Origin of the sequence: Microbacterium insulae (assembly GCF_042677065.1) — a bacterium.
Lineage (GTDB): Bacteria > Actinomycetota > Actinomycetes > Actinomycetales > Microbacteriaceae > Microbacterium > Microbacterium insulae.
In genome coordinates this window covers 1,015,105-1,125,617 of sequence record NZ_JBHTII010000001.1, presented here as the reverse complement: position 1 = coordinate 1,125,617, position 110,513 = coordinate 1,015,105, and the positions used below count along the sequence as shown (strand labels likewise).

111 protein-coding genes, 1 pseudogene and 1 riboswitch (2 of these 113 only partly in view) are annotated in these 110,513 nt (G+C 71.8%); of the genes and pseudogenes, 65 read left to right on the top strand and 47 right to left on the bottom strand.

Annotation, left to right across the window (positions count from 1 at the left end):
• From cls to ACFQ0P_RS05310, 3 genes are all read right to left on the bottom strand, one after another.
• Window positions 1–1,338, bottom strand: partial view of a cardiolipin synthase gene (cls, locus tag ACFQ0P_RS05320; protein WP_204981079.1) — the 5' portion only. Its footprint begins 138 nt before the window's first position; only the first 1,338 of its 1,476 coding nucleotides appear in the window; its start codon is at window positions 1,336–1,338; its stop codon lies off the left edge, out of view.
• A 14-nt stretch (window positions 1,339–1,352) separates the two neighbouring features.
• Window positions 1,353–1,565, bottom strand: a complete 213-nt coding sequence (locus tag ACFQ0P_RS05315; protein WP_204981078.1) for a hypothetical protein — start codon at window positions 1,563–1,565, stop codon at window positions 1,353–1,355.
• Between the two features lie 102 nt (window positions 1,566–1,667).
• Window positions 1,668–2,258 carry a hypothetical protein gene (locus ACFQ0P_RS05310; protein ID WP_204981077.1) on the bottom strand — a complete coding sequence of 197 codons (591 nt, stop codon included), beginning with the start codon at window positions 2,256–2,258 and terminating at the stop codon, window positions 1,668–1,670.
• Between the two features lie 106 nt (window positions 2,259–2,364).
• Here ACFQ0P_RS05310 and ACFQ0P_RS05305 point away from each other — a divergent pair, with 106 nt between their 5' ends.
• The 6 genes from ACFQ0P_RS05305 (at window position 2,365) to ACFQ0P_RS05280 (ending at window position 11,061) form a co-directional block, all read left to right on the top strand.
• On the top strand, window positions 2,365–3,606 hold the full coding sequence (locus tag ACFQ0P_RS05305; RefSeq protein ID WP_378771542.1) for a glycosyltransferase: 1,242 nt from the start codon (window positions 2,365–2,367) through the stop codon (window positions 3,604–3,606).
• 4 nt (window positions 3,607–3,610) lie between these two features.
• Window positions 3,611–4,816, top strand: a complete 1,206-nt coding sequence (locus ACFQ0P_RS05300) for a glycosyltransferase (RefSeq protein ID WP_204981075.1) — start codon at window positions 3,611–3,613, stop codon at window positions 4,814–4,816.
• A 284-nt stretch (window positions 4,817–5,100) separates the two neighbouring features.
• Entirely contained in the window at window positions 5,101–6,114 is a 1,014-nt protein-coding gene (locus ACFQ0P_RS05295; RefSeq protein WP_204981074.1) for a GlxA family transcriptional regulator, read from the top strand.
• A gap of 52 nt (window positions 6,115–6,166) precedes the next feature.
• A complete protein-coding gene (locus ACFQ0P_RS05290; RefSeq protein ID WP_204981073.1) occupies window positions 6,167–7,831 on the top strand; it encodes a SulP family inorganic anion transporter in 1,665 nt (554 codons plus the stop codon).
• Between the two features lie 83 nt (window positions 7,832–7,914).
• On the top strand, window positions 7,915–10,128 hold the full coding sequence (locus ACFQ0P_RS05285) for an ATP-dependent Clp protease ATP-binding subunit (protein ID WP_204981072.1): 2,214 nt from the start codon (window positions 7,915–7,917) through the stop codon (window positions 10,126–10,128).
• Between the two features lie 96 nt (window positions 10,129–10,224).
• Window positions 10,225–11,061, top strand: a complete 837-nt coding sequence (locus ACFQ0P_RS05280; protein WP_378771539.1) for a UbiA family prenyltransferase — start codon at window positions 10,225–10,227, stop codon at window positions 11,059–11,061.
• Between the two features lie 21 nt (window positions 11,062–11,082).
• On the opposite strand, the gene ACFQ0P_RS05275 is transcribed toward ACFQ0P_RS05280, so the two are convergent.
• The 4 genes from ACFQ0P_RS05275 to ACFQ0P_RS05260 all read right to left on the bottom strand — a co-directional run bounded on the left by ACFQ0P_RS05275 (window position 11,083) and on the right by ACFQ0P_RS05260 (window position 15,511).
• Window positions 11,083–12,201: an FAD-dependent oxidoreductase gene (locus ACFQ0P_RS05275; protein ID WP_204981071.1), complete on the bottom strand. Its 1,119-nt coding sequence runs from the start codon at window positions 12,199–12,201 to the stop codon at window positions 11,083–11,085.
• Window positions 12,194–12,886, bottom strand: a complete 693-nt coding sequence (locus ACFQ0P_RS05270) for a methyltransferase domain-containing protein (RefSeq protein ID WP_204981070.1) — start codon at window positions 12,884–12,886, stop codon at window positions 12,194–12,196. The genes ACFQ0P_RS05275 and ACFQ0P_RS05270 overlap by 8 nt, the downstream gene beginning before the upstream one ends.
• Window positions 12,883–14,049, bottom strand: a complete 1,167-nt coding sequence (locus tag ACFQ0P_RS05265; protein WP_204981069.1) for a type III polyketide synthase — start codon at window positions 14,047–14,049, stop codon at window positions 12,883–12,885. The genes ACFQ0P_RS05270 and ACFQ0P_RS05265 overlap by 4 nt, the downstream gene beginning before the upstream one ends.
• Before the next feature lie 145 nt (window positions 14,050–14,194).
• A complete protein-coding gene (locus ACFQ0P_RS05260) occupies window positions 14,195–15,511 on the bottom strand; it encodes an MFS transporter (protein WP_204981068.1) in 1,317 nt (438 codons plus the stop codon).
• A gap of 57 nt (window positions 15,512–15,568) precedes the next feature.
• Here ACFQ0P_RS05260 and ACFQ0P_RS05255 point away from each other — a divergent pair, with 57 nt between their 5' ends.
• From ACFQ0P_RS05255 to ACFQ0P_RS05240, 4 genes are all read left to right on the top strand, one after another.
• Window positions 15,569–16,099: a helix-turn-helix domain-containing protein gene (locus ACFQ0P_RS05255; RefSeq protein WP_204981067.1), complete on the top strand. Its 531-nt coding sequence runs from the start codon at window positions 15,569–15,571 to the stop codon at window positions 16,097–16,099.
• A gap of 58 nt (window positions 16,100–16,157) precedes the next feature.
• Window positions 16,158–16,625: a ribonuclease E activity regulator RraA gene (rraA, locus tag ACFQ0P_RS05250; RefSeq protein WP_204981065.1), complete on the top strand. Its 468-nt coding sequence runs from the start codon at window positions 16,158–16,160 to the stop codon at window positions 16,623–16,625.
• Between the two features lie 54 nt (window positions 16,626–16,679).
• Entirely contained in the window at window positions 16,680–17,891 is a 1,212-nt protein-coding gene (locus ACFQ0P_RS05245) for an acetyl-CoA C-acetyltransferase (protein WP_204981063.1), read from the top strand.
• Between the two features lie 101 nt (window positions 17,892–17,992).
• Entirely contained in the window at window positions 17,993–18,376 is a 384-nt protein-coding gene (locus ACFQ0P_RS05240) for a VOC family protein (protein WP_204981061.1), read from the top strand.
• A 56-nt stretch (window positions 18,377–18,432) separates the two neighbouring features.
• On the opposite strand, the gene ACFQ0P_RS05235 is transcribed toward ACFQ0P_RS05240, so the two are convergent.
• Window positions 18,433–19,533 (bottom strand): ABC transporter permease, encoded by a 1,101-nt coding sequence (locus ACFQ0P_RS05235; RefSeq protein WP_204981059.1) that lies wholly within the window; start codon window positions 19,531–19,533, stop codon window positions 18,433–18,435.
• Complete coding sequence (locus ACFQ0P_RS05230; protein ID WP_204981057.1) at window positions 19,530–20,414, bottom strand: ABC transporter ATP-binding protein; 885 nt, start codon at window positions 20,412–20,414, stop codon at window positions 19,530–19,532. The genes ACFQ0P_RS05235 and ACFQ0P_RS05230 overlap by 4 nt, the downstream gene beginning before the upstream one ends.
• A 199-nt stretch (window positions 20,415–20,613) precedes the next feature.
• Here ACFQ0P_RS05230 and ACFQ0P_RS05225 point away from each other — a divergent pair, with 199 nt between their 5' ends.
• Window positions 20,614–21,183 carry an NADPH-dependent FMN reductase gene (locus ACFQ0P_RS05225; RefSeq protein ID WP_204981055.1) on the top strand — a complete coding sequence of 190 codons (570 nt, stop codon included), beginning with the start codon at window positions 20,614–20,616 and terminating at the stop codon, window positions 21,181–21,183.
• A 34-nt stretch (window positions 21,184–21,217) separates the two neighbouring features.
• Here ACFQ0P_RS05225 and ACFQ0P_RS05220 read toward each other — a convergent pair whose 3' ends face one another.
• Both ACFQ0P_RS05220 and ACFQ0P_RS05215 read right to left on the bottom strand, forming a co-directional pair.
• Complete coding sequence (locus ACFQ0P_RS05220) at window positions 21,218–21,964, bottom strand: response regulator (RefSeq protein ID WP_204981053.1); 747 nt, start codon at window positions 21,962–21,964, stop codon at window positions 21,218–21,220.
• Window positions 21,961–23,220, bottom strand: coding sequence for a sensor histidine kinase (locus ACFQ0P_RS05215; RefSeq protein WP_204981052.1), 1,260 nt, complete (start codon window positions 23,218–23,220; stop codon window positions 21,961–21,963). Before ACFQ0P_RS05215 ends, ACFQ0P_RS05220 begins: the two co-directional genes overlap by 4 nt.
• A gap of 137 nt (window positions 23,221–23,357) precedes the next feature.
• On the opposite strand from ACFQ0P_RS05215, the gene ACFQ0P_RS05210 reads away from it, so the two are divergent.
• The 5 genes from ACFQ0P_RS05210 to ACFQ0P_RS05190 all read left to right on the top strand — a co-directional run bounded on the left by ACFQ0P_RS05210 (window position 23,358) and on the right by ACFQ0P_RS05190 (window position 26,404).
• Window positions 23,358–23,930 (top strand): NADPH-dependent FMN reductase, encoded by a 573-nt coding sequence (locus ACFQ0P_RS05210; protein ID WP_204981051.1) that lies wholly within the window; start codon window positions 23,358–23,360, stop codon window positions 23,928–23,930.
• Window positions 23,931–24,019: 89 nt separating this feature from the next.
• A complete protein-coding gene (locus tag ACFQ0P_RS05205; protein ID WP_204981050.1) occupies window positions 24,020–24,457 on the top strand; it encodes a VOC family protein in 438 nt (145 codons plus the stop codon).
• On the top strand, window positions 24,458–25,150 hold the full coding sequence (locus tag ACFQ0P_RS05200; RefSeq protein ID WP_204981049.1) for a winged helix-turn-helix transcriptional regulator: 693 nt from the start codon (window positions 24,458–24,460) through the stop codon (window positions 25,148–25,150).
• 14 nt (window positions 25,151–25,164) lie between these two features.
• Complete coding sequence (locus ACFQ0P_RS05195) at window positions 25,165–25,785, top strand: dihydrofolate reductase family protein (protein WP_204981048.1); 621 nt, start codon at window positions 25,165–25,167, stop codon at window positions 25,783–25,785.
• A gap of 58 nt (window positions 25,786–25,843) precedes the next feature.
• Window positions 25,844–26,404: a hypothetical protein gene (locus tag ACFQ0P_RS05190; protein WP_204981047.1), complete on the top strand. Its 561-nt coding sequence runs from the start codon at window positions 25,844–25,846 to the stop codon at window positions 26,402–26,404.
• Between the two features lie 7 nt (window positions 26,405–26,411).
• Here ACFQ0P_RS05190 and ACFQ0P_RS05185 read toward each other — a convergent pair whose 3' ends face one another.
• Genes ACFQ0P_RS05185 through ACFQ0P_RS05175 form a run of 3 tightly spaced genes read right to left on the bottom strand, consistent with a single transcriptional unit; the run spans window position 26,412 to window position 28,861 of the window.
• Window positions 26,412–27,254: an ADP-dependent NAD(P)H-hydrate dehydratase gene (locus ACFQ0P_RS05185; RefSeq protein WP_204981045.1), complete on the bottom strand. Its 843-nt coding sequence runs from the start codon at window positions 27,252–27,254 to the stop codon at window positions 26,412–26,414.
• Window positions 27,238–27,963: a histidine phosphatase family protein gene (locus tag ACFQ0P_RS05180; RefSeq protein ID WP_204981042.1), complete on the bottom strand. Its 726-nt coding sequence runs from the start codon at window positions 27,961–27,963 to the stop codon at window positions 27,238–27,240. The genes ACFQ0P_RS05185 and ACFQ0P_RS05180 overlap by 17 nt, the downstream gene beginning before the upstream one ends.
• Before the next feature lie 58 nt (window positions 27,964–28,021).
• Window positions 28,022–28,861 carry an exodeoxyribonuclease III gene (locus tag ACFQ0P_RS05175; protein ID WP_204981039.1) on the bottom strand — a complete coding sequence of 280 codons (840 nt, stop codon included), beginning with the start codon at window positions 28,859–28,861 and terminating at the stop codon, window positions 28,022–28,024.
• A gap of 75 nt (window positions 28,862–28,936) precedes the next feature.
• Between ACFQ0P_RS05175 and ACFQ0P_RS05170 the strand changes: the two genes are divergently transcribed.
• Both ACFQ0P_RS05170 and pyrE read left to right on the top strand, forming a co-directional pair.
• Window positions 28,937–29,479: a DUF1697 domain-containing protein gene (locus ACFQ0P_RS05170; RefSeq protein WP_204981037.1), complete on the top strand. Its 543-nt coding sequence runs from the start codon at window positions 28,937–28,939 to the stop codon at window positions 29,477–29,479.
• A gap of 60 nt (window positions 29,480–29,539) precedes the next feature.
• On the top strand, window positions 29,540–30,118 hold the full coding sequence (pyrE, locus tag ACFQ0P_RS05165; RefSeq protein WP_204981035.1) for an orotate phosphoribosyltransferase: 579 nt from the start codon (window positions 29,540–29,542) through the stop codon (window positions 30,116–30,118).
• A 12-nt stretch (window positions 30,119–30,130) separates the two neighbouring features.
• Here the strand turns inward: pyrE and ACFQ0P_RS05160 are convergent, their stop codons facing one another.
• The 3 genes from ACFQ0P_RS05160 to ACFQ0P_RS05150 all read right to left on the bottom strand — a co-directional run bounded on the left by ACFQ0P_RS05160 (window position 30,131) and on the right by ACFQ0P_RS05150 (window position 32,532).
• A complete protein-coding gene (locus ACFQ0P_RS05160; RefSeq protein ID WP_204981033.1) occupies window positions 30,131–30,886 on the bottom strand; it encodes a hypothetical protein in 756 nt (251 codons plus the stop codon).
• 213 nt (window positions 30,887–31,099) lie between these two features.
• The gene (locus ACFQ0P_RS05155) at window positions 31,100–31,675 is read right to left on the bottom strand and encodes a YdeI/OmpD-associated family protein (RefSeq protein WP_204981031.1); all 576 of its coding nucleotides are present in this window, start codon (window positions 31,673–31,675) and stop codon (window positions 31,100–31,102) included.
• Between the two features lie 47 nt (window positions 31,676–31,722).
• Entirely contained in the window at window positions 31,723–32,532 is an 810-nt protein-coding gene (locus tag ACFQ0P_RS05150) for an HAD-IIA family hydrolase (protein WP_204981029.1), read from the bottom strand.
• Between the two features lie 39 nt (window positions 32,533–32,571).
• Here ACFQ0P_RS05150 and ACFQ0P_RS05145 point away from each other — a divergent pair, with 39 nt between their 5' ends.
• Complete coding sequence (locus tag ACFQ0P_RS05145) at window positions 32,572–33,525, top strand: SDR family NAD(P)-dependent oxidoreductase (protein ID WP_204981028.1); 954 nt, start codon at window positions 32,572–32,574, stop codon at window positions 33,523–33,525.
• A gap of 92 nt (window positions 33,526–33,617) precedes the next feature.
• On the opposite strand, the gene ACFQ0P_RS05140 is transcribed toward ACFQ0P_RS05145, so the two are convergent.
• On the bottom strand, window positions 33,618–34,253 hold the full coding sequence (locus ACFQ0P_RS05140; protein ID WP_204981026.1) for a metal-dependent transcriptional regulator: 636 nt from the start codon (window positions 34,251–34,253) through the stop codon (window positions 33,618–33,620).
• Window positions 34,254–34,276: 23 nt separating this feature from the next.
• Window positions 34,277–35,608 carry an Nramp family divalent metal transporter gene (locus ACFQ0P_RS05135; protein ID WP_204981024.1) on the bottom strand — a complete coding sequence of 444 codons (1,332 nt, stop codon included), beginning with the start codon at window positions 35,606–35,608 and terminating at the stop codon, window positions 34,277–34,279.
• Window positions 35,609–35,767: 159 nt separating this feature from the next.
• Between ACFQ0P_RS05135 and ACFQ0P_RS05130 the strand changes: the two genes are divergently transcribed.
• On the top strand, window positions 35,768–36,400 hold the full coding sequence (locus tag ACFQ0P_RS05130) for a TrmH family RNA methyltransferase (RefSeq protein ID WP_204981022.1): 633 nt from the start codon (window positions 35,768–35,770) through the stop codon (window positions 36,398–36,400).
• An 18-nt stretch (window positions 36,401–36,418) separates the two neighbouring features.
• Here the strand turns inward: ACFQ0P_RS05130 and ACFQ0P_RS05125 are convergent, their stop codons facing one another.
• Window positions 36,419–37,744: an MATE family efflux transporter gene (locus ACFQ0P_RS05125; RefSeq protein ID WP_204981020.1), complete on the bottom strand. Its 1,326-nt coding sequence runs from the start codon at window positions 37,742–37,744 to the stop codon at window positions 36,419–36,421.
• A gap of 226 nt (window positions 37,745–37,970) precedes the next feature.
• Between ACFQ0P_RS05125 and ACFQ0P_RS05120 the strand changes: the two genes are divergently transcribed.
• Both ACFQ0P_RS05120 and ACFQ0P_RS05115 read left to right on the top strand, forming a co-directional pair.
• Window positions 37,971–39,935, top strand: coding sequence for a M13 family metallopeptidase (locus tag ACFQ0P_RS05120; protein WP_204981018.1), 1,965 nt, complete (start codon window positions 37,971–37,973; stop codon window positions 39,933–39,935).
• Between the two features lie 62 nt (window positions 39,936–39,997).
• Complete coding sequence (locus tag ACFQ0P_RS05115; protein WP_378771533.1) at window positions 39,998–40,915, top strand: serine hydrolase; 918 nt, start codon at window positions 39,998–40,000, stop codon at window positions 40,913–40,915.
• Window positions 40,916–40,929: 14 nt separating this feature from the next.
• Here ACFQ0P_RS05115 and ACFQ0P_RS05110 read toward each other — a convergent pair whose 3' ends face one another.
• From ACFQ0P_RS05110 to ACFQ0P_RS05100, 3 genes are read right to left on the bottom strand one after another with little or no spacing between them, the layout of a single operon-like run.
• A complete protein-coding gene (locus tag ACFQ0P_RS05110; RefSeq protein WP_204981016.1) occupies window positions 40,930–41,424 on the bottom strand; it encodes a metallophosphoesterase family protein in 495 nt (164 codons plus the stop codon).
• Window positions 41,421–41,837 (bottom strand): hypothetical protein, encoded by a 417-nt coding sequence (locus ACFQ0P_RS05105; protein ID WP_204981014.1) that lies wholly within the window; start codon window positions 41,835–41,837, stop codon window positions 41,421–41,423. The genes ACFQ0P_RS05110 and ACFQ0P_RS05105 overlap by 4 nt, the downstream gene beginning before the upstream one ends.
• Entirely contained in the window at window positions 41,834–42,577 is a 744-nt protein-coding gene (locus tag ACFQ0P_RS05100; RefSeq protein ID WP_204981011.1) for a CDP-alcohol phosphatidyltransferase family protein, read from the bottom strand. Before ACFQ0P_RS05100 ends, ACFQ0P_RS05105 begins: the two co-directional genes overlap by 4 nt.
• Before the next feature lie 86 nt (window positions 42,578–42,663).
• Between ACFQ0P_RS05100 and ACFQ0P_RS05095 the strand changes: the two genes are divergently transcribed.
• Genes ACFQ0P_RS05095 through ACFQ0P_RS05065 form a run of 7 tightly spaced genes read left to right on the top strand, consistent with a single transcriptional unit; the run spans window position 42,664 to window position 49,214 of the window.
• The gene (locus ACFQ0P_RS05095) at window positions 42,664–43,638 is read left to right on the top strand and encodes a zinc-dependent alcohol dehydrogenase (protein WP_204981009.1); all 975 of its coding nucleotides are present in this window, start codon (window positions 42,664–42,666) and stop codon (window positions 43,636–43,638) included.
• Window positions 43,635–44,030, top strand: coding sequence for a 6-pyruvoyl trahydropterin synthase family protein (locus tag ACFQ0P_RS05090; RefSeq protein WP_204981007.1), 396 nt, complete (start codon window positions 43,635–43,637; stop codon window positions 44,028–44,030). The genes ACFQ0P_RS05095 and ACFQ0P_RS05090 overlap by 4 nt, the downstream gene beginning before the upstream one ends.
• Before the next feature lie 8 nt (window positions 44,031–44,038).
• Complete coding sequence (locus ACFQ0P_RS05085) at window positions 44,039–45,061, top strand: glycosyltransferase family 4 protein (protein WP_378771531.1); 1,023 nt, start codon at window positions 44,039–44,041, stop codon at window positions 45,059–45,061.
• A complete protein-coding gene (locus tag ACFQ0P_RS05080) occupies window positions 45,058–45,858 on the top strand; it encodes a class I SAM-dependent methyltransferase (protein WP_204981003.1) in 801 nt (266 codons plus the stop codon). Before ACFQ0P_RS05085 ends, ACFQ0P_RS05080 begins: the two co-directional genes overlap by 4 nt.
• Window positions 45,855–46,847 carry a lysylphosphatidylglycerol synthase domain-containing protein gene (locus tag ACFQ0P_RS05075; protein ID WP_204981001.1) on the top strand — a complete coding sequence of 331 codons (993 nt, stop codon included), beginning with the start codon at window positions 45,855–45,857 and terminating at the stop codon, window positions 46,845–46,847. Before ACFQ0P_RS05080 ends, ACFQ0P_RS05075 begins: the two co-directional genes overlap by 4 nt.
• Window positions 46,844–47,584, top strand: coding sequence for a RibD family protein (locus tag ACFQ0P_RS05070; RefSeq protein WP_378771529.1), 741 nt, complete (start codon window positions 46,844–46,846; stop codon window positions 47,582–47,584). The genes ACFQ0P_RS05075 and ACFQ0P_RS05070 overlap by 4 nt, the downstream gene beginning before the upstream one ends.
• A 58-nt stretch (window positions 47,585–47,642) precedes the next feature.
• On the top strand, window positions 47,643–49,214 hold the full coding sequence (locus tag ACFQ0P_RS05065) for a CDP-alcohol phosphatidyltransferase (protein ID WP_204980994.1): 1,572 nt from the start codon (window positions 47,643–47,645) through the stop codon (window positions 49,212–49,214).
• Between the two features lie 3 nt (window positions 49,215–49,217).
• Here the strand turns inward: ACFQ0P_RS05065 and purU are convergent, their stop codons facing one another.
• The 3 genes from purU to ACFQ0P_RS05050 all read right to left on the bottom strand — a co-directional run bounded on the left by purU (window position 49,218) and on the right by ACFQ0P_RS05050 (window position 53,312).
• Window positions 49,218–50,096 (bottom strand): formyltetrahydrofolate deformylase, encoded by an 879-nt coding sequence (gene purU, locus ACFQ0P_RS05060; RefSeq protein ID WP_204980992.1) that lies wholly within the window; start codon window positions 50,094–50,096, stop codon window positions 49,218–49,220.
• A 134-nt stretch (window positions 50,097–50,230) separates the two neighbouring features.
• Complete coding sequence (locus tag ACFQ0P_RS05055; protein WP_204980990.1) at window positions 50,231–51,817, bottom strand: peptide MFS transporter; 1,587 nt, start codon at window positions 51,815–51,817, stop codon at window positions 50,231–50,233.
• Between the two features lie 94 nt (window positions 51,818–51,911).
• Window positions 51,912–53,312, bottom strand: coding sequence for an MFS transporter (locus ACFQ0P_RS05050; RefSeq protein ID WP_204980988.1), 1,401 nt, complete (start codon window positions 53,310–53,312; stop codon window positions 51,912–51,914).
• A 95-nt stretch (window positions 53,313–53,407) separates the two neighbouring features.
• Between ACFQ0P_RS05050 and ACFQ0P_RS05045 the strand changes: the two genes are divergently transcribed.
• From ACFQ0P_RS05045 to ACFQ0P_RS05010, 8 genes are all read left to right on the top strand, one after another.
• Window positions 53,408–54,124, top strand: a complete 717-nt coding sequence (locus ACFQ0P_RS05045) for a GNAT family N-acetyltransferase (protein ID WP_204980986.1) — start codon at window positions 53,408–53,410, stop codon at window positions 54,122–54,124.
• Between the two features lie 102 nt (window positions 54,125–54,226).
• Entirely contained in the window at window positions 54,227–55,150 is a 924-nt protein-coding gene (locus ACFQ0P_RS05040) for a cyclase family protein (RefSeq protein ID WP_204980984.1), read from the top strand.
• A gap of 307 nt (window positions 55,151–55,457) precedes the next feature.
• On the top strand, window positions 55,458–55,628 hold the full coding sequence (locus ACFQ0P_RS05035) for a hypothetical protein (protein ID WP_204980982.1): 171 nt from the start codon (window positions 55,458–55,460) through the stop codon (window positions 55,626–55,628).
• Window positions 55,629–55,664: 36 nt separating this feature from the next.
• The gene (menC, locus tag ACFQ0P_RS05030; RefSeq protein ID WP_204980981.1) at window positions 55,665–56,798 is read left to right on the top strand and encodes an o-succinylbenzoate synthase; all 1,134 of its coding nucleotides are present in this window, start codon (window positions 55,665–55,667) and stop codon (window positions 56,796–56,798) included.
• Complete coding sequence (locus tag ACFQ0P_RS05025; RefSeq protein WP_378771524.1) at window positions 56,795–57,685, top strand: hypothetical protein; 891 nt, start codon at window positions 56,795–56,797, stop codon at window positions 57,683–57,685. Before menC ends, ACFQ0P_RS05025 begins: the two co-directional genes overlap by 4 nt.
• 158 nt (window positions 57,686–57,843) lie before the next feature.
• Window positions 57,844–58,002: a hypothetical protein gene (locus ACFQ0P_RS05020; protein ID WP_204980980.1), complete on the top strand. Its 159-nt coding sequence runs from the start codon at window positions 57,844–57,846 to the stop codon at window positions 58,000–58,002.
• 56 nt (window positions 58,003–58,058) lie between these two features.
• Window positions 58,059–59,396 carry an alpha-hydroxy-acid oxidizing protein gene (locus ACFQ0P_RS05015; RefSeq protein WP_204980979.1) on the top strand — a complete coding sequence of 446 codons (1,338 nt, stop codon included), beginning with the start codon at window positions 58,059–58,061 and terminating at the stop codon, window positions 59,394–59,396.
• A gap of 114 nt (window positions 59,397–59,510) precedes the next feature.
• A complete protein-coding gene (locus ACFQ0P_RS05010) occupies window positions 59,511–60,893 on the top strand; it encodes a glycine--tRNA ligase (RefSeq protein WP_204980978.1) in 1,383 nt (460 codons plus the stop codon).
• 132 nt (window positions 60,894–61,025) lie between these two features.
• Here ACFQ0P_RS05010 and ACFQ0P_RS05005 read toward each other — a convergent pair whose 3' ends face one another.
• Entirely contained in the window at window positions 61,026–61,448 is a 423-nt protein-coding gene (locus ACFQ0P_RS05005; protein WP_204980977.1) for a DUF1801 domain-containing protein, read from the bottom strand.
• Window positions 61,448–62,029 carry an HhH-GPD-type base excision DNA repair protein gene (locus ACFQ0P_RS05000; protein ID WP_204980976.1) on the bottom strand — a complete coding sequence of 194 codons (582 nt, stop codon included), beginning with the start codon at window positions 62,027–62,029 and terminating at the stop codon, window positions 61,448–61,450. The genes ACFQ0P_RS05005 and ACFQ0P_RS05000 overlap by 1 nt, the downstream gene beginning before the upstream one ends.
• A 75-nt stretch (window positions 62,030–62,104) precedes the next feature.
• On the opposite strand from ACFQ0P_RS05000, the gene ACFQ0P_RS04995 reads away from it, so the two are divergent.
• The 7 genes from ACFQ0P_RS04995 to ACFQ0P_RS04965 all read left to right on the top strand — a co-directional run bounded on the left by ACFQ0P_RS04995 (window position 62,105) and on the right by ACFQ0P_RS04965 (window position 67,460).
• Window positions 62,105–63,556 carry a protoporphyrinogen/coproporphyrinogen oxidase gene (locus ACFQ0P_RS04995; RefSeq protein ID WP_204980975.1) on the top strand — a complete coding sequence of 484 codons (1,452 nt, stop codon included), beginning with the start codon at window positions 62,105–62,107 and terminating at the stop codon, window positions 63,554–63,556.
• A 100-nt stretch (window positions 63,557–63,656) separates the two neighbouring features.
• Complete coding sequence (locus ACFQ0P_RS04990) at window positions 63,657–64,058, top strand: hypothetical protein (RefSeq protein WP_204980974.1); 402 nt, start codon at window positions 63,657–63,659, stop codon at window positions 64,056–64,058.
• Between the two features lies 1 nt (window position 64,059).
• On the top strand, window positions 64,060–64,461 hold the full coding sequence (locus ACFQ0P_RS04985) for a phage holin family protein (protein WP_204980972.1): 402 nt from the start codon (window positions 64,060–64,062) through the stop codon (window positions 64,459–64,461).
• A complete protein-coding gene (locus tag ACFQ0P_RS04980; RefSeq protein WP_204980970.1) occupies window positions 64,451–64,735 on the top strand; it encodes a hypothetical protein in 285 nt (94 codons plus the stop codon). The genes ACFQ0P_RS04985 and ACFQ0P_RS04980 overlap by 11 nt, the downstream gene beginning before the upstream one ends.
• Before the next feature lie 160 nt (window positions 64,736–64,895).
• A complete protein-coding gene (locus tag ACFQ0P_RS04975; RefSeq protein ID WP_204980968.1) occupies window positions 64,896–65,729 on the top strand; it encodes a uroporphyrinogen-III synthase in 834 nt (277 codons plus the stop codon).
• A gap of 3 nt (window positions 65,730–65,732) precedes the next feature.
• Window positions 65,733–66,716, top strand: a complete 984-nt coding sequence (gene cofD / locus ACFQ0P_RS04970) for a 2-phospho-L-lactate transferase (RefSeq protein WP_204980966.1) — start codon at window positions 65,733–65,735, stop codon at window positions 66,714–66,716.
• Window positions 66,717–67,460, top strand: a complete 744-nt coding sequence (locus ACFQ0P_RS04965; RefSeq protein WP_204980964.1) for a sulfite exporter TauE/SafE family protein — start codon at window positions 66,717–66,719, stop codon at window positions 67,458–67,460.
• A 23-nt stretch (window positions 67,461–67,483) separates the two neighbouring features.
• On the opposite strand, the gene cofC is transcribed toward ACFQ0P_RS04965, so the two are convergent.
• From cofC to cofG, 4 genes are all read right to left on the bottom strand, one after another.
• Window positions 67,484–68,080: a 2-phospho-L-lactate guanylyltransferase gene (gene cofC, locus ACFQ0P_RS04960; RefSeq protein WP_378771517.1), complete on the bottom strand. Its 597-nt coding sequence runs from the start codon at window positions 68,078–68,080 to the stop codon at window positions 67,484–67,486.
• A gap of 128 nt (window positions 68,081–68,208) precedes the next feature.
• Entirely contained in the window at window positions 68,209–69,222 is a 1,014-nt protein-coding gene (fgd, locus tag ACFQ0P_RS04955) for a glucose-6-phosphate dehydrogenase (coenzyme-F420) (protein WP_204980960.1), read from the bottom strand.
• Complete coding sequence (locus tag ACFQ0P_RS04950; protein WP_204980958.1) at window positions 69,219–70,736, bottom strand: flavin-containing monooxygenase; 1,518 nt, start codon at window positions 70,734–70,736, stop codon at window positions 69,219–69,221. Before ACFQ0P_RS04950 ends, fgd begins: the two co-directional genes overlap by 4 nt.
• Window positions 70,733–73,147, bottom strand: a complete 2,415-nt coding sequence (cofG, locus tag ACFQ0P_RS04945) for a 7,8-didemethyl-8-hydroxy-5-deazariboflavin synthase CofG (protein ID WP_204980956.1) — start codon at window positions 73,145–73,147, stop codon at window positions 70,733–70,735. The genes ACFQ0P_RS04950 and cofG overlap by 4 nt, the downstream gene beginning before the upstream one ends.
• Before the next feature lie 104 nt (window positions 73,148–73,251).
• On the opposite strand from cofG, the gene ACFQ0P_RS04940 reads away from it, so the two are divergent.
• Complete coding sequence (locus tag ACFQ0P_RS04940) at window positions 73,252–73,716, top strand: hypothetical protein (protein ID WP_204980950.1); 465 nt, start codon at window positions 73,252–73,254, stop codon at window positions 73,714–73,716.
• A gap of 4 nt (window positions 73,717–73,720) precedes the next feature.
• On the opposite strand, the gene ACFQ0P_RS04935 is transcribed toward ACFQ0P_RS04940, so the two are convergent.
• The 3 genes from ACFQ0P_RS04935 to ACFQ0P_RS04925 are packed head-to-tail and all read right to left on the bottom strand — an operon-like array spanning window position 73,721 to window position 77,093.
• On the bottom strand, window positions 73,721–74,728 hold the full coding sequence (locus ACFQ0P_RS04935) for a hypothetical protein (RefSeq protein WP_204980947.1): 1,008 nt from the start codon (window positions 74,726–74,728) through the stop codon (window positions 73,721–73,723).
• The gene (locus tag ACFQ0P_RS04930) at window positions 74,725–75,543 is read right to left on the bottom strand and encodes an ABC transporter permease (RefSeq protein WP_204980945.1); all 819 of its coding nucleotides are present in this window, start codon (window positions 75,541–75,543) and stop codon (window positions 74,725–74,727) included. Before ACFQ0P_RS04930 ends, ACFQ0P_RS04935 begins: the two co-directional genes overlap by 4 nt.
• Window positions 75,540–77,093, bottom strand: coding sequence for an ATP-binding cassette domain-containing protein (locus tag ACFQ0P_RS04925; RefSeq protein WP_204980942.1), 1,554 nt, complete (start codon window positions 77,091–77,093; stop codon window positions 75,540–75,542). The genes ACFQ0P_RS04930 and ACFQ0P_RS04925 overlap by 4 nt, the downstream gene beginning before the upstream one ends.
• 139 nt (window positions 77,094–77,232) lie before the next feature.
• Between ACFQ0P_RS04925 and ACFQ0P_RS04920 the strand changes: the two genes are divergently transcribed.
• Genes ACFQ0P_RS04920 through ACFQ0P_RS04905 form a run of 4 tightly spaced genes read left to right on the top strand, consistent with a single transcriptional unit; the run spans window position 77,233 to window position 80,630 of the window.
• A complete protein-coding gene (locus ACFQ0P_RS04920; RefSeq protein WP_204980935.1) occupies window positions 77,233–78,294 on the top strand; it encodes an enoyl-CoA hydratase/isomerase family protein in 1,062 nt (353 codons plus the stop codon).
• A gap of 1 nt (window position 78,295) precedes the next feature.
• On the top strand, window positions 78,296–79,114 hold the full coding sequence (locus ACFQ0P_RS04915; RefSeq protein ID WP_204980933.1) for an LssY C-terminal domain-containing protein: 819 nt from the start codon (window positions 78,296–78,298) through the stop codon (window positions 79,112–79,114).
• On the top strand, window positions 79,111–79,650 hold the full coding sequence (locus ACFQ0P_RS04910; RefSeq protein WP_204980932.1) for a hypothetical protein: 540 nt from the start codon (window positions 79,111–79,113) through the stop codon (window positions 79,648–79,650). The genes ACFQ0P_RS04915 and ACFQ0P_RS04910 overlap by 4 nt, the downstream gene beginning before the upstream one ends.
• Before the next feature lie 53 nt (window positions 79,651–79,703).
• Window positions 79,704–80,630, top strand: a complete 927-nt coding sequence (locus ACFQ0P_RS04905; RefSeq protein ID WP_204980931.1) for a DnaJ domain-containing protein — start codon at window positions 79,704–79,706, stop codon at window positions 80,628–80,630.
• A gap of 29 nt (window positions 80,631–80,659) precedes the next feature.
• On the opposite strand, the gene ACFQ0P_RS04900 is transcribed toward ACFQ0P_RS04905, so the two are convergent.
• On the bottom strand, window positions 80,660–82,240 hold the full coding sequence (locus ACFQ0P_RS04900; protein WP_204980929.1) for a D-alanyl-D-alanine carboxypeptidase family protein: 1,581 nt from the start codon (window positions 82,238–82,240) through the stop codon (window positions 80,660–80,662).
• Between the two features lie 36 nt (window positions 82,241–82,276).
• Window positions 82,277–82,386, top strand: a riboswitch (TPP riboswitch).
• Between ACFQ0P_RS04900 and ACFQ0P_RS04895 the strand changes: the two genes are divergently transcribed.
• The 3 genes from ACFQ0P_RS04895 (at window position 82,379) to ACFQ0P_RS04885 (ending at window position 85,297) form a co-directional block, all read left to right on the top strand.
• Complete coding sequence (locus ACFQ0P_RS04895) at window positions 82,379–83,026, top strand: ECF transporter S component (protein WP_204980927.1); 648 nt, start codon at window positions 82,379–82,381, stop codon at window positions 83,024–83,026. Its footprint overlaps the riboswitch before it by 8 nt.
• 7 nt (window positions 83,027–83,033) lie before the next feature.
• Window positions 83,034–84,497 carry an ABC transporter ATP-binding protein gene (locus ACFQ0P_RS04890; protein ID WP_378772360.1) on the top strand — a complete coding sequence of 488 codons (1,464 nt, stop codon included), beginning with the start codon at window positions 83,034–83,036 and terminating at the stop codon, window positions 84,495–84,497.
• Complete coding sequence (locus ACFQ0P_RS04885; RefSeq protein ID WP_204980925.1) at window positions 84,494–85,297, top strand: energy-coupling factor transporter transmembrane component T family protein; 804 nt, start codon at window positions 84,494–84,496, stop codon at window positions 85,295–85,297. The genes ACFQ0P_RS04890 and ACFQ0P_RS04885 overlap by 4 nt, the downstream gene beginning before the upstream one ends.
• A gap of 202 nt (window positions 85,298–85,499) precedes the next feature.
• Here ACFQ0P_RS04885 and ACFQ0P_RS04880 read toward each other — a convergent pair whose 3' ends face one another.
• Genes ACFQ0P_RS04880 through ACFQ0P_RS04870 form a run of 3 tightly spaced genes read right to left on the bottom strand, consistent with a single transcriptional unit; the run spans window position 85,500 to window position 88,091 of the window.
• Window positions 85,500–86,012: an SRPBCC domain-containing protein gene (locus ACFQ0P_RS04880; protein ID WP_204980923.1), complete on the bottom strand. Its 513-nt coding sequence runs from the start codon at window positions 86,010–86,012 to the stop codon at window positions 85,500–85,502.
• A gap of 59 nt (window positions 86,013–86,071) precedes the next feature.
• Window positions 86,072–87,355, bottom strand: a complete 1,284-nt coding sequence (locus tag ACFQ0P_RS04875; protein WP_204980921.1) for an MFS transporter — start codon at window positions 87,353–87,355, stop codon at window positions 86,072–86,074.
• A gap of 13 nt (window positions 87,356–87,368) precedes the next feature.
• Window positions 87,369–88,091: a phosphotransferase gene (locus ACFQ0P_RS04870; protein ID WP_204980920.1), complete on the bottom strand. Its 723-nt coding sequence runs from the start codon at window positions 88,089–88,091 to the stop codon at window positions 87,369–87,371.
• Between the two features lie 108 nt (window positions 88,092–88,199).
• Here ACFQ0P_RS04870 and ACFQ0P_RS04865 point away from each other — a divergent pair, with 108 nt between their 5' ends.
• The 4 genes from ACFQ0P_RS04865 (at window position 88,200) to ACFQ0P_RS04850 (ending at window position 91,145) form a co-directional block, all read left to right on the top strand.
• A complete protein-coding gene (locus tag ACFQ0P_RS04865) occupies window positions 88,200–88,961 on the top strand; it encodes an SDR family NAD(P)-dependent oxidoreductase (protein ID WP_204980918.1) in 762 nt (253 codons plus the stop codon).
• 8 nt (window positions 88,962–88,969) lie between these two features.
• Window positions 88,970–89,746, top strand: a complete 777-nt coding sequence (locus ACFQ0P_RS04860; RefSeq protein ID WP_204980915.1) for an enoyl-CoA hydratase/isomerase family protein — start codon at window positions 88,970–88,972, stop codon at window positions 89,744–89,746.
• Between the two features lie 116 nt (window positions 89,747–89,862).
• A complete protein-coding gene (locus ACFQ0P_RS04855; protein ID WP_204980914.1) occupies window positions 89,863–90,699 on the top strand; it encodes an SDR family oxidoreductase in 837 nt (278 codons plus the stop codon).
• A 68-nt stretch (window positions 90,700–90,767) separates the two neighbouring features.
• The gene (locus ACFQ0P_RS04850; protein WP_204980912.1) at window positions 90,768–91,145 is read left to right on the top strand and encodes a VOC family protein; all 378 of its coding nucleotides are present in this window, start codon (window positions 90,768–90,770) and stop codon (window positions 91,143–91,145) included.
• 28 nt (window positions 91,146–91,173) lie between these two features.
• On the opposite strand, the gene ACFQ0P_RS04845 is transcribed toward ACFQ0P_RS04850, so the two are convergent.
• Window positions 91,174–91,812: a LysE family translocator gene (locus tag ACFQ0P_RS04845; RefSeq protein ID WP_204980911.1), complete on the bottom strand. Its 639-nt coding sequence runs from the start codon at window positions 91,810–91,812 to the stop codon at window positions 91,174–91,176.
• 19 nt (window positions 91,813–91,831) lie between these two features.
• Window positions 91,832–92,455: a hypothetical protein gene (locus tag ACFQ0P_RS04840; protein WP_204980910.1), complete on the bottom strand. Its 624-nt coding sequence runs from the start codon at window positions 92,453–92,455 to the stop codon at window positions 91,832–91,834.
• Between the two features lie 58 nt (window positions 92,456–92,513).
• On the opposite strand from ACFQ0P_RS04840, the gene rlmN reads away from it, so the two are divergent.
• The gene (gene rlmN / locus ACFQ0P_RS04835) at window positions 92,514–93,758 is read left to right on the top strand and encodes a 23S rRNA (adenine(2503)-C(2))-methyltransferase RlmN (RefSeq protein WP_204980909.1); all 1,245 of its coding nucleotides are present in this window, start codon (window positions 92,514–92,516) and stop codon (window positions 93,756–93,758) included.
• 3 nt (window positions 93,759–93,761) lie between these two features.
• Entirely contained in the window at window positions 93,762–94,241 is a 480-nt protein-coding gene (locus tag ACFQ0P_RS04830; RefSeq protein ID WP_204980908.1) for an NUDIX domain-containing protein, read from the top strand.
• A 94-nt stretch (window positions 94,242–94,335) separates the two neighbouring features.
• Here ACFQ0P_RS04830 and ACFQ0P_RS04825 read toward each other — a convergent pair whose 3' ends face one another.
• The 4 genes from ACFQ0P_RS04825 to ACFQ0P_RS04810 are packed head-to-tail and all read right to left on the bottom strand — an operon-like array spanning window position 94,336 to window position 97,893.
• Window positions 94,336–94,866, bottom strand: coding sequence for a ribonuclease H family protein (locus tag ACFQ0P_RS04825; RefSeq protein ID WP_204980906.1), 531 nt, complete (start codon window positions 94,864–94,866; stop codon window positions 94,336–94,338).
• A gap of 10 nt (window positions 94,867–94,876) precedes the next feature.
• Window positions 94,877–95,344 (bottom strand): GbsR/MarR family transcriptional regulator, encoded by a 468-nt coding sequence (locus ACFQ0P_RS04820; RefSeq protein WP_204980904.1) that lies wholly within the window; start codon window positions 95,342–95,344, stop codon window positions 94,877–94,879.
• A 9-nt stretch (window positions 95,345–95,353) separates the two neighbouring features.
• Window positions 95,354–96,973 carry an ABC transporter permease gene (locus ACFQ0P_RS04815; protein WP_204980902.1) on the bottom strand — a complete coding sequence of 540 codons (1,620 nt, stop codon included), beginning with the start codon at window positions 96,971–96,973 and terminating at the stop codon, window positions 95,354–95,356.
• Window positions 96,970–97,893 carry an ABC transporter ATP-binding protein gene (locus ACFQ0P_RS04810; RefSeq protein ID WP_204980900.1) on the bottom strand — a complete coding sequence of 308 codons (924 nt, stop codon included), beginning with the start codon at window positions 97,891–97,893 and terminating at the stop codon, window positions 96,970–96,972. The genes ACFQ0P_RS04815 and ACFQ0P_RS04810 overlap by 4 nt, the downstream gene beginning before the upstream one ends.
• Window positions 97,894–98,081: 188 nt before the next feature.
• Here ACFQ0P_RS04810 and ACFQ0P_RS04805 point away from each other — a divergent pair, with 188 nt between their 5' ends.
• From ACFQ0P_RS04805 to pulA, 6 genes and pseudogenes are all read left to right on the top strand, one after another.
• The gene (locus tag ACFQ0P_RS04805) at window positions 98,082–98,708 is read left to right on the top strand and encodes a GntR family transcriptional regulator (protein WP_204980898.1); all 627 of its coding nucleotides are present in this window, start codon (window positions 98,082–98,084) and stop codon (window positions 98,706–98,708) included.
• Between the two features lie 8 nt (window positions 98,709–98,716).
• Entirely contained in the window at window positions 98,717–100,243 is a 1,527-nt protein-coding gene (locus tag ACFQ0P_RS04800) for an MmgE/PrpD family protein (protein ID WP_204980896.1), read from the top strand.
• A gap of 103 nt (window positions 100,244–100,346) precedes the next feature.
• Window positions 100,347–101,246: a methylisocitrate lyase gene (prpB, locus tag ACFQ0P_RS04795; protein ID WP_204980893.1), complete on the top strand. Its 900-nt coding sequence runs from the start codon at window positions 100,347–100,349 to the stop codon at window positions 101,244–101,246.
• An 18-nt stretch (window positions 101,247–101,264) separates the two neighbouring features.
• On the top strand, window positions 101,265–102,455 hold the full coding sequence (locus ACFQ0P_RS04790) for a bifunctional 2-methylcitrate synthase/citrate synthase (RefSeq protein ID WP_204980891.1): 1,191 nt from the start codon (window positions 101,265–101,267) through the stop codon (window positions 102,453–102,455).
• Window positions 102,452–102,907, top strand: coding sequence for a hotdog fold thioesterase (locus ACFQ0P_RS04785; protein ID WP_204980887.1), 456 nt, complete (start codon window positions 102,452–102,454; stop codon window positions 102,905–102,907). The genes ACFQ0P_RS04790 and ACFQ0P_RS04785 overlap by 4 nt, the downstream gene beginning before the upstream one ends.
• A 301-nt stretch (window positions 102,908–103,208) precedes the next feature.
• A pseudogene (gene pulA, locus ACFQ0P_RS04780) lies at window positions 103,209–109,275 on the top strand (pullulanase-type alpha-1,6-glucosidase).
• Between the two features lie 54 nt (window positions 109,276–109,329).
• Here pulA and ACFQ0P_RS04775 read toward each other — a convergent pair.
• A complete protein-coding gene (locus ACFQ0P_RS04775) occupies window positions 109,330–109,668 on the bottom strand; it encodes a DUF7882 family protein (RefSeq protein WP_204980886.1) in 339 nt (112 codons plus the stop codon).
• Between the two features lie 157 nt (window positions 109,669–109,825).
• Between ACFQ0P_RS04775 and ACFQ0P_RS04770 the strand changes: the two genes are divergently transcribed.
• Window positions 109,826–110,263, top strand: a complete 438-nt coding sequence (locus ACFQ0P_RS04770; RefSeq protein ID WP_204980884.1) for a MarR family transcriptional regulator — start codon at window positions 109,826–109,828, stop codon at window positions 110,261–110,263.
• Here the strand turns inward: ACFQ0P_RS04770 and ACFQ0P_RS04765 are convergent.
• Window positions 110,260–110,513 carry the 3' portion of a hypothetical protein gene (locus ACFQ0P_RS04765; protein ID WP_204980882.1) on the bottom strand. The gene runs 97 nt beyond the window's last position, so 254 of the gene's 351 nt are visible here — the last part of the coding sequence; the start codon falls outside the window, past its right edge; it ends in the stop codon at window positions 110,260–110,262. The two genes, ACFQ0P_RS04770 and ACFQ0P_RS04765, sit on opposite strands and share 4 nt — an antisense overlap.

The following is a 110,513-nucleotide window of genomic DNA, read 5'->3' as shown; positions in this document are numbered from 1 at the left end:
GGATGCGCCCCGCACCAGCAGCGAGACCTCCATGTTGAGGCTGAACGAGCGGATGTCCATGTTGCTCGACCCGATCACGGCGATGTCGTCGTCGATCGAGAAGTGCTTGGAGTGGAGGATGTACGGCGCGGGGTAGAGGAAGATCCGCACGCCGGCCTCGAGCAGCGCCGAGTAGTACGAGCGCTGGGCGTGGTAGACGAGTCCCTGGTCGCCGATCTCCGACACGAACAACTGCACCTCGAGGCCCCGCTGGCATGCCGTCGTGATCGCGTAGACCATTGCCTCGTCGGGCACGAAGTACGGGCTCGTCAGGATGACCTTCTCGGTCGCGCCGTAGATGAGCGACAGGAAGAGCCGCAGGTTGTTCTCGGTCGCGTATCCGGGCCCGCTCGGCACGACCTGGCACAGCAGCGAGTCGGGAAAGGCCGACCGCTCGAGCTCCGTCGCCGGGACGTGCTCCACGGCGGTCAGGTCCTCGCCGGTCTCGATGAGCCAGTCCGACAGGAAGACGACGTTCACGGCGGCGACCACGGGCCCCGTCAGCCGGGTCATGAGCTCCTGCCACTTCAGCCCGCGCTTGATGTTCTTCGGAGAGTCGTAGCTGCGGTCGATGAGGTTCTGCGATCCCATGAACCCGATCCGGCCGTCGACGACGACGATCTTGCGGTGGTTGCGCAGGTCGGGGCGCTGGTACTTGCCCTTGAGCGGCATGACGGGCAGCATCCACGCCCACGTCACGCCGATGCGGTCGAGCTCGGCGAACGTCGCTGTGGAGTTCTTCAGTCGCCGCGTCGCGACGTAGTCGGCGAGCAGGCGCACCGTGACACCCCGCGCGACCGCCCGCTCCATCGCGGCGAAGAAGCCGCGCGTGGTGTCGTCCCACGCGACGATGAAGAACTCGACGTGCACGAACCGCTCGGCGGTGTCGATCGCGGCGGCCATCGCGTCGATCGACGCCTGATAGTCCGGATAGAGGGATGCCTCGTTCCCGTCCGAGGCCGGGAGGGCAGTGAGGTTCTCGTTCTGCTGCACGACCCGCTGGAACCAGCGCGGCCAGTCGGTCTGCATGGTCCGCAGGCCTTCGCGGTCGACGCCGCTGCGGATGATCCCGTCGATGCGCGCCTGCTCCGCCCGGCGCTTGGCGGGCAGGCGGAAGCTGCCGATGAGGAGGAAGAGGAGGATGCCGACGAAGGGCAGGGCGAGGATGAGCAGCAGCCACGCCATCGCCGCGGTGGGCTTGCGACCTCTCGGGACCACGATGAGCGCGACGATGTCGATCACGACCACCACGACGAGCACGATCGGCCACACGGGTCCGGCATCCAGCATGCTCAGCATCCGGGTTTCCTCCTTCAGGCGGGGGTGACGCGATTGACGGAGACGACCTCGATGTCGAGGTCGTCCAGGACGGTCAAGAGGCCCCGCAGTTCCGAGCGGTCCTCGACGAGACCGGTGATGCTCGTCGTTCCGTCGCCCCGCGCGGTCAGCTCGTAGGCGCTGAGCGCGCGGCAGAGGGACGGCCCGAGGTGTCCGGTGATGACGACTTCGACGAGGTGCGCGGTCACGGCATCCTTCCTGCGCGACGGAGGGGAACGGATGTTGCCAGCGTGGGGCAGGCGATGCCGCCACGCCGTCACCCGCGGGGGATGATTCCGTTCAGGAGCCGTTCACGGCTCGATGCGCAGCACCCCCGGCGACTCGCCGACCTCGAGGTCCTCGACCACGCGCACGGTGCGGGCGAGGTCGTCGACGGAGCCGATGACCGTGCCGAAGCGTTCGCGGTCGGAGCACACTGCCGTGACGGTCACGAAGTGCGTGCCGGTATCCCACGTGTACGTCGCGAACGGGGGAGTCCGCGCGTCGGGCGGCAGTGACATCTCCAGCTTCTCGCCCATGCCGAGGTGGGGGTTGCGGAAGTCCTGGGTGTCGTCGTACTCCATCGGCATCATCGCCCGCGCCGCGCGCGCCTGCGCGGTCGCCTCCTGCACCTGCGCCATCACGACGACGAGCTCGGCGTCCGCCTTCCACACCCACACGAGCACCCGCCCGGCGGCGCGGCGCATGAGGAAGGGAGCGGCCTGGCTCATCGCCCACGCCGCCACCCCGCTGCCCGGCCGCTCGGACGCCCCGAGCGCCGAGTTCGCCTGGGTCAGCAGCATCCGGATCGCCGCCTTGCGGTGACGACGGCCGCGCAGGCCGAGAGACTCGGTGACCGGGACCCAGAGGGTGGCGTCGGCGTCCGCCTGAAGTCGGGGCATGTCTCCAGCGTACGGGGGTCTCGGAAGGCGCTCGGGTACAGTGGGGGGCGCGCGAACGCACCTCTTCCCGCCGCCCGCCCCGCCGCACAGACAGGCCCCCCACCCCGTGACCGAGTCCGCGACGCCCGACGACAATCCCGCCGCCGAAAGCCGCGAGTCCACCGCGCCGTCCGCCGCGAAGCCGCCGCTGAAGATCCTCATCGGCGCCGACACCTTCCTGCCGCACGTCAACGGCGCCGCGCGGTTCGCAGAGCGCCTCGCGGCCGGGCTCGTCGGGCGCGGCCACGAAGTGCACGTCATGGCCCCGAGCGCGACGCACCGCAAGCACGGGCGCTTCACCGAGGTCATCGAGGGGCAGCCGATGACCATGCACCGCATCGCCTCGTGGCGCTGGTATCCGCACGACTGGCTGACCTTCGTGATGCCGTTCCGCTCCAAGTACTACGCCCGGCGCGTGCTCTCCGAGGTGCAGCCCGACGTCGTGCACATCCAGTCGCACATCGTGATCGGGCGAGGGCTGACGCGCATCGCCCGGCAGCGCGGCATCCCCGTCGTCGCCACCAACCACGTCATGGCCGAGAACGTCCTCGACTTCACGGTGCTGCCCGCCTCGTGGACCCGCCTGGCGATCAAGCTCGCGTGGGAGGACGCCGCCCGCACGTTCGCCATCACCCGCGCCGTCACCACGCCCACCCGCAAGGCGGCGGAGTTCCTCGAGCGCACGATCGACATCCAGGGCGTCATCCCGGTGAGCTGCGGGATCGAGGCATCCCACTACACCGCCGACCTCACGCCCCGCGACGCCCATCGCCTCGTCTTCGTGGGCCGGCTCACGACCGAGAAGCAGATCGACGTGGTGCTGCGCGCGATCGCCCGGCTCGATCCGGCGCTCGACGTGCGCTTCGACATCGTCGGCAAGGGGGACCAGCGCCGAAACCTCGAGGAGCTGACCGCCGAGCTCGGCATCGCCGACCGCGTCCACTTCCACGGCCACGCGACCGACGAGGAGCTGCGCGGGCTGCTCACGCAGGCGAGCCTCTTCGTGATCGCCTCGGTCGCCGAGCTGCAGTCGATCGCGACGATGGAGGCGATGGCCTCCGGGCTGCCGATCGTCGCCGCCGACGCCGTCGCCCTTCCGCACCTGGTCCACGACGGCGAGAACGGCTACCTCTTCGAGCCGGGCAACGTCGACGACCTCGTCGACAAGCTCACCACCGTGCTCACGCAGACCCCCGAGGAGCGTCTGCGCATGCAGCAGGCCTCGCTCGACGGCGTCAAGGTGCACGACATGAAGCGCACGCTCGACACGTTCGAGGCCCTCTACCGCGACGAACCGCTGCCGGACTAGCACCGTGCACGTCGTGATGTTCGGCGACCAGCACGTCGAGACGCTCGGCGGCGCGCAGGTCTCGATGCGGCTGCAGCGGCGGTTCCTGGAGCGGGCCGGGCACACCGTCACCATCGTCGCCCCGCGGGTGCACGGCCCGCGCGGCCGTTCCATCGCCGTGGATGCCTCGTACCTCGACATCCCCTCGATCCCGATCACCCCCGACCGCGAGTACTCGATGTCGTGGCCCGGGCGCCGCACCGACCGGTGGGTGGACGCCGCCCTGGCCTCCCGTCCGGTCGTGGACGTGGTGCACGTGCAGGCGGACTTCTGGGGCGCGTTCATCGGACATCGCTTCGCCGCCCGGCACGGGCTGCCGGTCGTCCACACGATGCACAACCGCGTCGACGTGGGCATCGCCGCGACCACCCCGTTCCCGAAGACCGTCCTGCGGGTGCTGAACGGGTGGCAGTCGTGGGCGCTCGGCCCGCACGGCAAGCGCCGCGACGGGTGGGCGTATCTGCGCGGGCTGGCGGCGAGGTCGGATGCCGTGACGGCGCCGTCCGCGCACTTCGCCCGCCGGCTGGAGCAGCACGGGGTCGCGCCGCGCGACGCCGTGCCACGGGTCGACGTGGTGTGGAACGGCATCGACGACGGACTGCTGGCCGCTGCCCTGGCCGAGGCACCCGCCGAGCGCGCCCCGGGCCCTCCCCGCTTCGTGTGGCTCGGGCGCATGAGTCCGGAGAAGCGCCTGCTGCCGTTCCTCGAGGCGCTCGCCGCGTCGGATGTCGCCGCGGACGTCGAGGTCATCGGCGGCGGGGGGCAGCTGCGCGCCGCCGAGCGTCTGGTCGCCAGGCTCCGACCGCGGGCGTCGGTGGTCTTCGCCGGTCGGATGCCGTACGCCCGGACCCTCGAGCGGATCGCGGCCGCCGACGCGGTCGTGCAGACCTCCATCGGGTTCGAGACGCAGGGCATGACGATCTTCGAGGCCGCGTCCCTCGGTACCCCGGCGGTCGTGAGCGACCCGGACCTCGCCGCCGAGCTCGGCTCGGGCTTCTGGCCCGTCGCGTCCGGGACCACGGCGGCCCTGGCCGACGCGCTGCGGGCCGCGGCATCCGACATCTCCGCCGGAACCCCCGTGGCCGTCGATCCGACGATCCGCGACCGGTTCCGGCAGTCGTCGCGCACGGCCGCGATGGTCGCGATCTACGAGCGGGTCGTCGCGCGCTGAGCCCTTCGCGGGCCGGCCGGGCCGGCCGGGCCGGCCGGGCCGGCCGGCATGACCGCCCCGCGCGAGCCGGGTCAGGGAAGGCGGGTGGGATCGGTCGGGAGACGGTGGTAGCCGTCGTTGCGAAGTGCCGAGATCGTCGAGGCGACCGCGACAGCGGACAGTGCTGCGAGAAGAATCACCATGAACATGGCAGAAACGCTACGCTTGCGGTGAGACTGCCACGAGTGGCAGGATGGACACGAATCGCAGGATTACTGCCAGCCCACATCGACAGGGGATACGCCATGCACACCGTCGCCGTGATCGTGCAGGACGGGTTCGCGCCGTTCGAGTTCGGAGTCGCGTGCGAGGCCTTCGGGCTCGACCGCACCGACGACGGCATCCCGAACTTCGACTTCCGGGTGGTCACGCCCGATCCGGGTGCCGTCTCATCCAAGATGGGCTTCTCGATCAACGTCGAGCACGACCTCTCCTTCGCGTACGAGGCCGACCTCGTGGTGGTCTCGCCCACGCCGAGCCAGTACTGGGCGCGCAGCGCGTCCGACGAGCGGGTGCTCGACGTCATCCGGGCCGCCGTCGCCCGGGATGCGTGGGTGCTCAGCGTGTGCAGTGGGTCGTTCGTGGTCGCGGCATCCGGTGTCCTCGACGGCCGCAAGGCGACCACCCACTGGATGTACGCCGACAGGATGGCCCGGATGTACCCCCTCGTCGACGTCGATCCCGACGTGCTGTACGTGCAGGACGGGCGCATCATCACGAGTGCGGGCACCGCCGCGGGCCTCGACGCGTGCCTGCACCTGCTGCGCCAGGAGCTCGGCGCCGAGATGACGAACCGCATCGCGCGGCGGATGGTCGTGCCGCCCCAGCGCGACGGCAACCAGGCGCAGTTCATCGACAAGCCGCTTCCCGAGGTGGCGTCGCTGTCGCTCGCGCCGGTCACCGACTGGATGCTGCAGAACCTGCGTCTCGACCTCACCGTCGACCAGCTCGCGGCGAAGGCGCACATGTCGCCGCGCACGTTCGCACGGCGGTTCAAGGCGGACTTCGGCGCGACGCCCGCGGCGTGGCTCGCGCGTCAGCGGATCATCCACGCCCAGCGCCTCCTCGAGAAGACCGACCTCGGGCTCGACCGGATCGCGTACGAGAGCGGGTTCGGTTCGGCCGCGGTGCTCCGTCAGAACTTCGCCCGGGTGCTCGACACGACCCCCACCGCCTACCGCGCACGATTCTGCTGCACGCGCGAGGCGATGGATGCCGCGGGCATGGAGCGGTCGAGCATGCTCGAACCGGTCGCGTAACCACCCGCCTCGGGCGAGGCGCGAGCCGCGGCGGCGCGGCTACGGTGTCACCGTGCGGATCGATCCGAGACGGTGGCTCTCGCGCCGGACGCTGCGGAAGGATGCCGCGGCCGGCCTCGTGCTGGGCATCGAGGCCGTGCCCGACGGCCTGGCCGCGGGACTGCTCGCGGGGGTGAACCCCCTCGCCGGCCTCTACGGGTACCTGTTCGGGATGGTGGGCGCGGCCTTCGCGACCAGCAGCGCGTTCCTGGCGGTGCAGGCGACGAGCGCGATGGCGCTGGTGGTGTCGGATGCCGAACTCGGCGGCTTCCCGGACCCCGATCGCGCGCTGTTCACGCTCGCGGTGCTCACCGGGGTGGTCATGGCGATCGCGGGCTTCGCGCGGGGTGGCCGGCTCGTGAGCTTCGTGCCGACGGCGGTCATGACCGGCTTCGTGACGGCCATCGGCGTGAACATCGTGCTCGGGCAGCTGTCCAACTTCACGGGATACCAGGCGTCGGGTCCCAACCGCCTGCTGAAGACCCTCGACGTGCTGCTGCACATCGGCCAGTGGAGTCTCGCGTCGGTGGCGGTCGGGACGATCGCGATCCTCGTGATCGTCGTGCTGCTGCCCACGCGCGTGGGCAGCATGGGGCTCGTCGTCGCGGTGGTGATCGGGTCGGTCTGCGCCGTGGTGCTCAATCTGTGGGTGAGCGATCCGGTCGTGCTGCTGCGCGACCTGGTCGACGTGCCCCGTGGTCTGCCCGCGCCCGTCCTGCCCGACGTCGCCGACGTGCCGGCGCTGATCCTCCCCGCCCTCTCGCTCGCGTTCATCGGCCTCGTGCAGGGCGCCGCGGTGAGCGCCGGCATCCCCACTCCTGACGGGCGGCCCGCGAACGCGAACCGGGACTTCATCGGTCAGGGGCTGGGGAACGTGGTCTCGGGGCTCTTCCAGGGCATGCCTGTGGGCGGGTCGATGTCGGGATCGTCGCTCGTCGTGCAGGCCGGAGCGCGGTCGCGCCTCGCGCTGTTCGTCGCGGGCGTCGTGATGGCGCTGGTCCTCTTCCTCGCCTCCGACGTCGTCGCGTTCGTCGCGATGCCGGCTCTCGCCGGCCTGCTCATCGTGATCGGGTGGCGCGCGGTCAAGCCCAGTCGCGTGTACTCGGTGATCAAGTCCGGACCGCTGCCGACGGCGATCATGGCCGTGACGTTCGGGCTCACGCTGCTGATCCCGCTCCAGTTCGCCGTGCTCGTCGGGGTCGGTCTCGGCGTGATCCTCTACGTCGCGGAGCAGTCCAACCGCGTGCGCGTGCGGCGCCTCGAGCTCGAGCCGGACGGACGCGTGCGCGAGACGGACCCGCCCGTCGTGGTGCCCGGCGGCGAGGTGGTCGTGCTGCAGCCGTACGGCAGCCTCTTCTTCGCCAGCTCTCCGGTGTTCGAGCGCCAGCTCCCCGAGGTCACCGCGGAGTCGGCCGGATCGGTGGTGATCGTGCGGCTGCGCGGCACCGACCAGATCGGGCTGTCGCTCGTGGACGTCCTGCGCCGGTTCGCGCACAGCCTGCAGGAGGTCGGCTCGTCGCTGAAGGTCGTCGCCGCGGAGGCGCGCGTCATCGCGCAGCTGGATGCCGGCGGCCTCACCGCCGATATCGGCGCCGCAAACGTCTACAAGGGCACGGAGTGGATCGGCGAGGCGCTCCGGCGGGCCTATGCCGACGCACAGGACGAGCTCTCCCGCTGAGCGGGGATTGCCGAAGCATCCTCGACGGAGTAAACTTGAGTCGCATCGGCTCAACTTTGCCGACCACAGATTTCAGGAGACACATGAACGCCACGCAGAACCCCGGGCAGGAGGATGCGAAGAGCGCCCTCGAGCAGTTCGGGATCAACCTCACCGACCGCGCCCGTCAGGGCAAGCTCGACCCGGTGATCGGCCGCGACAGCGAGATCCGCCGGGTCAGCCAGGTGCTCACCCGCCGCACCAAGAACAACCCCGTCCTCATCGGCGAGCCCGGCGTCGGCAAGACCGCCGTCGTCGAGGGGCTCGCCCAGCGCATCGTCGCGGGCGACGTCGCCGAGTCGCTCAAAGACAAGGAGCTGGTCGCCCTCGACATCTCCGCGCTCGTCGCCGGCGCGATGTACCGCGGTCAGTTCGAGGAGCGCCTCAAGAGCGTCCTCAAGGAGATCACCGAGTCCGACGGCCGCATCATCACGTTCATCGACGAGCTCCACGTGCTCATGGGCGCGGGCGGCGGGGAGGGGTCGGTCGCGGCATCCAACATGCTCAAGCCGATGCTCGCGCGCGGCGAGCTGCGGCTCATCGGCGCCACGACGCTCAACGAGTACCGCGAGTTCATCGAGAAGGATGCCGCGCTGGAGCGCCGCTTCCAGCAGGTCTACGTCGGTGAGCCGGGCGTCGAGGACACCGTCGCGATCCTGCGCGGACTCAAGAGCCGCTACGAAGCCCACCACGGCGTCACGATCAACGACGGCGCGCTCGTCGCGGCGGCCGCGCTCTCGCACCGCTACATCCCGAGCCGTCAGCTCCCCGACAAGGCGATCGACCTGATCGACGAGGCGATGAGCCGCCTGAAGATGGAGATCGACTCCAGCCCCACCGAGATCGACCAGCTGCGCCGCCAGCTCGACCGCATGCGGCTCGAGGAGCTCGCGCTCAAGAAGGAGAAGGACGACGCCTCGAAGGAGCGGCGGGCGAAGCTGCGCGAGCAGATGGACGCCGCCGAGAAGGAACTGGCCGCCCTCGAGCAGCGCTGGGAGCGGGAGCGGGCCTCCCTCACCCGCGTCGGCGACCTCAAGAAGCAGCTCGACCAGGCCGAGATCGACCGCGACCGCGCGCTCCGCGAGGGGGACTACACGCGGGCGTCCAAGCTCGAGTACGAAACCATCAAGCGGCTGCAGCGCGAGATCGACGAGGCCGAGCGGGCCGAGGCATCCCGCACCGAGGACCGCATGGTCAACGAGCAGGTGACCGACGAGGACATCGCGGCCGTCATCGCGGCGTGGACGGGCATCCCCGTCGGACGCCTGCTGCAGGGCGAGACCGAGAAGCTCCTGCACCTCGAAGCCGAGCTCGGCAAGCGCCTGATCGGGCAGAAGGAGGCTGTGAAGGCGGTCTCCGACGCGGTGCGACGCTCGCGTGCGGGCATCAGCGACCCCGATCGGCCGACGGGCTCGTTCCTGTTCCTCGGCCCGACGGGCGTCGGAAAGACCGAGCTCGCCAAGGCGCTCGCGGAGTTCCTGTTCGACGATGAGCACGCCATGGTGCGCATCGACATGTCGGAGTACGGCGAGAAGCACTCCGTGTCACGGCTTGTCGGAGCGCCTCCCGGGTACATCGGGTACGAGCAGGGCGGTCAGCTGACCGAGGCCGTCCGGCGCCGCCCGTACTCGGTCGTGCTGCTCGACGAGGTCGAGAAGGCGCATCCCGAGGTCTTCGATGTGCTGCTGCAGGTCATGGACGACGGTCGCCTCACCGACGGCCAGGGGCGCACGGTCGACTTCAAGAACGTGATCCTGATCCTGACCTCGAACCTCGGCTCGCCGATCCTCATCGACCCGACGCTGTCGATCTCGCAGAAGCGCGAGCAGGTGCAGGCGCTGGTGCGCCAGGCGTTCAAGCCCGAGTTCGTGAACCGTCTCGACGACATCGTGATCTTCCAGGCGCTCACGCAGGACGACCTCGCCCAGATCGTCGAGCTCGCCGTCGACGCGCTGCAACGACGGCTTCGCGACCGTCGGCTCACGCTCGCCGTCACGCCCGAGGCCCGCACGTGGCTGGCCGAGCGCGGGTACGACCCCGTGTTCGGCGCGCGGCCGCTGCGCCGGCTCATCCAATCCGAGATCCAGGACCGCCTCGCGATGGCGATCCTCGGCGGCGGCGTGCACGACGGCGACGTGGTGCGGGTGGATGTCGAGGCCGACGGGTCGGGCCTGTCGCTCGTGAGCGAGGGTGCGGCGCCCGTGACAGGGGTGTCCGACGAGGACGACGAGGTGATCGAGGCCGTCCTCGACGAGTGATCCGCTCGCCGGGAGGGCGCTGGCGACGGTTCGCCGACCGTTTCGCTGGTCGGGAGCGCCCTTTCGGCAAGGGTACGGTCGGAGGATGAGGATGCGGTGATCCGGGCGCTGTGGGGGTCGACGCATCCCGGACCCACCGTGGTGGTGACGGGGCTCGCGCTGGCGCTGGGCGTCGCGGTCGGGCTCGAGCCCTGGCGTCTGGTGCTGCTCACGCTCGCGGTGTTCGCGGGGCAGGTGTCGATCGGCATCTCGAACGACGCGATCGACGCCCCCCGCGACCGCGCGGTCGGCCGCGCCGACAAGCCGATCGCGCGCGGCGACGTCTCCGAGCGGGCGGCATGGGCCGCCGCGATCGGCGCGCTCGCGGTCGCCCTGGCCCTGTCGGCGCCGCTCGGGTTCGGAATGCTGGCAGCCCACGCGATCTTCCTGGCATCGGCGTGGGCCTACAACGCGGGGCTGAAGTCCACGCCGTTCTCGATCGTGCCGTTCCTGGTGAGCTTCGGCATCTTCCCCTCGCTGGCGACGCTGTCCGCTCCCGACCCGGGCGTCGCCGCCCCGTGGGCGTGGATCGCGGGCGCGGCGCTGGGCGCGGCCGTCCATCTGACCAACGTCCTCCCCGACCTGGAGGACGATCGCGCCACCGGCGTGCGAGGACTGCCGCACCGGATCGGGGCCCGCGCGTCGGCGGTCGTGGCCGCGGCGGGGATCGTGGCCGGCGCGGTCGCGGTGCTGCTCGGCGCGGCGGGGGGCGACCTCGCCGCGGTGCTGCCGCTGGCGTGGGTGTTCTTCGTCGCGGTCGTCGCCGTGGCGGTGGCCACGGCTGTGCTCGCGCTCGTGCGTCCACCGACCCGCGCGCTGTTCCGGCTCGTGATGCTCGCGGCGCTTCTCCTGGCCGCGCAGCTCGTCGCGACCGGCGGAGCCTTCGCCGCCTGACGGCACGGCCGGGCTGCGGGGTCACGCGTCGCGGTCGAACCCCATCGAGTAGGCATGGGCGAGCAGCCGCGCGCCGGGTGGGGTCACCGCGACCCGCAGCGCCCCGCGGCGCAGCGCGTCCGCGGCTGGTGGAAGTGCGCGGCCGGCGGCGGTGTTGACCGAGGCGAGCCGCGCCGCGGCGCGTGCCGACGCGACCCGGCGCCGCTCCCACCGGGCGAGCGCGGCGTCGGGCGCGACCCCGCTGCGGACCCAGGTCGCGAGCAGGGGTGCGAGGGTCGCGGCATCCAGAAGTCCGAGGTTCATGCCCTGCCCGCCGATCGGGCTCACCTCGTGCGCGGTGTCTCCGATCGCGAAGAGTCCCCCGCGCCGAAGCCGGCGCGCGACGGCCCGGCGCACCTCGAACGCGGTCGCCTCGGCGACCTGCGCGGCGGCGGCTCCCTCGCCCCTCGCCCGCAGGGCCTCCCGAAGGCGCTCGGCCAGACCGCGATCCGTCGGTCCGTCGTCCCACGCGACGTACCGCCGCCGCCCGCCGGGAAGAGGAAACGCCTCCAGCACCCCGCGGCCGTCGATGTCGATCACGGCGACGTCGTCGTCGCGGCCGGCGGCGACATCCGCCATGAGGTACCGGTCGGGGTAGCGCTTCACCGGCACCGCACCGCGGCGGTAGACGAGGTCGCGCGCGCGCCAGCCGCCGGCGACCACGACGATCGGCGCGCTGAGGTCGTCGCCCTCTTCGAGCGAGACCCGGATGCCTCGTCCCTCCGGCCGCACGGCGGTCACGGTCGCGCCCCGCCGGGGTGGCGGCGCCTCCGCGGCGAGGGCCGCCTCGGTCGCGGCCTGCGGAAGCGTCGCCACGAACGGGAACCGCCGGTGCAGCCGATCGAACCGGACCACGCCGAGCAGCCGGCCCGCCGAGCGGGCCTCGCCGCGTGACACGCGCACCGCCGAGGCCAGGAGCCGCTCGGTCGTGCCCGATGCCTCGAGCGCGGCGAGGACGGGGGAGTGCACGCCGATCGCCCGGGTCCCCTCTCCGGGAACGGTTCGGCGCTCCAGAACGTCGACGTCGACGCCGCGCCGAGCGAGCTCGGCCGACAGGAGCGTGCCGACGGGGCCCCCGCCGACCACGAGGACGTCAGGCATCGCCGTTCCCGACGGCGAGCACGCGGAACGGGGATGCCGCCTCCACCCGCCATCGCGGACCGAGCGCGTCGCCGAGCTCGCGCGGCAGGTAGCTGCGGCGGATCGACCGCAGGCCGTCGGTGCGCAGAAAAGTTCCCGGTGCGAACGGCGTCACGGCCACGGCGTAGAGCCCGTAGGCGGCGCGGCTGCGGCGGATGTCGGAGTGGATCACCCGTCCGCGGCTGAGGGCGAGGGAGTCCGACGCGAAAGCGGCGAGCTCATCACGGCTCAGGTGGTGCAGCACGTGGTTGGAGATGACGACGTCGAAGGTCTCGCCGGCGCGGCGGAGGGCCGCGGCATCCGTCACCCGGAACTCGATGCCGGGCGCCGCGCGCGCCCGCGCGACGTCGAGCGATCGCGGGTCGGGATCGGCGCCGACCCACGTCACGTCGAGTCCGTCCCGGCGCGAGAGGCGGGCGAGCCGCGTCACGAGATCCCCGCCGCCCGAGCCGAGGTCGAGCACGCGCGCCGGCCGGTCCAGGCCCAGGAGCGCTGGCCGGAGCACCCTGCGGTACGTCGCTCCCCACCCCGAGAAGAGCCGGTTGACCGTGTCGAACCGGCGCAGGGTGGCGTGCAGGCGCCGAGGATCGCACGCGGGGTCGTCCATGAGCTCGACGAGCTCCGCGTCGCGAACGCTCAGGCTCATGCGCCGACGACGGCCTCGACGGGTCGGGCGGGAGCGCCGGTCGCGGGTGACGCGGTCTTGACGAACATCCCGGACTCCACCGTGAGGCCCGGGCCGAAGGCCAGCGCGCCCACTCTCGCGCCGTCGGCGATCGCGTCGTCGTGGAGCATCCGCCGCAGGATGAAGAGGATGGTCGCGCTCGACATGTTGCCGTAGTCGCGCAGGACTTCGCGTGACGCGTCCAGTGCAGACGGTGCGAGTTCGAGGCCCGCCTCGACGCGGTCCAGCACGCTGCGTCCGCCGGGGTGCACCGCCCACGCGTCGGGCATCGCCTCTCCCGAGAGGAAGGAGTCGACCGCACCCCGGATCTCGCGGCCGACGATCCGGGGCACCTCCGCCGTGAGGATCATCTCGAAGCCGTGGTCGCCGATCGTCCAGACCATGTCGGTCTCACCCTCGGACGTCAGCACGGTCGAGAACCGGTCGAGCGCGAGCCCGCCGGGCCGGCCCGTGAGCGCGTCGTCGGTCACCACCGCGGCCGCCGCGCCGTCGGCGAACACCGACGCCGCGACGATCTGCTGCGGGTCCGACGACGGCCGGATGTGGAGCGTGCACAGCTCGAGGCACACCACGAGCACGACCGCACCGGGTTGCGCGGCGCAGATCCGCGCCGCGAGGCGCAGGGCCGGCATCGCCGCGGCGCAGCCGATGAAGCCCAGGTGGTAGCGCTCGACCGACGGCGCGAGCCCGAGGTCCCGCACGAGGCGGTAGTCGGGGCCCGGGGCGAAGAATCCGGTGCACGAGACGGTGACGACGTGCGTGACGGCGGATGCCTCGACCTCCGCGTCGGCCAGCGCCGCCCTCGCGGCCCGGGCGTTGAGCTCGGGCGCGGCCGCGATGTAGAAGTCGTTGCGGGAGCCGGTCGTCGGGCGCAGCATCCTTCCGTCGTCGTCGGCGAAGCGGGCGCGCCCCGCGGGGAGCATCGCGTGGGCGGACGGGTCGTCGCCGAACTCGGTGAGCACGGTGTGACGGTGCTCGATCGCGGAGGCGTCGAACGCGGCATGGATGAGGCGCTGGGTCAGCCGGTCGACGCCCGGCTGCCCGGCGAAGATCTCCCGCGCGCGGTCCTGCGGCACGCGCGTGACCGGCACGGCCGTTCCGATCGACACGATGCGTGCGCTCATGCACTCACTTAAGCACGCTCACGGCTCGCGTGGGTCGCTCTTGCGCCGATGTCGGGCGCATGCTCAGCCGCGCTACCGTCGAGGCATGCACATCGAGGGCACGGGCATCGCGCACGACCGCCGCGCGCGGGCGGCCTGAGACGACTCACTCCCGGGCAGGGGCGGATGCCGCGGTCGTGTGCGCGTCCGGAAGCTCGCGCATCGTCCAGAACGGGCCGAAGACGACGAACGCCGCCGACAGCAGCTGGCCGATCGCGCCGATCCACATCGTCGGGACCACCCCGAGCCACGTCCCCAGCGCACCGGCGAGCAGCGCGGCGATCGGCATGACGCCCCACACGACGAAACGGACCGACGCGTTCATGCGGCCGAGCAGGCGAGGCGGCGTGATGCGCTGGCGGAAGGTGACCTGGGTGATGTTGTAGACGAGGACCGTGAAGCTCATCACGAAGAACTGTCCGACCAGCAGCGGGAACGCGACCGCCGGCACGAGCGCGGCGACCGGCAGCAGCAGCCCGATCACGCTGAAGCCGAGGGCGCTCACGGGGATCGCGCGCGCTTCGCCGATCCACCGCACGATGTGCGACGTCGACATCGCGCCGAGGAGACCGCCGACCGCGCCCAGCGAGAAGATCAGTCCGAGGGACGCCGGCGAGAACCCGAGCTCGCGCAGCAGGAAGATCGGGATCAGCGTGCCCGACAGGGTGCTGAAGAAGTTGGAGACCCCCGTCGTGCCGACGATCCGCCGCAGCAGCCGCTCGGTGAAGACGAAGTGCAGGCCCTCGCGGATCTCGCCGAGGATCGACCCGCGGTCCGCGGTGTCGCGGGGTTCTTCGTGGTCGCGCGTGAACACGAGCGCGACGGCTGAGAGCACGTAGGTCACGGCGGTCGCGAGCACAGCGAGTGGCGCGGTGATCACCCCCACGAGCCAACCCCCGATTCCCGGTCCGGTGATGTTGGCGATCTCGTAGCTGGACTGGAGCTTGCCGTTCGCCTCGGCGATCTGGTCGGGCCGCACGAGCGAGGGCACGATGCTCTGGTACGAGACGTCGAAGAACACCGTGGCCACGCCCACGACCGCCACGATCGCGATGAGGTGCCAGATCTCGAGGGCCCCCAGCATCCACAGCACCGGCACGAGCGCGAGCGCGGCCGCGCGCACGAGGTCGGCGGCGATCATGACGTGCCGCTTGCGCATGCGGTCGATCCACGCGCCGGCGGGGAGTCCGACGAGCAGGAACGCGGCGACGTTGGCCGCGTTCAGCACGCCGACCTGGAACTCCGTCGCGTTCAGCAGCAGCACCGCGAGGACCGGGATCGCCAGCTCGGTGATCTGCGCCCCGAACTGGCTCAGGGTCTGCCCGCCCCACATCGTGAGGAAGTTGCCGTCGCGCCAGAGCGAGCCCGCGCGGGCCGGGCGCGGGGCGCGGTCGGCAGCGTCAGGGGAGACTGATTGGGACATGTCAATCAGTGTGGGATACCGATTGAGGGTTGTCAATCAGTCCCGTAGGCTCGCGGTGTGGACGACCGCATCGAGCTCACGCCCGGCGATCCTGTAGACGAAGCCCGCCTGCGCGCGATCGGCTCCCCGCTGCGGCTGCGCGTGCTGCGGCTGTGCGCCTTCGAATCGCGCACCAACAAAGAGCTGGCGGAGCTGCTCGGGGTCAACCCCGGCACGATGCTGCACCACGTGCGCACGCTCGTCCAGACCGGGTTCCTGGCGGCCGAGCCCGAGCGGGCGGGCGCGCAGGGGGCCCGCGAGGTGCCGTATCGCGCCACCGGGCTCTCGTGGCGGATGCCTCTGCCCGAGCGCAGCCGCGTGCTCGTGGAGGTCTTCCTGCAGCAGATCGAGCGCGTCGATCCCGACGACCTCGACACCGCGTGGCTCGGTCTCCGCCTGAACGACGAGCACCGGGAGGAGTTCCAGGGGCGCCTGCACGACCTGCTCGAGGAGTTCAAGGAGCGCGGACCGGATGCCGACGGCGAGGCCTACTCCGTCTTCACCGCCTTTCACCCCGACTTCAACCCGCCCGGCGCCGAGCGGGGCTGACGGCCCGCGGCCGGGCACCGTGCCGTCGGCCGCGCAGAGCCGCCAGTACATTGGGCGCATGACGATCGCGACGGCCGACCTGTACGACGAGCGCGGTGATGCCCTCGACTCCCTGTCGCTGCCGATGCTCGATCTGGGTGGACGGGTCGCATTCGACGGACCGGTGCGCACCGTGCGGTGCCACCGGGACAACGCGCTCGTGAAGGCCGTGCTCGCCACTCCGGGCGACGGGGCCGTGCTGGTGGTCGACGGAGGCGGATCGCTCGAGTCGGCGCTCGTGGGCGACCTCATCGCGGCCTCCGCGGTCGAGAACGGCTGGGCCGGGGTGGTCGTGCACGGCGCCGTCCGCGATCGCGAGGCGCTCGCGGCGCTGCCGCTCGGCGTGAAGGCGCTCGGCTCGAACCCGCGCAAGAGCGCGAAGGGCGGTGTCGGCGAGGTGGATGTGCCGGTGGTGATCGGGGGAGTGGCGTTCATTCCGGGCCGGCACCTGTGGGCGGACGCCGATGGGGTGCTCGTCGAGCGCTGAGGCAGTCCGGGCCGCGGCCGAGCCCGGCGCCCGCGCCGGTGGCACGATGGAAGCATGACCGAGGCCTTCGTCTACGACGCGGTGCGCACCCCGCGCGGACGCGGAAAGTCCACCGGCTCGCTGCACGGCGTGCCCCCGCACGAGCTCGTCGTGGGCCTGGTCGACGCCCTCCGGGAGCGCCACGCCGGCCTCGACCCCGCGGGGATCGACGACCTCGTGCTCGGGTGCGTCACGCCGATCGGCGATCAGGGCTCCGACGTCGCGAAGGTCGCGGCGCTCGCCGCGGGCCTGCCCGACACGGTGCCGGGTGTGCAGCTCAACCGGTTCTGCGGCTCGGGGCTCGAGGCCGTCAACCAGGCCGCGGCCAGGGTGCGGTCGGGGTGGGAGGATCTCTTCCTCGCGGGCGGCGTCGAGTCCATGAGCCGCGTGCCCATGGGCAGCGACGGCAGCCCCTTCTCGAAGGATGCCGCCGCCGCCGTGACCCCCGACTCGGTGCCGCAGGGGATCAGCGCCGACCTGATCGCGACGCTCGAGGGATACACGCGGGAGGACGTCGACCGGTTCGCCGCCGAGTCCCACGCCCGCGCGGCCCGCGCGTGGGAGGAGGGCCGGTTCGCGCGCTCGGTCGTGCCGGTGACGGATGCCGCGGGCACGGTGCTGCTCGAACGGGACGAGACGATCCGGCCGGGCACCAGCATCCAGAGTCTCGCCGCCCTGCCGCCCGCGTTCGCGGAGATGGGACGCTCCGGGTTCGACGAGCTCGCGCTGCGGGTCTACCCCGAAGCGGGAGCGATCGACCACGTCCACCACGCCGGCAACTCGTCCGGGATCGTCGACGGCGCCGCGCTCGTCGTCGTCGGCAATGAGGCGGCGGGCGTGCGCCACGGACTCACTCCGCGCGCCCGCATCCTGTCCGCCGCCGTCGTCAGCACCGAGCCGACCATCATGCTCACCGGTCCCGGGCCCGCGTCGCGGCTGGCTCTCCAGCGCGCCGGGCTCTCCCTGGACGACATCGATCTCATCGAGATCAACGAGGCGTTCGCCTCGGTCGCGCTGCGCCTCATGCGCGACCTCGACGACTTCCCGCACGAGCGCGTGAACGTCAACGGCGGCGCGATCGCGATGGGGCATCCGCTCGGGGCGACGGGCGCGATGATCCTCGGCACCCTCGTCGACGAGCTCGAGCGCACCGGCGGGCGCCACGGCCTGGCGACGCTGTGCATCGGCGGCGGCATGGGCGTGGCGACGGTGGTGGAGCGCGTCTGAGGTCGGGCCCGGGGCCTGCCGGCCACCGGCACCCCTGGACACGCGGGCCCGGAGGGCGGAGGCTGGCGGGAGCGATCGACCACCACGACCCCGGGAGCGAGATGTTCACCCACAATCGCGCGTTCAGCAGCTTCGCCGTGAAGGACCTCGACGAGGCGAAGGCGTTCTACGGAGAGACCCTCGGCCTGGCCGTCGAGGTCTATGACGACATGGGCATCATGGAGCTCACCCTCGGGTCGGGCGCGAAGGTGATGGTCTATCCCAAGCCCGACCACGAGCCCGCGGTGTTCACGATCCTGAACTTCGACGTCGACGACGTCGAGGCGGCCGTGGACGACCTCAACTCGCGGGGCGTCGTCACGAAGATCTACGACGACGCCGACTTCCCGACCGACGACAAGGGCATCTCCCGGGGGATGGGGCCCGAGATCGCGTGGTTCACGGACCCGTCCGGCAACGTCCTCGCGGTGCTCGCGGCGGCGTGACGGACGGATGCCCCGGCCACCGCGGTGCGGCGGGCCGGGGCATCCGGTGACCCGCGTCAGCGGGCGAGGGCCTCGGAGAGCTTCACGCGCGCGCCCATCCGCAGGAGGGAGTTCTGGTAGATCCGCGCGCCGATCGCGATCGCCGCGACGCACGTCGCGATGAGGATCGCGAGCGAGAGCAGCGGCTCCCACCACTGCGCCTCGCCGAGGAAGAGGCGCATCGGCATCCCGACCGGGGCCGAGAACGGCACGTACGACATGATGCCCAGCACGACCGGGTTGTCGAAGAAGAAGATCACCAGGAAGTACGGCGCCATGACGAGCATCGTGAGCGGCGTCGTGGTCGAGCCGATGTCCTCCATGCGCGACACCATCGACGCCGCCGCCGCGAACAGCGAGGCGAGGAGGATGAAGCCGAACAGGAAGAACACCGCGAACCAGGCGATCGGGCCACCGAGCCCCTGCAGGAGCGCGGTCTGATCCGTGATGGTCAGCCCGACCACGGCGATGGCCGCGAGGATCAGGATCTGTCCCATCGCGAGCACGGTGTTGCCGATGACCTTGCCGGCCAGGAGCGCGCGGACCGGGATGGCCGAGATGAGGAGCTCGACCACGCGCGTCTGCTTCTCCTCCACGACGCTCTGGGCGATCGTGCCGCCGAACATGGACGCCGCGAAGAGGAACACGACGCCGAAGCCGATCGCGACGACATAGCCCAGCGCGAAGCCGGTCGCGTCAGGATCGAGCAGCACGACCGTCGGCGTCACGGCGAGCTGCAGCAGCAGCTGCGACGGAGGGCTGGAGTCGGCGATCACCGCGAGCCCGACGGGCGACTCGGCGTCGACGACGATCGCCGCGTCGACGTCGCCGCTCTCGACGAGAGCCTCGGCCTCGTCGCGGTCGCCGACCTCGGTGATGTCCAGACCCTCCGTGGTCGAGAGGACGGCCGCGGCATCCGTCGTCACCGCGACGGGCGTGCCGGAGTTGTTCGACGCGGCGAAGCCACCCCAGATGACGACGGCCAGGGCGCCGATCAGCAGGATCGCCGTCGAGATGACGAAGGCCTTGCTGCGCAGCTTCGAGCCGATCTCGCGTTCTGCGACGAGCCAGACGGCCTGCGCGGAGCTCAGGGTGCTGCCGGTGGTGGGGGTGCTCACTGGATGACCTCCTTGAAGATCTGGGCGAGGGTGGGATGCTGCGGCGCGAAGCTCGCGACGTCGCCCTGTGCGACGGCCCGGCGGAGCACTCGCTGGGCGGTGTCGTCGGAGTCGACGTCGAACACCGCGTATCCGCCGTCGAAGTCGAGCACGTCGACGCCGGGCTCGCCCCGCAGCCAGCCGGCGTCGCCCGCGGAGACGAGCTCGAAGCGGCGGGTGGAGTGCGCGGCCCGCAGCTCGTCGCGGGCGCCGGCGGCGCGGATCGTGCCGCCGGCGATGATGACGAGGTCGTCGCAGAGCCGCTCGACCACGTCGAGCTGGTGGGACGAGAACAGCACGGCGGCACCGGCGGCGGCGCGCTCCTGGAGGACGCCCGCCACGACGTCGACCGCGAGCGGGTCGAGGCCCGAGAAGGGTTCGTCGAGGATGAGCACGCGAGGGTCGTGCACGAGCGCCGCGGCGATCTGCGCGCGCTGCTGGTTTCCGAGCGACAGCGTCTCGACGTTGTCGTTCAGGCGCTCACCGAGCCCGAGCCGCTCGAGGAGCTCGCCCGCGCGGGACGCGGCATCCGCCTTGGCGAACCCGTGCAGCCGCGCGAGGTAGGTGATGTGCTCGAGGACCTTCATCTTGGGGTAGAGCCCGCGCTCCTCCGGCATGTATCCGAAGCGGCGGCGATCGGATGCCGTCACCTCCGCGCCGTCGAGGGTCACCGACCCCGCATCCTTGGCGAGGACGCCGAGCACGATGCGCATCGTGGTGGTCTTGCCCGCGCCGTTGCCGCCGACGAAGCCGGTCAGCCGCCCGGGACGGACCTCGAACGAGACGTCGTCGAGGGCGAGCCTCCCCCCGTAGCTCTTCGTGATTCCTGTCAGTTGCAGCATCCTCGATCCTCTCCTCTGGCTTCCGGTCTCCACGGTAGGCAGGTGCGCGAGTGGGCGCCTCCCCCCGCAGGCGGATATCCGAGAGGAGCAGCCGAATGTATGCGCGGGAATAGATCGGGATGCGAGGTGCTTGCACGTGAATGGAACGTCCACGGTGGTCCCCGCCGGGGACCCTTTTCATTTGCGGAGGAACTCACCCATGACCGATCGGACCATCGGCTACATCGTCGGAAGCATCTCGTCGACCTCGATCAACCGACGCCTCGCACGGGCGCTGGAGCGTCTCGCCCCGGAGGGTACGACGCTCGTCGAGATCCCGATCAAGGACCTGCCGTTCTACTCGCCCGACTTCGACGCCGACTACCCGCAGGTCGCGCGCGACTTCAAGCAGGCGATCGAGGACGTCGACGGCGTGATCATCGTGACCCCCGAGTACAGCCGGTCGATCCCGGGTGTGCTGAAGAATGCGCTCGACTGGGCGGCTCGCCCGTGGGGCCAGGGTTCGTTCAACGGCAAGCCGACCGCCGTGATCGGCACGTCGGGCGGGCCGATCGCCACGGCCGCCGCGCAGCAGCACCTCAAGGCCGTGCTGAGCCACTACAACGCACCGACGCTCGGCCAGCCCGAGGGGTACGTCCAGTCGACGCCGGGTCTGTTCACCGACTCCGGCGAGGTCACCAACGACCAGACGGCGGAGTTCCTCGTGGGCTACCTCGAGGCCTTCGGCGCGCTCGTGGACCGCTACGCCGCGGTCCCCGTCGCGGCCTGACCCACCGGGCCCGGGCGTGTTCCGGCGCCCGGGCTCACACCAGGCCGTGCCGGTGGGCGTACACGACCGCGGCCACGCGGTCGCGGGCGCCGAGCTTCTGCAGCACGTTGGAGACGTGCGTCTTCACGGTCGCCTCGCCGATGTAGAGGCGCTGGGCGATCTCGGCGTTGCTGAGCGCCTGCGCGACGAGCCGCAGCACCTCGTCCTCGCGCTCGGTCAGCTCGACCGGTGACGCGGCGACAGCGTCGGGTCGAGTGCGCAGCAACTCCTCAGAACTGGAGCCGATGGGCCTCGTTCCGGCGCTCCTGGCGCTCTGCGAGGCCGGTGTTGAGGAGTTGTTGCGCGGCGGCTCGGCGAACCGGGCGATCACGCGGCGCGTCACCTCCGGCGCGAGCAGCGCGTCGCCCGCCGCCGCCACGCGCACCGCGTTCACCAGCTCCTCGGGGCCGGCGTTCTTGAGCAGGAATCCGCTCGCTCCGGCCGCGAGCGACTCGAACAGGTAGTCATCGCGGTCGAACGTCGTCACGATCACCACGGCGGCCGACACGGCCGGGTCCGCGACGATGCGCCGCGTCGCTTCGAGTCCATCCACGTCGGGCATCTGCACGTCCATGCATACCACGTCCGGGTGCAGGGTGGATGCCGCGGCCACTCCTTCCGAGCCGGTCCCCGCCTCTCCGACCACGACGATGTCGTCCGCGGCCTCGAGGATCATGCGGAACCCGGCGCGCATCACCGCGTGATCGTCGACCAGCAGCACCCGGATCGGCGGGGCGCTCACGCGTCGACCCGCTCGGGCACCGGGACCCGCAGCCGCACGAGGAAGCCACCCCGGGTCCGCGGCCCCGCCTCGAGGGTGCCGCCGGAGGCGACCGCACGCTCGCGCATGCCGACGATGCCGAGCCCGGGCCGGACGGCCGGCGGGGTCCGCCCGGTGTTGGCGATCTCGAGTTCGACGGCACCCGGGCCGTAGCGCAGGCGGACGTCGGCCGAGGCATCCGCTCCGCCGTGACGGCGCGCGTTCGTCAGCGCCTCCTGGGTGATGCGGTAGATGTTGACCTGGGCGATGTCGGGGAGCGGAATCTCGTCGCCGATGATCGTGAGGGTGGTGGGGAGCCCGTTCTGCGTCGCGTGCTCGACGAGCGACGGGAGGCCCGCGAGCGAGACGGTCGAGGCGCTCGGCGCGTCGCCGCTCGGGGTGCGCAGCGTCTCGAGGAGGTGGTGCAGCTCGTCCAGCGCGGAGCGGGCGGACCGCTCGACGCTCTCGAGAGCCTGCCGCGCGGCATCCGGATCGCGATCCATGACGGTGCGCGCGGCGCCCGCCTGGACCCCCATCGCCGAGACGTGGTGCGCGACGACGTCGTGCAGCTCCCGGGCGATGCGGATGCGATCGAGCGCGACGGCCTGCGCCGCCGTCACCTCGCGCTCGGCCTCGAGCTCGCGCGTGCGATCCTCCAGCGTGGTGCGCTCGAGCGCGGAGGCGTAGGCGCGGTCGCCCATGTAGTAGGCGCCGCCGAAGAACGCCGCATTGACGAGGAACTGGATGAGCATGAAGGCGACGAACGGGGAGAACAGACCCTCGCGCGACAGCCCCTCCTCGGTGGGTGCGGTGGCCGACTGGAAGGTCGTCACGAGCAGCCAGACGAACATCGAGATGATGATCGCGACGCGCACGTAGAGGGCTCGACGCCGGTCGTCGACCCACGCTCCCACGGTGTACATCGCGATGAACAGGGCGATGTTGCCCACGTAGATCTCGGGAATGCGCGCCGAGACGCCGACGAAGAAGACGACCGCCACCACGACCGCGACGATCTCGGGGAAGCGGCGGCGCAGCGCGAGCGGCACCGTGAGACCCGCGGAGTACAGCAGGCCCCACTGCAGGCCCTGGGCGGAGTCGGTGCCGTACACCCCGGCGACCGATCCGAGGGCCGTGCTGAGCACCGCGCCGACCAGCAGGCCCGCGGCGAGCCACACGTCGCTGCGCAGCTCGGCGGGAGTGGGCGGCCGCCGCCGGGAAGACGAGGAGCCAGTCATCCCTCCACGCTACGGCGGAGCGCGGGCGCGCGGCATCCCCCTCAAGGCGGAGACCCTGCCCGTAAGCGGTGCGCGGCGCAAGGGGCTGGCCCTGCGAGCCGTCGGCCGATCGGATGGAGGTGACGACAGGAGCACACATGACCGACTCGCACGACACCCGCACCGTCGCCCTCATCGTGGGGAGCGTCTCGCAGCCGTCGCTGAACCGAAGGCTCGCCGACGCGCTCGAGGTGCTCGCCCCGCAGGCCGGACTCGAACTGGTCGACGTGCCGATCGACGAGCTGCCCTTCTTCGGTGCCCACATGGAGAAGCCCGAGGACTATCCGGAGGCCGGTCGCGGCTTCAAGCGCGCGGTCGACGACGCGGACGGCCTGCTGATCGTGACCCCCGAGTACAACCGCTCGATCCCCGGGGTGCTCAAGAACGCGATCGACTGGGCCTCTCGCCCCCAGGGGGAGAACTCCTTCGCGGGTCGCCCGACCGCGGTCATCGGCACGAGCCCGGGGGACATCTCCACCGCCGTCGCGCAGAACCATCTCAAGGCCATCCTCACCTCGCAGGGCGCGCACGTGCTCGGAGACCCCGAGGCCTACATCAGCTACGAGAAGGGTCTCATCGACGACGACGGGCAGGTGACGGATGCCTCGACCCGAGAATTCCTGAGCGAGTTCCTCGTTTCCTTCCGGGCGCTCATCGACAGCACCGCCTGAGCTGCTTGCTCTTGACAAGCATGGTTGTTTTTTGCAAGTGTGGCCTCGTCGCCGCATCGGCGCGATGACCACCGACAAGGAGCAACGCGATGACGCACATCTTCGTCAACGTCCCGACGAACGACCTCGAGCGGGCCAAGGCCTTCTACACGGCGCTGGGCGCCGAGATCAATCCGCTGTTCACCGATGACAACGCCGCGTGCATCGTCTGGGCCGACAACATCCAGATGATGGTGCTCACGAAGGAGTACCTCGGCACGTTCACCGACAAGGAGATCATCGACCCGCGCACGCACGCGCAGGTGCAGGTCGCGTTCAGCCGCGACTCGCGCGAGGAGGTGGATCGCATCCTCGAGGCGGGGCTCGCGAACGGCGGCAGCGAGCCGCGCCCCGCACAGGACTACGGCTTCATGTACAGCCGCGATCTCGACGACCCCGACGGCAACGGCCTCGCCTTCCTCTACATGGACCCGAAGGCGGCCGAGCTGGGGCCCGAGGCCTACATGGCGGAGCAGGCGCAGGCGTAGGTGGCCGCCCGCAGCTACGGGCAGTACTGCGGGGTCACGACCGCTGTCGAGCTGATCGGCGAGCGGTGGGCGCTGCTCATCGTGCGCGACCTGCTCGTCGGACCTCGGCGCTACACCGATCTCAAGCAGGGGCTGCCCCGGATCCCCACGAACATCCTCTCGACGCGGCTGAAGGAGCTGCAGGAGGGCGGAGTCGTGCGGCGCGTGCCCCTCGCGAACTGCGGTCTCGTGTACGAGCTCACGCCCTATGGCCGCGAGCTCGAGCCGATCGTCCTGGCGCTCGGGCAATGGGGCTTCGCCCGCATGGGCGACCCGGAGCCGGACGACATCGTGACCGCGGACTCCCTGACGATGGCGCTGCGGACCGCGTTCCGACCGGATGCCGCGGCATCCCTCCCGCCCGCCGACTACGAGCTGCGTCTCGCGGACATCGTGCTGCGGGTCCAGGTGGACGGCACGCGACTGCGGATCGTCCAGCTCGCGCCTCCCCGGCTGATCGGAGGGGCCCCGCCCGCCGGAGAGCCCGGACTCGTGTTCGCGGCCGGACCGGGCATCCGGCGCGTGATCTCGGGCGAGCTCACGCCCGCGGAGGCGATCGACCGCGAGGTGCTCGTCGTCGAGGCGGGCGACGCGACCCTCTTGGAGCGGTTCGCCGAGGTCTTCCGCATCGATTCGGCGGGCATCCCCGCCTGAAGGAAGGAGCGACCATGACCGGCCGCATCACGATCGATCTGTTCACGACCCTCGACGGCGTCGCGCAGGCGCCCGGCGGTCCCGACGAGGACCCGTCCGGCGGCTTCCCGTTCGGCGGGTGGCAGGCGCCGCTGCCCGACGATGTGATCGGATCGGCCGTCGGCGAGGGGATCGCCCGCATGGACGCCCTCGTGCTCGGGCGCCGCACGTACGACATCTTCGCCGACTACTGGCCGAAGCACGCCGACAATCCGATCGGGCGACGCTTCGCCGAGATCCCCAAGTACGTCGCCTCGCGCTCCGCGCTTCGGCTCGAGTGGGACGGCACGACGCAGCTGCGCGGGGATGCCGCGTCCGCCGTCGCCGCGCTCCGCGACCGGCACGACGACATCCACGTGATCGGCAGCGTCGACCTCGTGCAGTCGCTGCTCGCCGCCGACGCCTACGACGAGTTGCGGCTGTGGGTGCACCCGGTCGTCCTCGGACAGGGCAAGAAGGTCTTCCCGGATGGCGCGACCCCCGCCCGGCTGCGGCTCATCGAGCCTCCGGTCACCGGCGGAACGGTCGTGCAGCTGCGCTACGCCCCCGGAGGGCCCGTGCAGACCGGGTCGATGGAGCCGCCCGCCGACGCGTGACGCCGCCGGGCGGCGTGGCGCCGTCGGGCACGCACGATCGTCGCGCTAGCGTGCGGCTGTGGCCGAGGCATCCACCGTCGATCCCGAGAAGGCGCGCCGTGACGCCCCCGCGGGGGTCATCATGGTCGGGATGTCGGCGATCGCGTGGTGGCCGGCATTCACGCTCGCCGTGTGGGACGAGATCTTCTTCGACGACATCCTCGCGCTGTGGGCCGCCTCGACAGCCGCGTTCGTCTACGTGCTCGTCGAGCGGCGGCCCGTCGGCGGGCGGCTGGTGCGGGCATTCCTGCTGCTGCTCCCGACAGTGTGGCTCGTGCTGAACTTCGCCGTCGACGATGAGACCGCCGACCTCGGCGTCGCCATCCTCGACCTCGTCGCGATCCTCGCCGTGCTGATCGGGATCCCCTTCACGCTGTGGGTGCTGGTGCGCATCGTATGGCCGGACTTCCGGTCCGAAACGCGCCGCGGCACCAAGTGGCTCATCGTGTCCGTCGTCTTCGGCGTCGCAGTGGCCTCGTTCATCCTCGGCCTCAATCAGGAGCACTTCCTGACGTGCGGCGACTTCGAGATCAGCGGCAAGGCGCCGCCGGCCGACTGCACTCCCGGCCCACCGGAGTAGCCGGGGCTCAGCCCTCGAGCGTCTCCCTCACGGCAGGCGTCAGCGCGACGGCGAGGTCACGTGCGAGGAAACCCATCCCCACCCGTTCGGTGAGAGATGCTCCGGCCCGCGCGTGCGCCCACGCGCCCCAGACGAGGGCGCGCTCGGCCGGAAGCCCCCGTGCGAGGAACCCGGTGATCGCCCCCGCGAGCACGTCGCCGCTGCCCGACGTGCCCAGACCGGCGCCGCCCTCGTCGATCCGCCACGCGCGGCCGTCGGGGTGGGCCATCGAGCCGTAGCATCCCACCGCCGCGCGCCGGGTCCGGGCCGCCTCCCGCACGTCGTCGTCCTCGTCCGCGGCTTCGCGCCCCAGGAGGAGCTCGAGCTCCTCGCGATTGGGGCTGAGGAGAAGCTCTTCGGGCAGCAGCGAGCGGTCCACCTCGTCCAGGACACCGAGGGCGAAGGCATCCAGCACCACTCGGGCGGGCGCCGAGTCGGCGACGGCCCGCAGGCTCGCGAGCGTGTTCTCGGGGTCGGCGAAACCGGGTCCGACGAGCACGGCGTCGGCGGAAGCGAGGTGATCGCGGACATCGTCCGGGAACGGGGCATCCGTCTGCCCCGGCATACCGTAGACGCCGGCCTCGGGGATCGCGAGCCCCACGGCGATCTCGATCGACTGCGGAACGATCAGCGCCACGCGTCCGGCCCCGACGCGGAGGGCCGCCTCGGCGGCCAGCACGACCGCTCCGGGCGAACGACGGGACCCTCCCACGACGACGACGTCTCCCCGGGACTTCTTGGAGTCTCCCGGGTCCGGCAGGCCCCACGACCGCAGGAGCTCCGGCGAGACCGGTTCAGGCCGGCTCGACATCGGGACTCCCCGGGTGGGCGGTGACGTCGGCGCCTTCGCGCTGCAGATGGGCGACGTCGGAGAAGGTACGGAGATGCCACGCCCCGTCTTCGAACTGCAGGTGGGTCACGGACGCGTTGAGGACGGTCCGGTCGGCGGCGAAGTCGAGGAGCTCGTCCTCCCGCATCCCCAGCAGCAGGTAGAGCAGGAGCATCACGACCGCATCGTGCGCGACCACCACGACCGCCTCCCCAGGGCCGTCGAGGCGATCCCGCAGGAAGGAACGCAGCCGGAGCGCCACGTCCGCCCACGACTCCCCGCCGGGCGGCCGGTGGTAGAACTTGCCGAGGTGGCGTCGCCGCTCCATCTCCTCCGGGTGCCGGGTGGCGACGCCGCGCCGCGTCAGGAGATCGAGGATGCCGAGCTCGCGGTCCCGGATCCGCTCATCGATCGCCGGCGGAGAGTCCGGCGACTCGTCCGCGAGGGCGATGGCCAGAGTCTCCCGCGCGCGGACATAGGGCGACACCCAGTACTCGTCGATCGCATCGCGACGGCCGGTCAGCCAGCGACCGAGCGCCTCGGCCTGCTCGCGACCGGTGTCCGACAGCGGCACGTCGGCATCGCGGAGGTCGAGCGGGATCGCCTCGAGCTGCTCGAGCTCCGCCCGGGTCGCGGCGACGTTGCCGATGCTCTCGCCGTGTCGCACGAGGAAGAACTCTGTGACCGCCATGCACCGAGGCTAGGGATGCCGCCGCCCCCCGCGACAGTGGTTGACAAGGCGGCGGGGGTCAGAAGATCATCGGGCGATCGTCGTCGTCGGGCCCGTCGAGGTCGAGATCGACGACCACCGGCACGTGGTCGCTCGGCGCCTCGCCCTTGCGCTCATTGCGGTGGATCTGCGCACCGGCCACCGCGTCGGCGAGGGCGTGCGAGCCGAGGATGAAGTCGATGCGCATGCCCTCGTTGCGGGGGAAGCGCAGCTGCTTGTAATCCCAGTAGGTGTAACCGGTGGGCACGAGCGGGCGCACGACGTCGTGGAGTCCGGCCGCCTGGAGAGCGGCGAACGCCTCGCGCTCGGGAGGGGAGACGTGGGTCGCGAAGCCCTGGACCACCGAGGGATCGCCGTTGTCGGCATCCGTCGGGGCGATGTTGAAGTCGCCCACCAGCGCGAGGGCGAGGTCGGGGTTCGTGGTGAGAGAATCGCGCGTGTACTGCTCGAGCGCGGCCAGCCAGTCGAGCTTGTAGAAGTAGTGCGGATCGCCGAGCGAGCGACCGTTGGGCACGTAGAGGCTCCAGACCTCGACCCCGCCGACCGTCGCGCCGATCGCACGGGCCTCCTGCGGGGCATCCGGACCGTTGTGGCCCTTCTCGAAGCCCGGCATGCCGGGGAAGGCGGTGCGCACGTCGGAGAGCGGCTCGCGGCTGGCGATCGCGACGCCGTTCCACTGCGAGAACCCGTGCGCCTCGACGTGGAAACCCGCCTCTTCGAAGCGGTCGAAGGGGAACTGCTCGACCTTGCATTTGATCTCCTGCATGGCGAGCACGTCGATGTGCTCACGCACCGCGAAGTCGACGATGCGGTCGACCCGCGCGCGGATGGAGTTGACGTTCCACGTGGCCAGGCGCATGGCCTCCAGCCTAGGCGCGGCCGGGGACGCCGCCGACCCGAGCGTGTGTCGGTGGCCGCGGGTATGGTCTTGCGCATGCCGCGGCAGGGGATGGTGACGACGCACGTCGCGTTCCTCCGCAATGTCAACCAGGGTCAGCGCGGTCAACCTTCCACCGGCGACGTCATCGCCGCGTTCGCAGACGCCGGATGCCCCGGCGCGCGCGCCTTCCAGAGCAACGGCACGGTCGTCTTCACGGGCCCCGAGCCCGAGCGCGTCGCCGCCGACGTCGAGCAGGCCCTGACCGCGAGGATGAGAGCGGAGCGCGAGGTCTTCACGATGCCGCTCGCCCAGGTCGCGGCGATCGTCGATGCGCACGGTGCCGAGGCCGATTCACGACGTCGAGAGCTCACCCTCCACCACGGCGGCGCACTCCGGCTCGATGACCCCGACGTGATACGCGAGACGGCTCGGCGACGCTGTCGGCTCGTCGATGCGGGCATCGGCTGGACCGTCGCGCAGAACGAACGCGACGGTGAATCCAACGCGACGCCGTCCGTCGAACGGATCACGGGTCTCTCCGCGACGTCCCGAGGCCTCCCCACGCTGATCCGCCTGATCGACCGCTTCGCGACATGATCCACCGACGGATGCCCCGGCCCACGGCGCGCCGGGTGAGGCATCCGTAGACTCGCTCCCATGACCGTCGCCTCCACGCCCGCACTCGAAGCCGACCGGCAGTACCTCATCGCGCTGATCCAGGACGAGGCCGTCTTCCACGGCGACTTCACCCTGTCGAGCGGCAAGAAGGCGACGTACTACGTCGACATGCGCAAGCTCACGCTCGACCACCGCGCGGCTCCGGCGATCGGCCGGATCATGCTCGACCTCGTGCGGGATGTCGACGGGATCGTCGCCGTCGGAGGTCTCACCCTCGGCGCCGACCCCATCGCCAACGCCGTCATGCACGAGTCCGCGCGTACGCCGCGCCCGCTGGACGCGTTCGTCGTCCGCAAGGAGCCGAAGGATCACGGCCGCGGGCGCCAGGTGGAGGGGGCGGATGTCGCGGGCAAGCGCGTCGTCGTGCTCGAAGACACCTCGACCACGGGCCAGTCCGCCCTCAAGGCGGTCGAGGCGCTGAGGCGCGAGGGGGCGGAGCCGGTCGCCGTCGCGGTGATCGTCGACCGCAAGACCGGCGCGCAGGCGGCGGTCGAAGCCGAAGGTCTGCAGTGGCTCGCCGCGATCGACCTCGACGATCTCGGCCTCGAGCCGCAGTAGAGCGAGGCCGCGTCAGCCGTCGGTGATCTCCATGGTCATGTAGGCCCCACCGCCCCATTCGAAGGTCACCCGCTGATCTTCGCCGAGTCTGTCGAATGCGAGCGACACTCCCACCGGCCGCTCCGCGGTCGCATCGTGGGGGAGGCACTGCGCTTCGGTCTCAGCGCCGTCGGTCAACAGCAGGCAGTTCTGCAGTCCGAGACGACCCGAGACGCGGGCGACCCACAGTGCCCAGCCGTCATAGACGCCGAGCGGGTGCGCCCACCTCGTCACGCCGCTCGCGGGGAACGCCGGTCCGTCTGCCCGCCAGGAGACGTCGACGAACTCGCCGCGCACCCTGTTGACGAGCAGGGGGATGGTCACGCGACCGTTCACGGGAAGAGCGATCGGAGCGAGCCTCGTCGGGGACGGCGCGGTGGCCGCGCCCGCGCTGCTCGGGTCCGGCATGGTCTGCAGCCCGTAGACCGCGCCGAGGGCGGCCGCGACCAGCGTGACCGAGGCGACCAGGGCCACCATCCGCAGGCGGCGGGGCGACGGGCGGTCGCCGGCTGATCCGTCGGCGGTCGGGCCCCCATCGGATGCCTCGGGGTCCGGGGCTTCCGCCGTCGACGAGGGCGCGGGTGCGGCCGCAGAGCGGTCGGCGAGGGCGAGCCCTTCGAGCTCGGCCAGACGGTCCCACGCGGCTTCGTCGCCGGCGATGTCGGCGTCCCGGTCGTACGCGCGGCGACGCAGTGCCTCCAATTCGGCGCGGGCAGCGGCATCCATCATCAGCCGATCCTGCCCGCGTCGGGTGCGCGCGTCCTCGAGCTCGCCACGCTTTCACGCTACGCCTCGGCGGAGGTGGTGGGGGCGGACTTCCGGTCCTGTCGAGATCTCAGTCGCCGCGCCCGCGGCCGCGCCACCACTGCCAGACGAACACGATGAGCGTGCTGACGAGCGCTACGGCCGTGGCGGCGAAGAGCAGATTCTGCTCGAACTCGTTCATGCGGGACGGCGTCCTTCCGAGGCATCCGTGACGATCTTGGCGATGCGGGCGGCGCGTGTCTCGGGCCTGCGTGCCATGTCGACGAGCGAGATCCCGAGCTTCCTCGCCGACATCGGGAAGTCATCCCACGCCGCGCGGGCGGCCGGGGCGGCATCGAGGGCGGCGGCGAGGTCGTCGGGCTCGATGCCGGCCTCGGCGTTGTCGAGCACCGTCCACGATCCGTTCGCCTTCGCCACCTCCACGGCGCGGATGCCGGCCTCGGTCATGAGACCGGCGGCCTCGAGCTCGATCAGCCGCGCCTTGTTGGTCGCGGCCCACCCGCTCGACGGCCGGCGGGGTGCGAACCAGAGCCCGCCGCGCATCTCGTCGAACGTGCGCACGGGGCCGTCGATCCATCCGAAGCACAGCGCCTGCCGGATCGCCTCCTCGTACTCGACGAACACCAGGCCGGACTTCGGTCGCGCGCGCACCAGCCACGCGCCCGTGGACACGCGGTGGTTCTCCTCCAGCCACGCGCGCCAGGCCATGGCATCCGCGACCTCCACCTTCTCGCCGTCGTCCAGAGCGCCCATGCCGCGACGATACCGCGCGATGCGGACGTGGGATGACCGCGATCGCGTCAGAGGATGTCGGGCTCTTCGGCCTCGATCGGCTCGGCGGACAGGAGGTCGGCCACGGAGTCGAGCACCTCGTCGGGCCGGAACGGATACCGCTGGATCTCGGCGGGGTCGCTGATCCCGGTCAGCACCAGCACGGTGTGCAGGCCGGCCTCGATTCCCGCCACCACGTCGGTGTCCATGCGGTCGCCGATCATGCCGGTGTTCTCGGAGTGGGCCCCGATGCGGTTGAGCGCAGACCGGAACATCATCGGGTTGGGCTTGCCGACGACGTACGGCTCCATGCCGGTCGCTTTCGTGATGAGCGCCGTGATGGCGCCCGTCGCGGGCAGCACTCCGTCCGTCGAAGGGCCCGTGGGGTCGGGATTCGTCGCGATGAACCGTGCGCCCGCGCCGATGAACCGGATCGCCTTGGTGATCGCCTCGAACGAGTAGTTGCGGGTCTCCCCGACGACGACGTAGTCGGGTTCGGTCTCGGTCATGATGAACCCGGCTTCGTGGAGCGCCGTCGTGAGCCCGGCCTCGCCGATGACGAACGCCGTGCCGCCGGGCATCTGGGACTGGAGGAAGTCCGCCGTCGCGAGCGCCGACGTCCAGATCGACTCCTCGGGGACGATGAGGCCGGAGGCGCGCAGCCGCGCCGACAGGTCGCGCGGAGTGAAGATCGAGTTGTTCGTCAGGACGAGGAACGGGGTGCCCGTGTCGCGCCACTGCTCGAGAAGGGCGGACGCCCCCGGGATGGGCGTGTTCTCGTGGACGAGCACGCCGTCCATGTCGGTCAGCCAGCATTCGATCTCGGCGCGGGTCCGCATGTCGCCCAGCCTAGGGCCGCGGGGGTTAAGGTCGAAGTCGTGGCGTCGACCTGGGATCCCCGCAGCCTCCCCGACCTGTCCGGTCGCGCCTACCTCGTCACGGGATCCAACAAGGGCCTCGGCTACTTCGCGTCGGAGCAGCTGCTGCGCGCGGGCGCCCGGGTGTACATGACCGGTCGCAGCGCGAACCGGCTCGCCGCCGCGCGCGCCGCGATCCGCCGGCGGGTTCCGGATGCCGCACACGATGCCGCCGAGATGCTCGTGCTCGATACGAGCAACCTGGGCTCGGTGCGCTCCGCCGCGGCCAGCGTTCGCGGCCGGGGCGGCCTCGACGGGCTCCTCCTCAACGCGGGGATCGTGCATCCGCCGAAGGAGCGCGAGACCACCGTGGACGGTCACGAGGTGGTCTTCGCGACGAATGCCCTCGGCCACTTCGCGCTGGCGGGCGAGCTGCTCACCTCGCTGGCGCGGCGGGAGGGTCGCATGGTGTGGCTCGGCAGCATCTCGACGTCGCTGACCCCCTACGATCCGGTCGATCCGCAGCTCACGACGGGCTACAGCGCGTGGCGGGCGTACGTGCAATCCAAGATCGCCACGAGCGCGCTCGGCTTCGAGGCCGACCGCCGCCTGCGCGGCGCCGATGTGCCGGTGACGAGTGTCGTGGCGCATCCGGGCTATGCGATCAGCGGGCGCACGCCGGGCATCACCGGGGTCAACACCCCGTCGGCCGCGAAGCGGTTCCGCGACAACCTGCAGGCGGCGATCGCCCAGTCCAAGGAGCACGGCGCGTGGCCGCTCGTCCGTGCCCTGGTCGACCCCGGCATCGAGGGCGGCGAGTTCTGGGGTCCGCGCACCGTGGCTCGCGGCGTCCCTCGCCGGCAGGTGGCCTCGAAGATCACGCGAGACGAGGATGTCGCGGCCCGGCTGTGGACGGCGGCCGAGACGGCGACGGGCGTGCGCTGGCCCTTCGCCGAGGCATCCGCCGTCTCCTGACCCCGCCCCACTTGCCGAGAGGGCGCTTACGACGACTTCGAACGGCGATAGCCCGTTACGAGCGCCCTCTCGGCAAGCTTGGCGCGGCGCGGTCAGGCGGTGAGCCAGACGGCGGTCGCGGCGGCCTCGGGGAGGGCGACGTCGGAGCCGCCGATCCGGAGGGTTCCGGCATCCGTCACCGTCGCCTCGGCGCCGACCGCCACCCCCGCGGCCTCCACGGCCCGCAGCAGCTCGGCATCGCGGTCGCTCACGCGCAGCACCCGCCCGACGTGGCCCGGCGCTGCCGCAGCGAGCAGGACGAAGGGCTCGCGATGCACACGGCCGGCGGCATCGGGGATCGCATCGCCGTGCGGATCGAAGCGCGGACGGCCGAGCCGTTCGTCGATGCGCTCCAGCAGCCGGTCGCTGATCGCGTGCTCGAGGACCTCCGCTTCGTCGTGCACCTCGTCCCACGCGTAGCCGAACTCCCGGACCAGCCATGTCTCGATGAGCCGGTGCCGTCGGATGATGGCCGCCGCACGGCGCTCCCCTTCGTCGCTGAGCGCGATGGGCCCGTAAGGCCGGTGCGTGACGAGCCCCTGCGCGGCGAGCTTCTGCACCATCTCGGTGACGCTGGACGGCGCGAGGCCGAGTTCGGCCGCCAGGTTCGACGGCGTGATGCGCTCCGTCTGCCACTCGGTGTGGTGGTAGATGGTCTTCAGGTAGTCGTCGACGGCGGGGGACGGCACCGCCCCAGGCTACCGGCAGGACGTCACGACCCCGTGAGCACCAGCCACAGCAGGATCGCGTTGAGCGCGATGAGGAAGACGGATGCCGCGATCCCGGCGGCCGTCGTCAGCGCCCGGTTGCGGAATCTGCCGAGCACCTCGGTCTTCGCCGTGACGGCCACGAGGGGGATGAGGGCGAAGGGGATCCCGAACGACAGCACCACCTGGCTCAGGACGAGTGCGAGGGTGGGATCGACGCCGGCGGCGAGGATCACCAGCGCGGGGACGAGCGTCACGAGGCGCCGGGCGATGAGCGGCACGCGGATGTGCAGCAGGCCGTGCATGATCTCTGCACCCGCATAGGCGCCGACGGAAGTCGACGCGAGCCCGCTCGCCAGCAGGCCGACGGCGAAGAGCGTCGCGACGGCCGGGCCGAGTCCTGCGTCGAGGGCGGCGTACGCGCCCTCCAGGGTGTCGGTGCCGGGAACGCCGGCGAGGTTCGCGGCAGCGAGCAGCAGGATGCAGAGGTTCACGGTGCCGGCGATGAGCATCGCGATCGTGACATCCCACTTCGTGGCCCGCAGGAGACGTGCGGTGGTGATGCCGCGCAGCTGCTCGAGCGGCGCCGCCACGCGCGGGCCCGGCCCCTCGTCGGCGGACGGGATCGGTGCGGGCGCTCCGGTCGGGGCGAAGCGGTCGCGGGCGAGGGCGCTGTGCGCGTAGATCGCGTGCGGCATGATCGTGGCGCCGAGGATGGATGCCGCGAGCAGCACCGATCCGGAGTCCTCGAACCGCGGGACCAATCCAGCGACGACCCCGGCCGGGTCGGGCGGGGCGACGAACACTCCGTATGTGAACCCGATGGCGATGATCACGACCAGCCCGATGACGACGAACTCGAAGGTCTTCGCTCCTCGGCGGGACTGAATCAGCAGCAGCACGATCGACACCGTCCCGGTGATGAGCCCGCCCCACAGCAGAGGCACGCCGAACAGCAGGTTGAGTGCGACAGCGCCGCCGATGACCTCGGCGATGTCGGTCGCCATCGCGACGAGCTCGGCCTGCAGCCAGTACGCGCGCCGTGCCCAGGGGTTGCGGATGCGGGTGCCCAGCGTCTCGGGCAGGCTCCGGCCCGTGACGATGCCGAGCTTCGCCGACAGGTACTGGATGAGCCAGGCCATGACATTGCCGATCACGACCACCCACACCAGGAGGTAGCCGTACACCGCGCCGGCCGTCATGTTGCTGGCGACGTTGCCCGGGTCGAGGTAGGCGACGCCGGCGACGAGCGCCGGGCCGATCAGCCAGGCGGCGCGGGGGAGGGTGGTCGCAGCATCCCTCTTCTTCGGCCGGGCTGCGGTGGAACTTTTCGGCATACCGAAACCATAGCGAGTTTTCGGCACGCCGAAAGACTCGTCATCGAGAAAAAAGCGAGGAGATTTCGGCCGATTCGTCGTCAGTTCCCCCTCGGCCTCGGCGCTTTTCCTTGTTCTGGGCGACTGAGGCGATCCACGCCCCGGCGGTACCCTGGCCGGGTGACCGACCCGACTCCCGGCGACCCTGTCCTCCCGCATGGGGTGGGCCCGTGGCCCGGCGGCCCGGACGGCTGGCCTGACGACCCGCGGTACGACCCGGAGCTCCTCGCTCACGGCGACTCGCGCAACGTCGTCGACGCGTACCGCTACTGGACGATGGATGCGATCGTCGACGACCTCGACCGCCGACGCCACGGCTTCCACGTCGCCATCGAGAACTGGCAGCACGACATGAACATCGGGTCGATCGTGCGCAGCGCGAACGCGTTCCTCGCCGCTGAGGTCCACATCGTGGGGAGGCGCCGGTGGAACCGCCGCGGGGCGATGGTCACCGACCGCTACCAGCACGTGCGCCACCACGAGTCCGTTGCCGCCTTCCGGGAGTGGGCGGATGCCGCATCCCTCCCGATCCTCGCGATCGACAACGTCGACGGCTCGGTGCCGCTGGATCGCGCCGACCTCCCCGAGCGGTGCGTGCTGCTGTTCGGGCAGGAGGGGCCGGGTCTGTCGCCTGAGGCGCTGGCCGCGGCATCCACCGTCATCGAGATCACGCAGTACGGGTCGACCCGCTCGATCAACGCCAGCGCCGCCGGCGCCGTGGTGATGTACGAGTGGTGCCGTCGCTGGGCGTGAGACCGAGGTCGCGGCGGGTCAGGCGGGGATCGTCGTCCACGCCGAACCGCGGACACGCCACCCCAGCGTGAACAGCCGGGCGAGCATGTAGACCCCGAAGAACGCCACGGCGAGCCACGCCAGGCCCGCCGCCCCGGGCGGGTGCACGAACGACACGAGCGCGAGTGCCGGAAGGTACGGGACGAGGTTGAGGGCCCCGGCGATCGCCAGGTACTTCGCATCGCCCGCGCCGATCAGGACGCCGTCGAGGACGAACACCACTCCGCACACCGGCTGCGCGACTGCGAGCACGATGAGCGCCGGCTGCACGAGCGCGGCGATCGCCGGGTCGCCGGTGAAGACGAGGCCGATGACACCCGAGAACCCGCCGATCAGCACGCCCACGATCACGCCGAACCAGACTCCCCAGGCCACCGTGCGCGCCAGCACCCGCCGCACGAGCGGGCGGTCGTCGGCCCCCAGCCCCTTGCCGATGAGCGCCTGCGCCGCGATCGCGAGCGCGTCGAGGGCGAACGCCGCGGTCGAGAAGATCGTGAAGGCGACCTGCCAGCCCGCGAGCTCATCGGTGCCGAGCGACGTCGCGACGGCGACCGTCGCCAGCAGCGCGACACGCAGCGACACCGTGCGCAGGAAGAGCCAGCCACCCGAGCGCGCGGATCCGCGCACGCCCTCGCGTTGTGGGCGGAGGGATGCCTCGTGCCGCCGCGCGAGCCGACCCACCACGACGACGTACGCGGCGACCATCCCCCACTGGGCGGCGACCGTTCCGACCGCCGATCCGGCGATGCCCCACCCGAACCCGTAGATGAAGAGCCAGTTGAGCAGGGCGTTCGCGCCGAAGCCGAGGCCCGCGATCCACAGCGGAGTGACGGTGTCCTGCATTCCGCGCAGCAGTCCGGTCGCGGCGAACACGATGAGCATCGCCGGCAGGCCCCACATCGACAGGCCGAGGTAGATCTCGGCCTGCTCCGCGACGACCGGAGTCGCGCCGAAGAGACCCACCAGTGCGGGGGTCGCGAACCATCCGGCGAGGGCGAGCACCGTGCCGAGCACCAGCGCGAGCCAGAGCCCGTCGATCCCCACCGACACCGCCCGCGAGGGATCGCCCGCGCCGTAGCGGCGCGCGACGGCAGGCGTCGTGGAGTACGCGAGGAACACCATCAGCCCGACGATCGTCTGGAGCACGGCCGACGCGATGCCGAGGCCCGCGAGCGGCACCACGCCGAGGTGGCCGACCAGCGCGGAGTCCACGATCAGGAAGAGGGGCTCGGCGATGAGCGCGCCGAGCGCGGGGACGGCGAGCCGGAGGATGTCGCGGTTCAGCGTCTGGGGCCTGCTCGTCACCCCTCGAGCCTAGGCGCGGGCGCCGACGTCGGCCGGGCCGCCGGGTGCCGGCGGATGCCGCGCGGCGCTTCGGGCTGCAGTTTCCGGCGGGCGCTGCGTCGAGTTGCGCAGCCTCGGCAGGAAACTGCAGCGCGGGCGCCGAAACCGCCCGGGTGCCGGGGTCGGGTCGCGGCCCCGATCAGACGGACCTTGCCCCCCTGTCGGAGTCGCCGCCTATCCTGGACGCATGACCGACTCCCCCCGCTCCGGTCTCGCGCTCGATGAGCTCAGCGCCGAGATCCGCCCGCAGGACGACCTCTTCCGCCACGTCAACGGCGCGTGGCTGGACCGCACCGACATCCCCGAAGACAAGGCCAGGTGGGGTTCGTTCCACCTCATCGCCGAGCAGGCCGAGAAGGACGTCCACGCGATCGTCGAGGAGTCGCAGTCCGCCGAGCCCGGCACCGAGGCGCGCAAGATCGGCGACCTGTTCACGAGCTTCATGGACACCGCGCGGATCGCCGAACTCGGCGCGGCGCCGCTTCGCGATCAGCTCGCCCGCGTCGATGCCGTGGACAGCATCCCGGCGTTCCTGCGCACCGTCGGCGAGCTGGAGCGCGACGGCGTGGCCGGGCTCGTGCACCTGTACATCGAGCCCGACCCGGGCAACCCGCAGCGCTACGTCCCGTTCTTCATCCAGGGCGGGCTGTCACTGCCCGACGAGAGCTATTACCGTCTCGACAACTTCGAGGCCACGCGCACGGCCTACCGCGCGCACGTGCAGAAGATGCTCGAGCTGGCGGGCGTGACGGATGCCGCGGCCGCCGCCGACCGCATCTTCGCGCTCGAGACCGAGCTCGCCACGCACCACTGGGACAACGTCAAGAGCCGTGACGCGGTCGCGACCTACAACCTCAAGAGCTGGGACGAGGTGCAGGCGCTCGCCGGCGTCGATCTCACGCCGTGGCTCGAGGGCGTCGCGCCCTCTCATTCCTCCGCCTTCGCCGAGGTCAACGTCTACCAGCCCAGCTTCGTCGAAGGACTCGGCTCGCTGCTGAGCGAGGAGCGTCTCGAGGACTGGAAGGCGTGGCTGCGGTGGTCGATCGTCCACGGCGCCGCCGCCTTCCTGTCCGACGAGTTCGTCGACGAGAACTTCGCCTTCTATGGCACGCAGCTCACGGGCGTCCCGGTCAACCGCGAGCGCTGGAAGCGCGGCGTGAGCCTCGCCGAGGCCGCGCTCGGCGAGGCGATCGGCAAGGTCTACGTCGAGCGCCACTTCCCGCCGACCGCGAAAGCGGAGATGGACGAGCTGGTCGCGAATCTCATCGAGGCCTACCGGCAGTCGATCACGAACCTCGAGTGGATGAGTCCCGCGACGCGCGAGCGCGCGCTCGCCAAGCTCGACGCCTTCACACCGAAGATCGGCTACCCGGTGAAGTGGAAGGACTACACCTCCCTCGAGATCGACGCCGCCGACCTGATCGGCAACGTCCGCCGTGCCCATGTGTGGGAGCACGACCGGCAGCTCGACAAGGTCGGGGGGCCCATCGACCGCGATGAGTGGTACATGACGCCGCAGACCGTCAACGCGTATTACAACCCGCTGATGAACGAGATCGTCTTCCCGGCGGCGATCCTGCAGTATCCGTTCTTCGACGCCGACCGCGACGCGGCAGCCAACTACGGCGGCATCGGGGCCGTGATCGGCCACGAGATCGGGCACGGCTTCGACGATCAGGGCAGCCGGTTCGACGGCGACGGTTCGCTGCGCGACTGGTGGACCGACGACGACCGCACGGCGTTCGAGGAGCGCACGAAGAGCCTCATCGCCCAGTACGACGCCCTCACGCCGGAGGGCCTCGGCGACGACTACAAGGTCAACGGGGCGCTCACGATCGGCGAGAACATCGGCGACCTGGGCGGACTCGGCATCGCCCTCAAGGCGTACGAGCTCTCGCTGGGCGGCGAGGAGGCCCCGGTGATCGACGGCTACACCGGTGTGCAGCGGCTGCTGCTGAGCTGGGGCCAGATCTGGCAGCAGAAGGGGCGGGATGCCGAGACCATCCGCCTGCTCACGATCGACCCGCACTCGCCGAACGAGTTCCGCTGCAACCAGATCGTGCGCAACATCGACGCGTTCTACGACGCGTTCGAGGTGACCGAGTCCGACGCGCTGTGGCTGGATCAGGAGCAGCGCGTCACCATCTGGTGAGATAGTCCTGTGCGCGTCCCTGGGGGCGCGCGCTCCCACCCGAATCCACTGGAAGGAACCCCGTGGGCACTGAGCCCAGAAGGGATGCCGAGTCGCTGCGGGGGTCGCGACGGAGCACCAGCAGAAGACCGCCGAGGAGGGCGGCGGTCGGACGCCGATCGTTCACGTCGACGCTGAAGGCGCTCGACGACCTCGCCGCGTCCGGAGCGAAGGTCTCGGTGCGCATCACCGACCTCGACCGCGGCAACTCAGTGCTCGCGGGCGACGACTTCGTCACCCTGCCCGTCGCCGGTCTCGGGGTCGTGCCGCTGCTCGTCGAGGTCGCGGCGGGGTTCGAGGAGGGGACGCTCGATCCGCTCGAGATCTTCGACCGCGAGGGCCTCGAGCCGGTCACCGTCGGCGGCGTGTGGCAGCACCTCAAGGCGCCCGCGCTTCCGCTCTCCGACCTCGCGGTGCTCACCGCAGCCACGGGCGACGCGCTCGCCGCGAACGCGCTGCTGTCGAGGGTGGGCCTCCCCGCGGTCCGCGCGCGCATCGAGCAGCTCGGCCTCGCGCGCTCGGCCCTGCTCGATCGCTTCCGCGACGTCCGCGGGCCCGATGACGCCCCGCACTTCGCGCTCGGCTCCGCGCGCGAACTGTCCGAGGTGTTCGGCGCGCTGGTCAACTCGAAGGTGGTCTCACCGGGCGTGAGCGCCCAGGTGGCCGAGTGGCTGAGCTTCAATCAGGACCTGTCGCTGGTCGCATCGGCGACCGGGCTGGACCCGTTCTCGCACGAGAACGACGAGCACGGCATGCTCTTCATCAACAAGACCGGCCGGGACAGCGGCATCCGTGTCGAGGCCGGCGTGCTCGCCGGACCCCGCGCGGGTGTCTCCTACGCACTGATCGTGTGCTTCGACGACCTGTCGATCATGCACCGGATGCGGGCGCACGAGGCCTTCCGCACGCTCGGCATGGAGCTCATGGAGTACGTCTTCTAGGCAGCTGAACCGCCTCACAGAGCGGTGAGCTCGACCCTGCGCAGCGCGCCGTCGTCGACCACGGCGGTCATCATCGTGTGCACCGGCTGCCGGCGCCGGTCGGTCGGCGAGCCCGGGTTCAGCAGGCGCATTCCGCGGGGCGTGACGGTGTCCCACGGGATGTGGCTGTGGCCGAACACGAGCACGTCGGTGTCGGGGAAGGCCAGGTCCATTCGCGCCTCGCGCCGCTTCGCGTCCCCGGTCTCGTGGACGACGGCGAACCGCACGCCGTCGATCACCCGGTGCGCGACCTCGGGCAGCCGGGCCCGCAGCTCGGGTCCGTCGTTGTTGCCGTACACGCCGAGGACCGGCCCGTGCGTCCGGAGGTCGTCGAGGACGGATGCCGCGACCCAGTCGCCCGCGTGGATCACCAGGTCCGCAGCATCCGCCGCCCGCCGCACGGCCGCCGGGAGTGACCGTGCGCGCCCGGGGATATGCGTGTCGGAGATGAGCAGCAGCCGTGCGGTCATGTCGCGGTACTGCCGGCGCCGGCCCCTCCTGGACGCGGGGTCCGCAACACGGCCACCGTCGTGATCGCGAGGACCACGATCCCGATCGACTCGAGGATCACCGTCTCGGGGACGAGGGCGTAGTCCCACTCCGTCCGGATGCCGAACAGCCCGACGGTGAGCGCGAGCACGAGGGCGCCGAGGGTGGCGATGAGGAACAGCAGGCCGAGGACGGTCGCGAGCTGCAGCATCCGTCCCCGCAGGGCCACCACTCCGATCGCGAGCACCAGACCGGCGACGAAGTTGAGCGTGAACATCACGCCCAGCACGCCGCCGGTGCCGGTGAAGACCATGAAGAGATGGATGCCGCCGGCAGCCAGCAGCGCCAGGGCGCTGAGGATGCGCAGGACCCAGAGGGTGCGCGAGACGTTCATGGGGTGGTCCTCGCCTTCGTCGAATGAACCCCGCCTGCGCGGGAGGCCGCGCGCCGTCTGCGCACGAACAGCCAGAGCACGTCGCGTCCGAACGACTCGAGCAGCAGCGCGAGGGCGAACACGACGATCCCGAGGTCCGTGACCCCGGGGAGCAGGCCGGATGCCGCGGCCACCAGCGCGATGCCCGCCACCGCGGTGACGACCTTGCGCCAGTACCGGGGCGGCAGGGTGGCGCGCATCCAGGGCAGCGCCCAGCCGGCGGCGACGAACGCGTAGCGCAGCACGCCGATCGTGAGGACCCACCAACCGAGGTCCTGGGCGACGTAGGCGCTCAGCGCGAGGAGCAGGAAGGCGTCGACCTCCATGTCGAACCTCGCCCCGAGCGCGGTCTCGGTCCGGGTGCGCCGCGCCAGCCAGCCGTCGACCGCATCCAGGATCAGCGCGGTCGTCGTCAGCGCCACCAGCAGCGGCGCCGGGATAGGGTCGGTGAACGACGTCGCCACAAGGGCGGTCACGAGAGCGGTCAGGGTCGACCGGGCCGCGGTGACGGCATTGGGCCAGCCGAAGGATTCCGCCTCTGCTCGGCGCAACCCCCTGGCGAGGAGGACGCCCGACACGACAAGGTAGGCGGAGCCGGTGATCCAGCCGGCGGCCGACAGCGCGGCGACGCCGTTCACGACGAGCAGCCCGGCCACCCCTGCCAGCGCGGACAGGAGAGGAGCGAGATGAACCATCGACATGGGGAGCATCGTTTCTCCGTCATGGATACCACCGGTCGGGCCGGTCCGGGGCAGGATTCCGTCCGATCCGGCGGGATGGCACCCTGATGCGCGCGACGGCTTTCTGGGTCGACGCACCCTCGCGCGGGGCGTTGCGCGAGATCGAGACCGCCGAGCCGGGACCGGATCAGGTCGCGGTGCGCACGCTCGTCACGGGCATCAGCCGGGGGACCGAGTCGCTGGTTTTCCGCGGCGAGGTGCCGGCCGGTGAGCGCGAGCGGATGCGCGCGCCGTTCCAGGAGGGGGACTTCCCGGGACCGGTCAAGTACGGCTATCTCAACGTCGGCGTGGTGGAGCGCGGGCCGGGTTCGCTGATCGGACGCACGGTCTTCACGCTCTACCCGCACCAGTCCGCGTTCGTCGTCCCGGAAGCCGCTGTCGCCGTCGTGCCCGACGGGGTGCCGCCCCGGCGTGCGGTGCTGGCGGGCGCGGTCGAGACCGCCGTGAACGTGCTGTGGGATGCCGCGCCCCTCGTCGGCGACCGGATCACCGTCATCGGGGCCGGCATGATCGGGTGCGCCGTCGCCCGGCTCGCCCGCGCGCTGCCGGGCACGGAGGTCGTGCTCGTCGACGTCGACGCCGCGCGCGCCGACGTCGCGGCGGCGCTCGGCGTCGCCTTCGCCCACCCGAGCGACGCGCCGGGGGACCGCGACCTGGTGATCGACACGAGCGGGTCCGGCGACGGGCTCCAGCTCGCGATCGAGACCGCCGCCACCGAGGGCGAGATCGTGGAGGCGAGCTGGTTCGGCGATCGGTCCGTCGAGCTGAGGCTCGGCGGGGCGTTCCACTCGCGCCGGCTGAGCATTCGTTCGAGCCAGGTGGGCATGGTCGCCCCGCGCCGTCGCGGCACGCGCTCGACGCGCGACCGCCTCGATCTCGCGCTGGGGCTGCTGCGCGATCCGGCCTTCGATCACCTGCTGACCGCAGAGTCCTCGTGGCGCCGCCTGCCCGAGGTGATGTCCGCCATCGCGGACGGGTCCTCGCCGGGACTGTGCCACACGATCGACTGGAGCGACGCATGACCTTCTCCCTCACCGTCCGCGACCACCTGATGATCGCCCACAGCCTGCGCGGCGAGTCGTTCGGGCCGGCTCAGCGGCTGCACGGCGCCACGTACGTCGTGGACGCGTCGTTCCGCGCCGCCGCCCTGAACGACGACGGCGTGGTCGTCGACATCGGGCGGGCGGGAGAGGTGCTGCGCGGCATCCTGTCTCCGCTGTCGTACCGCAACCTCGACGAGGTGCCCGACCTCGCCGGCGTGAACACGACCACGGAGCGCCTGTGCCAGATCATCGCCGAACGGCTCGCCGCCGCCGCGCGGGACGGGGCGCTCGGCGACGTGCGGCTGTCGGGCATCGAGGTCACGCTGCACGAGTCCCACATCGCGTGGGCCTCGTTCGAGGTCGGCCTGTGACGAGACGGATGCTGTGGTTCGCGGTCCCCGAGGGGATCGACGATCCCGCGCGCGTGAGCGGCGGCAACCTCTTCGACCTTCGCGTCGCCGACGCCCTGCGCGCCCTCGGCTGGGACGTGCGACTCCGGCCATGCGGCGGAGACGCGACGCTCGCCGACGTGCTCGCGAGCGCACCCCCGGGCGCCGTCGTGCTCGTGGACAGCCTCGTCGCCGTCCGTTGGCCGGACCCGCTCGCCGCCGGCGCGGTCGCCGGAACCACTCAGAGCGGCGCCCGCGTCGCGGTTCTGGCCCACATGGTGGTCGCCGCATTCGAGAGCGCCGACGGCGCCGACGTCGAGGCCGAACGCCGCGCGCTCGCGCACGCCGACCTCGTGCTCGCCACGAGCGCGTGGGCGCGCGACGAGCTCATCGCGCGCGGACTGGTCCCCGCGGCGCGGGTCGTGGTCGCCCCGCCCGGCGCGGACGGTGCCCTCGTGGAGGCCCGCACGTCGGACGGCACGTCGCTGCTGTGCGTCGGCGTCGTCGCGCCGCACAAGGGTCAGGACCTGCTCGTGGACGCGCTCGCCGCCGCGCGCGGCGCGTGGACGTGCACGGTCGCGGGGTCCGTCGCCGTCGATCCGGGGTTCGCGGAGCGGGTCCTCGCACGCGCCGACGCCGCGGGGATCTCCGACCGGATCACGTGGGCGGGCGTCGTCGGACGCCGCGCGCTCGAGGCGCTGTACGCCCGCACCGACCTGCTCGTTGCGCCGTCGCGCACCGAGAGCTACGGGATGGCGGCCGCCGAAGCGCTGCGCCGCGGCATCCCCGTCCTCGCCTCCCGTGTCGGCGGCTTGCCGGAGGCGGTGGGACCGGCGGGCGGCATCCTCGTCCCGCCCACGGCGGAGGGGCTGGGGACCGCGCTCCACCGGTGGATCACCGACCCCGGGCTGCGCGACGCGCTCACGCGCGACGCCCGGCGCGAGGCCCCGCGGCGACCGACCTGGCACGACACCGCGGCCGCCGTCGACGCCGCTCTGCGGGGGCTGACGTGAGCGCCGTGATCCCCGTCTCCGCAGACTGGCTGACGCTGCGCGAGCCGGCGGATGCCGCGGCCCGGTCGCTCCCGCTGGCCCGCCGCGCGGCGAGCCTCGTGCCGGCGCCCGCGATCGTGCACGACCTCGGCAGCGGCACCGGATCGATGATGCGCTGGCTCGCTCCCCTGCTGCCGCCGCCGCAGACCTGGGTGCTGCACGACTGGAACCCGTCGCTGCTCGCACGCGCCGCCGCGACGCCGCCGCCGGGCGTGGACGCGGTGCGCACGCGCGTGGGTCACCTGGAGCACCTGGACCGCGCGGACATCGCCGGCGCGCACCTCGTCGTGACGTCGGCGCTGCTGGATGTCCTGTCGAGCGACGAGGTCGAGGCGATCGTCGACGCGTGCGTCGCCGTCGGTGCGCCCGCCCTCTTCGCGCTGAGCGTCGACGGCGTCGTGACGTTCGATCCGGTCGACCCGGGCGACGTCGTCCTCGCCGCGGCCTTCAACGACCACCAGCGTCGCCTCGCCGGAGGGCGGCGGCTGCTCGGTCCGGAGGCGGCGACCCTGGCGGCCGAGCTCTTCCGCTCCGCGGGATGGACGGTGGAGACGGATGCCTCGCCCTGGCGTCTCGGCAGCGATCACGGTCCGCTCATCGCCGAGTGGCTCGACGGCTGGCTGGCGGCGGCCGTCGAGGAGCGGCCCGCGCTGACGGAGTGGGCGCGGGAGTACGCGCAGGTGCGCTCGTCGCAGGTCGCCGCCGGGCGACTGCGCGTCGAGGTGCAGCACCGCGACCTGCTGGCGTGGCCGTCATGACGGCGCCGACGGTGAGTCGAGCGGGCGCGAATCCCCGCCGCGGGAGCGGCCGGGTCCTCGCCCGCGCCCTCTCGGCGAGCAAGGGGTGGCGCCTAGTGGCCAAGCCGCTCGCCGGGGCGATCGTGGTGGCCGCCGTCGTTGCGGCGGTCGGAGCGGAGCCGTTCGTGCGCGGACTCGCTGCGATCTCGGTGCCGGCGATCGCGGCGGCGCTGCTGCTCGCGGCGATCGCGACGTGCGCGGCCGCGTGGCGCTGGAGGATCGTCGCGGGCCGCGTGGGCCTCGGCCTGGGCGCCGCCGAGGCGATCGCCGCGTACTACCGCTCGCAGTTCCTCAACACCGTGCTCCCCGGCGGCATCGTCGGCGATGTGCACCGTGCCGTCGCGCACGGGCGGGACGTCGCCGCCGTGCCGCAGGCCGCGCGGGCGGTCGCGGCGGAGCGGACGGCGGGGCAGGCGGTGCAGCTCGTGCTCGCCGTCGCCGTGCTCGCGGCGATCGGCGTCTCCGCGGCCGGACCCGCGCTCGCGGTGCTCGGGGTGGTCGCGGCGCTCGCCGGCGTCGCGGCCGTGGTCTGCGCCGTCAGCCGGCGAGCCCGCGCCGCACTCGCGCGCGAGGCGGCCATGCTGCGCGTCGCCTTCTCGTCGTGGCGAGCGGTGCTCGCGGTGGTCGCGGCATCCGTCCTCGTCCTCGCCGCACACGTCGCGACCTTCGTCGTCGCGTGCCTCGCGGTCGGTGTCACGGCCTCACCCGACCGCCTCGCGACAGCGGCCATCGTCGCCGTGCTGGCGTCGGCGATCCCGTTCAGCCTGGGCGGCTGGGGTCCGCGCGAGGGCGCCGCCGCGTGGGCGTTCGCCGCCGTCGGGCTCGGTGCCGCCGCGGGTGTCGCAGCGGCCACGGCCTACGGCGTGCTGGTCATGATCGCCCTCACCCCCGGGGCCGTCGTAGCCGCGGCGTCCGTCCTGCGGCGACGCCGCGCGGAGGTGACGTCGTGACCCGCCCGTACGTGACGCTGAGCTGCGCGATGTCGTTGGACGGCTACCTCGACACCGAGACCCCGCGGCGCCTCGCGATGTCGAACGCCGCGGACTTCGACCGCGTCGACCAGCTGCGTGCCGACAGTGACGCGATCATGGTCGGCGCCTCCACCGTGCGCCGGGACGATCCGCGCCTGCTCGTACGCAGCGAGGCGAGACGGATGCTGCGCCGCGACGCCGGCCGCGCGGAGACGCCCGTGAAGGTCACGGTGACCAAGACCGGGGAGCTGCCGACGGACGCGGCCTTCTTCGTGCTCGGCGACGTCGAGAAGATCGTCTACTGCCCCCGCGACGAGGCGGTGCGGATCACGCGGGCGCTCGGCGGCGTCGCGACCGTCGTGCCCCTCGCCGACCGAGTGACGATGGCGGCCGTCGCCGACGACCTCGCCGGGCGCGGCATCCACCGCCTCATGGTCGAGGGCGGCGGACGCATGCACACGCAGTTCCTCGTCGAGGATGTCGCCGACGAGCTGCAGCTCGTGATCGCGCCGTTCTTCGTGGGCGAGTCGCAGGCGCCCCGGTTCGTCGGGGAGGGGCGCTTCCCGTGGAACGCCTCGCGCCGCGCGCGCCTGACGGAGACACGCCCGATCGGCGACGTCGTGCTGCTGCGGTACGCGCTGTCGGATCGCTTCGACACGCATGCCGCGCGGCTCGCCGAGCCCCAGGGACCCCCGGACGGTGAGCAGCCGGTCTGATCCGCCCTTCACGGGAGGGGCGGGCGAGCCGAGCCGGGGCGGAGCGCGTCGTGCCGCCGTGACGACGGCTGCGGTGGCGGCGCTCGTCGTTCTGCCCCTCGTGCCGGGCGTGCTCGGCGGCGGGGGAGCGGCGGCCCTCGTCGGCCTCCCGGTGGAGTCGATCGTCGCGGTGCTGCTCGTGCTCACCGTCGCGGCCCGTCTGTCTCGAGGACTCGCGGCGGCCGCCTTCGGATGCGTCGTCGTCGCAGCTCTTCTCGCCGGGGCCCTGGACGCGGTGTTTCGCGCGACGATCGACCGGCCGTTCAACCCGGCCGACGACGGCCGGGCCGTGCTCGACGGGTACGGCGTCGTCGCGGACGCGCTGGGACCGCTCGGCGCGGCGTCGGCGGCGTTGCTCGCGCTCGTGCTCGTCGCGGCCGCGGCGGCGGGTCTCGCGCTCGCCGCGCTCCGCACGGGCGCGGTCGCGCGCGCTCATCCCCGCGGGAGGGTGGCCGTCGCTGGGGTCGCGGTGGCGTGGATCGCGCTCGCCGTGGTGGGCGCCCACTCCGCGCAGGGTGCGCCCCTCGCGGCCGCACGGTCGGGCGGCGAGCTCGCCGAGACGACCGAGCGCGCCCTCGCGAGCGTGCGGGAGCTCGCGGCGTTCGACCGCGAGGTGCGGGGGGACACGCTCGCGGCCGACCCCGGCTTCGCGGCGCTGCGGGGGAAGGACGTCGTTCTCGTCTTCGTCGAGAGCTACGGCCGGGTGTCGCTCGAGGACGCACCGTTCACCTCGCGCATCCGCCAGACCCTCGCCCAGGGCGAGACCGATCTCGCGCGTGCCGGATACGACGGCCGCAGCGCGTTCCTCACGTCCCCGACGTTCGGCGGCGTGAGCTGGCTCGCGCACGCGACGCTGCAGGCGGGGGTCTGGGTCGACTCGCCGCAGAAGTACGCGCGGCTGCTCGACGGCGAGCGGGCCACGCTGAGCGGCCTCTTCGGTGCGGCCGGCTGGCACACGATGTCGGTCGTGCCGTCGAACGGACGGGACTGGGACGAGGGGCGCGCCTTCTACGGCTTCGACACCATGCTCGACGCGCGCACCATGGGCTACCGCGGCCCGGCGTTCGGATACGCGCGCATGCCCGACCAGTACACGTGGCGCGTGTTCCACGACCGCCGATCGGACGTGCCGGGTCCGGTCATGGCCGAGATCGACCTCGTGTCATCGCACACGCCCTGGACTCCGCTGCCCGAGCTCGTGCCGTGGTCGCAGCTCGGCGACGGCCGGGTCTTCGCGTCACACGCCGCCGCGGGCCCCTCGGCGGCCGAGGTGTGGGGCGACCCCGCCCGCGTGCGCGAGCTGTACGGTGCATCGATCGCCTATTCGCTCGAGGCGACGTTCTCCTACCTCGAGACGTTCGGCCGGCGCGACCTCGTCGTGGTGCTCGTCGGCGACCACCAGCCGGCGCCCATCGTCAGCGGGACGGATGCCTCGCACGACGTCCCCGTGACGATCATCGCGCAGGACCCCGCCGTGCTCGACGCGGTCGAGGAGTGGGGATGGGAACGAGGCATCCACCCATCGGCGTCGGCGCCGGTGTGGCGCATGGACGAGTTCCGCGACCGGTTCGTCGCCGCCTTCGGCGGGTGAGCGTCAGAACACGATCGTGTGGTTGCCGTGGCGGATGACGCGGTCCTGCGCGTGCCACAGGACGGCGCGCGAGAGGACCTGGCGCTCGACGTCGGAGCCGCGACGCACGAGCTCCTCGACGCTGTCGCCGTGGGTGACTCGGACGGTGTCCTGCTCGATGATCGGGCCCTCGTCCAGGTCGTCGGTGACGTAGTGCGAGGTCGCGCCGATGAGCTTGACGCCGCGCTCCTTGGCCTTCTTGTACGGCTCCGCGCCGATGAAGGCGGGCAGGAACGAGTGGTGGATGTTGATCACGGGAACGGCGAGCTTCGCGAGGAAGTCCGCCGACAGGATCTGCATGTACCGGGCGAGCACCACGAAGTCGACGTTGCCCGCGAGCAGCTTCAGGATCTCGGCCTCGGACGCCGACTTGTCGGGGCCGGCCACGGACGGCACGTGGAAGAACGGCACCCCGAACGAGCGCACGTCGTCGGCCGCCGTCGTGTGGTTCGAGATCACCATCGGGATCGTCACGGGAAGGTCGCCGCGGCGGTGGCGCCACAGCAGATCGAGCAGGCAGTGGTCCTGCTTGGAGGCGAGGATCGCCATGCGCTTGGGCACGGACTGATCGGTGATCGACCACTGCAGGTCGAACCCCTCGCCGAGCGTGCGTGCGAGGTCGGTCTCGATCTCGGGGAGCGCCGCCGCGAGGTCGGGCCGGTGGAACACCACGCGCTGGAAGTACGCGCCGCCGGTCGGGTCGTCCGAGTACTGGTCGAACGCGACGATGTTGCCGTTGTTGCGGGTGATGAGCGCCGACACCGCCGCCACGATCCCCGGACGGTCGCTGCCGTGGACGATCAGGCAGGCGTGGTCGGGATGCAGGTGCGGGGAAGCGGCCATGCGTCGATTCTGCCCTGTCCTCGGCATCCGGCCCTGCCTTCGGCCTGCCGAGCACAGGAGAACTGCCCGGATCAGGACCGGGCGCCGGAGAACCGGCCTGATCTCGGCGGATCTCCTGAGCTCGGCAGAGCCCGCTAACGCACCCCGCGCATGAGCTTGAGCACGGGCTTGACCGAGACGAGCAGGCCGGCGCCGACGACGATGGCGAGCCCGCCGAGGATCGTGAAGTACGGGACCTCGTTCTCCTGGTCGTAGAAGCCCGCCACGATGCCCGACACCGACGTGCCCAGAGCGACCGACAGGAAGAACAGCGCCACCATCTGCGTGTGGAACTTGTCGGGTGCCAGCTTCGTCGTCACGGACAGCCCGATCGGCGACACGAGGAGCTCGGCGACGGTGAACACGAAGAGGATGCCGACCATCGCCAGGAGCGGCGTCGAGTTCGCGCCCCCTCCCGCGAACGGCAGGAACAGGAGGAACGCGCAGCCCATGAGGATCGTGCCGACGCCGAACTTCACGGGTGTCGAGGGCTGCCGGTCGCCGAGCTTGGTCCAGATCGCGGCGAAGACCCCGGACAGCACGATGATGAACACGGGGTTGATGGACTGCACCCACTCCGGGGGCATCGTCCACCCGAAGAAGGTGCGATCGAGCTTCGACTCGGAGTACACCGGCACGACGGTGAACTGCTGCTGGTACAGCGACCAGAAGGCCGTCGAGGTGATGAAGAGCGGGATGAAGCCGAAGACGCGCGAGCGCTCGTCGGCCGAGATGAGCCTGCTCGTGAGGATGACCGCGAAGTACGCGACGGCCGCGACGACGGTCACGATGGCGACGGATGCCGAGAGGTTGTCGGCGTTCACCACACCCGTGAGCACCAGCACGGCGAGCGCGGCGAGGCCGGCGATCGCCACGCCGATGACGACCGGATACCGCTTCTTCGGGAGGGGGTTGGGGATGACCCGGGACTGCGGGGGAAGGGACTTGCGGCCGAACGAGTACTGGAGCAGCCCGAGGCCCATTCCGATCGCCGCGACGAGGAAGGCCCAGTGGAAGCCGGCGATGTCGCGGACGGCGCCGGTGATGATCGGCCCGAAGAACGCGCCGAGGTTGATGCCCAGGTAGAAGAGCGAGAACCCGGCGTCCCGGCGCGGGTCCTTCGCCGAGTACAGCGTGCCGATGACCGAGGTCGCGTTCGCCTTGAGGCCGCCCGAGCCGAGCGCGACGAGGACGAGGCCCACGCCGACACCGGCGAAGCCCGGAAGCGCGGCGAGGGCCACGTGACCGGCCATGATCACGATGGCGCTGTAGAACAGCACCCGCTCCGAGCCCAGGAGGCGGTCGGCCAGCCAGGCGCCGAGGATCGTGCACAGGTACACCGTGCCGCCGTACGCCCCGATGATGCCGAGCGCCGTCGGCTGCGGCAGCCCCAGACCGCCCTCGCTGACCGAGAAGTAGAGGTAGAAGGTCATCACGACCTGCATGCCGTAGAAGCTGAAGCGCTCCCACATCTCGACGCCGAAGATGTGGGCGAGCGCCCACGGCTGGCCGAAGAACCGCGTGTCGTGGTCGCTGCCGTCGTCCGGTGCGGCTGTGCCGGCGTGGTCGGTGCCGCTGGCTTCGGCCGCCCGCGCACCGTGCGCCGTTCCCGCCTCGGCGGCTGCCGTCGCGCCGTCGGGAGGTCCGACCGGCACCTGCTCGCGCTCGTCGCGTTCGTCCATGGCTGCTCCCTCGCCGCGCTCGTGGGTGTCAGGCTAGCGTCCGGCTCCGCCCCGCGTCAGCCCTCCCGGGAGGGCGCTGCGCCGGCAGGACGGTTCACTCCGGGAGGGAGGGATGCCGCTCCTGCACCGCCCGACGGCGGGGGATGAACAGCGCCACCACGAGCGCGACGACCGCGGCTGCGCCACCGAGCACGAACGACAGCTGGAAGGCGGTCGGCGTGGGCACCGGCATCCCTCCCGCATCGATCGTGTACGTCGCGAGCACCGCGCCGACGATGGCGGCGGCAGTGCTCGTCCCGAGCGAGCGGAACAGGGCGTTCAGGCCGTTGGACGCGCCCGTCTCGGACTGCGGGACGGAGCGCATGATGAGCATCGGCATCGCCGCGTAGCCGAAGCCGATGCCCGCGCCGATGAGGAAGTTCGCCACGACGAGCTGCCACACCTCGCTCGAGAAGAGGAGGGTGAACCCGTACGCGAGGATGAGCGAGATCGCGCCGAGCACCAGCAGCAGCTTCGGGCCGACCGTGCGGGCGAGACGGCCCGAGAACGGCGACAGGACCATCATCACGACGCCGGCGGGCATGACGACGAAGCTCGCGGCGAGGAGCGACAGGCCGAACCCTCCCGTCGCGACGGGAAGCTCGAGCATCTGCGGGTAGACGACGTTCGAGGCGAACAGCGAGAAGCCCATCGCGATCGACGCGATGTTCGTCAGCAGCACGGGCCGGCGCGCCGCGACGCGCAGATCCAGGAGCGGCTCGTCGATCCGCAGCTCGTACCAGCCCCACGCCAGCAGCACGAGGAGCCCGCCGAGTCCGAGGCCGAGCACGGCGGGCGACGTCCAGCCCCACTCGTTGCCGCGCGAGACCGCGAGCAGGATGCCGAGGAGCCCCAGGCTGAGCCCGGCCGCCCCCACGAAGTCGAAGCGGCCCGCCGTGCGCAGGACGCTGACGGGCACGATCCACAGCACCAGCCCGAACACGACCGCGCCGAGGCCCGCCGCGACCCAGAAGAGCACGTGCCAGTCGCTGCGCTCGGTGATGAAGGCGCTGATCGGCAGGCCGAGGGCGCCGCCGACGCCCAGCGTCGCGCTGATGAGGGCGATCGCGGTGTCGACGCGGTTCTCATGGAGCACATCGCGCAGGATCGAGATCCCGAGCGGCACGACCCCGACCACGGCCCCCTGGAGGGTACGGCCGACGATGATGCCGACGATCCCGGGCGAGAGCGCTGCGATCACCGATCCGACGACGAGGAGCGCGAGCAGCACGAGCACGATGCGCCGCTTGCCGTACATGTCGCCGAGGCGCCCCGAGATGGGCGTGATGATCGCCGCCGCGAGGAGAGTGGATGTCACCACCCATGCGGTGTCGTCGCGACTGGCGTCCAGCAGCTCGGGCAGCTTGGACTGGATCGGCACGACCAGCGTGAACATGAACGACGACGCGAGGCCCGCGATCGCGAGGACCGCGACGATCGCGCCCTGCCGAGGCATCCGGGTGAGTCTTCTTCTCTCATCCTCATCCCGCGCAGCCATCGCTCCAGGCTATCGGCGGGCGAGGGGCGGGGCTCCGGGAGTACGGTGATCGCATGGCCGAGATCGACACTCCGCCCGGCATCGACATCCGCCCGCTCGACACCGTCGCCGAGGTGCACCGCGCGTCGCAGGTGCTGGCCGACGTGTGGGGCGGTGACAACGGGGGCATGCCGCCCAACCTGCTGCGCGCGCTCGCGCACTCCGGCAACTACGCCGTCGGGCTGTACCAGGCGGACCGGATGGTCGGGGCATCCGTCGCCTTCTTCGCCGCGCCGGCCGCACGGTCGATGCACAGCCACATCACCGGCGTGCTGCCCGGTCTGCAGAGCCGCGGACTCGGACGCGCGCTCAAACAGCACCAGCGCGAGTGGGCCCTCGCCCGCGACGTCGGGCACATCACGTGGACCTTCGACCCGCTCGTCGCGCGCAACGCCCACTTCAACCTCCGCACGCTCGGCACGCGCGTCACCGAGTACCTCGTCGACCACTACGGTCCGATGGACGACGGCGTCAATCGCGGCGACGAGACCGACCGCGTCATGGTGTCGTGGGCGCTCGCCGCGCCGCCCGTCCCGACCCCCGGCGACGAGCGGGTGGTCGCGTCGGTCGCGGTCCCCCGCGACATCGAGACGCTGCGTCGTGAAGCGCCGGCGGATGCCGCGGCCTGGCGCGTCCGCGTGCGCGAGGCGATCCTCGCCCGGCTCGGCGAGGGTCTCGTGATCGGCGGCTTCGACGACGACCGCGGTTACCTCTTCGTGCGTCCGGCCTGACGCTGCCGCGGTCCGCTGGGGACGAATGACTCGGCAGGAATCCTCCTCCGCTCGTCTTTTCTCCTCTGCTCGTGGCGGTCCCGACGTCCCTAGGCTCGCGTCATGCCCGACTTCCGCGCCCACTTCGACTTCGACATCCGCTTCGCCAACGGCGGCGACCTCTCGGGGACCGGCTTCCGGCTCGACCTGCCCGAGTCCGACCTGTCGGAGGCCGAGATCGGCCGCCTGCTCGTGCAGCACCTCGGACTCGCGCTCGTCGATGCCGTCGAACTGCGCGGCCTCCGCATCGTCGAGGAGCCCCATCGTGGCAGCCGCGGGGTGGGGGATCCGGCGGGTGCGCCGGTCGTCGCGACGGCCCGCGTAGTCGACCTGAGCCATCCGATCCGCGCCGGGCTCGTGACCTACCCCGGGCTGCCGGCGCCGGCGATCACTCCGCATCTGACTCGCGAGGCATCCAGAGCGAAGTACGCGCCGGGGACCGAGTTCGCGATGGACATCCTCACGATGGTCGGCAACACCGGCACCTACCTCGACAGCCCGTTCCACCGGTATGCGGAGGGCCCGGATCTCGCCGGACTCGACCTGTCGACGCTCGTCGGTCTGCGCGCCGAGGTCTACCACCTCGAAGATGCGTGGATCCCTGCGCGTCGCGGCATCCGTCCCGAGACCCTCGCCGACCGGGACGTGCGTGGCGCCGCGGTGCTCCTCCACACCGGCTGGGACCGCTGGTTCGGCCGCCCCGAGTACGGCGCGGGGGCGCCGTACCTCACCGGCGAAGGTGCGCAGTGGCTCATCGACGCCGGTGCCGTGCTCGTCGGCATCGACTCGCTCAACATCGACGACACCGAGTCCGGGGGCGAGCGGCCCGCCCACTCGCTGCTGCTCGGCGCGGGCGTGCACGTGGTCGAGCACCTGACGAACCTCCGCGCGCTGCCCCCGCGCGGCGCCCGCTTCACCGCCGCGCCTCCGGCGGTCGTGGGCTTCGGCACGTTCCCGGTCCGCGCCTTCGCCGAGGTCCCCGCCTGACCCATTCCGAATGCTTCCCTGCCCGCGAGCGGATGACGTCGGTAGATCTGCAAGGAATCAGCGACGGCATCGGCATGAGCGGGCGGGGGTGCCCCGCGCCGTCGGGAGCGCTGTCCAAAGCGCGGCAGTTTCCGACGCACGCGCCCTCCAGAACAGCAGCGCTTGTCGGAAACTGCAGCGCCGCGCCGGAAGCGCCGCCGCGACGGAGCTCCGCGGTCAGGGACACCGGATGCCGTCGACTCGGCGTGGGCGAGGTATCTGGCGCATCCGAACAGGCTCCTGTTCTGCAGAGACACAGGGGGACGACATGCACGAGCACATCGAGATGCTGATGGCGGCGATGGCCACGGCGCTGCGGCGCGACGGTCGGCCTCGACGCCGGGAGGCCCGCACGCGCGGTCCGCGGCGCGCACGCGGCACGTTCGTCCCGGTGGCGCCCGCGATGCCGGCCGGGGCGAAGCTGCGGCCCGCGCACTGACGGCGCCCCGCGCACGAGCGGGCGTACGCTGAGCGCATGCCCATCGCGTCCGCCGCGGCATCCGTCGCCCTCGAGGGGTTCGAGCTCCGGGTGCTCCGCCTTCCGCTCGTCTCCCCGTTCACGACGTCGTTCGGCACCGAGACGGTGCGCGAGGTGATCGTCGTGCGGGCGATGACCGCGGACGGCGACGGCTGGGGCGAGATCGTCACGATGCCCGCGCCGCTGTACTCGAGCGAGTACACCAGGGGTGCGTGGGATGTCGCGCTGCGCTGGCTCGTGCCGGCACTGCTCGACCGCGGCAGCCTCGCGCCGCAGGAGATCGCCCCCGCGCTCGCGCCCTTCGTCGGGCACCGGATGGTCAAGGCGGGCCTGGAGCTCGCCGTCCTCGACGCCGCGCTGCGCAGCGAGGGCCGCGCCCTCGGCGAGTACCTCGGCGCCGTGCGCGACCGGGTGCCGAGCGGGGTCTCGGTCGGCATCCAGCGAGATCCCGGCGCGCTCGTCGAGACCGTCGCCGGCTATCTCGACGACGGCTACGTGCGCATCAAGGTCAAGATCAAGCCCGGCCGCGACGTCGGCGACACCGCGGCCGTCCGTGACGCGTTCGGCGCGATCCCGCTTCAGGTCGATGCGAACTCCGCGTACACGCTCGCCGACGCCGACCTGCTCGCCGAGCTCGACCGCTTCGACCTTCTGCTCATCGAGCAGCCGCTGCAGGAGGACGACCTCGTCGATCACGCGACCCTCGCCCGCCGCCTGTCGACCCCCGTGTGCCTGGACGAGTCGATCGTGTCGGTCAAGGCCGCCGCCGACGCGCTCGCGCTGGGCGCGGCATCCGTCGTCAACATCAAGGCGGGACGCGTCGGCGGATACCTCGAGGCCGTCGCGATCCACGACCTGTGCCGGGATGCCGGGATCCCGGTGTGGTGCGGAGGCATGCTCGAGACCGGCATCGGCCGCGCCGCCAACGCGGCGCTCGCGGCGCTGCCGGGCTTCACGCTCCCCGGAGATGTCTCGGCGTCGAGCCGGTTCTACACGCGCGACATCGTCACCGAGCCGGCGGTGCTCGAGGACGGCCACGTGCGCGTACCGACGGGGCACGGCCTCGGGATCGAGATCGACCCGGTCGCGCTCGAGGACTTCACCGTCGCTCGAGAGACCCTCACCCGGTGAGCGGGCGGGCGCCGGTGCGGGCCGCCGCGGCGGCCGCCGCCCTCGCCGTGCTCGCCGCAATCACCGCATGCGCCCCGGCAGCCGAGCCCGCCCCGACCCCCGAGCCGGGCCTGCCCGCGGGCGTCTCGGTCGAGTTGCAGCAGCTGCGCTCCGACGTCGCCGCGCGACAGGCCGAGGTGCTCGTCACCAACGGCACCGACGAAACCCTCGTCGTCGGCGAGGTCGCGGTGACGGACCCGAGATTCACGGATGCCGCGACCCGCGTCGCCGCGCGCGACAGCACCATCCCGGCCGGGCGGAGCGTCGGCATCCGGGTGCAGCTGCCGCCCGTCGCGTGCGACGTCGTCCCCGCCGACGCCACAGCGACGGTGGAGTTCGCCTACACGCTGGGGGACACCGGCGGCCGGGCCTCGACGCCGATCGAGGACCCGCTCGACTTCGTCGCGCCGCTGCACGAGCGAGAGTGCCGCGTGGTGCTCCTCTCCGCGGCCGCCGACATCGCCTTCACCGGATTCGAGCCCGCTCCCGCCGGCGAGCCGGCTGCGCTCGAGCTGACGGTGACCCCGACGGGTGCGGGGGGTGCCGGCATCCGGGCCGTCCAGACGACCAACCTGCTGACGTTCGCCGCCACCGGGGGCGACACCGCAGACGCGCACACGATCGACCTCGTGCTCGAGCCCGGCGAGAGTGCGCCGGTCACGGTGTCGCTGCCGCTCGTCCCGCTGCGCTGCGACCCCCACGCGGTGCAGGAGGACAAGCGCGGGACGATCTTCGACCTCGACGTCGAGATCGGCGGCGAGCCCGGGGAGATCGAGCTCGCGGCCTCGGAGGAGCTGCGGGGCCGCATCCTGACCTGGGTGGCGGACTGGTGCGGCTTCGGGTCCTGACTCCACGGACCGCGACGAGGCATGTCACACAGATGGCGGGTCGCGCGGCGCTGCACCCGCCGTTCGTGTGACACGGCGCTCGCGACTGACCCGCGACGGAGGGATCGCGGCTTGTCAAGACCCTCGGTCGGCCGCCGCTTCCGCGGAAGACTCGAGGCATGACCGGACTCGCAGTCATTCTCCTCATCGTCGGCATCGTGCTGCTCCTCCTCGGCGTCTTCATCGAAGCCGCCAAGTTCCTGCTGTGGATCGGCGTGGTGATCGTCGTCATCGCGGTGATCGCGTGGCTCATGCGCTTCATCCGCCGCCAGACCTGACGCCGTCGCACCTGACGCGGCACCTGAAGCGGCGGGAGCACGCCTAGGCTGACGACATGGCCCAGAGCAGCGTCGCTCCCCCAGACCCCGCCGCCGCGCGCGGCATCTCGCGCCGGACCCAGTCCGAGATCTACCGCGCCGGGATCAGCGGCACGCGGCCGCGGGTTCCCGTGGACGCCGGGGGCCTCGAGGACGCCGCCCGCCGCCGACTCAGCGCCGAAGCCTTCGCCTACCTCGCCGGAGGCGCCGGCGCCGAGCGGACGGTCCGCGCAAACGCCCGGGCATTCGAGCGGTGGCAGGTGTGGCCGCGACCTCTGCGCGACGTGTCCGCGCGCGACCTCTCCGTCGAGTTCCTCGGTCGCCGCCGCCCCACGCCGCTGATCCTCGCACCGCTCGGGGTCATGGAGCTGGCTCACGACGACGCCGACCTCGCGGTGGCGCGGGCCGCGGCATCCCTCGGCGTCCCGTACACGCTGTCGAACCAGGCGTCGTTCCCCATGGAGACGGTGGCGGATGCCGCGCCCCACGGCAGCCGGCTGTTCCAGCTGTACTGGTCGGCCGACGACGACCTCAACGCGTCGCTGCTGCGGCGGGCGGAGGCATCCGGCTGCGAAGCGATCGTGGTCACCCTCGACACGCACCTGCTCGGCTGGCGCACACGCGACCTCGACCTGGCCTACCTGCCGTTCACACGCGGGCTGGGGATCGCCCAGTACACGAGCGACCCGGTGTTCCAGCAGCTGGTGCGCGCGCGCATGAGGCGAGGACCGGATGCCTCGGCACCGCCTTCCCCTCCCGTGCGACTGACGCCGAAGACGGTGGCGGCCGGGGTGAAGATCGCGCGGAAGGGCGCCGCGATCACGGGCGCCGACGGGCTGCGGGACAACCTCCGCTCGCCGCTGCCGCGGGCCGCGGTGGAGACCTTCCTCGACGTGTTCTCCACCCCCGCGCTCACGTGGGACGACCTGGCGAAGGCGCGCGAGTGGACGAGCCTGCCGATCCTGCTGAAGGGCATCGTGCACCCCGACGACGCGTCCCGCGCGGTCGACTCGGGGGTCGACGGCGTGTGGGTGTCGAACCACGGCGGACGCCAGATCGACCAGTCGGTGCCGACGCTGGACACTCTTCCCGGCGTGGTCGAGCGCGTCGCCGGGCGGGTGCCCGTGGTGTTCGACTCGGGGGTGCGGCAGGGCGCGGATGCGTTCATCGCGCTCGCGCTCGGCGCCACCGTCGTCGCGCTCGGCCGCCCGTACGCGTACGGCCTCGGGATCGCTGGCGAGGAGGGTGTGCGCGAGGTCGTGCGCAACGTGCTGGCCGAGCTCGACATCACCCTCGGCCTGTCGGGACACACCGCGGTGACCGAGGTCGGGCGCGACGCGCTGCGTCCGGCGTGAGCTGATCCGCGCAGGGACGGCACCAGCGGGGCCCGCCCGCTCAGTAGAATCGACGGATGCCGCGCTCTGCGGCGCAGCGACCTCGCATCTCCCCTCCCGACCATTGGAGCCACCATGGCCGAGCAGTCCCGCCTCGACAAAGTCATCGCCCTCGCCCGTCACCGCGGGTTCGTGTTCCAGGCCGGTGAGATCTACGGCGGATCCCGCTCGGCGTGGGACTACGGCCCCCTCGGCACCGAGCTCAAGGAGAACATCCGCCGCCAGTGGTGGCAGACGTTCGTGCGCGGCCGCGGCGACATGGTCGGCCTCGACTCCTCGATCATCCTGCCCAAGCGCGTGTGGGAGGCATCCGGTCACGTCGCGACGTTCGCCGACGAGGTCGTGGAGTCCAAGATCACGCACAAGCGCTACCGCGCCGACCACCTGTGGGAGGCCTTCGTCGCCAAGCGCGGACGCGAGCCCGAGAGCTGGGACGAGGTGCCCGACCCCGAGACCGGTGTGCGCGGCAACTGGACCGAGCCGAAGTCGTTCTCGGGCCTCGTGAAGACCTATCTCGGCGTCGTGGACGACGAGTCGGGACTCCACTACCTGCGACCCGAGACGGCGCAGGGCATCTTCGTGAACTTCGCCAACGTGCTCACGGCGAGCCGCAAGAAGCCGCCGTTCGGCATCGGGCAGGTGGGCAAGGCGTTCCGCAACGAGATCACGCCGGGAAACTTCATCTTCCGCACGCGCGAGTTCGAGCAGATGGAGATCGAGTTCTTCACTCCGCCCGCCGATGCCGACACGTGGTTCCAGGCGTGGGTCGAGGACTGCTGGAACTGGTTCATCGACCTGGGCATCGACGCCGACAACATGCGACGCTACGACGTGCCCGAGGACGAGCGCGCCCACTACTCCGCCGGCACGATCGACGTCGAGTACCGCTTCGGCTTCCCGGGCAAGGAGTGGGGCGAGCTCATGGGTGTGGCCAATCGCACCGACTACGACCTGTCCAGCCATGCCGAGGCATCCGGCCAGAGCCTGTCGTACTTCGATCAGGCCAGCGGTGAGCGCTACACGCCGTACGTGATCGAGCCGTCCTTCGGCCTCACGCGCGCGATGATGGCGTTCCTCGTCGACGCGTACCACGAGGAGGAGGCGCCGAACGCGAAGGGCGGCACCGACACCCGCACCGTGCTCAAGCTCGACCCGCGTCTCGCGCCGGTGAAGGCGGCGATCCTGCCCCTGTCGCGCAACGAGCAGCTGTCGCCGATCGCGCGCGAAGTGGCCGAGGACCTCCGCGGGCAGTGGAACATCGACTTCGACGACGCCGGCGCCATCGGACGCCGCTACCGCCGTCAGGACGAGATCGGCACGCCGTTCTGCGTCACGGTCGACTTCGACTCGCTCGACGACCGGGCGGTCACCGTCCGCGATCGCGACACGATGGGCCAGGAGCGCGTGCCGCTCGAGGCCCTCCACGGCTACCTCGCCGAGCGTCTTCGCGGCGCCTGACGCGGCGCTCGACGCGGCGCTCGGCGCTCCGCCGCTGCAGTTTCCGGCACACGCTGTGTCGCGCGACGCGGCGCGCATCGGGAACTGCAGCGCAGACGTGCCGGGGGCGCGAAGGGCGGGCGGGTGCCGCGCTCAGCCGGTGACGGTGTACACCGCGTCGCCGGTCTCGCCGGACAGCACCCGGCGATAGTCCTCGGCGACGATCTCGCGCAGCACGGCGGTGTCGACCCGGTCGAGGTCCTTGAGGTAGAGGCATCCGGCGCCGGTGGTGTGGTCGCCGAGGCGGGACATCCGGTCGGGGTAGGCGCCGGCATCCAGCAGGTAGACGGTCGTCGCCTGCGTGCGCGGCGCGAACGCGGCGACCGGCACGTCGCCCTCGGTGCCGGTGGGGTAGCGGTAGTGGCACGAGCCGAAGCCGATGATCGTGCCCCACAGCTCGGGCTCGCGGCCGGTGACCTCGCGCAGCAGCGCGACCATGGTCTCGGCATCCCGTCGCCTCTTGGCGGGGGTGACGCCGGCGATGAACGCCGCCACGCTGCCGCCCGTCTTCTTCATCAGACGCCTCCGCCGCCGGACTTCGCCGCGGCCTTCATCGCGCGCTTGTGCTCGCGCACCTTCGCGAGGGAGTCGGGCGAGACGATGTCGGCGACGCTGCGGAAGCTCCCGTCCTCGCCGTAGGGGGCGGATGCCTCGCGCCAGCCGGCTCCGTCGAAGCCGTACTGCTTGCCCAGGAGTGCGAGGAAGATCTTCGCCTTCTGCTCGCCGAAGCCGGGGAGTGCGCGCAGCCGCGCGAGGACGGCGGGGCCGTCGGGGTCGTCCTGCGTCCAGATCGCGGACGCGTCGCCGCCCCAGTCCTGCTCGACCGCCGCGCACAGCGCCTGCACGCGGGCGGCCATGGATCCGGGGAAACGGTGGACGGCCGGGGTGGCCTTGAACAGCTCGGCGAAGGCGTCGGGGTCGAATCCGGCGATGACGGCGGCGTCGAGCGTGCCGGCCCGCTCCGCGATCTTCAGCGGTCCGGCGAACGCGGTCTCCATCGCGACCTGCTGGTCCAGCAGCATCCCGATGAGCAGTGCGAGGGGGTCGTCGGTCAGCAGACGGTCGGCGGTCTCGTCCCCCGTGATGTGGAGCGTCATGTCGCCAGTCTCCCACTGCCCGCTCGGCGGACGCGACCCCGGAAGCGCGCGGGCGGGGATGGGAGGATGGGGACCATGCCGGATGCCCCCGAACCGTTCGACGACCTGCTCACGCACGCCCACGAGACCCGCGTCGTCGTGGTGGGCGCCGGGATCGCCGGACTGGTCGCGGCGTGGGAGTGCGCGCGCGTCGGCATGCCGGTCACGGTGCTCGAGGCGTCCGATGACGTCGGCGGCACCGTCGCCACGGCCGAGGTCGCCGGGCTGGCGCTCGACATCGGCGCGGACTGCTGGAGCCGGAGCGACGCCGTGCGCGAGCTCGTCGAGGAGCTCGGGCTGACAGGCCGGGTGATCACTCCGGCCGATGAGGGCACCTGGATCGCGGGACTGCCGAGGGATGCCGCGGCCCCCGTTCCCGCGGACGCCGTGCTCGGCATCCCGGCCAACCCGTGGGACGAGTCCGCCCGCCGTTTCATCGGGTGGAGCGGCGCCTGGCGGGCCTACCTCGACCGGCTGCGGCCACCGCTCACGATCGGCAAGGAGCTCAACCTCGCGCGGCTCGTGCGCACCCGCATGGGCGACGCGGTGCTCGAGCGCATGGTCGCGCCGCTCACCGCCGGTCGTTACGGCATCTCGCCCGACGCCGTCGACGTCTCGGCCGCCGCGCCCGGACTGAGCACCGCCCTGACCCGCACGGGATCGCTGGGCGGTGCCGTCGCCGACCTGCTCGTCGGCCGCAGGGGTCCCGCCGTCGAGTCGCTCGACGGAGGGATGCGGCAGCTGATCGACGCGCTCGTGACCCGCCTCGCCGACCTCGGCGCCGTGGTCGAGACCGGTGCCTCCGTCGACGTCGTCGTGCGCGATGACGACGGATGGCGAGCCCTCGACGGGGCCGAGGAACGGGCCAGGGGCGACGTGCTCATCGTCGCGGCGAGCCCGCACGCCGCCGCCCGCCTGCTCGCGCCGCACGCCGGTGAGACGGTGGGGCTCATGACGGATGCCGCGTCCACGCGGGAGATCGTGACGCTGGTCGTCGACGCGCCCGAGCTCGACGCCGCCCCGCGCGGGTCGCAGATCTACCGGGTCCCCGGCTCCGGCCCGGCGTCCGGGCTCGTGCACGGGACCGCGCGCTGGGAGTGGCTGGCCCGCGCCGCGGGGCCGGGTCGCCACGTGGTGCGGGTCGCCTTCGACCGGCCGCCGGGTTCCGCCGCAGCCTCCGCCACGAGCGACACCGAGGCCGTCGCCGCCGCGCGGGAGGAGGCATCCGCCGTCCTGGGTGTGAGGATCGACGCCGACGCCGTCCGGGGGTGGCACCGTGCGGAGTTCCCCCTTCCGCTGCCCGCGTCGGCACTCGGGCACGATGAGCGGGCGGCCGGCGTGCGCAGCGCGGTCACCGCCGTCCCGGGCCTCGCTGCCGTCGGCGCCTGGCTCGCCGGGAGCGGACTCGCCGCGGTGGTCGGCCATGCCCGCGCCGAGGCGGAGCGCGTGCGCCGAGCCGCGCTCTGGGGCTCCGCGAGCGCCGGGTGAGTGCGTCGAGACCCCGCTTGTCAAGGCCGGATGCCGGAATCGGAATACGGGGCTACCCTGGGGAGGGTCATCAGCGCACTACCGAGCGTGAGGAGACCCCATGAGGGGCAAAGCAGGACTCGTCATCGGACTGGCCGCGGGCTACGTGCTCGGAACGAGGGCGGGTCGCGAGCGCTACGAACAGATCAAGACCCAGTGGCTCAAGGTCTGGAACCTCGACCCCGTGCAGGATCAGGTCGGCAAGGTGAAGGACTTCGCCAAGTCCAGCGCCATGGCGCTGCCGAGCACGCTGTGGGACTCCGCGGTGAAGGTCACCAAGGCCGCGACCACGCGCGGTACACCGGGCGAGAGGCTGGATGCCGCGCTCAGCGTGAGCAAGGATCAGGCCGACGAGGTCGGCCGCGCCGCGAAGACCACGGCGAAGGCGGCCAAGGACGCCGTGGACGACGCGGTCGACAAGGCGGACGACGACCTTCCAGCCGCCGGACGCGGAGGGGCGTGAGGTGACTTCGCCGCGCGGCTTCCGCGACCGCGCCGATGACAGCCTTCTGACGCTGCTCGGCGAGGTGCCGGAGCTCATCCGCAACCTGGTCGTCGCCGAGATCGACGCGGCCAAGAAGTGGCTCGCCCGCACCGCGAAGGACGGCGGGTGGGGTGCGATGTGGGTGTTCGCCGCCCTCTTCGTGCTCTTCTGGTCCGTTCCCGTGCTCGGCACGTTCATCATCGCGGGTCTCTCGTCCTGGTGGCCCGTGTGGCTGTCGGCGATCGTCGTCTTCGCCGGGATGATCGTCGTCACCGCGATCCTCGCGCTGCTCGGCGTGCTCCGATTCCGCAGGATCGGCCAGCGTCAGAACCCCGTACAGTCCATCTCGCAGGACGTGAAGGAGGTGCGCGATGAGCTCTGACGCGCTCGTGCCCGTGCCCGTGCCCCGCACCGCCGTGCCGCTGGGCATCGAGGACCCCGTGGAGAAGGCCCGCGCCGAGCTCAAGGCGGCTCTCGCCGCGATCGAGGTCAAGGCGAACGTGCCGCGCCGCGTGTCTGTCCGTATCGACCAAGCGGTCGACGGCGCGAAGAAGTTCTCGCGACGCAATCCCGCACTCGCGACACTCGCCGCCGTGGCCGCCGCGGCAGCGGCCGGAGCAGCCGTCTGGGCGTTCGCACGGTCCTACAGCCGCTGAGCCCCGCACCCCACACCCGACCGTCCGGTCGGGTGTGGGGGTATGCTCGGGGTGAGGCAGTGCAATGGTGCGGATGCTGCCGACGCGCGATCCCGATTCGATTCGCGCTTCGGCTGCTCGACGTCTGGGGCGGCCGACCGAGCACCACGAGAGTCGACCCATGAACACAGCCCCCCCGCACGTGCCCGCCAAGCCCCTCGCGGGCTGGCGCGTCCTCGTGCCGCGCGGCGGCCCCTGGGGAGACGGTGTCGCGGCGAGTCTGCGGCGTCAGGGAGCCACCCCCGTGATCGCGCCGCTGATCAACTTCGCCCCCACGAACGACCAGGCGACGCTCGAGCAGTCCCTCGCCGACCTCGCCGCCGGCGAGTTCGATTGGCTGACCGTCACGAGCGCGACAACGGTCGACGTGCTCTACGCCTATCGGGCCGTCGTGCCCGCCTCGACGCGCGTCGCCGCCGTCGGAGAGACGACCGCGGCCGCGCTCCTCGCCGTCGGCTACCGGGTCGATCTGGTGCCCGAGGACGACAACTCCGCGGCAGGCATGGCGGAGCAGCTCATCGGGCTCGAACCCGAGCCGCGCGACATCCTGACGCTCCGCAGCGAGATCGCCAAGCCCGTGCTCACGAACATGCTCTCCGAGGCGGGGCACCGCGTCCGCAGTGTCGTGGCCTACCGCACCGTCGGCGTCCCGGTGACCGAGCGGATCGCGGAGGACGTCCGCTCGGGGCGGATCAACGCGATCCTCGTCACGAGCGGCTCGGTCGCCGAGCAGGTCCACGAGCAGTTCGCCGACATCCCGCCCACGACCCTGATCGCGGCGATCGGCCCCCGTACCGCGAAGGATGCCCGTCGCGCCGGGCTGTCCGTCGATGTCGTCGCCGAGACCCAGACGGTCGACGCGCTCATCGACGCCGTCGCACGGTTCTCGCTGCCCCACGCGGCCGACGAGTTCGCTCCGCAGACCGGCGCGCTCCCGCTGCCGCGCCGGGACTGATCCGTGCAGACCGCACCGCGCATCGTCGTGCTCGCCGGCGGAGTCGGGGGGTCGAAGTTCGTCCTCGGAGTGCGCGAGGCGCTGCGCCGTCGCGGTGTCTCCGACACCGCCGACGCGCTCACGGTCGTCGTCAACACCGGGGACGACCTGTGGCTGTCGGGCGTGCGCCTGCAGCCGGACGTCGACTCGATCACCTACGCGCTCGCGGGGGTCAACGACGCCGAGAGGGGCTGGGGGCGGGCCGGCGACTCGGAGCGGGTGAACCGCGAACTGCAGGACTGGGGCACGGGCTGGCCGTGGTTCACGCTCGGCGACCTCGACCTCGGAACCCACCTCGCGCGCACCGGATGGCTGCGTGAAGGACTCACGCCGACCGGTGTCATCGAGCGCATGTCCCGCCGCTGGCCGCTCGGAGCCCGGCTGCTGCCGATGACCGACGCCGAGGTCGATACCGTCGTCGTGCTCGAAGACGACTCGCGCCTCCATTTCCAGGAGTGGTGGACGCGGCACCGCGCGGCGCTCGCACCCCGTCGGTTCGAGAACCCCGGAGTCGAGGCCGCCCAGCCCGCGCCCGGCGTCGCCGAGGGGATCACGTCGGCCGACGTCGTGCTGATCGCGCCCTCGAATCCCGTCGTCTCGATCGGGCCGATCCTCGCCGTGGCCGGAATCCGGGATGCCGTGACCGCCGCGGCGGCACCCGTCGTGGGGGTCTCGCCGATCATCGGCGGCGCCGTCGTGCGCGGGATGGCGGACGTCTGCCTCACCGCGATCGGCGTCGAGACGTCGGCGGCGGCCGTCGCCGCGCACTACTGCGCCCGCGCCGACGGCGGGGTGCTCGACGCGTGGCTGCTCGCCGAGGAGGACTCCGGGCTCGCCGCCGATGTCGGCAGTCGCGGCATCCGGCCCGTGGTCGCCCCGTTGTGGATGACGGATGTCGCCGCCTCCGCCGCGATCGCCGAGACGGCGCTCGCCGCCGCCGAGGTCTGAGTGCCCGAGCTCGCCTGGTACGGCTGGACCCTGCTCGCTGTCGCGGCCGTCATCGTCGGGCTGTCGAAGACCGCGATTCCCGGGGCCGGGACGATCGCCGTCGCGATCTTCGCCGTCGTGCTGCCCGCCCGGCAGTCGACCGGGGTGCTGCTCCTGCTGCTGATCGTCGCCGACGTCTTCGCGGTCACGATGTACCGACGGCACGCGAACTGGCGCGAGCTGTGGCGCCTGCTCCCGGCGGTCGTCGCCGGGGTGGCGGTGGGCGTCGTCTTCCTGGCGTTCGCCGACGACACGTGGGTGAAGCGCACGATCGGGGTGATCCTGCTCGGGATCGTGGCGATCACCCTGTTCCGGCGGCGCATGACCTCGTCCGTCGATCGGCAGCGGCCGCACATCGCGGCCGCCGCGACCTACGGCTCGCTCGCCGGCTTCACCACGATGGTCGCCAACGCGGCCGGTCCCGTGATGTCGATGTACTTCCTCGCGCGCCGGTTCCCGGTGAAGGAGTTCCTCGGCACGGCGGCGTGGTTCTTCGCGATCATCAACGTCTTCAAGGTGCCGTTCTCGATCGGCGTCGGCATCCTCACCCCGACCGGGCTTCTCGTGGACCTGGTCCTCGTCCCCGCGGTCGTCGTCGGCGCTCTCGGCGGGCGGTGGATCGCCGATCGCATCGACCAGCGGGTGTTCGAGCGGCTCGTGATCGTCCTCACGATCGTCGGCGCCCTCTACCTCCTCGTGGCCTGACGCGGCGGCAGCGGCCGGGTGCGCTACGCCGACAGCACCGCGACCGTGCGGGGACCGAGGCCGAGGGCGCGCGCGGCGTCGAGCTGAACGGCGGTGTCGACGTCGCGGCGCAGGGTCGAGGCATCCGGAATCGACAGCGCGGCGCACCCGAGCGACACGTGCCGCGCGAGCGAGCCGTCGCCGAACGCGGACGTCCACTCCACGCCCGTGGCGGCCGTCACGAGCGTCGAGCCGGTACCCTCGGCGTCCGCGACGACACCGCGAGGGACGGAGTTCGCCTGCCGCAGCGCCTCGGCGAGGTCGTCGGGTCGCAGCGACGGGAGGTCTCCGAGCAGCGCGGCGCGCGGCATCCGTCCCGCCGGATCGATCGCGGCGATGCCTGTCGCGATCGCGGCGTCGAGCCCGCGCGCCTCACCCTCCGGCACGAACCGGAGCGCCGGGATCGTCGCGGCCTCGCGCGCGAGCACGCCGTCGGCCGTCACGACGACGACCTGCGCCACCAGATCGCATGCGGTCGCCGCCGCGAGCGTGTCGAGCGCGATCGCCCGGGCGAGGTCGGCGCGGGCCACGCCGTCGACCTCCAGGCGGGATTTCGCGCGCGCCGAGGGCTTCACCGGCACCACCACGATCCAGCGCGCCGGCGACGACTCCTCAGATTCTTCGACGCGAGCCGGGCTTCGGGCGCCGGCAGCCCGAGCACCCGACGATTCTGAGGAGTTCGTGCGACGCCGCCACCCGAACAGCGGGCTCACACGCCGAACTTCGCGCGCAGCCGCGGCAGGATCTCCTCGCCGTAGCGGCGCAGGAACGCCTCCTGGTCGTGCCCCGGGTCGTGGAACACCAGATGCCGGAACCCCAGATCGACGTACCAGGAGATGCGCTCGACGTGCTCGTCGGGGTCGTCCGAGACGATGAACCTCGACGCGGCGCGCTCGATCGGCAACTCCTCGCCGAGGCGCTGCATCTCGATGGGGTCGTCGATGCCCATCTTCTCGTCGGGGGTGAGGGCGAGGGGCGCCCAGAAGCGCGTCTTCTCCTTCGCCGCCTCGATCGACGTGTCGAGCGAGACCTTGATCTCCATGAGCGTGTCGATCGCGTCAGGGGCGCGCCCGGCCTTCTCGAGCCCTTCGTGCAGCGCGGGAAGCAGCGTCTCGGTGTAGAGCTCGCGCTTCTTGCCGCTCGTCGTGATGAAGCCGTCCGCGATGCGGCCGGCCAGGCGCGTGGCGGCGGGGCCGGCGGCCCCGATGTAGATCGGCACCGGCTCGGGGAGCTTGTCGTAGATGGTGATGTTGCGGGCCGTGTAGTACGTCCCCTCGAAGTTCACCCGGTCCTCGGACCACAACCGCCGGATCAGGCCGATGGCCTCCTTCAGGCGCTGGAAGCGCTCCGGCGGGTCGGGCCACGCGATGCCGAGGTTGGCCTCGTTGAGCGCCTCGCCCGTGCCCACGCCCAGGATCACGCGTCCCGGGTACATGACGCCGAGCGTCGCGAAGTCCTGTGCGACCACGGTCGGGTTGTAGCGGAAGGTCGGCGTGAGCACCGAGGTGCCGATGAGCACCCGATCGGTGCGGGAACCCAGAGCGCCGAGCCAGGGGACGGATGCCGGGGCGTGCCCGCCGTCGTGCAGCCAGGGCTGGAGGTGGTCCGAGATGAAGACGGAGTCGAAGCCGACCTCCTCGGCCAGCACCGCGTAGTCCAGCAGCTCGGTCGGACCGAACTGCTCGGCCGAGGCCTTGTATCCGAAGCGCAGGGGGATCGTCACGGGGAGCTCCCTTCGAGAGCGGGTTCGAAAGCGGGTTCGCGGTCGGGGGTCGGCAGGAACTCGGAGCCGTCGGCGCGGGCCAGACGGTCGCGGAACGCGTCGACGGTGCCCGGCCACAGCAGCGTCAGCCGCCCCGAGCGCTCGTCGACGTACCAGTTGCGGCATCCGCCGGTGATCCAGCGGGTGGATGCCGCGGCCCGCGCGATCTCGTCGGTGTAGGTTCGCTCGGCCTCCGGGTCGACCCGCAGCACGCGGCCTGCGCGTCCGGCGAGCACGCGCGCGACGTAGCCGGCCTGCTCCTCGATCATCAGCACCGAGGACGAGTGGCCGAGAGAGGCGTTGGGCCCGTTGAGGACGAACAGGTTCGGGAAGCCGGTGACGACCGTGGACGCGAACGCGGTCATGCCGCCCGCCCAGTGCTCCGCGAGCGTGCGGCCCTCCTCGCCCCGCACGAGCTCGGCGTACGGCTGTCGCGTCGAGGCGAAGCCGGTGGCGAGCACGATCGCATCCACCTCGTGGCGAGTGCCGTCGGCTCCGACGAGCGTCGAGCCCTCGACGGAGGCGAGCGCGGTCGGCACGAGCGTGACGGCATCCGAAGCGACGGCCGGATAGAAGTCGTCGGACAGCAGCACCCGCTTGCAGCCGAAGGCGTAGTCGGGTGTCAGGGCGGCGCGGAGGGCAGGGTCGGCCACGTGGCGCTCGAGGTGCGCACGGGCGACGGCTTCCGCCTCGGCGGCGGCGGCCGAGTCGCCTGCGCGCGACGCGAAGCGCGCCTCGCCCTCGGCGTAGAGGTCGGCCCGGAGCGCTTCGAGCGCCGCGGGTTCGGTGAGGAACCGCGCGCGGTCGTCGTCGGAGTAGGTCTCGCCGCCGCGCGGCACGATCCACGCCGGCGTGCGCTGGAACAGCGAGACGTGCGCGGCGCTGCGCGCCAGTTCGGGCACGATCTGCACGGCGCTCGCCCCTGTTCCGACCACGGCGACGCGGCGCCCGGCGAGGTCGGCGGAGTGGTCCCAGCGGGCGGAGTGGAAGATCGGGCCGGGAAAGTCCTCGAGCCCGCCGATCCGGGGAATGGCGGGCTCCGTCAGCCGTCCGCACGCGAGCACCAGCGCATCGGCGACGATCAGGCCCCCGTCGCCCGTGCTCTCGTCCACCGGCGCGGTGCGGATCGCCCACACGCGCTGCGCGCCATCCCACCGCGCCGAGAGCATCGGCGTACCCAGCCGCAGGCGGTCGCCGAGGTCCTCGGCCTCGACCACGCGCTCGAGATACGCGTGGATCTCGGCGCCCTTCGCGAACGTCCCCGACCACGACGGGTTCGGGTGCGCCGCGAAGCCGTACAGGTGCGAGGGCACGTCGCACGCGACGCCCGGGTAGGTGTTGTCGCGCCACGTCCCCCCGGCGCGGCCCGCGCGTTCGAGGATCACGAAGTCTTCGCGGCCGGATCGGCGCAGGGCCATCGCGGCGCCGATCCCGGCGAACCCGGCCCCGACGATGGCGACCTCGACCCGCGTCACGACGCGCCTCCCGCGGGGGTGGTCCGCAGCGTGCGGTAGTCCGTCGTGCGCAGGCGGAACGGCCGGAACAGCCGCGCGACCAGGGCCGCGGCATCCGTCACCGGAAGCTCGAGACCGTGCTCGACCCCCGCCTCAGGCTTCACGCGGCCGTCGAGAAGCGTGCCGCCCAGGTCGTCGCCGCCGCTGCGGAGGAGAACCGCGGATGCCTCGCGACCGACGCGCGTCCACGGGATCTGCACGTGCGGGATGCTGCCCGACAGCGCGAGCCGCGACACCGCGACCATCGCGCGGTGCTCGTCCAGCGGCGAGCGGCCCGGGACGAGGGGGACGCCGCCCGCCGGCCCCGGCAGCGGGATCGGCACGAACTCGGTGAACCCGCCGGTCTCGTCCTGGATGGCCCGCAGCGAGCGCAGGTGGGCGACGCGCTCGGCGGGCGTCTCGACGTGGCCGTAGAACAGCACGCTCGTCGAGCGGAAGCCGGCCCGGTGGGCGGCCGTGATCCCCTCGATCCACAGGTCGATCGGGAGGTCGTCGGGAGCGACGAGCGCACGCACCCGTTCGCTGAGGATCTTCACCCCGGTGCCGGGGACGGTGTCGACGCCGGCTTCGCGGAGGGCCGCGAGGGCGCCGTCGAGTCCGAGTCCGCCGCGGTCGGCGAGGTCGCGCACGTCCTGAGGGCGGTATGCGTGGAGGTGGATGCCGGGGACGGCGGCCTTGATCGCGCGGGCGAGGTCGACATAGCCGTGGGGGTCGGCCTCGGCGGGGAGCAGCCCCTGCACGCACACCTCGGTCGCGCCGAGCTCGGCCGCGTCCGCGGCGATCGCGGCGACGTCGTCGAGCGTGAAGGTCGCGGGGTCGGTCGTCGGCGCGGCCCGCAGGCCCGAGGACGTGAGGTTGCGGTTCACGACCAGGCTGACCGTCTCGCCCACGGTGTAGCGGCGCACGTCGTCGGCCGTCGCCGTCAGCGCCTCGAGGTCGGAGCCCGTCGCCCCGAGCAGGGCGGTCCACTCGGCGTCGTCGAGGGCGAGCGGGTCGGATGCCGCGGCCTCGGCCAGCCGCCGGACGGTGCTCGCCGGTCCGCGGCGTGAAACCGGGAGCACAAACGGCCGGTTTGCCGCCGTCGCGGGGCCCTCCGGCCCGGTTTCTCCTCCCCGTTTCACGCCGGCCGCCGCCGCGAGCCCGGTGTCGGGGTCGGCGAGCGCCGCGACGGGCTCGCGCATCGCCGGGTCGAGCCAGGTCTCCGGATCCAGGACGAACTCGGGGTGCGCGGTGAGGCGCTCGCGCAGCTCGAAGCCGAGTTCGGCGGTGCGCGCGGCCAGGTCGTCCAGGTGCGGCCACGGCCGCTCGGGGTTGACGTGGTCGGCGGTGAGCGGTGAGACCCCGCCCCAGTCGTCGGCGCCGGCACGCACCAGCAGGTCGAACTCGGCCGGGTCGGACAGGTTCGGCGGCACCTGGATCCGCATCCGCGGGCCCATTATCAGGCGCGCGACCGCGACGGCCGCCACGTACTCGAGGAGCTCGGCGTCGGGGGCTCCTCGCATGGCGGTGCGGGGCTTCGCGCGGAAGTTCTGCACGATGACCTCCTGCACGTGGCCCTGCCCGGCGACGGCGTGGCGCTCGTGCGCGTCGCGGATCGCGAGGAGGGACTCCGCCCGGTCCCGCACGGTCTCGCCGATGCCGACGAGGATTCCGGTGGTGAACGGCACGCGCGCGCGTCCGGCATCGTCGATGACCGCGAGCCGCACGGCCGGGTCCTTGTCAGGAGAGCCGTAGTGCACCTGCCCGGGCTGCTCGTACAGCGCGCGGGACGTCGTCTCGAGCATCATGCCCATGGAGGGGGCGGTGGGCCGGAGCATCCTCAGCTCGTCGGCCGACATGACGCCGGGGTTGAGGTGCGCGAGCAGGCCGGTCTCGGCGGTGACGAGGCGGGCGATGTGGCCCACGTAGTCGAGCGTCGAGGCGAACCCGTGCTCGTCGAGCCAGGCCCGCGCCTCGGGCCAGCGGTCCTCGGGCCGGTCGCCCAGGGTGAGGAGCACCTCCTTGCTGCCGAGCGCCTGCCCCTGCCTCACGACGGCGAGCACCTGCTCGGCCGACATGAAGGCGGGCTTGCGCTTCTTCAGCAGCTGGCCCGGGGTGTCGACGAAGACGCAGTAATGGCACCGATCCCGGCACAGCGTGGTCAGGGGGACGAAGACCTTGCGGGAGTACGTGATGACGCCGGGCCGACCGGATGCCTCGAGCCCGGCGTCGCGCGTCGCGCCGGCGAGGGCCAGCAGACGCTCGAAGTCGTCCCCCACGGCAGCGAGGAGCGCGGCCGCGTCGGCGGTGTCGAGCCGCTCTCCGGCCGCGGCGCGGTCGAGGGCGGCGGCCGTCCGAGGCGGGGAGGTGACGGTGGGGGCGACGAAGGTCACCGGTCCAGTCTCGCACCGACGACGGCACGCCGGGCCGCGCGATCGTTGCTCTCCTGTGAGCAAATGTCCCCGCGTCGGGCGGTGGCCGCTGGCAGACTAGTCGCATGGTGACGCTGCTCCTCGACTCCACGCGGCTCGAAGTCGTGCTGTCGGGGTCGGAGCGGCTCATGGCATTCCGCAAGGGGAATGTGGTGGCCGAGCGGTCCGCGATCGCGAAAGTGCAGCTCATCGACGACCCGTGGACGTGGCTGCGCGGCGTGCCGAGCCCCGGCACCCACCTTCGGGGCGTCGTCGCGATCGGCACGTGGAAGTCCGCGGGCGGCGACGACTTCGCGGTCGTGCGCCGTCATCGCCCGGGCGTGGTCATCGACCTCGAGGGCCACGACGAGTTCCAGCGGCTCGTGATGACCACGCGCCACGGCCTCGCGCTCGTGCAGGCTCTGCGGGTGGAAGGAGCGGCCGAGCAGGTCGACGTCGTCGAGATCGCGGCCGAGACGGGCGCGATCCCGGCGATACCCGCGCGCAAGCCGCGCGCCCGCAAGGCGTCGTCTCCCGCGCCCGCGGTCTGAGGGGTCAGGTCTCGGGCAGGTCCGGGCGCACGCCCAGCTCGCCGAGCCACGTGCCGATGACGTCGCGCTGGGCGGCGTCGCACACCTGGCCGTACCCGAGCTCGCTGTCCCAGTACTCGTACGAGCTGACCCACACGCGGCGCTCCAGACTCCACGCGTCCAGCTCGCGCAGCGCGTAGCAGTCCGCCATGAACTCCCAGTCGCCGCCGAAGGACTTCTCGGCGGTGGCGGTGGCGCCGGCGTTCGTGAACTGCAGGACGTGCGCGAACTCGTGCAGGGCGATGAACCGACGGGACCAGTCGTCCATGGCCGGGTGGAAGAGTCCGGTGCGGTCGAAGTGCACGACGTAGGGGTCGTCGGACGAGACGCAGCCGAGGGCATCCGCGCCGCATCCACTGTCCGCGATGTCGAAGGACACCCGGACGAAGCCGCGGCCGACCTCGTCGAGCACGCCCTCCATCAGCGTTCCCGAGGCGTTGGCCGCCCGCTCGGCGTCGGCCTTCGCGCGCAGGTCGACGATCGCCGCCGTCAGTTCGTCGACACTCGCGGCCGTGCGCGCGAGCGCTCCCGGGGTCCTGCGGTTCTTCCAGGCCTGATCGCGCAGCTGCTGCGCGTCGTCCGCGGGAACGATCGCGCCCATCGGCAGTCCTTCGACCGAGAGCACCGTGTGGCGGTACTCGTCCATCGCCGCCGCGTACACGTCCCGATCGTCGAGCAGATCGTTGAGGTCGGAGATCTCCTCCTCCTGCTGTTCGATCCGCTCCGTCTGCTGCCGGATCACGTCCTGCAGCTGCACGACGGTGACGACCAGCCACGCCAGGGCAGCGAGGACCGCGACGCCGAGCACGACGCCGAGGGCGATCAGGATGCCGCGCCCGCGGCGTCGCCGAGGCGGCGCGGCATCCATGGGCGCCGTGCCCGCGTTCGGAGCGGTGTCGTGCTCTTCGGGAGACTCCAGCCGTTCCGGCGACTCCAGCCGTTCCGGCGCGGGCGGGACCGACTCCGGGTTCAACTGACGTCCCGGCGCCAGCTGAAGAGGTGTCCGAGCAGTACGAGCACCAGGGCGTAGCCGAGCAGCACCGCCCCGCCGGCCCACCACTCGAGCGCCTGCGACCCATCGGCAGGCATTCCCACCGCGAAGACGCTCGCGCCCACGAGGGCGTCGCTCGCCGCGCCGGGGAGGTACTGCGTGACGTCGGACAGTCCCTCGACGAACGAGGCCGCCGCGCGCCCGACCGGCTCGAGGAACTGCGTGAACACGAGCACGCCGACGATCGCGCCGACCTGGCTGCGCACGAGGGCGCCCACGCCGATGCCGATGAGCACCCACAGCACCGAGGCCAGCAGCATCCGTCCGAGCTGCGCCCAGATATCGGGCGAGGTGAGCTCCGTGTCGAGGTCGTAGCCGGCGAGGAATCCTGCGGAGGCGCCGACGGATGCCACGATCCCCACGACCCCGTAGACCACGCCCAGCAGCACCCCGACGAGCAGCTTCGCCCACAGCACGAGGCCGCGGCGGGGGGTCGCGAGGAAGGTCGGGGTCAGGGTCTTGTGCCGGAACTCCGACGTCACCATCAGGGTGCCGATGAGGAGCGGGAAGACGTAGCCCACGGAGGTGGCGGTGCTGTAGAGCGTCGCCGCGAGGTCGTCCGCGGGCAGCGGGGGACCGTCGCCGCCGAGCGAGCCGGTCGCGGCCGCCGCGAACACGAAGCCGAGCACGGCGGCGGTGAACCCGACGTAGGCGGCGAGCACGAGGGCGAGGACCCACCACATCGCGGTGGAGAACTGCTTGGTCGTCTCGGAGCGGGTCGCTGCGGTCAGGCTCATCGCTGCTCACCTCCGTCGTGGTCGCCCGGTTCGGCCTCCGAGGACTCCGCGGCGGCGTCCCCGTCGTCGAAGGCGGCGAAGAACCGGTCTGCCTCGACGTCGGCGTCGGTCTTGAAGTCGTCCTCCCACGGGCGGTCGGCGTCATCGGGATCGGGCGGAGGCGGGGCCTCCTCGTCGTCCGCTCCTTCGGGGGCGTCCGTCTCTTCGGCCGGGATGATGTCGATGATGCCGGTGGTCGCCACGGCGAACGCCGCGGTCTGCGTGCTCGGCTCGGCGGAATCGGCGGCGGCGGGCTCAGGCTCGACGGCCTCGGGCTGGGCGACCTCGGGCTCCGCGGCGTCTGGTTCGGCCTCGGGCTGGAGCGCCACCTCGGCGTCCGACTCCGCTTCGCGCTCGATGGCGGGTTCCGGCTCAGCGGCAGGTTCCTGCTCGACGACCTCGGGTTCGGCTTCGGCGCCGACCCCGGGCTCGGGGTCCGCCGGAACGACCTCAGCGTCGGCTGCAGGCTCGGCCTCGGTCTCCATGGGGTCGACCTCAGCCTCAGCGTCGGCCCCCGCCTCCGACTCGGCCACGGCACCGGCACCCGGCACGACCGCGACCGCCGCCGACTCGATCGCCGGGATCACGTCGCCCGCGCCGGCCGCGCTCGCGTGCACGCGCGTGCCGTTGACGAGGTCGAGGAAGATCTCCTCGAGCGCCGGCCCGCGCTTGCCCAGCGACGACAGCGGAACCCCCGCCGCCGCGGCCGCCAGCCCGACCGACACCGGCTCGATGCCGCGCACCGTCAGGCCCGAGCGGAGCACCTCGAACGGGATGCCGGCCTCGGTGAGCGCCGCGGCGAGTGCCGCGCGATCGGCCGAGTCCACCACCGTCGCCTGCTCGGACGGATCGGCGAGCTCGTCGAGGCCGCCCTGGAACACCAGCCGCCCCGACGCGATGATCAGGAGGGCGTCGACCGTCTGCTGCACCTCGGCGAGCAGGTGGGACGACACGAACACCGTGCGTCCCTCGCGGGCGAGCTGCCGCAGGAAGCCGCGGATCCACTTGATGCCCTCGGGGTCGAGTCCGTTCGTGGGCTCGTCGAGCACGAGCACGCCGGGATCGCCGAGCAGCGCGTAGGCCAGACCGAGCCGCTGCCGCATGCCCAGCGAGTAGCCGCCGACCTTGCGGCCCGCGGCATCCGCCAGCCCCACGAGTCCGAGGACCTCGTCGACGCGTGATCGCGGCAGCCCCGCCGCCTGCGCGTACACGGTGAGGTGACCCGCGCCGGTGCGGCCGGGGTGGAAGCTGGATGACTCGAGCACGGCGCCGACGGTCTGCAGGGGGTTCTTCAACTGCGCGTAGCGCACCCCGTCGATCGTCGCCGTGCCCGCCGTGGGCCGCACGAGGCCGAGCAGCATGCGCAGCGACGTCGTCTTGCCGGCGCCGTTGGGACCGAGGAATCCGGTGACCACCCCGGGCTCGACGCGTGCCGTGAAGTCCGATACGGCGGTGACCGCGCCGAAGCGCTTGGTCGCACCCGAGAACTCCAGCACCTGACCTTGGGGCATTCCAGAGCCTCTCGTCGTAGGGAGCTGTTTCCCATATCTTTGCGGAAAGTACGGCCCGACGTGGGGAGAACCGCCCCGGCGGGTCACGCGCCCTCGCTTTCCGCATTCCGCCGGCGTGGTCGCGAGTAACGTTGCGACCGTGACAGACGACTCCGAGCCCACCGTCCTCGCCCGTGCCCGCGGCGGCCTCGGCCGGCTCACGCTCAACCGTCCGCGCGCCATCAACGCCCTCGACCTCGCGATGATCGACCGGCTCCACGCCGCCCTCGACGCATGGGAGCACGACACCGAGGTCGACATCGTCCTTCTCGACGGAGCGGGCGAGCGCGGCCTGTGCGCCGGCGGTGATGTGCGGGGCCTCGCCGAGCAGGTCGCGAGCGGCCACGCGCAGGATGCGGCCGCGTTCTTCCGCCACGAGTACGCCCTCAACGCCCGCATCGCCGAGTACCCCAAGACGTTCGTCGCCTTCGCCGACGGCATCACGATGGGCGGCGGCATCGGCGTCGCCGGTCACGCGGCCGTGCGCATCGTGACCGAGCGCTCGCAGCTCGCGATGCCCGAGACGCGCATCGGCTTCACGCCCGACGTGGGCGGAACGTGGCTGCTGGCGCGCGCGCCCGGACGCCTCGGCGAGTACCTGGGCCTGACGGGCGCCGCGATGGACGCCAGCGACGCCCTGTATGCCGGGTTCGCGGATCACTTCGTCCCCGCGGAGAACCTCGACGGGCTGCGCGAGGCGCTCGAGACCCGCGCCGACCCGGCCAGCCCGACCGAGCTCGTGCTGCTGTTCGACGAGACGCCGGCGTCGTCCAAGCTCGAGCGCGCGCGCAGCTGGATCGACGACGCGTTCGCCGCCGACACCGTGCCCGAGATCCTCGACCGCCTCCGCGCACGACCCGAGGCGAAGGCATCCGCGACCGCCGACCTGCTCGAGGAGCTCTCGCCCACGGGACTCGCCGTCACACTGGCGTCGGTGCGGCGGTCGCGTGAGCTCGCGAGCCTCCGCGACGCGCTCGAGCAGGAGTACGGCCTCGTGATGTGGTTCGCCACGACCCAGGCCGACCTCGCGGAAGGCATCCGCGCGCAGCTGATCGACAAGGACCGGTCGCCGAAGTGGCAGCCCGCGACCCTGGCAGACCTCCCGCCCGACCTCGCCGAAGCCGCACTCGCCTTCCGTCCCGAAACGCCGCTCTGGGACTGACGTGACCCGCAGGAGGAGCTACTCGATCGGCATCGCGATCGACTGGTTCTTCTTCGTCTTCGCCGGTGTCGCCGCCGTGTGGCTGGCGTACCTCAGTCTCAACGAGACGTTCCGCGTCGGGTGGTGGGGCGTCCCGTTCGCGGTGCTGTTCTGGGTGCTGCTGGCCTACCTCGTGCTGCCGCGGCTGCACCGCATCCTCACCACGATCTACGTGCCGGACTACTTCATCGGCCGTACGCGCACGAGCGACGGGCTGCTCGGTGACCCCGTGAACCTCGCCTTCCTCGGAGACGGCGATCAGATCGAGCGGGCGCTGCGCGCCGCGGGCTGGACGAAGGCCGACCCGGTGACCTTCGCCTCGTCGTGGCGCATCGTCGCCTCGACACTCAGACGCCGCAGCTACCACGAAGCACCCGTGAGCCCGCTCTTCCTGTTCGGCCGCCAGCAGGACTTCGCCTACCAGCAGGAGGTCGACGGCAACCCCGCCCAGCGGCACCACGTGAGGTTCTGGCGGTGCCCCGACGGATGGCTCCTGCCGGGTGGCCGCCGCGTCGACTGGCTCGCGGCGGGCACGTTCGACACGAGCGTCGGGCTGTCGCTCTTCACCCTCCAGGTGACGCATCGCATCGACGCCGAGACCGACATCGAGCGCGACCACATCGTGGCGACGATCCGGGATGCCGACCCCCGCGTCTCCGTCGACGTCATCGTGGACTTCGCCACCGGCTACCACGCGCGCAACGGCGGCGGTGACACGATCACCACCGACGGCGACCTCCCGGTGGTCGACGTGCGGGCACTGGCGGGAGGGGACGCATGAACGGCGAGACGGGCGCAGCCCGGACGCCCCGCAAGCGCCCGGCGTTCGAGCCGGCGGTGCGCCTGCTGCGGCCCACCGGCTACGACCCCGACATGAAGCGCCCGGCGTCGATCGTCGCCGGGACGGGGCTGGTGCTGCTCAGCGCGGTGGCGGGGGTGCTCGTGCTCCTCGGCGTGGGACTGACATGGAACGATCTCGTGGCCAGCGCCGACGCGGACTTCGAAGGGTTCGAGCCGACCCCGGAGGGACGCGCGGCCGGCCTCGCGGCGGTCGTGGTCGCGGCGGCCGTCGGCGTGATCGCCGACCTGATCCTCGCGCTCTTCGTCTTCCTCGGACGCAACTGGGCGCGGGTGATCGTCATGCTGTTCGCCGTGTTCTCGATCAGCGGCTACTTCGTCGCGTGGTGGGCGCAGGGCCAGGAGATCACGCTCGGCGGCGCGTTCGTCTCGGTCGCCGTCGACATCCTCCTGCTCCTGGCCCTGTCGAGCCGCAGCGCCGCCGCGTACGCACGGCGGCTGGAGCATCCAGCCTCCTGACGGAAACGGGGCACTAGCCTGAGATCCGCCCGTATCGACGCCGGGGAGGGTGAGTGTTCGACAGTCCGCTGTCCGCTTCGGCGTACGACGTGCTCGGCGTCGCGCCCGACGCCGACGACGAGGCGCTTCGCCGCGCGTACCGCCTGCGCCTGCGGCAGACCCACCCCGACACCGGCGGCGACGCGGCGGTCTTCATCCAGGTGCAGCGCGCGTGGGAACTCGTCGGCACGCCCGACGCCCGTGCGGCCTATGACCGGGGTCACGGATTCGGCGAGCGGGCCGCGCCGGAGTGGTCGGGGTGGCGCGCGCCGGCGGCGCGCACCGACACCCGGCCGCGCGCTCGCTCGTACGGCCACCCCGGCGGGTGGCGGCGCGAGCGCTACCTCGACCTCATCCGCGAATGGGCGGGGAGGGGCGTCACCCTCGAGGACCCGTACGACCCCGCCCTCGTGCGCTCCGCCCCGCAGCATCTGCGGCGGCTTCTCGCCGACGCGCTCGCCGAGGAGGAGACGGCCCGCATCGTCGCGGACCTCGGCATGGGCTACACGGTGTGGCACGACGTGGACGCCTCGGGGCGAGACGCCGACCCCGACGCCAAGGTCGACCACATCGTGCTGGGGCCGAGCGGCCTGTACGGCGTCCTGTCGGAGGACTTCGGCGGGCCCGTGCGCGTGCGCCGCGGCGAGCTGCTCGGCGACGGCGTGACCGGCGCCCCGATCGCGACGCTCGTCGCCCGCATGCGCGGACTCGCGCGCGCGGCCGGAGTGCGCTTCAGCGGAGCGATCGTCGTCCTGCCGGACGACGACGTGATGCAGGTCATCGACGAGATCGGCAAGGTGCGCGGCACGCCGGTGGCCGTCGTCGGCCGCAGCGCCCTCGCCACCGTGCTGCGCCGCGGCATCACCGGGGCGCGGGCGATGGGCGGCAACGAGGTCTTCGACGTGCGCACCCGCCTGCAGCACGCGGTGCGCTTCGCCTGAGACACCCGGGGCACGGGCAGCCCGATCGATCAGTCCGTGAGTCCGAAGAGCTCGAGCGGGTGCGTCAGCCGCCACCACGCGTCGGGGCCCTCGATGTCGTCGGCCAGGAGGAGGTCGACGGTCACGGTGTCGAGCGGACCGGCGACCGTGAGAGCACCCACGACGTCGCCCTCGTCGCGGTGCTCGCCGAGCGCGTACGCCACCGACGGCTCACCGACGCCGCCGTTCCACAGCACGACCGAGGCGTCGTCCGCGGTCACCACAGCGACGTCCTCGCCCCACGCGGTCTCGACCGAGCCGGCGAGCGTCCCCGCGGTCACCGAGGGCTTCAGCTGCAGCTCCTGCTCGAGCTGGGCGTAGAGCGCCCGTGTCGCGGCGAGCCGCGTCTCGTCGTCGGGCTGGCCGAGCACCGAGGCGTAGAGGCGCACGGTCGTGTCGCCGACCGTGATCTCCTTCGCCGACAGCAGGTTGGAGGAGGCGAGGGTGCCGGTCTTGATCCCCACCACTCCCGGGTCCGCGAGAAGGGCGTTCGTGTTCTCGATGACGCCCACTCCGGGAAGGTCGACCGACTTCTGCGCGACGATCCCGGCGATGACCGGGTTCGCCATCGCGCGCTGAGCGAGCGCGATGAGGGCCGCCGGCGTGGCGGAGTTGCCCGGATCCATGCCCGTCGGCTCGACGATCGTGACACCGGGGACGCCGTGGGCGCTCAGCCACGACATGGCGGCGTCGGCGAACACCCCGTCGGACGGGAACAGGTTGCCGGCGAGCCGGTCGGCGTAGTTGTTGGCCGAGCCGACGAGCATCGCCTGGAGCATCTGGTACTGCGTGAGGCTGCCGCCCACCGGCACGTCGATCGCCGACTCGCCGCGCGCGAGGTAGTCCCAATAGGCGGCCGAGTCCGCGTACCCGAACTGGAACACCGGCCCCTGCTCGCCGACCGCGAGCGGCATCTGGTCGAGCACCACGAGGGCGGTGACGAGTTTCGTGATGCTCGCGATCGCGTCGGGTGCGTCGGCAGATGCCGCGGTGCCGGGGATCCCCTGGACGGCGATCGCCGCGCTGCCGGCCGCGGGCCACGCGGGGGCGGTCGCCGGAGCAGCCGCCGGCTGGATGCCGACCGCGGTCACCGTGGGCGCGACCGCGTGGAGCGGCCACGCGAGCGTCGTCGCGGCGTACGCGCCGAGCACGCCCGCGATCGCGAGGGTCGGGATCACCACGCCCGAGCGGAGCAGGGGTCGGCGGGGCCGCCGGGCGAGGAGGTCCGTATCGACCGGGATGTACGAGGACGACGCGGCGTTCAGGTCGAGTGGTGCGGAGCTCTGCGCGACGGAGTTCTCGTCGACCCACGTCAGTGCCAGGCGGCGGCCGGCCGCCTGGACATCGGCCGCGACTGTCGGCGCGGGCTCGAGGGTCATGGTGGTCGTGTCGGCGGCCGCACGGGTCGCAGGAGCCGCGACGAATCCCGAGGATGCCCCGGCCGCAGCATCCACCGCACCGAGCGTCATCGCGCTGTCGTTCGTCCCGCCGCCGTACCCGGCGACCGGGAACTCACCGGTCGCCGCGCGGCGCGCACGGCGCGTCGGGGCGGGGGCGTCGTCCACGGTCACCCGCTCAAGATACCCCGGTCCGCGGCGTATACTCTGCTGCAAGACCACGGGAGTCCGGTGAGCCGGGCTGAGAGGAAGCGACCCACGCTTCGACCGTCGAACCTGATCCGGATCATGCCGGCGCAGGGAGGAGTTCACATGCACGCATCCGCGTCCGCCCACACGTCCACCGGGACGCCCGTCTCGAAGACCCCGCACGCCTATCGCTGGCGGGTCGTCGACATCGTCGTCGCCGCCGTGCTCGGCGTCGCGCTCGGCCTCGTCTTCTGGGCCTGGAACACCGTCGGGTACGCCTGGTTCGTCTCGATGGACGCCCTCACCCCCGGCCTCGGCGGCCTCGCCGTCGGCATCTGGCTCATCGGCGGAGTGATCGGCGGCCTCGTGATCCGCAAGCCCGGCGCGGCCCTCCTCGTCGAGGTGATCGCCGCGATCGTGTCGATGCTCATCGGCAACGTGTGGGGGGTCTCGACACTGCTGTCCGGCATCGTGCAGGGCCTCGGCGCCGAGCTGATCTTCGCGATCTTCCTCTACCGCCGCTTCACGCTCCCCGTCGCGATGCTCGCCGGCGCCGGCGCGGCACTGGGCGCATGGGTGTTCGAGCTGTTCTACGGCAGCTCGCCGAACATCCTCAAGACACTCGAGTTCAACACCATCTATCTCGTCTCGCTCCTGGTGTCGGGTGCGCTCCTCGCGGGCCTCGTCGGGTGGCTGGCGGTGCGCGGTCTCGCCGCCACCGGTGCGCTGAACCGCTTCGCGGTCGGGCGCGAAGCACGCCGCGAGGTCTGACGTGTCGGTGACCCGTCCCGGCCGCATCACGGCGGAGGGCTGGGGCTGGCGCTATGCCGGGCGGCGAGCGCCGGCCGTGCACGACGTGTCCTTCACGATCGAGCCGGGCGAGCGCGTGCTGCTCCTCGGGGCGTCCGGTGCGGGCAAGTCCACCCTGCTCGCGGGGATGGCCGGGCTCCTCGGCGGAGCCGACGAGGGAGACGAGACCGGTGCGCTCCGCATCGACGGCGAGCGACCCGAGGCGCACCGCGGCCGGGTCGGGCTCGTGCTGCAGGACCCCGACGCGGGTCTCGTGCTGTCCAAGGTGGGGGACGACGTCGCATTCGGCTGCGAGAACCTCGGCGTTCGCGCCGAGGAGATCCCCGCGCGCGTCGCCGAGGCGCTGGACGCCGTCGGCCTCGATGTGCCCCTCGACCGCCCGACGAAGGCGCTGTCGGGCGGGCAGAAGCAGCGTCTCGCGCTCGCCGGCGTGCTCGCGATGCGACCCGGCGTCGTGCTCCTGGACGAGCCGACCGCGAACCTCGACCCCGACGGTGTGCGCGACGTGCGCGATGCCGTGGAGCGCGCGGTGCGCGCCGCCGGCGCGACGCTCGTCGTCATCGAGCACCGCACCGCGGTGTGGGCGGACCTCATGGACCGCGTCATCGTCGTCGGCGCGGGCGGCGGCCTGCTCGCCGACGGAACGCCCGCCGAGGTGTTCGACCGGCACGGCGTGGAGCTCGCCGCCGCCGGGGTGTGGGTGCCGGGCCGCCCCGTCGAGGTGCCGGAGCTCGCGCCCGCTCCGCCCGACGCCGCGGCGGCGGTCGCGGCATCCGGTCTCGCCCTCTCGCGCGACGGGCGCACCGTCGTGCGCGCCGGCCTCGACCTCGTCGTCCCGCGCGGCGCGGCGACCGTCGTCACGGGCCCGAACGGCGCCGGCAAGTCCACGCTCGCCCTCACCCTCGCGGGGCTCCTGCCCGAGGCCGCCGGCGAGGTGCTCGCCGCACCGGAGCTCGCGGGCCGCTCGGGGCGCCGCCCGTCGCGCTGGACGTCCCGGGAGCTGCTCACCCGCATCGGAACGGTCTTCCAGGAGCCCGAGCACCAGTTCCTGGCCTCGACGGTGAGGGACGAGCTCGCGATCGGACCCCGATCGCGCCGCGTCGACCCGGCGGCGACGGCCCGGATCGTCGACGAGCTGCTCGAGCGGCTCCACCTCGCTCCGCTCGCCGCCGCGAACCCCTTCACGCTGTCGGGCGGACAGAAGCGCCGCCTGTCGGTGGCGACGGTGCTCGCCGACGCGCCTCCGGTCATCGTGCTCGACGAGCCGACGTTCGGGCAGGACCGGCGCGGCTGGATCGAACTCGTGCGGCTGCTGCAGTCCGAGATCGCCGGGGGGACCACGGTCGTCGCCGTGACCCATGACGAGGACGTTCGGCGCCATCTCGGCGGGCACCGGATCGAACTCGACGCGCCCGTGGGGGTCGGGTCGTGACCGCCCTCGCTGCGCGCGGGCACGCGGATGTCGAGACGCCGCGGTCGGCGTGGCTCGACGGCGTCAATCCGGTGACCAAGATCGTCCTCGCGCTGCTGCTCTCCGTGCCGCTCCTCGCGTCGATCGACGTCACGAGCTCCCTCGTCGCGATCGGTCTGCAGCTGGTGTGCATCCCGCTGACCGGGCTGGCGCTCTCGACGGTGATCATGCGGATGCTGCCCGTCCTGGTGTTCGCGCCGGTCGCGGGCATCAGCATGCTTCTCTACGCCGAGCCCGGCGGAACCGTCTACTGGTCGTTCTGGTACGCGACCGTGTCGGACGACTCCATCGCGCTCGCGATCGCCGTGTGCCTGCGAGTGCTCGCGCTCGCCCTGCCCACGATCCTGCTGTTCGGCCGCACCGACCCCACGGAGCTCGCCGACGCGCTCGCCCAGGTCGCGCGGCTGCCCTCGCGCTTCGTGCTGGGTGTGCTCGCGGGCACGCGCACCCTCGGACTCTTCCTGGACGACTGGCGCAGCATGGGGCTTGCGCGCCGCGCGCGCGGCGTCGGAGACACCGGCGCCGTCCGCCGGTTCTTCTCGATGGCCTTCGTGCTGCTCGTGTTCGCGGTGCGCCGTGGGACCAAGCTCGCGATGGCGATGGAGGCGCGCGGCTTCGGCTCCGGCATCCCCCGCACGTGGGCGCGGCCGTCGCGCCTGCACCCGCGCGATGCGGTGGCCCTTCTCGGCGGGGCGGTGATCATGGCGACGGCGATCGGCGCCGCCGTCGCGGCCGGAACGTTCCGCTTCGTGTGGTCCTGACGGAGGATGCCGCACGCCTTCGGGCGCGCGGGCTCGGGCCGGCCGGTTCCGGGTCGGTCACCGGGTTAGCGCTGCAGTTTGCGACGGGCGCTGCGTCGCGAACTGCAGCGGTTGTCGGGAACTGCAGCGCGGGATGCCCGGGGCCGAGCCGAGCGCGGGATGCGGGGACCCCGGCCCGCCGCTCCGCCCCGCCCCCGCCGGCTCAGCCGCCGGCGACGAGCCTCTGGTACGCCGGCTGCATCGCGGGGTAGTAGTCGCTCCAGGCGACGGATGCGGCATCCCGCCCCTTCTGCACCGCGACGAGGCGGTCGAGGTAGTACTCCCACCCGGGGCCGATCGAGCCGATCTCGTCTTCCGGGCCGAGGCGCTGGCCGAACACCAGCAGCGTCGTCGCGCCCTTCTCCACCAGCTCGAACCACAGGTGCCACGACCCGGTCGCGAGCGACGTGTCGCCCGAGAACCGTCGAGGCGGGTCGCACTCGAGGATCGTGTACTCCTCGGGAGCGACATCCTCACCCTCGGACGTCATGAAGAACGCCACACGGCCCGTGCTCGGGTCGCCTTCCCAGCGTCCGATCCAGCGCTCGAGTCGTGCGGACTCGGTCAGCTCGCGCCACATCTCGGCGGCCGGTGCCGCGAACGTGCGCGTGAGCACGAGGTTCGGATGGCCGTCGATGTCCGTCACGGTCCCGGTGATGTCGGTGCGGTCGGTCATGGGGCGTCCTCTCGATCCCGTCCATGCTTCCACCCCCTGCCGGGCGGCGCCATGCCGCATCACGCGGAGTCGGCGGCGTCCTCGTGGCGGGCGGCGCGCAGCGGCGACACGAGCACGACCAGTGCCGCCGCCGCGAAGACGCCCGCACCGACCGCGATCGCCGGTTGGAACCCGAGGACGGTCATGAGCACCCCCGCGAGGAGGGCGCCGAAGAAGAAGACGACCCGATTGACCGTCCGGATCGTCGAGTTCATGCGGCCCTGGATGGCATCGGGCGCGATCGCCTGGCGGTAGGAGATGTCGTTGGCGTCCTCGACGCCCATCGCGAAGCCGTACACGAACTGCGCCGCCGCGACGACGGTGAGGACGACGGCGACTCCGCTGTCGGCGGTCAGCGGAGCCAGCGCGAGGCCCAGCCACGGCAGCACGACGAGCGCGCGGCCGAAGAGGATCGCGCGCCCGGCGCCCCACCGCGCGCCCAGGCGCGGGGCGATCATCGCTCCGGTGAACCCGCCCGCCCCTCCGAAAGCGAGTGCCACGCCGAACGCCCACGACGGGAGGGCGAGTTCGCGCAGGACGTACACCGCGAAGACGGTCACGACGATGCTGTTGGCGAGGAACCACACGTGCACCGAGAGAGCCAGGGGCCGAAGCGTGCGGTGCCGGTAGGTGAAGCGCAGGCCCTCCGCGATGTCGTGGCCCACGTGCCGGCCCGCGGGCCGGGCCGCCGGCTTCGGCTCGACCACCCGGATCCGCGACTGGAGCACGGCGGCGACGGCGTTGATGATCGCCTCCAGCAGGAACAGGAGGGGCGCGCCGATCAGGGTGAACAGCAGCCCGCCCACGGCGGGCCCGGCCGTCTCGGCCACCGTCTGGCTCTGCCCGAGGCGGGCGTTGGCGTCGACGAGCGAGGTGCGCGGCACGATCCGGGGGAGGAGGGGCTGGGACGCGGAGTCCCCGAACAGGGTGAGCACGCCGAGGATCAGCACGACCGCGGCGAGCGACCAGAAGTTCAGCGCGTCCAGCACGAGGAGGATCGGGATCGCCCCCAGCGTCAGGGCGCGTCCGACGGTCGTGATCACGAGTGTCCGCTGCCGCCGCCAGCGGTCCATGAGCGCCCCGATGACGAGCCCGAGGAAGAGGTACGGGACGACGCTGAGCGCGCTCAGGACGGAGATCTGGAGCGGCGTGGCCTCGATGACCGTCACGATGAGGATCTGCAGGGCGACGCCGGCCATCGCGGTGGCGAACGCCCGGATCGTCGACGCGCTCCAGAAGTACGCGAAGGCCGGAAGCGCGAGGATCTCGCGCCGTCCCGCGACGGGGCCCCTGCGGTCCGTCATCCGTCGCGGTCCGTCATGTGGCGTTCCAGAGCTCCCGGTAGTAGGCGAGGCGCTCGCGATCGGGATCGACCCCGTACGCCTCGATGAGGGCATCCTCCCACCCGGGACCGTAGTTCCACTCGGTGCTCATCGACGCCACGGCGATGTCGGCCCAGCGGTCGCCCACCCCGAGCGCGCCCAGGTCGACGTGCGCCGACCACCGGCCGTCGTCGATGAGCGTGTTCGGGCAGCACGCGTCGGCGTGGCACACCACGAGGCGATCGATCGGCGGCGGGTCGAGCAGCGACGACGGGACGTGGATGCCGCGGCCCGCCGCGTGCGCGATGCGGTGGGGCACGCCCCAGTCGAAGGGGCAGTCGTCCACAGGGAGCGCGTCGTGGAGCGCGCGCAGACCCTCGCCCACGGCGCGGACGGCAACCGCCGGACGGGCGACCCACTTCGTCGCGACGGCGCTCTCGCCGGGCAGGGCGCGCGTGACGAGCCACTCGTACCGGTCGTCGCCGCCGGACTCGAGCACCTCCGGCACCCGCACATATCCACCAGCCCATGCCAGGCGCTCTGCCTCGTCCGCGAACGAGGACTCGTCGTTGCGCGGGCCGTGCTTGATGAACCGCTCGTCGTCGGTCCGGAAGGTCAGGCCGCCCTGGTTGTTGCGCCACACCGAGACCACCGCGGCGCGCCCCGCGAGCTCGCGCACGCGCGCCGGGACGTCGACGGGCGCCGCGGGGATCGTCATGCGACCATGATGCCCGCGGACTACGCTGGGCGTGGCATCCCGTTCACGCGTGAGACTGAGTCCCGCCTAGAGTGGGATGCAATGTCTCGGCAGTTCGAAGGAGAACGCATGGACCTCTCCGGCTCCTCGGCCCTCGTCACGGGCGGCGCCAGCGGCCTCGGCCTCGCGACCGCGCGTCGTCTCGCGGCGGCCGGTGCCGCCGTCACGATCGTCGACCTGCCGGGCTCTGCCGGGGCCGACGTCGCGGCCGAGCTCGGCGGCGCGTTCGCGGCCGCCGACGTCACCGACGTCGCCCAGGTGTCCGCGGCCGTCGAGGTCGCGGCATCCACCGCCCCGCTGCGGGTGGCCGTCAACTGCGCCGGCATCGCACCCCCGGCGAAGGTGCTCGACCGCGACGGGACCCCGACGCCGCTCGAAGGGTTCGAGCGCATCGTGCGGGTCAACCTGTTCGGCACGTACAACGTCCTGTCCCAGGCGGCCGCGGCGATGGCCCGCACCGAGCCGACGGCCGACGGCGACCGCGGCGTCATCGTCAACACGGCGAGCGTGGCGGCGTTCGACGGGCAGATCGGGCAGCCCGCCTACGCCGCCAGCAAGGGGGGCGTGCACGCGATGACCCTCCCGGTCGCGCGCGAGCTCGCCCGGTACGCGATCCGTGTCGTGACGATCGCGCCCGGGATCATGGAGACGCCGATGCTGATGGGCCTGCCCCAGGCCGCGCAGGACTCCCTCGGCCAGCAGGTGCCCTACCCGCAGCGTCTCGGCCGGCCCGACGAGTACGCCGACCTCGTCATGGCGATCGTCGCCAACGGCTATCTCAACGGCGAGACCATCCGCCTCGACGGCGCGATCCGCATGGCCCCCAAGTAAGGAGCACAGTGAGCGAATCGATCCTCCTCCACGTCGCCGGCGGGCTCGCCCGCATCACGTTCAACCGACCGGCATCCCTCAACGCGATGGATTTCGAGATGGGCGGCCGCTGGCGAGACATCGCGCACGCCGTCACCGAGGACGCCTCGGTCGGGGCCGTGATCCTGGATGCCGCAGGCCCGGCCTTCTGCGCCGGCGGCGACGTCGTCGCCATGGCGACCTCGGGCGCGGCCGGGGCGGACGTCACCGCGATGGCCGAGGTCATCCACGACGGCATCCGAACTCTCGCGCTCTCCGACAAGCCGATCGTCGCGGCGGTGCAGGGCGCCGTCGCCGGCGGCGGTCTCGGACTGATGCTCACGGCCGACTACATCGTCGCCGCCGACTCGGCGAAGTTCGTCAGCAAGTACGCCAACATCGGGCTGACCCCCGACCTCGGCGTCTCGACGCTGCTTCCGGCCGCGATCGGCCAGCGCCGCGCGCTGCGGCTGCTCCTGCAGGACACCACGATCGACGCCGAGACCGCGCTCGACTGGGGACTCGTCACGGAGGTGGTTCCGCTCGACCGGCTGCCCGTCCGGGCCGACGAGATCGCCGACTTCTGGATCGCCGGTGCCACCGCGGCATTCGGGCAGGCCAAGCGCCTCGTCCGGGTCGGCGCCGATCGCCCGTTCGCCGAGAACCTCGACGACGAGGCCCGGTCGATCGGCGCCCGCTTCGAGACCGAGGAGTCCCGCGTCCGCGTCGCCGCGTTCGCCGCGGCATCCACCAAGTCCCGTTCCTGACGCTCGACGTCGAGAAGCCGCGACCTCGCCGAGCAACCCCGTCGTCGACGTGAACAACATGCGGCCTCGACGAGAAACCGCGATCTCGACAACGAGACGCCCGAAAGGAAACCGAGATGAGTGAGAACACCCTCGCCGGCAAGACGATCCTCATGTCCGGCGGCAGCCGCGGCATCGGCCTGGCGATCGCCCTGCGGGCCGCCCGCGACGGCGCGAACGTCGCGCTGCTGGCGAAGACCGACACCCCTCACCCCAAGCTCGAGGGCACCGTGCACTCGGCGGCCGAGCAGATCCGGGCCGCCGGGGGTCGAGCGCTGCCGATCGTCGGCGACGTGCGCAGCGACGACGACGTCACCGAAGCCGTGCTCAAGACGCAGGGCGAGTTCGGCGGCATCGACATCGTCGTCAACAACGCCTCCGTGATCGACCTGTCGCGCTCGCTCGACCTCCCCGCGAAGAAGTACGACCTCATGCAGGACGTCAACGTGCGCGGCACCTTCATGCTCAGCCGCACGGCCGCGCCGATCCTGAAGGATGCCGCCAACCCGCACATCCTGTCGCTCTCGCCGCCGCTCAACCTGTCGCCGAAGTGGCTCGGCGCGCACACCGGGTACACGCTGGCGAAGTACGGCATGACCATGGCGACGCTCGGCATGGCGGCGGAGTTCGGCCCGCTCGGCATCGCGGCCAACACGCTGTGGCCCGCGACGACGATCGCGACCGCCGCCGTGCAGTTCGCGCTCGGCGGCGACGCGATGATGAAGGTCAGCCGCACGCCGGAGATCTACGCGGATGCCGCGTACGAGGTCCTCGTGCAGCCGTCGCGCGAGTACACCGGGCAGAGCCTCATCGTCGAGGACGTGCTGCGCGCCGCCGGCGTCGAGGACTTCTCGCGCTACGCCGCCGTCCCGGGCACGCCCGACGACCAGCTCTTCCCCGACATCTTCCTCTGAGCCTTCCGCGCGGCCCGCGCGCGGGCCGCGCGGGTGTGGGGACGGATGCCGCGGCGTAGGGTGGCCGCGTGGCGGTGCACAGCCTCTTTCCGATCCTGCTCACGCGCGACCTCCCCCGGCTCGTGCGCTTCTACGAGGATGCCCTGGCCGCGCGCATCACCTACCGGTTCGGCGACGAGGGCGAGGAGGACTACATCGCGCTGTCCGTCGGGGCGGCGTCGCTCGGGATCGGCCACGACGCCGACACACCGCCCGCGGGCGACCGCATCGCGCTCTGGTTCTACGTCGACGACGTCGACGCCGTCCACGCGAGTTGGACGAACGCGGGCGGCTCGTCGGTGCAGGAACCCGCCGACATGCCGTGGGGCGAGCGCGTCGCGCAGGTGCGCGATCCGGACGGGAATCTCGTCAATCTCGGAGCCGAGGCATCCGTCCCCTCATCCTGAACAGCCGCGGCCCGCGAGCCCGGCGACGTCAGTGCTCGCCGCCGGTGAACAGCAGGATGCCGCCGAGCCCGATCATGAGCCCGCCGCCGGTAGCCGAGAGCCGGGCGATGCGCTTCGGCGAGCGGCCGAACCACGATCGCGCGCCGGCGGCCGCGAGCGCCCACGCGCCGTCCGAGACGAGGGCGATCCCGAAGAAGACGAGGCCGAGCTGGATCATCTGCAGGGGGACGGCCCCGGCCGACAGGTCGACGAACTGGGGGAGCACGGCGACGAAGAACGCGATCGTCTTCGGATTCGTGATGCCGACGACGAACCCCTCGCCGAGCTGGCGCCAGGCCGACCGGGACGGAAGCGCTCCGGACGCCTGCTCGGCCGCCCGGTAGCGATGGCGGATCGCCTGCACCCCGAGGTAGATCAGGTATCCGGCGCCCGCGACCTTGACGATGGTGAACAGGACGATCGACTGCGCCACGACGCCGCCGACCCCGAGCGCGACCAGTCCGATCACAGGCAGCAGCCCGAGGGCGTTGCCGAGCACGCTCAGGAGTCCTCCGATCCGGCCGAGGGCGAGCGCGCGCCCGATCGTGAACAGCACGCTCGGACCCGGGATCACGATCAGGACGACCGCGGCCAGGGTGAAGGCGAGCAGGTTCTCGGGAGGGACCACGAGCACACGATAGTCCTCGTCAGCGGTCGGGATCGTCGCCCAGGACCACCGCCACCGAGCGGTCGATGCGCCACCAGAAGCCCAGGCGCTGTCCGGGGTCCATGCCGACCGGACGGTCCTCGGGGGCGATCGATGCGTACGGCACCGACACCAGCAGCGCGCTCAGCGCCCGTCGCTCCGCGGGGACGCATCGCATCCGCACGTCGTCGTTGCGGAGCGCGGCGATGCAGTGCTCGCGCTGCAGACCTCTGCCGCCGACGGACGCGCCGCCGATCCACAGCTCCCAGCCGAAGTACCTCCCCAGCGGGTAGGCCCACTCGACCGTCCCCGTGGCGGGGAAATCGGGCACGTCGACCGACGAGGGGAGGTCGATGTAGCGCCCGAACGAGCCGTCGAGGGGGATGTGCAGCAGCGGCACCGTGTCGGCGTCCCACGCGAGGGCGTAGGCCGCGCGCGCATCGCGCACCGCGGGCGAGAGGACCGCCCGCCCCGGGTCTGCCGGTGCGGGCGGCTGCAGCATCCGCACCAGGACGAGGACCGCGAGCGCGAGGATCACCGCACCCGCGAACGCGGCGTACCAGACGGCGGCGCGGCGCGAGAGCGGGCGCCGCAGAGCGCCCGTCCGCATCGTCGCGACGTCCACGAACACCACGGTAGTCCTGATCGGGACGCCGTTCAGGTCCGTCCTCTACCCTCGAAGGATGACCGACCAGCCCCCCGTTCGCACCACCAAGCCCCGTCAGGTGCGTCCCGCGACCGAGGGCTGGACGCAGCAGAAGGATGCCGAAGGCCGCCCGCTCCTGCAGTTCGCCTCTCCGAAGCGCGGCAAGCCCCCGGTGCACCTGGCCGATCTCACGCCCGAGCTGCGCGTCGAGAAGGTGAAGGAGCTCGGGCTCCCCGGTTTCCGCGCCAAGCAGCTCGAGAAGCACTACTTCCAGCACTGGACGCACGACCCCGCCGAGATGACCGATCTGCCGGCCGCCGGCCGGGAGGAGTTCGTGCACGGGATGCTGCCGCCGCTGCTGACCGAGGTGCGCCGCCTCGAGACCGACCGCGGCGACACGATCAAGTTCCTGTGGAAGCTGCACGACGGCGCACTCGTCGAGTCGGTGCTCATGCGCTACCCCGGCCGCATCACGCTGTGCGTGTCGAGCCAGGCCGGGTGCGGCATGAACTGCCCCTTCTGCGCGACCGGCCAGGCGGGTCTGACCCGCAACATGTCGGCGGCCGAGATCATCGAGCAGATCGTGCGCGCCAACCGCCTCATCGCCGACGGCGGCCTCGGCGGCAAGAAGCGCGACGACCACTCCGCCGAGCGCGTGTCGAACATCGTCTTCATGGGCATGGGCGAGCCGCTCGCGAACTACGCGCGCGTGATGCAGGCCATCCGGGTCATGACCGACAAGGACCACGGCCTCGGCATGAGCGCCCGCGGCATCACCGTGTCGACGGTGGGGCTCGTGCCCGCGATCACCAAGCTCGCGAACGAGGACATCCCGGTCACGTTCGCCCTGTCGCTGCACGCGCCCGACGACCGCCTCCGCGACGAGCTCATCCCCGTGAACTCGCGCTGGAAGGTCGACGAGGCGCTCGACGCCGCCCGCGCCTACTTCGACAAGACCGGTCGCCGGGTGTCGATCGAGTACGCGCTCATCAAGGACATGAACGACCACGCGTGGCGCGCCGACCTGCTCGCCGAGAAGCTCAACGCGCGCGGCCGGGGGTGGGTGCACGTCAACCCGATCCCGCTCAACCCGACGCCGGGTTCGATCTGGACGGCCTCCGAGGTCGACGTGCAGAACGAGTTCGTGCGCCGGCTCAACGAGGCGGGAGTCCCCACCACCCTGCGCGACACCCGCGGCAAGGAGATCGACGGGGCGTGCGGCCAGCTGGTCGCCACAGAGGACGACCAGGCCGTCGCCGCCGCGACGCCGCTCGAGGTCTGACCCGTGCCGGTGCACAGCGCCGGGCTCCTGCTCTACCGGGTGTCGCCGACCGGCACCGAGGTCTTCATCGCGCACATGGGCGGTCCGTACTGGGCGGCCAAGGACGAGGGTGCCTGGTCGATCCCCAAGGGCGAGTACGACCCCGACTCCGAACCCGCCCTCGACGCCGCCCGGCGGGAGTTCGAAGAGGAGCTCGGCGTCGCGCCGCCGGCCGAGCCCTACGCCGAGCTCGGAACGTGGGCATACTCCTCCGGCAAGCGCATCACGGTGTTCGTCGTCGACGGCGCCGGGTTCGACCCGGGCGAGTTCGCGTTCGGCGAGTTCGAGCTCGAGTGGCCACCGCGCTCGGGTCGCACCGCGTCGTTCCCCGAGGTCGATCGTGCCGAGTGGATGCCGCTGCCCGAGGCCCGCGGCAGGCTCGTGAAGGGCCAGCGCGCGGCGCTGGACGCGCTCGAGGAGCGGCTGGCCGAGGCATCCCGCTGACGCCACCGTGCGAGATTCGCAGATCCGCCCCGATTGCGCGGATTCGGGGCCGATGGATGCGGACGCCGAGCGATTCTGCGAAGTTGCGGCGGGCTCAGCGCCCGTTCTTCGGCGCGGTCGAGACGTCGATCCGGTCCTGCGCGCCGAGCGAGGACCACGCGCTCTCCACGCCCTTGGCCGCGTGCTCCGACGCCCGCACCGCGCGCTCGTCGGCCCAGGCGTTGAGCACGTGGCCGGAGTGGCCGCGCACGTGCTCGAGCACGACGTCGGGGAGACCCGCCGCCCGCCGCGCGTCGCGTGCGGCGATCAGCTGCTCGAGGATGTCGACGTTCTTCGTCGGGGCGCCGGTCGAGGTCTTCCAGCCGCGGCGACGGTGGCCGTCCATCCACTTCGTGTAGGTGTCGATCGCATACTTCGAGTCGGCCTGCACGATGAGGTGCTCGACGTCCCGGTGGTCCTCGATGGCCTTGAGCAGGCCCAGCAGCTCGCCGATGTTGTTCGTTCCGGAGACCAGCGAACCGGCAGCCCAGTGGCCGTCCTCGCCGACCCACGCCCAGCCGGTCGGTCCGGGGTTGCCCTTGCAGGCGCCGTCGGTGGCCACGGTGTAGCGGGAGGCGTCGGTCACTCGGGCAAGGCTACCGGCGACCGGCCGCCCGTTCGGACCGCCACTCGTCGGCCAGGCGCGGCATCCGCTCTGCGAGATACCGCAGGAAGTCCGCGACGTCGCGGGCGCGGGCGACGGATGCCGGGGCATCCGTGTTCTCGTCGGCGATGTCGTCCATCGCCGCGGCGAGCGCCGAGTACATCGGCGCGTTCACCGCGATCATGCCGGCCCAGGCGTCGTCGACGAGGTCGTAGCGGTCGCGGCGCTCGCCGGGCGTGGACACCCGCTGGATGAGCCGCATGGACACGAGGTACCGCACCGCCCCCGACACCGCGGCGGCCGAGACGCCGAGCCGCTCGGCGAGCTCGGCAGCGGTGTATCCCTCGTCCGGCGATCCGACCAGGGCCATCATGACGCGGGCGGGCATGCGCGCCATGCCCGCCGCCGCCAGCAGGGCCGCGGCCTGCTCGGCCGGGCCGGTGCCGGGATGATCCGCCATGCGCCGACCCTAACCCGCCGCCGCGAGCTCGCGGCGCCGCATGAGGGCGAGGGATGCCGCGGCCCCCACGCCCGTCGCGAGCAGGAGCCACCACAGCCCGCGCAGATCGACGTCCGAGCCGTCCACGAGGGGCGTGACGGCGATCGGCGAGAGGTGCACGAGCCACTCGGGGAACTGGAACAGCGGACCGAACAGCCCGAGGACCATCGCGACCAGCACGAGCGTCCAGCCGAGCGGGATCGTGAGCCGCGGCGCGAGCACGAACGCGAGCGCGGTCACGACGAGGAAGACGGATGCCGCGGCCACCTGCCCCGCGCCGGTGACGACCACCGTCTGCATGAGGTCGGGGTCGCCGTCCTGCGCGGCGATGCCGAGCGCGGCGCCCGCGATCGCCGCGGCGATGACCAGGACGATGCCGATGAGCGCGACGACGAGGTAGTCCGCAAGCCAGCGGACCCGGCCGACGGGGGCGGCGAGAAGGGGCTCGGCGGTGCCGTGGGCCTCCTCCTGGCGTGCGCGGCACACCGTCTGCACCGCGGCGCACGCGGCGAAGACGCCGAGCATCGTGAAGAAGGTCGTGACGGTGCCCTGCTCGACGCTCCCCTGTCCGGAGATCTGCTTCAGGATCTCCTCGACGGCGGGGTTCGACGCCCCGACCTCCTGGACGATCGAGGCGAGCGAGGTCGACAGCACGCCGACGAGGAGACCGCCCACGGCCCACCCGAGCACGGCGCCGCGCGTGAGCCGCCACACCAGCCCGATCGGGCTCGACAGGAGAGCGGATGCCGCGGCCGGGCCGCGTCGCTCCGCGAGGAAGCTGCCGCCGAGGTCGCGCGCCGACGCGAGCGCGATGGAGGTCGCGGCGAGCGCGAGCCCGACCCCGAGGCACAGCAGCGCGGGCCACCACAGGTCCTCGTCGAACGCACGGGTGTTCTCTCCCCAGCCGAACGGAGAGACCCAGGCCAGCCATGAGCTCTCCATGCGGGTGAGGTCATCGCTGGGGGTGCCGATCGCGTTGCCGAGGCCGGCGACGACGAACGTGACCACGAGTGTCCACACCGCGAGGCTGTTGGCACCGCGGGAGGTGCGCAGCAGCTGCGCCGCGATCAGCCCGACGCCGAGGAAGACGATTCCGACCCCGCCGACCGCGACGCCGGCCAGCAGGGCGCCGGCGGCGGGCAGGCCGACCGCGAGGAAGGCAGCGGCGACGAGGGCGCCCAGCAGGAGGTTCGCGAGGATGCCGTGCAGCGCCGTCGCGAGGATCGGCAGGCTCCGGGCGGCCGGGGTCGCAGCGACGAGCTCAGCGCGCCCCGACTCCTCGTCGCCTCGTGTGTGGCGCACAGCGAGGAACGTGCTCATGAACGCCGCGAGGATCGCCAGCCAGGGGAAGATCAGGAACACCATGAAGGCGCCCTCGTCCGCGCCCGACGGGAGGCCGCGGAAGAGCAGGATCACGGGGTTGGCGAGCGCCGCCGCCAGCAGCGAGGCGCGGTCCTGCTCGTCGCCGTACGTGCCGACGACCCCCACGTACGAGACATACGCGAGCAGGCCGGTGCCCACCGCCCACAGCGCGATCTGCACCGCGTCGCGGCGCGCGCGCTGGCCGAGGAGAAGGAGGAGCCTCGTCATCGCCCGTTGCCCTCGAGTGCGGCGAGGTCGTCGCCGTAGTGACGGAGGAAGAGCTCCTCGAGCGACGGCGGAGCGACCCTCAGACCCGTGACGTTCCGGCGCGCCAGCTCGGGGAGCACGCCGGCGACGGCGTCGCTGTCGACGGTGAGGCGCACGCGACCCTCGTCGGCGGCGACGTCGTGGGCCCCGGGGATGGCGGCGGCGGCCGCGGCATCCGTCCCCTCGAACGAGATCTCGGTGCGCGTGAGGTGACGCAGCTCGGCGAGAGTGCCCGACTCGACGATGCGGCCCGCCCGGATGATCGAGACCCGGTCGCAGAGCTGCTCGACCTCCGAGAGGATGTGGCTGGACAGCAGGACCGTCGCCCCGGCCTCGCGCACGCGCAGGATCTCACGGCGGAACATCACGTCCATGAGCGGGTCGAGGCCGCTCGTCGGCTCGTCGAGGATGTACAGCTCGGCGGGCACCGCGAACGCCGCGATGAGCGCGACCTTCTGTCGGTTGCCCTTCGAATACGCCCGGCCCTTCTTCCGCGGGTCGAACTGGAACGTCTCCGAGAGACGCTCCTTCTCGTCGCGGTAGACGGGGTCGTTCCGGTGAGCGCCGCGCAGTCGTGCCATCAGGTCGATCGCCTCGCCGCCGGAGAGATTCGGCCAGACGCTCACGTCGCCGGGCACGTACGCGATGCGCCGGTGCAGGGCGACCGCGTCTCGCCACGGATCGCCGCCGAAGACGGATGCCTCGCCCCCCGTCTTCCGCGCGAGCCCGAGGAGGACGCGGATCGTCGTGGACTTCCCCGCACCGTTGGGGCCGAGGAAGCCGTGGATCTGGCCGCCACCCACCTCGAGGTCGAGGCCGTCGAGGGCGTGGACGCGGCCGTAGTGCTTGGTGAGGCCGCTCGTGCGGATGACAGTGGTCATGGTCCGGACGCTACATCGATTTCACAACTTTGTGAATATTCCAAACGGAATCCTCACGCGGCGATCGGTGGGCTCGCATCGGTCGCGACGGCGGTTTGTATACGAATGAGCGAGACGGCACGGCCGCTGGTGCCATTGCATGCCCTTTGTGTATACAATAGATGCGCTTCGGGATCGAGGAGGTACGTATGCGAGCAAGCGACCGCGCGTACGCGACCCTCCTCGACGAGATCCAGGACGGGGCGCTTCCCCCGGGAACCGTGCTCGGCGAAGTCGAGCAGGCGGCACGCCTCGGCGTCAGCCGCACGCCATTGCGCGAAGCGCTCGGGCGCCTCGCCGCCGACGGCCTCGTCGCTCAGCAGTCGCCTCGCGTCACCGTCGTCACCCCGATCGACGCCGACGACATCCGCGAGATCTTCGAGGTGCGGCGCGCCCTCGAGGAGTCCGCGGCCCGCCTCGCCGCGCAGCGCGGGGATGCCGCCGCCTTCGCCGAGCTCGAGCGCGAGTTCGCCACGGCCGACCTCGCCGGCCCCGACGGACGCGAGGCCTACTACCGCCTCATCGCCCGCTTCGACCGCGAACTCGACGCGGCCGTCGCCAACGACTACCTCACGGCCGCGCTGCGCACCGTCCGCACCCACCTCGTCCGCGTGCGACGGCTCGCGCGCGACAACCCCGAACGGCTCACGGCATCCGTCCGCGAGCACCGCCTCATCGCGTCGGCACTCGCCGCGCGCGACGCCGACCTGGCGGCGCACGCCACGCACGTGCACCTCCACAACGCGCTCACGAACATCCTCGAATCGATCAGTTAGGACCGATCATGACCGTCATCCACCACCTGCGGGTCCACCGCAGCGAAGAGAACCTCGCGCGAGAGGGACAGCTCGCCTGGCACATCGCGGAGGTCGCCGCCGATCCGGTCGCGGTCGACCCCGACGTCGTGGACATGATCATCAACCGCGTCATCGACAACGCCGCGGTGGCCGCGGCATCCCTCACCCGCGCGCCCGTGAGCGCCGCGCGCCAGCAGGCTCTCGACCACGCCGTGTCGGTCGGCGGCGCGGGCGCGACGGTGTTCGGCTGTGCGCTGGACCGCCGCACGTCGCCCGAGTGGGCGGCGTGGGCGAACGGCGTCGCCGTGCGCGAGCTCGACTACCACGACACCTTCCTCGCCGCGGACTACTCGCACCCCGGCGACAACATCCCGCCGATCCTCGCCGTCGCGCAGCACGTCGGGGCCGACGGTGCCGCGCTCGTGCGCGGGCTCGCGACCGGCTACGAGATCCAGATCGACCTCGTACGCGCGATCTGCCTCCACAAGCACAAGATCGACCACGTCGCCCACCTCGGGCCCTCGGCTGCCGCGGGCATCGGCACGCTGCTCGGCCTCGACGTCGAGACGATCTACCAGGCCGTCGGCCAGGCCCTCCACACCACCACCGCGACGCGCCAGTCGCGCAAGGGCGAGATCTCGACCTGGAAGGCGCACGCGCCGGCCTTCGCCGGGAAGATGGCCGTCGAGGCCGTCGACCGCGCGATGCGCGGCGAGACGTCGCCGAGCCCCATCTACGAGGGCGAGGACGGCGTCATCGCGTGGATGCTCGACGGACCGGATGCCTCGTACGACGTGCCGCTGCCCGCCGCGGGCGAGGCCAAGCGCGGCATCCTCGACTCCTACACCAAGGAGCACTCGGCGGAGTATCAGGCGCAGGCCTGGATCGACCTGGCCCGCCGGCTGCACGGCGAGCACCCGGAGCTGATCGACCCGGCCAACGTCGAGTCGATCGTGCTGCACACGTCGCACCACACGCACTACGTCATCGGCTCGGGCGCGAACGACCCGCAGAAGTACGACCCGACCGCATCGCGCGAGACGCTCGACCACTCGATCCCGTACATCTTCGCGGTCGCGCTGCAGGACGGCGGGTGGCACCACGTCGACTCCTACACGCCCGAGCGTGCGGGCCGCGAGGACACCGTCGCGCTGTGGCACAAGATCACCACCGCCGAAGACGAGGAGTGGACGCGCCGCTACCACTCGGAGGACCCGAACGAGAAGGCCTTCGGCGGGCGCGTGGTCATCCGCCTGACCAACGGCGAGACCATCGAGGACGAGATCGCCGTCGCCGACGCCCACCCGCTCGGCGCACGCCCCTTCGCACGCGAGGATTACATCCGCAAGTTCCGCCTCCTCGCCGAGCCGGTGCTGTCGGCGGACGAGATCGAGCGCTTCCTCGGCCTCGCCGAGCGCCTGCCCGAGCTCACACCCGAAGAGGTGCAGCAGCTCACGATCGTGGCCGAGTTCGGGGTCCTGGCCTCGGCGCCCGCCCCGAAGGGCCTGTTCTGATGCCGTGCTCGGTGAAAGCGGTAGGAGAAATGGGCCTCGTGAACGCTTTGGCGGCCGCAGCATGCGAGTTTCTCCCCACCGTTTCACGACAAGGCGCCCGCTGATGCTGTACTCGACCGTTCCGGCGCACGAGAAGCGGCGGGCCTTCCGCGAGCGGCTGGCCTCGGGTGAGCTGCTGCGCTTCCCGGGCGCCTTCAACCCCCTCAGCGCGCGGCTCATCGAGCGAAAGGGATTCGAGGGCGTCTACATCTCGGGCGCCGTGCTCTCGGCCGACCTCGGGCTGCCCGACATCGGTCTCACGACGCTCACCGAGGTCGCCGGCCGGGGTCAGCAGATCGCGCGCATGACCGACCTGCCGGCGATCATCGACGCCGACACCGGCTTCGGCGAGCCGATGAACGTCGCGCGCACGATCCAGACGCTCGAGGACGCCGGCCTGGCCGGCACCCACATCGAGGATCAGATCAACCCCAAGCGCTGCGGCCACCTCGACGGCAAGTCCGTCGTCGACGAAGACACCGCGATCAAGCGCATCCGCGCGGCCGCCGACGCGCGGCGCGACGCGAACTTCCTGATCATGGCGCGCACCGACATCCGCGCGGTGGAGGGGATGGATGCCGCGATCGACCGCGCGAAGGCGCTGGTGGATGCCGGTGCCGACGCGATCTTCCCCGAGGCGATGCGCTCGCTCGAGGAGTTCGCCGCCGTCCGGGCCGCGGTCGACGTGCCGATCCTCGCGAACATGACCGAGTTCGGGAAGTCCGACCTGTTCAGCGTCGACCAGCTGCGGGACGTGGGCGTCAACATCGTGATCTGGCCGGTGTCCCTGCTGCGGATCGCGATGGGAGCGGCATCCCGCGCCCTCGACACCCTGAACGACGAAGGACACCTCACCTCGAAGCTCGGCGAGATGCAGCATCGCGCCGACCTCTACGATCTGATCGACTACGAGCAGTACAACCACTTCGACCAGGACGTCTTCAACTTCCAGATCCAGCGCTGACCCGCGAAGGAGCGAGCAATGACCGAACCCGACATCAAGAAGGGCCTCGCCGGCGTGGTCGTCGACCACACGGCGGTCTCGAAGGTCAACCCCGAGACGAACTCGCTGCTCTACCGCGGATACCCCGTGCAGGAGCTGGCGGCCACCCAGCCGTTCGAAGCCGTCGCGTACCTGCTGTGGCACGGCGAGCTGCCGACGTACGTGCAGCTCGCGCACCTTCGTGCGACCGAGCGCCAGTACCGCGGGCTTCCGGCCGATGTCCGGGCCGCGATCGACCTCGTCCCGGTCGACGCGCACCCGATGGACGAGGTACGCACCGCGGTGAGCCTCATCGGCGCCCGCGACCTCGCCGGTACCGGGTCGGTGCTGGACGCGAGCGGGAGCGCCGACGAGAACCTGGCGCGCAGCATCCGTCTCTTCGCGGTCCTGCCGGCGATCGTCGCGTACGGCCAGCGCCGTCGCCGCGGCCAGCAGCCGATCGCCCCGCGAGACGACCTGGACTACTCGGCCAACTTCCTGTGGATGACTTTCGGCGAGGAGGCCGACGACGTGGTCGTCGACGCCTTCAACCGCTCGATGATCCTGTACGCCGAGCACTCGTTCAACGCCTCGACGTTCACGGCCCGGGTGATCACGAGCACCCTCAGCGACCTGTACTCCGCGGTCGTCGGCGCGATCGGCGCCCTCAAGGGTCCCCTGCACGGCGGGGCGAACGAGGCCGTGCTGCACATCTTCGACGAGATCGGCAGCGCCGAGAACGTCGGGCCGTGGCTCGATGCGGCGCTCGCCGAGAAGCGCAAGATCATGGGATTCGGCCACCGCGTGTACAAGCGCGGCGACTCGCGCGTGCCGACGATGAAGGCCGCCCTCGACACGCTCGTCGAGCACTACGACCGGCCGGATGTCGCGGCCCTCTACGACGCGCTCGAGTCCCAGTTCGTCGAGCGCAAGGGCATCTACCCGAACCTCGACTACCCGTCGGGTCCGGCGTACAACCTGATGGGCTTCGACACGCTCACCTTCACGCCGCTGTTCGTCGCGGCGCGCGTCACCGGGTGGACGGCCCACGTCATGGAGCAGCTGGCCTCGAACGCGCTCATCCGTCCGCTGTCGGAGTACAACGGGCCCGACGAGCGGCACATCGAGGGCTACGTTCCGGATGCCGCGGTCGCCGCCGCGGCGGAGCGCCCGGAGGAGTCCGCGGAGTGAGCGTCTGGTTCGGCGACGTGTCCGGCATCGCGCTCAACGCGATGTCCGAGTCCACGCTGATCGAGAGTCTCGGGATCGAGATCACCGAGGTGCGCGACGACGCGCTGGTCGGACGGATGCCGGTCGACAGCCGGACCGTGCAGCCTGCGGGCGTGCTTCACGGCGGAGCATCCGTCGCCCTCGCCGAGACCCTCGCGTCCTGGGCGGGCCACCTCGCCGTGGATCGCGAGCGGTTCCACGTGGTCGGGCAGGAGATCAACGCCAACCACATCCGGCCGGTCTCGTCCGGGTGGGTGACGGCGACCGTGACTCCGGCGGCGATCGGCCGGCGCTCGCACGTGTGGGAGATCCGCATCACCGACGAGGCCGGGCGCCTCGTGTGCATCTCGCGCTGCACGCTCGCCGTGATCGAGCAGCGCTCGACGTACGCCGCGGCCGGCGAGCGGGGCTGACCCGGCCCCGACGGCGCCGACCGGGCGCGCACGCGGCGCGCCCGGATCAGGAGAACTGCTGCGGTCAGGAGGAATCCGGCTGAGTGGTCCTGACCCGGGCAGATTCCCTGACGCGGGTCGGGCACGACTGCAAGCGATTGCGCGTGGATCGATCGAAGTGGATGCCGCAAGCCGCGGCATCCACGGAGATGAGCGTGTTCTCATCATGTAAGCGCTTGCAGATTCGGGCAAGGGCTTGCTACCGTCGAGCCCACACTGCATCCCCGGCACGTCGTCGTGCCCTCCCTCCCCAGGAGTCCCCTTGTCGAAGCCGACAGCAGCACGTGTCCGCCGTTCCGCAGCCGTCCTGACGACGGCCGCGCTGGTCCTCGCCGGGGGTGTGCTCGCCACCGTCGCCCCGGCCGCCGTCGCCGCCGAGCGAACCTTCGCGCTCGTCGGCAGCCTTCAGAGCGAGCTGGGCTGCTCCGACGACTGGCAGCCCGACTGCGCGGCGACCGAACTGGCGCCCACCGGAACCGAAGGGGTGTACGCGACCGAGTTCGAGGTGCCGGCCGGCACGTACGAGTACAAGGTCGCGGTCGACGACGCGTGGACGGAGTCGTACGGCCTCGACGGCGGCGGCGACAACATCCCCCTGACGATCGCCGGCCCGACGACCCTGCGCTTCGTGTTCGACGACAACGTCAAGCGCGTGGGCATCGAGCCCGTCGCGCTGGGCGGTGACTACACCGAGGCCGACGACGCGCTCGTGACCGACCCGGTGCGCCAGCCCGGCAGCGACGAGCAGTTCTACTTCGTCATGACCGACCGCTTCGCCAACGGCGACACGTCCAACGACACGGCGGGCATCGCCGGCGACCGCCTCGCGCACGGGTTCGACCCGACCGACAAGGGCTTCTACCAGGGCGGCGACCTCGCCGGCCTCCGCTCGAAGCTCGACTACATCGAAGGGCTCGGCACGACGGCGATCTGGCTCACGCCGAGCTTCAAGAACCGTCCGGTCCAGGGCGCCGGTGCGGACGCGAGCGCGGGTTACCACGGCTACTGGATCACCGACTTCACGCAGATCGACCCGCACCTCGGCACCAACGCCGAGCTCGAGGCGCTTATCGCCGACGCCCACGACCGCGGCATCAAGGTCTACTTCGACATCATCACGAACCACACCGCCGACGTCATCTCGTATGAGGAGGGGCAGTACACCTACGTCGACCAGGCCACCTCGCCGTACCGCGACGCGAGTGGCACGGCCTTCGATCCGGGCGACTACGCCGGCACCGACACCTTCCCCGCCCTCGACCCGGCGACGAGCTTCCCGTACACGCCGGTGATCGCCGAAGCCGACCAGGACGTCAAGGTTCCGGCGTGGCTGAACGACCCGACGCTCTACCACAACCGCGGCGACTCGACGTGGGCGGGGGAGTCGGTCACGTTCGGCGACTTCGTGGGTCTCGACGACCTCATGACGGAGCATCCGACCGTCGTCGACGGCTTCATCGACGTGTACCAGGACTGGGTCGACCTCGGGATCGACGGCTTCCGCATCGACACGGCCAAGCATGTGAACTTCGAGTTCTGGGAGAAGTGGTCGGCCGAGGTGCTCGACTACGCCCACGCGCAGGGCAAGGACGAGTTCTTCATGTTCGGCGAGGTGTACGACGCCGACCCGGCGAAGCTGTCGCCGTACGTGCGCAACTCCGACATGAACTCGGTGCTCGACTTCACGTTCCAGAGCGCCGCCACGGCCTACGCCAAGGGCACCGGGGCGGGCGGCAAGCCGAGCGGCCTGGCGACCCTGTTCGCGGGCGACGACATGTACACGACCCCGGACTCGTCGGCCACGGCGCTGCCGACCTTCCTCGGCAATCACGACATGGGCCGCGTCGGCCTGTTCGTCGCGGGGGACGCCGTGCTGGAGCGTGACGAGCTCGCGCACGAGCTGATGTTCCTCACGCGCGGCCAGCCGGTCGTCTACTACGGCGATGAGCAGGGCTTCGCGGGCACCGGCGGCGACAAGGACGCGCGCCAGAGTCTCTTCGCGACCCAGACCGCCGAGTACGCGAATCAGCCGCTCGTGACCGGCGAGCAGCTCGGCCAGGTCGATCGCTACGACACCGACTCGCCGCTGTATGAGCACATCTCGGCGCTCGCCGGCCTCCGCGCGAGCCACCCGGCTCTCGCGACCGGCGCGCAGATCGAGCGCTTCGTCGAGGACGCCGCGGCCGGTGTCTACGCGTTCAGCCGCGTGGACCGCGCCGAGCAGGTCGAGTACCTCGTCGCGACCAACAACGCCGCCGAGGCCCGCACGGTGTCGATCCCGACACTCACGGCGGACGCCTCCTTCACGCCGCTGTACGGCGGCGGGGAGGCCTTCGCGACCGACGGCGACGGCGTCGCATCGGTGACCGTACCGGCCCTGTCGGCGGTCGTCTACACCGCCGACAAGACCGTCACGGCACCCCGCCGAGGCCGGGGGCCTCACCGTTACGGTTCCGGAGGCGGGTGCGGGGCTGACCGGTGTCGCACCGGTCGGCGCCGACCTCGGGGCCGACGTCTGGTCCGAGACGAGCTTCGCGTGGCGGGTCGTCGGCGACGACGAGTGGCACGCGCTGGGCACCGCCGAGGACACCACGCCCCGCGTCTTCCACGACACGGCCGGCCTCGCGAAGGGCACGCTCGTGGAGTACCGAGCGGTGACGACGGATGCCGCGGGCCACCGCTCGGCCGGATCGACCTACGCGTCGGTCGGCAACCGCGTGAACGTGACGGTCCCCGAGGAGCCCGAGGAGCCGTCCGAGCCGGAGCCGCAGGAGCCCACCGAGTACGAGTTCGTGAGCGTGCCGGGCAGCTTCAACAGCGAGGCCGGATGCCCCGGCGACTGGCAGCCCGACTGCGACAACGTCCAGATGGAGCTCGTGAACGGCACGATCTGGCGCCTCGCGCTCGCCGACCTAGCCGCGGGCGACTACGCCTACAAGATCGCCGTCGAGAAGTCGTGGGGCGAGAACTACGGGCAGGGCGGCGCGCCCGGCGGCTCCGACATCGTCCTGAACCACGACGGCGGCGCCATCACGTTCTACTTCGACCCGCGCACGAAGAACATCTGGTCGACGGCCGACGGTCCGGTCATCACGCTCCCGGGCTCGCTGCAGAGCGAGCTCGGCTGCCCGGGCGACTGGCAGCCCGACTGCCTCGCCACGATGATGTTCGACCGGAACCGCGACGGTGTGTTCCAGTACACGACCGACGACCTGCCGACCGGCTCGTATGAGGTGAAGGTCGCGCACAACCTCTCGTGGGATGAGAACTACGGCGCCGGCGGTGCCCCCAACGGCGCGAACATCAGCTTCAGCGCGAGCGCCGGGAAGGTCACGACGTTCCGCTACGACCTCGCGACGCACATCCTCACCGTGACGGCGACCGACCCGCCGCTCGCGGGCACGGGGGAGCTCCGCGCCCACTGGATCGACGCGGACACCCTCGCATGGCCCGCCGACCTGGGCTCGACGGCGGCGGATGCGGCATGGCAGCTGCACGCGTCGGCCGAGGCATCCCTCGCCCAGGCGGACGGCGAGGTCACCGGCGGCGAGGCGTACGACCTGACTCGCGTCGACGGGGGTCTCACCGACGAGCAGAAGGCGCGCTTCCCGGCCCTCGCCGGATTCACGGCGCTGCGCGTCGAGGGCGTCGACGCGGCGGCGGTGCTGAAGGGCCAGCTCATGGTGTCGCAGCGGGATGCCGCGGGAGCGCTCCGCGCCTTCACCGGGGTTCAGGTCCCCGGTGTGCTGGACGATCTCTACGCCGATGAGGTGGGAGATGCCGAGCTCGGGGTGTCGTTCGCGAAGAACAAGAAGCCGACCTTCCGCCTGTGGGCGCCGACCGCGCAGTCGGCGACGCTGCTCACGTGGGAGGCGGGTGCCGAGGGTGACCCGCAGCGCCACGAGGCGTCGTGGGACGAGGCATCCGGCGTGTGGAGCGTCAAGGGTGCGAAGTCGCTCACCGGCGACGAGTACCTGTGGGAGGTCGTCGTCTACGCCCCGAGCACCGGCGCCATCGAGACGAACCTCGTCACCGACCCGTATTCGGTCGCGCTGACGACCAACTCCGAGCGCTCCGTCGCGGTCGACCTCGACGACAAGTCGCTCAAGCCCAAGCAGTGGGAGAAGGCGAAGGCGCCGAAGGTGGACCGCCCGGTCGACCGCGCGATCTACGAGCTGCACGTGCGGGACTTCTCGATCACCGACGAGACCGTTCCGGCCCAGGAGCGCGGTACGTACCGTGCGTTCACGCGCGACAGTGCCGGCACGAAGCAGCTGCGCGAGCTGGTCGACGCCGGGATCAACACCGTGCACCTGCTCCCGACCTTCGACATCGCGTCGATCGAGGAGGATCGCGCGGCCCAGAAGACGCCCGACTGCGACCTCGAGTCGTACGGCCCCGCCGGCACCGAGCAGCAGGCCTGCATCGAGGCCGTCGCCGACGAGGACGGCTTCAACTGGGGCTACGACCCGTACCACTACTCGGCCCCCGAGGGCTCGTACGCCGTCGACCCCGAGGGCGGCGCGCGGGTGCACGAGTTCCGCGAGATGGTCGGCGCGCTGCACGGGCTCGGGCTGCAGGTCGTCCTCGACGAGGTGTACAACCACACCGCGCAGTCGGGTCAGGGCGACAAGTCGGTGCTCGACCAGGTCGTGCCCGGCTACTACCACCGCCTCAACCTGGCCGGCAACGTCGAGACCTCGACGTGCTGCCAGAACGTGGCGACCGAGCACGAGGTGGCGCAGAAGCTCATGGTCGACTCCGTCGTGCTGTGGGCTCGCGAGTACAAGGTCGACGGCTTCCGCTTCGACCTGATGGGCCACCACTCGAAGCAGAACATGCTCGAGGTCCGCGCCGCGCTCGACGAGCTCACGCTCAAGAAGGACGGCGTCGACGGCAAGGCGATCTACCTCTACGGCGAGGGCTGGAACTTCGGCGAGGTCGCGAACAACGCCCTCTTCGAGCAGGCGACCCAGGGTCAGCTCGGCGGCACCGGGATCGGCACGTTCACCGATCGCCTGCGGGATGCGGTGCACGGTGGCAGCCCGGTCGACGGTGCGTCGATCTTCTACCAGGGGTTCGGCACCGGCCTGTTCACCGACCCGAACGGCCGGCCGAACGTGCCGGGCGATCCGGCGGGAGACGTGGCGCGCAAGACGGATCTGGTCAAGCTCGGACTCGCGGGAAACCTGCGCGACTTCGAGATGACGGCGTCCGACGGAACCGTGAAGGCGGGTGACGAGTTCGACTACAACGGCTCGCCCGCCGGCTACGCCGACCAGCCCGACGAGATCATCACCTACGTCGACGCCCACGACAACGAGACGCTGTACGACCACCAGGTCTTCAAGCTCCCGGTGGATACGTCGATGGCGGATCGCGTCCGCATGAACACGCTGTCGCTCGCGACGACGACGTTCTCGCAGACCCCGTCGTTCTGGCACGCCGGCACCGAACTCCTCCGCTCGAAGTCGCTCGACCGCAACAGCTACAACTCGGGCGACTGGTTCAACCGCATCGACTGGACCGGCCAGGAGTCGACCTTCGGATCGGGTCTTCCCCGTGAGTCCGACAACGCCGACAAGTGGTCGTTCATGAAGCCGCTCCTCGAGAACCCCGCGCTCAAGCCCCAGGCTGCCGACATCGCGAAGGCCGAGGCATCCGCCCTGGATCTGCTGCGCGTGCGCGAAGAGGTGGGCCTGCTGCGGCTCGGGTCGGCGGACCTGATCGAGCAGAAGGTCACGTTCCCGAACAGCGGACCGGATGCCACGCCCGGCGTGATCGTGATGCTCATCGACGACCTGGTCGGCGAGGACGTCGACCCGGCTCTCGAGGGCGCGCTGGTGGTCTTCAACGCCTCGCCGGAGGCGACGACCCAGACGGTGACGGAACTCGCCGGACGCGGCTTCGCGCTCACTCCGGCGCAGGCCGGCGGGTCCGACCCGGTGGTGAAGACGACGACGTGGGATGCCGCGGCCGGCGCCGTGACGGTGCCCGCGAGGTCGGTCGCTGTGCTGGTCGACAAGGCCGACGTCCGCACAGCGGTGCTCGCGGGGCCCGACCGCCTGATCGCCAAGGCGAGTGAGACGGTGAAGGTGACGGGACGGATCATCGCCGCCGACGGCACGGCACCGGTCGGCACCGTCACCGTCACGGACGGCGGCCGCGAGATCGCGTCGGGCGCGCTGACGGCGGCCGACAAGGGCAAGGTCTCGATCACGCTGCCGAAGCTGTCGCGCGGGCTGCACCTCATCCGCACGACGTTCGATGGGACCGCCGGCTACGCCGACTCGCGCGCGATCATCCCGCTGCCGGTCTTCATCCGCTGACGGGCGCACGGAAGAGGGGCCGCGGCGGAAGCCGCGGCCCCTCTTCCGTGAAGATCAGGCGACGGGAGCGAGCGTCGAGATCTCGCGAACCTCCGGGAGGTCGTCGAGGTCGACGACGAGACCGCTGGAGGATGAGGCGCGGTGCGCCATCTCCTGCAGGGCCGCCGAGTCGAGCTGCTCCGCCTCGGCGGAGGAGAACACGAAGCGCAGCGGGATGGACTGCTGGAGCCAGACGGATGATCGCCCCGCGCAGTCCTGGTCGGAGTGGCGCCAGGTCAGCGTGAAGCTCTCGCCGCGGCGGAGCTTGGTGGTGATGACGATCTTGAGGTGGGCGAGAAGCCGATCCGGGATGTCGATCGGTTCCTGGGTGTCGCCGTAGTAGAGCTGTCCCATGCGTCCCTCCTTCGCGGAAGTGCGGACGTCTGGCGGCGCGGTGCCGTCGCCTCGATGATACAGGTACTTCACTGATTTAGATAACCAAGTGAATCTTTCACTCATCTAATTATCGGGTATGATGACGACCACCCCGTCCGATCAGAGAGGGGCACGCATGGCTTCCGCCCCCACTCGCGTACGCTCGGCGCTCCTGGCCTACCTCGAGGCGCGCACGACGGCGGTCACCGCGGCTCGCCGCGAACTCGGACTCGGCGAAGGCGATGCGCGGGCGCTCCTCCACATCGCCGAGCATCCCGGCATCCGCCCCACGCAGCTGCGTGAGCACCTCGCCATCACCTCTGCCGGGGTCACCGCCCTCATCGACCGGCTCGTCGATCGCGGCATCGTCCGTCGCGACGTCGATCCCGACGATCGGCGCGTCAACCGCATCTCGGTCACGGTCGACCTCGAAGACGATCCGTGGTCTCAGCTGACGCGATTCGACACCGATTTCGATCAGGAGGTGCTCGACGTGGACGAGCTGCGTGGCGAGGACTTCTGCGACCTGCTCGAGTCGCTCACCTCGGCCACGGTGCTGCGCGGCTCCCGCTAGGCCGGGCCCGGTCCGGGTCCTCCGTAGGCGGCCGACTTGGATTCGAGGAAGGCGCACAGCGCGGAGAGCACCGACAACTCGGCGGACAGCTTCATCAGGCCCGCGGAGTCGAGCACGACGGCCTCCTCGCGCGGCTCCATCGTCACGACCCACCGCCGGGAGTACGGCGCCTCGGGCTGGACGTAGGTCACGGTCGAGGCGTTCGCGAGCTGCACGCCCACCAGCCCGGTGTTCTCGCCGTCCTCGCTGT

Excerpts from the sequence above, each read along its gene's own strand:
- ACFQ0P_RS05175 (WP_204981039.1), bottom strand. The coding sequence starts at position 28,861 with ATGCGCCTGGCCACGTGGAACGTCAACTCCATCCGCGCGCGGGTCGAC.
- purU (WP_204980992.1), bottom strand. The coding sequence starts at position 50,096 with ATGGCCGCTTCCCCGCACCTGCATCCCGACCACGCCTGCCTGATCGTC.
- pyrE (WP_204981035.1), top strand. The coding sequence starts at position 29,540 with ATGACCGTCGCCTCCACGCCCGCACTCGAAGCCGACCGGCAGTACCTC.
- ACFQ0P_RS05195 (WP_204981048.1), top strand. The coding sequence starts at position 25,165 with ATGACCGGCCGCATCACGATCGATCTGTTCACGACCCTCGACGGCGTC.
- ACFQ0P_RS05260 (WP_204981068.1), bottom strand. The coding sequence starts at position 15,511 with ATGTCCCAATCAGTCTCCCCTGACGCTGCCGACCGCGCCCCGCGCCCG.
- ACFQ0P_RS04810 (WP_204980900.1), bottom strand. The coding sequence starts at position 97,893 with ATGACCACTGTCATCCGCACGAGCGGCCTCACCAAGCACTACGGCCGC.
- ACFQ0P_RS05185 (WP_204981045.1), bottom strand. The coding sequence starts at position 27,254 with ATGTCGAGCCGGCCTGAACCGGTCTCGCCGGAGCTCCTGCGGTCGTGG.
- ACFQ0P_RS04980 (WP_204980970.1), top strand. The coding sequence starts at position 64,451 with ATGAGCTCTGACGCGCTCGTGCCCGTGCCCGTGCCCCGCACCGCCGTG.
- ACFQ0P_RS05285 (WP_204981072.1), top strand. The coding sequence starts at position 7,915 with ATGAACGCCACGCAGAACCCCGGGCAGGAGGATGCGAAGAGCGCCCTC.
- ACFQ0P_RS05180 (WP_204981042.1), bottom strand. The coding sequence starts at position 27,963 with ATGGCGGTCACAGAGTTCTTCCTCGTGCGACACGGCGAGAGCATCGGC.
- prpB (WP_204980893.1), top strand. The coding sequence starts at position 100,347 with ATGCTGTACTCGACCGTTCCGGCGCACGAGAAGCGGCGGGCCTTCCGC.
- ACFQ0P_RS05120 (WP_204981018.1), top strand. The coding sequence starts at position 37,971 with ATGACCGACTCCCCCCGCTCCGGTCTCGCGCTCGATGAGCTCAGCGCC.
- ACFQ0P_RS05045 (WP_204980986.1), top strand. The coding sequence starts at position 53,408 with ATGGCCGAGATCGACACTCCGCCCGGCATCGACATCCGCCCGCTCGAC.
- ACFQ0P_RS04925 (WP_204980942.1), bottom strand. The coding sequence starts at position 77,093 with ATGCCCCAAGGTCAGGTGCTGGAGTTCTCGGGTGCGACCAAGCGCTTC.
- ACFQ0P_RS05310 (WP_204981077.1), bottom strand. The coding sequence starts at position 2,258 with ATGCCCCGACTTCAGGCGGACGCCGACGCCACCCTCTGGGTCCCGGTC.
- rlmN (WP_204980909.1), top strand. The coding sequence starts at position 92,514 with ATGACCGACCAGCCCCCCGTTCGCACCACCAAGCCCCGTCAGGTGCGT.
- ACFQ0P_RS05225 (WP_204981055.1), top strand. The coding sequence starts at position 20,614 with ATGACCGATCGGACCATCGGCTACATCGTCGGAAGCATCTCGTCGACC.
- ACFQ0P_RS04975 (WP_204980968.1), top strand. The coding sequence starts at position 64,896 with ATGAACACAGCCCCCCCGCACGTGCCCGCCAAGCCCCTCGCGGGCTGG.
- ACFQ0P_RS04990 (WP_204980974.1), top strand. The coding sequence starts at position 63,657 with ATGAGGGGCAAAGCAGGACTCGTCATCGGACTGGCCGCGGGCTACGTG.
- ACFQ0P_RS05040 (WP_204980984.1), top strand. The coding sequence starts at position 54,227 with ATGCCCGACTTCCGCGCCCACTTCGACTTCGACATCCGCTTCGCCAAC.
- ACFQ0P_RS04820 (WP_204980904.1), bottom strand. The coding sequence starts at position 95,344 with ATGGCGGATCATCCCGGCACCGGCCCGGCCGAGCAGGCCGCGGCCCTG.
- ACFQ0P_RS05240 (WP_204981061.1), top strand. The coding sequence starts at position 17,993 with ATGTTCACCCACAATCGCGCGTTCAGCAGCTTCGCCGTGAAGGACCTC.
- menC (WP_204980981.1), top strand. The coding sequence starts at position 55,665 with ATGCCCATCGCGTCCGCCGCGGCATCCGTCGCCCTCGAGGGGTTCGAG.
- ACFQ0P_RS05050 (WP_204980988.1), bottom strand. The coding sequence starts at position 53,312 with ATGCCTCGGCAGGGCGCGATCGTCGCGGTCCTCGCGATCGCGGGCCTC.
- ACFQ0P_RS05205 (WP_204981050.1), top strand. The coding sequence starts at position 24,020 with ATGACGCACATCTTCGTCAACGTCCCGACGAACGACCTCGAGCGGGCC.
- ACFQ0P_RS05210 (WP_204981051.1), top strand. The coding sequence starts at position 23,358 with ATGACCGACTCGCACGACACCCGCACCGTCGCCCTCATCGTGGGGAGC.
- ACFQ0P_RS05095 (WP_204981009.1), top strand. The coding sequence starts at position 42,664 with ATGCGCGCGACGGCTTTCTGGGTCGACGCACCCTCGCGCGGGGCGTTG.
- ACFQ0P_RS05075 (WP_204981001.1), top strand. The coding sequence starts at position 45,855 with ATGACGGCGCCGACGGTGAGTCGAGCGGGCGCGAATCCCCGCCGCGGG.
- ACFQ0P_RS05150 (WP_204981029.1), bottom strand. The coding sequence starts at position 32,532 with ATGCGGACCCGCGCCGAGATCGAATGCTGGCTGACCGACATGGACGGC.
- ACFQ0P_RS05005 (WP_204980977.1), bottom strand. The coding sequence starts at position 61,448 with ATGAAGAAGACGGGCGGCAGCGTGGCGGCGTTCATCGCCGGCGTCACC.
- ACFQ0P_RS05295 (WP_204981074.1), top strand. The coding sequence starts at position 5,101 with ATGCACACCGTCGCCGTGATCGTGCAGGACGGGTTCGCGCCGTTCGAG.
- ACFQ0P_RS05055 (WP_204980990.1), bottom strand. The coding sequence starts at position 51,817 with ATGGACGAACGCGACGAGCGCGAGCAGGTGCCGGTCGGACCTCCCGAC.
- ACFQ0P_RS05275 (WP_204981071.1), bottom strand. The coding sequence starts at position 12,201 with ATGCCTGACGTCCTCGTGGTCGGCGGGGGCCCCGTCGGCACGCTCCTG.
- ACFQ0P_RS05170 (WP_204981037.1), top strand. The coding sequence starts at position 28,937 with ATGCCGCGGCAGGGGATGGTGACGACGCACGTCGCGTTCCTCCGCAAT.
- ACFQ0P_RS05085 (WP_378771531.1), top strand. The coding sequence starts at position 44,039 with ATGCTGTGGTTCGCGGTCCCCGAGGGGATCGACGATCCCGCGCGCGTG.
- ACFQ0P_RS04865 (WP_204980918.1), top strand. The coding sequence starts at position 88,200 with ATGGACCTCTCCGGCTCCTCGGCCCTCGTCACGGGCGGCGCCAGCGGC.
- ACFQ0P_RS04815 (WP_204980902.1), bottom strand. The coding sequence starts at position 96,973 with ATGACGAGGCTCCTCCTTCTCCTCGGCCAGCGCGCGCGCCGCGACGCG.
- ACFQ0P_RS05010 (WP_204980978.1), top strand. The coding sequence starts at position 59,511 with ATGGCCGAGCAGTCCCGCCTCGACAAAGTCATCGCCCTCGCCCGTCAC.
- rraA (WP_204981065.1), top strand. The coding sequence starts at position 16,158 with ATGACGATCGCGACGGCCGACCTGTACGACGAGCGCGGTGATGCCCTC.
- ACFQ0P_RS04995 (WP_204980975.1), top strand. The coding sequence starts at position 62,105 with ATGCCGGATGCCCCCGAACCGTTCGACGACCTGCTCACGCACGCCCAC.
- ACFQ0P_RS04855 (WP_204980914.1), top strand. The coding sequence starts at position 89,863 with ATGAGTGAGAACACCCTCGCCGGCAAGACGATCCTCATGTCCGGCGGC.
- ACFQ0P_RS04880 (WP_204980923.1), bottom strand. The coding sequence starts at position 86,012 with ATGACCGACCGCACCGACATCACCGGGACCGTGACGGACATCGACGGC.
- ACFQ0P_RS04805 (WP_204980898.1), top strand. The coding sequence starts at position 98,082 with ATGCGAGCAAGCGACCGCGCGTACGCGACCCTCCTCGACGAGATCCAG.
- ACFQ0P_RS05020 (WP_204980980.1), top strand. The coding sequence starts at position 57,844 with ATGACCGGACTCGCAGTCATTCTCCTCATCGTCGGCATCGTGCTGCTC.
- ACFQ0P_RS05265 (WP_204981069.1), bottom strand. The coding sequence starts at position 14,049 with ATGAGCGCACGCATCGTGTCGATCGGAACGGCCGTGCCGGTCACGCGC.
- ACFQ0P_RS04790 (WP_204980891.1), top strand. The coding sequence starts at position 101,265 with ATGACCGAACCCGACATCAAGAAGGGCCTCGCCGGCGTGGTCGTCGAC.
- ACFQ0P_RS04770 (WP_204980884.1), top strand. The coding sequence starts at position 109,826 with ATGGCTTCCGCCCCCACTCGCGTACGCTCGGCGCTCCTGGCCTACCTC.
- ACFQ0P_RS05000 (WP_204980976.1), bottom strand. The coding sequence starts at position 62,029 with ATGACGCTCCACATCACGGGGGACGAGACCGCCGACCGTCTGCTGACC.
- ACFQ0P_RS04800 (WP_204980896.1), top strand. The coding sequence starts at position 98,717 with ATGACCGTCATCCACCACCTGCGGGTCCACCGCAGCGAAGAGAACCTC.
- ACFQ0P_RS04930 (WP_204980945.1), bottom strand. The coding sequence starts at position 75,543 with ATGAGCCTGACCGCAGCGACCCGCTCCGAGACGACCAAGCAGTTCTCC.
- ACFQ0P_RS05155 (WP_204981031.1), bottom strand. The coding sequence starts at position 31,675 with ATGGGCGCTCTGGACGACGGCGAGAAGGTGGAGGTCGCGGATGCCATG.
- ACFQ0P_RS04775 (WP_204980886.1), bottom strand. The coding sequence starts at position 109,668 with ATGGGACAGCTCTACTACGGCGACACCCAGGAACCGATCGACATCCCG.
- ACFQ0P_RS05270 (WP_204981070.1), bottom strand. The coding sequence starts at position 12,886 with ATGAGCCTGAGCGTTCGCGACGCGGAGCTCGTCGAGCTCATGGACGAC.
- ACFQ0P_RS04940 (WP_204980950.1), top strand. The coding sequence starts at position 73,252 with ATGGTGACGCTGCTCCTCGACTCCACGCGGCTCGAAGTCGTGCTGTCG.
- ACFQ0P_RS05245 (WP_204981063.1), top strand. The coding sequence starts at position 16,680 with ATGACCGAGGCCTTCGTCTACGACGCGGTGCGCACCCCGCGCGGACGC.
- ACFQ0P_RS05230 (WP_204981057.1), bottom strand. The coding sequence starts at position 20,414 with ATGCTGCAACTGACAGGAATCACGAAGAGCTACGGGGGGAGGCTCGCC.
- ACFQ0P_RS04895 (WP_204980927.1), top strand. The coding sequence starts at position 82,379 with ATGCACGCATCCGCGTCCGCCCACACGTCCACCGGGACGCCCGTCTCG.
- ACFQ0P_RS05100 (WP_204981011.1), bottom strand. The coding sequence starts at position 42,577 with ATGTCGATGGTTCATCTCGCTCCTCTCCTGTCCGCGCTGGCAGGGGTG.
- ACFQ0P_RS05135 (WP_204981024.1), bottom strand. The coding sequence starts at position 35,608 with ATGCCGAAAAGTTCCACCGCAGCCCGGCCGAAGAAGAGGGATGCTGCG.
- ACFQ0P_RS05110 (WP_204981016.1), bottom strand. The coding sequence starts at position 41,424 with ATGACCGCACGGCTGCTGCTCATCTCCGACACGCATATCCCCGGGCGC.
- ACFQ0P_RS05035 (WP_204980982.1), top strand. The coding sequence starts at position 55,458 with ATGCACGAGCACATCGAGATGCTGATGGCGGCGATGGCCACGGCGCTG.
- ACFQ0P_RS05015 (WP_204980979.1), top strand. The coding sequence starts at position 58,059 with ATGGCCCAGAGCAGCGTCGCTCCCCCAGACCCCGCCGCCGCGCGCGGC.
- ACFQ0P_RS05215 (WP_204981052.1), bottom strand. The coding sequence starts at position 23,220 with ATGACTGGCTCCTCGTCTTCCCGGCGGCGGCCGCCCACTCCCGCCGAG.
- ACFQ0P_RS04870 (WP_204980920.1), bottom strand. The coding sequence starts at position 88,091 with ATGACGATCCCCGCGGCGCCCGTCGACGTCCCGGCGCGCGTGCGCGAG.
- ACFQ0P_RS04910 (WP_204980932.1), top strand. The coding sequence starts at position 79,111 with ATGAACGGCGAGACGGGCGCAGCCCGGACGCCCCGCAAGCGCCCGGCG.
- ACFQ0P_RS04875 (WP_204980921.1), bottom strand. The coding sequence starts at position 87,355 with ATGACGGACCGCAGGGGCCCCGTCGCGGGACGGCGCGAGATCCTCGCG.
- ACFQ0P_RS05105 (WP_204981014.1), bottom strand. The coding sequence starts at position 41,837 with ATGAACGTCTCGCGCACCCTCTGGGTCCTGCGCATCCTCAGCGCCCTG.
- ACFQ0P_RS05160 (WP_204981033.1), bottom strand. The coding sequence starts at position 30,886 with ATGATGGATGCCGCTGCCCGCGCCGAATTGGAGGCACTGCGTCGCCGC.
- ACFQ0P_RS05090 (WP_204981007.1), top strand. The coding sequence starts at position 43,635 with ATGACCTTCTCCCTCACCGTCCGCGACCACCTGATGATCGCCCACAGC.